This window comes from uncultured Sulfitobacter sp., from assembly GCF_964021855.1.
In the GTDB taxonomy this organism is placed as follows: Bacteria; Pseudomonadota; Alphaproteobacteria; order Rhodobacterales; family Rhodobacteraceae; genus Sulfitobacter.
In genome coordinates, this window is sequence record NZ_CAXHZD010000003.1 from 171,367 (window position 1) to 284,903 (window position 113,537).

Consider the following 113,537-nt stretch of genomic DNA (forward strand, 5'->3'; position numbering starts at 1 on the left):
GCCGCGGGCATCTTTGTCGCGTACATCCGCACCAAAGCCCATGGCCGACCCTTTGCCGCGTGCGGCAATGATCCGGTCAAGACCCGCAAAGGCCCCGCCACAGATGAACAGGATGTTGGTCGTATCCACCTGCAGGAATTCCTGCTGCGGGTGCTTGCGGCCCCCTTGTGGTGGAACGGATGCAACCGTGCCTTCCATCAGCTTCAGCAACGCTTGCTGAACGCCCTCGCCCGACACATCGCGTGTGATCGACGGGTTTTCGGATTTGCGCGTGATTTTATCAACTTCGTCAATATAAACGATGCCGCGCTGCGCACGTTCAACGTTGTATTCGGACGATTGCAGCAGCTTTAGGATAATGTTTTCAACGTCTTCGCCGACATAACCCGCTTCGGTCAATGTGGTGGCGTCGGCCATTGTGAACGGCACATCCAGAATGCGCGCCAGCGTTTGTGCCAGCAGCGTTTTACCGCAACCGGTTGGGCCGATCAGCAGAATGTTGGATTTCGCCAGTTCGATATCACCGCCCTTTTGGGCGTGGTTCAAACGTTTATAGTGGTTGTGCACCGCAACGGACAAAACGCGTTTGGCCATCGCCTGACCGATCACATAATCGTCCAGCACATCACAAATATCTTTTGGTGTGGGCACGCCATCGGTGGCTTTCAGGCCGGATGCCTTGGTCTCTTCGCGGATGATGTCCATGCACAGCTCGACGCATTCATCACAGATGAACACAGTCGGCCCCGCAATCAGCTTGCGCACCTCGTGCTGGCTTTTACCACAAAAGCTGCAGTAGAGAGTGTTTTTGCTATCGCCGCTGGTCGTATTCGCCATTTCAACCCTTTCAGGTCTGTCTTGTGATCTTGCCCACCTTGCGGCAGTGCAGTTTTGTTTTTTGCTCCGGGGCAGCTTAGGCTAGCGGTGCGCGGTCCACAATCGCAAAATCATGAACCACGCACGCCTTATTTACTTGCCTTTTTTATCGGCGTCCGGGTCGTCCATTTTACCGCGGTTTTCCACGATTTCGTCGATCAGACCCCAGTCTTTTGCTTCTTCCGGGGACATAAAGTTATCACGCTCCAGCGCCGCTTCGACTTTCTCAAGCGACTGGCCGGTGTGTTTTACATAGATCTCGTTCAGGCGCGTTTTCAGCTTTTGCGTTTCTTGCGCGTGGATCATGATATCGGTCGCCTGACCCTGATACCCGCCAGAGGGCTGGTGCACCATTACACGGCTGTTGGGCAGCGAGAAACGCATGCCGGGTTCACCCGCTTGCAACAGCAGCGACCCCATCGATGCGGCCTGACCGATGACCAGCGTTGATACCTTGGGTTTGATGTATTGCATGGTGTCGTAGATCGACAAACCGGATGTCACAACGCCGCCGGGGCTGTTGATATACATCGAAATTTCTTTCGAGGGGTTCTCGGCCTCGAGGTGCAGCAACTGCGCGACGATCAACGACGACATGCCATCATGCACAGGACCGGAGAGGAAAATAATCCGCTCTTTCAGCAGACGCGAGAAAATGTCGTAAGCGCGTTCGCCCCGGCTGGTTTGTTCAACCACCATGGGGACAAGCGTGTTCATATAGGTATCGTGTGGATCGTTCATAAGCCTGCCTGATTGTGCCGTCCGCAGGACCATACCCGCGAAACCCTTACTCACAGATTAGTCTCGCCATACTTGGGGTTCAAGGGGTGCTGGCCCATCCATTCGGTGACTGGGGGCCGTTGTCCGCAGGTTTCAGTCCAAGGTGCTGCCCGCTGCGCGCTGATATACCGCCGCTCGGGACACGAAATGCGCCATCTTGCCAAACAGAAAAATATCGAAAAATTTATCAATGTCGCGGCGATGCCCGCCACGTGTCACAAAACCTTCATTCCATTTGCACAGCTTTGTGACATATTAAAACGATGTTTCGCGGCATCACAGCAAACATGCAGGAGCTGCCATGACCCGCCATGATATCCTTAACGATCCGTCTATCGGTAATAAGGCCGAGGCCTATGAAGCCTTTGACGATATCCCCACAAACCCCAACCTTGAGCGCACGATTGGCGATGTCATCAATGCCCGCTACGGCCGCCGCGACATCTTGCGCGGGATGCTGGGTGTGACCGCGACAACCACGCTGTTTGGCACCTCGGCCATGGTGGCCCCGCATCAGGCGAACGCCGCCGCGCCCACCAGCCGCTATGCCTTTGATGAATTGACGTGGGGGAACGACGAAACCCACCACGTGGCCGATGGCTATGACGCGCAGGTTTTGCTGCGGTGGGGCGATCCGATCACTGCTGACGCGCCCGAATTTGACGTGATGAACCAGACCGCCGCCGCGCAGTTGCAACAGTTCGGCTACAACAACGACTATGTCGGGTTCGTGCCGCTGAACGATGATGGCACGCGCGGGTTGCTGTGTGTGAACCACGAATACACCAACGAAGAGGTGATGTTCCCCGGTCTTGGCCGTCAGGACCGCGCCGGGTTTTCCGGCATGACGCCTGAGCTGATCGACATTGAAATGGCTGCCCATGGTGGATCGGTTGTCGAGATTGCCAAGGATGCAAACGGCGCATGGCAGGTTGTGCGCGACGGCAAAATGAACCGCCGCATCAGCCCGCTGGACACGGCGATGACGTTGGATGGCCCTGCCGCAGGTCATGCGCGCCTGAAAACCAACGATGACCCAAGCGGGACCAAGGTGATCGGCACACTGAACAACTGCGCTGGCGGCCTGACCCCGTGGGGCACTTGGTTGATGGCCGAGGAAAACTTTCACGGGTATTACTGGACCGACAATCTGGATGCCGACGGCAAGCCGGTGATTGATCCCGCCAGCCGCGAAGCTGCCTCGCAGAAACGCTATGGCGTGCCGGGGATGTGGTATGCTTGGGGTCAGAAATACGACCGCTTCAACATCGACAAAGAACCCCACGCGCCCAATAAATTCGGCTGGGTGGTCGAGGTTGACCCGATGGACCCGACCTCTACCCCGATCAAGCATACTGCCTTGGGTCGCTTCCGCCATGAAGGGGCCGAAACAACAGTTAGCAGCGATGGCCGTGTGGTGGTCTACATGGGCGACGACAACCGCTTTGATTACCAGTATAAATACGTCTCGGGCGGCAAGGTATCCGACGACCGCGCGGCCAATTCCAAACTGCTCAGCGATGGCACGCTCTATGTCGCGCGCTTTGACGAAGATGGCACTGTCGCGTGGCTGCCGCTGATCCATGGCACGGGTCCGCTGACCGCCGAAAACGGGTTCAATGACCAAGGCGACGTGATGATCGACACGCGCATGGCCGCCGATCTGCTAGGGGCCACCCCGATGGACCGCCCCGAAGACGCGCAACCGCGCGGCGATGGTACGGCCTATATCATGCTGACCAACAATACCAAGCGCAGTCAGGATGACGTCAACGCCGCAAACCCCCGCCCTGAAAGCAGTTTCGGCCATATCATCGAGATCAAAGAACATGGTGGCAACCACGCTGCGACCACGGGCACATGGTCGATCTTGGTGAAATGTGGTGACCCATCGCTGGCCGAGGTGGGCGCGCAATGGAACCCGGACACATCGGAAAACGGATGGTTCGGCAGCCCCGACAACTGCGCCATCGACGCCGATGGGCGGCTGTGGGTCAGCACCGATCAGGGCGGCAGCTGGGCCAAGACGGGCAAGTCAGACGGGCTTTATGCCGTTGAAACCGAAGGCGATGCGCGCGGCACGTCCAAGCTGTTCTTCCGCTGCCCCGTCGGCGGGGAAATGTGCGGCCCCTACTTTACCGATGACGGCGAAACCCTGTTTGTCGCGGTTCAGCATCCGGGCACGGACGGGACAAAAAACCTGGCCGGGTTCGAGCGTAACAGCACATTCGAGGACCCCGCCACCCGTTGGCCTGACTTTGATCCCGCCATGCCACCGCGCCCGGCGGTGGTGGTGATCACCAAACAAGGCGGCGGTAAAATCGCTGTATAACAACGCCTTGAGCATTCTGCATTACGCCCGGAGTGACCGCTCCGGGCGTTTTCATGCGAAAGGTGTTTGACCAAGCGCATCGAATCATCTTTACAAAACTAGTTTTATAGTTTTGATTGAGCGCATGACAGATCACATCAAAACCGCCCGCTCCCTCGCCGCTCTTGGTCACGACACCCGTCTGGCCGTCTTTCGACTGCTCGTTCGCGCAGGCCATGACGGCCTGAACGTGGGCGAGATTGGCCAACATCTGGGGGCAGCACCCTCGACCCTCGCCCACCACCTTAGCACCTTGGTGGATGCCGGGTTGGTCCTTCAGTCGCGTCAGGGCCGGCAAATCGTCAACCGCGTGGATTTCGACGCGATGCAAGAAACAGTGGCCTTTTTGACGTCAGAATGCTGCGTCGGGGTCACATTAAACAAGGAAGACGCCGCATGACCGATATCACCCTCCCCCCGCGCAACCGTGGCATCGATCTGCTGCGCCACATCTGGACGAATGAACGTGTTTGGCTGTTTTGCGCCGCCCTGCTGGCCGTGCTTTTCATCATCAACCCGCCCCAAGCCGCCACCAGCGCGCAGTTCGCCGCCACCAACCTTTTGAATGTCGCGCCGTTTTTGATCCTGTCGATCGGGATCGCCGCCTATGCCGGGGCGACCGGCGCGGACGGGCTGATCGCGCGGGCCTTTACCGGATCGCCTGCCATCATGATCGTGATTGCAGCACTTGCGGGCGGGCTGTCGCCGTTTTGCTCTTGCGGGGTGATCCCGCTGATCGCGGCCTTGCTGGCCATGGGCGTGCCTTTGTCGGCGGTCATGGCCTTCTGGCTGGCCTCGCCCGTCATGGACCCGTCGATGTTTATCCTGACCACGGGTGTCGTGGGGTTTGAATTTGCGGTGGCCAAAACCCTTGCCGCTGTGGGCCTCGGTGTCTTTGGCGGCATTGTCGTACATGTCATGGGCAAAGCTGGCGGTTTGGCTGATCCCCTGCGCGAAGGCGTGGGCAACGGCGGCTGTGGTGCCTCAAAGGTGCGCAGCGTACAGCCGGTGGTGTGGAAATTCTGGCAGGACGATGCCCGCGTGACCAAATTCTGGCGCGAGGCCGTAAAAACCACCTTTTTCCTCGCCAAATGGCTGACGCTGGCGTTTTTGCTGGAAAGCCTGATGCTGGCGTGGATCCCGGCCGAAACAATCACGAGCGTCTTGGGCGGTTCGGGTTTTGCACCCATCGGATTGGCCACATTGGTTGGCGTACCAGCCTATCTGAACGGCTATGCAGCGCTGCCTTTGGTCGGTGGATTGCTGGGCCAAGGCATGGCACCGGGTGCGGGTCTTGCGTTCTTGGTCGCGGGCGGTGTGACGTCCCTGCCCGCCGCCATCGCCGTCTGGGCCTTGGTCAAAAAGCCGGTGTTTTTCCTGTATATCGCCATCGCGTTGGTCGGGTCACTCACCTCTGGGATCTTGTTCCAGCTGTGGGTGACCCTGTGAACGCGTTACTCTGACAGACACTCGGTAAAGGATGTTGCGAGCCCCTGGATCACCGCGCCATACAGCGCGGGACCGGGGGTTAGCGTTGCGCCTAAGGGATCAAGCGGCGCTGATTTCATGCTGCTCCCTTCGGTCAGGGCGGCGACCAGACCGGGGTTGAACTGTGGTTCGGTAAAGACACAGACGGCGTTAACCGATTGCACGACATCGCGCACCTCGGCCAGCCGCGCCGCACTGGGTGCGCTGCCATCGCTTAGGGAAAGCGCCGCGCTGGCCTCCACCCCGAAACGCGCCTCGAAATAGTGATAGGCATCATGGAACACCGCAAATGGCCGGCCTTGCAGCGGGGTAAGCTCTGCCTGAATGCTGGCTTGCAGATCGGATAGATCGGCCTGCGCTTTGGACGCATTGGCGGCGTATAGGGCCGAGTTTTCCGGATCGATCTGGCCAAGCACATCCGAGATTGCGTTCAACCACAGCGACGCATTGACCGGATCAAGCCATAGATGCGGATCGACCGCCCCCGGCGCGTGATTATGTTCATCATGATCAGCGTGGTCGTCATGGTCGTCGTGATCATCATGGTCGTCATGACCCTCGTGATCATCCTCGTCGTCATGACCGACATGTTCGTCATGATCATCGCCGTGCTCATGATCTTCAAACGCCACGCCTGCTCGGTTCTTCAACACAAGGGTGCCGACGACGTCCTCAAGCTCAAGATGCAGCGCGTCGCCCGCCAAAGCTTTGATCGGCTCGCCCATCCAAGGGGTCAGCGCAGGGCCGACCCACACTACCAGATCAGCCGCCGCCAGCGCGCGCGCCTCGGACGGGCGCATGGCATAGCTGTGCGGCGACGCACCCGGCGGGATCGTCAGATCGGGCGTGCCAACCCCCGCCATCACCTGCGACACCAGGGAATGCACAGGCGCAATATCCGTCGCCACGCGCGGAACGTCAGCCCATGCAGCGGTGGACAAAAGCAGGTAAGAGGCAGGCAATAAATAGCGCATGGGGATGCTCCGAATTGTTATAATGTAACGCTTGATAGATCAGATGTTATAACATATCAATACCCTAACTTGCAGCGGAGGCAGAAATGACCACCATCGGATTCGAAACCCACGATCACCACGCCTGTGTCAGTGATACCATGGCCAAGGCCGAACGCCGCTGTGCCGCGCTTGATCTGCGGCTGACGCCTGTGCGCCGCCGGGTGTTGGAGCTGTTGCTGGCCGAACATCGCGCACTTGGGGCCTATGATATCCTGGGGCATCTGGCCGCCGAAGGATTGGGGACCCAGCCCCCTGTTGCCTATCGCGCGTTGGATTTTCTGGTCAAAGCCGGGTGCGCCCACCGGATCGAGGCGCTGAATGCCTATATCGCCTGCGCCCATTTGGGTCAGGATCATACGCCCGCCTTTCTGATCTGTCGCAGCTGCCAATCGGTCGCCGAAAGCGACACGACCCTGACCCAAGGGCGTCTTGGCAAAGCAGCACGCGCCGCTGGCTTTCAAATCGAACATGCTGTCGTCGAGGCCCAAGGCCTGTGCCCCGCTTGCCAATCGCAGGATGCCGTATGAGCCTGATTTCGACAAAAAATCTGACCCTCGTTCTGGACGGGCAAACCGTTCTGAAGAACGTGAACATCGCCATTAACCGAGGCGAGATCGTGACCATCGTCGGCCCGAATGGGTCTGGTAAATCAAGCCTGCTGCGTGCGCTGATCGGGGCGCTAAAACCCGCCAGTGGAACCGTCACCCGCGCCGAAGGCCTGCGCATCGGGTATGTGCCGCAAAAACTGCAGATTGATGCCACCTTGCCACTGACGGTACGCGGGTTTTTGAACCTGCCACACCGCCACCCGCGCGCCGTTGTGGAAAACGCCTTGAAAAAGGCCGGTGTCGGCGATTTGGCAAAGCGCCAGATGGTTGATCTGTCCGGTGGTCAATTTCAGCGGGTTCTATTGGCGCGCGCCTTGCTGAACACCCCCGATATTTTGATTTTGGACGAAGCAACCCAAGGGTTGGACCAACCCGGTGCCGCCGCGTTCTACCGCCAGGTCGAGGACGTGCGCCGCGAAATGGGCTGTGCTGTGTTGATGGTCAGCCACGATTTGCACGTCGTGATGGCCGCGTCCGATCGTGTGGTTTGCCTGAACGGGCATGTCTGCTGCGAGGGCACGCCCGAAATTGTCGCTGACGCCCCCGAATACCGCGCCCTGTTCGGGACCGGTACCCAAGGGGCCTTTGCGCTTTATCGGCACGAACACACCCATTCACATGATCACGGTCCTGCGCAGGATCATGACCACACGAACTGCGACGGGGTTCACTGATGCTGGACGATTTTTTACTGCGCGCGGCCCTTGCGGGGGTTGGCGTGGCGCTGGCTGCCGCCCCGTTGGGGTGTTTCGTCGTATGGCGGCGCATGGCGTATTTCGGCGATGCAACATCCCACGCGGCCCTTTTGGGTGTCGCGCTGGCCCTGTCGCTGGATCTGCCGATCTTTGGCGGGGTCTTGGTTGTCGCCTTGGCCATGGCCGTGATCGTCGCGGGGTTGAACGGGCGCAATGTCAGCACCGACGCATTGCTCGGCGTGTTGGCCCATGGGGCGCTGGCCATTGGTCTGGTCGCCGTGTCGCTGCTGCCCAATCAACGGGTTGATCTAAGCGCCTATCTGTTCGGCGAAATCTTGGCCGTGACCAAGAGTGATCTGGCCGTGATCTGGGGCGGCGCTGCTACATCCATCGCGCTGCTGGTCTGGCGTTGGCAGGCGTTGTTATCGTCAACCTTGAACCCCGATCTGGCCACCGCGAGCGGGCTGAACCCCAAACGCGAACAGTTGATCCTGACGCTGGCCCTAGCCGTCACCGTCGCGGTTGCGTTGAAGGTCGTCGGTGCGTTGTTGATAGCCGCGATGCTGATCATCCCCGCCGCCACCGCACGCCCGTTTTCGCGCAGCCCTGAAACGATGGCAATTATCGCCGCCGTGATTGGCATGATCTCGGCCTTGGGCGGGCTGGCGGCATCCTTTGCGTTCGACACGCCCACAGGGCCCAGCATCGTCAGCGTCGCCGCCGTACTGTTTGCAACGTCGACCGGCTTGGCCGCCGTATTCCGGCGCTAGGCCTTTGAAATAACGGCAGTTGCTTCAATCTCCACGCGGGCTTCATCCTCGATGAGGCCCGCTACAACGACCATCGCCATTGCCGGAAAATGCCGCCCCATCACCTCGCGGTAGGCGCGGCCTACCTCGGCTTGGGCGGCCAGATATTCAGCCTTATCCGTCACATACCACGTCAGGCGCATGATATCTTCGGGCACGCCCCCTGCCGCTTCGACCACATCGCGGATGTTGCGCAGGGCCTGTTTCATCTGACCGATAAAGTCATGTGCCTCGAACTTCTGATCTGCCGTCCAGCCGATTTGGCCGCCGACAAACAGATGCCCGTCCGCGCTGAGCATCCCGTTGGCATAGCCCTTGGCCGGTGCCCATCCTTCGGGCTGGATCACTTGATGAGACATTTGTTTTCCTTTTCAGTCAGGCGCTTAAACGCCAAGATATTGATCGGCCACGGTGGCATCTAGGGCATCCATGCGCCCCGACCACACGGATACGCCGCGTTCCAGAATGACAGCGCGGTCTGCGACCTGTCGCAATTCGGCCAGTGATTTATCGACGACCAGCAATGCCAGCCCCGCGTCGCGCTTGAGCGTTGCCACCGCCGCCCAGATTTCCTGACGCACGACCGGGGCCAGCCCTTCGGTCGCCTCGTCCAGCATCAGCAGCGTCGGGTTTGTCATCAACGCGCGGCCAATTGCCAGCATTTGCTGTTCGCCCCCCGACAGTGACACCGCAATTTGATCGACGCGTTCGCCCAAGCGCGGGAACAGGGCACATACCCGCTCAAAATCCCACGCGCCCGGACGCGCAGCGGCGATCAGATTTTCATACACGGTCAGCGGGCCGAAACAGCGCCGCCCCTCAGGCACCAAACCCAGACCGGCCTGCGCCGCCTTGTAGCTGGGCAACGGGCCCAGATCGCGACCGTCGAAATGCACCGTGCCAGCGGATTGTTTCAGCATCCGGCAGATCACTTTGATCGTGGTGGATTTCCCCATGCCGTTGCGGCCCATCAACGCGCAAACCTCGCCAGCCTCAAGCGCCAGATCGACGCCGAACAACGCTTGGGACGGGCCGTAAGACGCTGTAATCCCTTTCAATTCGAGAAAGCTCATGCCGCATCCTCCGCACCTAGATAGGCCTCGCGGACGGTGGGGTCGCGCTTGATCTCATCAGCCGTGCCGGTGGCGATCACCTGCCCGTAGACCAAAACGCTGATCCGATCGGCAAGGGCAAAGACCGCATCCATATCATGTTCGACCAGCAATATCGGGGCCTGCGCCCGCAACGTGTCCAAGAACCCGGTCAGCCGTTTTGAGCCTGACGCGCCAAGCCCGGCCATCGGCTCATCCATCAAGAATACCTTGGGCTCCAGCGTCAGGGCCACGGCGACCTCAAGCAACCTGCGCTGGCCGTGCGACAGATCGGCAGTGCGTTTGGCGGCCTGATCGGCCAGCCCGACGCGTTCCAACGCGGCCATCCCGCGATCAACCAGTGCGCGGTCCTTCATCACCGGACGGAAAAACCGCATCACGCCGCCATCATGGCCCAACGCGCCCAGCACGGTGTTTTGCAGCACGGTATATTCCATCGCCAGCGACGAGATTTGGAAGGTCCGCCCAAGCCCGGCCCGCGCACGTGGCACCGTGCCCAAGGGGGTCACGTCGCGGCCCGCAAATTCAACCGTCCCGCTGTCAGAGCGCAAGCCCCCCGCGATCTGTTTGATCAGCGTCGATTTGCCTGCGCCGTTGGGGCCGATCAGCGCGTGGATTTCCCCAGGCACCAGCGTCAGCGACACATCATCGGTCGCCTTGAGCGCGCCAAAGCTTTTGTTCAGGTTCGACAGTTTTAACAACGTATCAGTCATGTGCCACCTCGCGTCCTGCGATTGTGCCAATCAGCCCGCCGCGCGCAAAGAGGACCACAAGCAGCAAGAGCAGTCCCAGATAAACGTGCCAGAATTCGCTAAGCCCGCCCAATGTATGTTCGAGCAAGATATACAGCGCCGCCCCGGCCACAGGGCCAAACAAGCGCCCGACCCCGCCTAGGATCACGAACACCATAATCTCGCCACTGGTGTGCCAGCTGAACATCGTGGGGCTGACGAAACGGTTAAGATCGGCAAACAGCGCACCCGCCAGTCCGGTAATGGCCCCCGAGATCACGAATGCCACCAGACGCAACCGAAACGGGGTCAGGCCCACGGTTTCAACCCGCTCGGCGTTTTGCCGTGCCGCCGACAGCGCCAGCCCAAAGCGTGCCTTGGCCAGGCGGCCCGCGCCAAACAAAACGATGGCCAAGATGCCAAAGGCGATGGCAAAGAACTGGATCGGGTCAAGGGTGTTGAGCCCCGGAAAATCGTTGCGAACATAGATAGATAACCCATCCTCGCCCCCGTAGGCAGGCCATGAAATCGCGAAATAATAGAGCATCTGACCAAAGGCGAGCGTGATCATGATAAAGTAAACGCCGGTCGTCCGCAGGCTTAGCGCGCCGATGGCAAGGGCGGCCAGCGCCGAGGTGACAATCGCGACACCCCAGATCACCAGCATCGATTTGGTGCCCTCGATCAGAAACGGGGTCTCCATCAGCGGTGTATAGCTTTGGGCGTGGCTGGCAAGGATGCCCATGGCATAGCCGCCCAGCCCGAAAAACGCCGCATGTCCAAGGCTGACCAACCCACCAAGCCCCAGTGCGATGTTCAGGCCAACCCCCGCCAAGGCAAGGATCGCCGCCTTGGTTGCAAGCGTGATGATAAACGGCTCGTCCAGTGCGAATGCGACCAGCGCCGTGGCGGGCAGGATCGCAAATAATGCAATGTTCAAAAGGGTTTCGCGGGTCATGTTACTTCCCTCCAAACAGGCCGGAGGGTTTGAACAGCAACACCCCGACCATCAAGATATAGATCGACATCGATGCGACCGCTGACCCGACCGAATTGGCCGAAGACGCCTGCATGAATGTCCCGAAAAGCGGGGGCAGCAACACGCCGCCCAATGTGTCGGTAAGCCCCACAAGGATCGACCCGACCAACGCCCCCTTGATCGATCCGATGCCGCCGATCACGATCACCACAAAGGCAAGGATCAAAACCGGCTCGCCCATGCCGACCTGCACCGATTGGATCGCCCCCACCAGCGCGCCAGCAAGCCCAGCAAGGGCCGCACCAAGGGCAAAGACCATCGTATAAAGCTTTGATATATCAATGCCCAAGGCGGCGATCATCTCGCGGTCCGCCTCGCCCGCGCGGATCTGGATACCAATGCGCGTTTTCGCGATCAGCCAGAAAACCCCGGCAGCGACCAGCAGACCAACGCCGATTATCACCAAGCGATAGAGCGGATATAAAATGCCACCGGGCAGCATGATCGGGCCAGCCAGCGTAGCGGGGACGTCCAAAAACAGCGGGAACGAGCCAAACAGCCAACGCGTCCCTTCGGAGAAAATGAGAATAAGCGCAAAGGTGGCAAGCACTTGGTCCAAATGATCGCGGTCATACAACCGGCGGATCACCAGCAATTCAACCAGCGCGCCAGCAGCCGCGGATGCCGCCAGTGCAGCGACCAGCGCCAAGGCAAAAGACCCCGTCCATCCCGCAACCGCTGCGGCAGCAAAGGCACCGACCATATAGAGCGACCCATGGGCCAGATTGATCAGGCCCATCACGCCAAAGATTAGCGTCAAACCGGCAGCCATCAGGAATAGCATCACACCGAACTGAAGCCCGTTCAAGACCTGTTCGATCAGTAATATCATCGACATAAGGGGGCGTTCCTTAGGTAGGTCTTGCAGGTGTCAACCTGCCTGAACACGCTGCGCCAGTGACCACCGGCGCAGCGCATGAGGTTACATTTTGCAGTCAGCACCATAGACGTCTTGGTGACCGCGTGATGCCACGCCGACGATCTTGTTTGTCACGACATCACCCTCTTTGACGACCTCGCGCATGTAGATGTCTTGGATCGGGTGGTGGTTCGGCGCGAATGCGAAATCACCCCGTACCGATGCAAAATCGGCCTCTTCCAATGCGGCTTGGAACGCGGCTGCATCTGCGACATCCGCCTTGCCCATTGCGCTAAGCAACAATAGCGCGGTGTCATATCCTTGCGCCGCATAGAGCGATGGCAGGCGGCCATACTCGGCTTGGAAGTCCGCGACGAATTTCTTGTTCGCGGCGTTGTCGATGTCCTTGGACCAGTGCGATGTGTTCTTGACGCCCAGTGCGGCATCGCCGATTGCGCCCAAGATCCCTTGGTCAAAGCTGAACGCTGGACCCATCACATTTTTATCGACCCCGGAACCGGCAAATTGTTTCATAAATGAAATTCCCATGCCGCCTGGCAGGAAGAAATAGACCGTATCGGCGTCCGATGCGCGGATTTGTGCAATTTCTGCCGCATAGTCGGTTTGGCCCAATTTGGTGTAAACCTCGCCCACGACCTCTCCGTTAAAGGTGCGTTTGAAGCCGGTCATGCCATCTGTGCCCGCTGGATAGTTCGGGGCCATCAGGAACACTTTTTCGATGCCATTCTCGCTGGCCCACAGACCGCCTGCCTCATAAAAGGCGTCATTTTGCCAAGCAACGTTAAAATATAGCGGGCTGCACCCCTTGCCTGCCAATGCAGACGGACCGGCGTTCGGGGACAGATAGAATTTGCCCTGTGCGGTAGCGGCGGGCACCACGGCCATGGCAAGGTTGGACCAGATGATACCGGTCAAAACATCGACCTTTTCGGACTGGATCAGCTTGTCGGTCAATTGCACCGCAACATCCGGTTTGCGCTGGTCATCTTCGATCACCAGTTCCAGATTTTCGTTACCCTTGGCCGCCAGCACAAAGCCGTCGCGCATGTCGATGCCAAGACCGGCACCGCCACCAGACAGCGTGGTGATCATGCCGACCTTAACCTTGCCGCCATCGGCATAAGCCATGCCCGCGCCAAGCGCCGCGATCGAGGCCGCAGCAATTAGTGTTCTTAGTTTCATTGTAGTCTCCCTTGGTGTGTGGGCCTCTTTTTTGGGCCCGTTTGATAATTCTACAGTGACGTTTGTGTCGGGTCGGTCAAGCAGCGCCTTATGTGACCCGTGATTTCACCTTGTAAGCATCGGTATCCCAAAGATTATTGTTCATTACGTCAGCGATAATCTTGACCGCAGCAGATACATCGGCGCTGTCGATATACAGCGGCGTAAAGCCAAAGCGCATGATGTCGGGCGCACGGAAATCACCGATCACGCCGCGATCAATCACCGCCTGCATCGCGGCATAGCCATGTTCAAATCGCCACGACACTTGCGAGCCGCGTACCGCCGCATCGCGCGGGCTGGCCAACGTCAGCGCGGGCACATCGCGTTCAATTTCTTCGATGAATTGCTCTTGCAATGCGATGGACGCGTCACGCAGATCGTTCATATCCACATCGGCCCACAATTCCATCGCGACCTCAAGCGCGGTCAGCTGGATCACCGGGGGCGTGCCCACCCGCATCCGTTCAATACCGTTTCCAGGCGCATAGTTGAGATCAAATTCAAATGGTTGGCGGTGTCCCAGCCACCCCGCCAGCGCAGGTTCAACCGTGTCCGCCAGATCAGGGCGAACATAGATAAAGCCCGGCGCGCCCGGGCCCCCGTTAAGGTATTTATAGGTACAGCCCACAGCGAATTCGGCATTTGACGCAGTCATATCCACGGGCAGCGCGCCAGCGGAATGCGCCAGATCCCAGACCATAACGGACCCCTTGGCATGGGCCAATTCCGTCACCGTTTTCATGTCGTGCTTCCGGCCTGTGCGGTAATCGACCTCGGTCAGCATAACCACGGCGATGTCTTCGCTGATCGCATCCATGACCTCTTCGGGGGCCACAGTGCGCAGCTCGTATCCCTGCTCCAGCAGCTTTACCAGCCCTTCGGCCATATAAAGGTCAGATGGAAAATTCCCATTATCACTAAGGATTACACGACGATCTTTGCGCAGTTTCAGCCCCGATGACAGCGCCTGAAAAACCTTGATCGACAGGGTATCGCCCATCACAACCGACCCGTCAGGCGCGCCGATAATGCGGGCGACCATATTGCCCACACGGCTGGGTTGCGCCATCCAATCGGCCTTGTTCCAGCCCCGGATCAGCATTTCGCCCCATTCATCCGCCATCATCGCCTGCACCCGCGCAGGCACCGCACGCGGCAATGGGCCCAGCGAATTACCATCAAGATAAATCACACCTTCGGGCAGAAAGAACGCCTCTTTATTCAAAATATAAGCCACTTACAGGACTCCTCTCACGTGCCAGAGTTCCGGGAAAAGTTCGACTTCAAGCATTTTGCGCAGGTAAGCCACGCCGTTTGTGCCGCCCGTGCCGCGCTTGAACCCGATGATCCGCTCGACGGTCGTCACGTGGTTAAAGCGCCAGCGGCGAAAGTAATCTTCGAGATCAACCAGCTTTTCCGCCAGCTCGTACAATGCCCAATATTTCGACGGGTCTTCGTAGACTTTCTGCCACAGGTCCTGCACCTGAGGTTGTGCGTCCCAATTGGTTTTGCCCGGCTCCCCTGCCAGGTTGTCATGCCCGAACCCCTTGCACAGATGGCTAATCGCAACCTGATACAGACTGGGGAGCGCCAGTTCGTCTTGCAGCGCCTTCAATGCCTCTGGCTTGTGTTTATGGACCTGCATCAACGCGCCATTGCGATTGCCCAGCAGATATTCGACCAGCCGGTATTGATGCGACTGGAACCCGCTGGAATTCCCCAAAGACGGGCGAAATGCTGTGTATTCACTAGGGGTCATGGTGCGCAGCACATCCCAAGCGCTGTTAAGCTGTTCAAAAATCCGCGCCACCCGCGACAGCATCTTGAACGCCGAGGCCAGATCATCCGTCAGCATCACCTGCCGCGCGGCTTGCAGCTCGTGAATGGCCAATCGCATCCACAGCTCTGACGTCTGATGCTGCACGATAAACAGCATCTCGTCATGGGCCTCACTCAGCGGGTGTTGCGACGACAGGATCGCATCAAGCCCCAAATAATCGCCATAGGACATGTCCTTGGCAAAATCCATTTTCGCCCCTTCAGAGGCTTCGTCAAAAGTAGTCACTGTTTTTCCCTTAGCGCAAAACGCTGTATTTTGCCTGTGGCGGTTTTTGGTAAAGCATCAATAAACTGAATGTCTCGCGGATACTTGAATGGCGCAATGGTCTGTTTAACATGGTCTTGCAACATTTTGATTGTGCTATCATTTCTGGGCACACCTTCGATCAGAACGATATGCGCCTGCACGATTGATCCACGGCGTTCATCGGGCTTTCCCACGACCGCGCATTCCAGCACAGACGGGTGCGCCAGCAGCGCGGCTTCGACCTCGGGACCTGCGATGTTGTACCCGGACGAGATAATCATATCGTCGTTGCGCGCGGCAAAATGCAGGTAACCATCGTCGTCCATGCTAAAGCTGTCGCCGGTGATGTTCCAACCGTCTTTGACATAAACCGCTTGCCGCTCATCCGCCAGATAGCGGCAGCCTGTCGGGCCCTGCACTGCCAAACGCCCCACATCCCCACGGGGCAATTCGCGGCCTTCGCCATCAACCACCCTGACGCGATAGCCCGTGACAGGCTTGCCCGTGCAGGCGGCGCGGTGATCGTCAAAGCGGTTCGAAATAAAGATGTGCAACATCTCGGTCGCGCCGATCCCGTCCAGCATCGGCTTGCCGGTTTTCTCCTGCCACTCGTGGTACACGGGCGCGGGCAAGGTTTCCCCCGCGCTCACGGCAGCACGCAGGCTGGACAAGTCCGCACCGTCGTCCATCGCGACCAGCATCGCACGGTATGCTGTGGGCGCTGTGAAACACACGGTCGCTTTGTATTTCTCAATGATTTCAATCATGTTTGGCGGTGACGCGGTTTCCAGCAAGGTGGCCGCTGCGCCAAACCGCAACGGGAATATCGCCAGTCCGCCCAAGCCAAAAGTAAACGCCAAGGGCGGCGATCCGACGAAAACATCGTCGGGCGTGACGTTCAGAACCTCGCGGGCATAGCCGTCTGCGATGATCAGCAAATCGCGGTGAAAATGCATCGTGGCCTTGGGGCTGCCCGTGGTGCCCGAGGTAAAGCCAAGCAGCGCAACGTCATCCACAGCCGTATCAACCGATTGAAACTGAACCGGTTTTTCCAACGCAAGCCGGTCAAGCTCGGCGTCATGGTTGCTGGTCCCGTCGAACCCCACCACAGATTTCAAAAACCGGGAGGTTTTGGCACAGGCCGTCATTTCATCCATCAATCGCGTGTCGCAAATTGCATGGCTGATCTCGGCCTTGTCGACAATCGCCGTTAACTCACCAGCGCGCAGCATCGGCATCGTGTTCACCACCACGGCACCCGCCTTGGTCGCGGCCAGCCAACAGGCGACCATCGCGGGGTTATTCGCCGACCGGATCAACACGCGGTTCCCGGGCTTCACCCCTAGGTTTTCGACCATCGCGCGCGCCAGCTTGTTGGTCCAGTCCGCCATCTCTTTATAGCTGCGCCTGCGGCCATTTCCAATCAGCGCCGTGTAATCTCCAAACCCTTTTTCCACCATCTTATCAGTAAGTTCTACGGCAACGTTCAACCGATCAGAATATTCGAACCCATCCAACAAAAGATCAGGCCAGCTTTCCGTTGGCGGCAAGTTATCCCGTGAAAAGCTATCGACATGTCCTGACGGTTGCATACCTAAATCCCCTTACATCGCACCAATGGTTTGCCGCGCAATCACGACCCGCTGCACGTCGGACGCGCCTTCATAAATGCGCAACGCCCTGATTTCGCGGTACAGGCTTTCCACCATCATACCGTGGCGCACCCCGTCGCCGCCGAACAGCTGCACGGCCTTATCGATCACAATTTGCGCGTGATCTGTGGCAAACAGCTTGGCCATCGCTGCCTCGCGGGTGACCCGCGGCGCGCCTTGATCTTTCAGCCATGCCGCGCGGTAAATCAGCAAGGCCGATGCATCCACATCCACGGCCATATCCGCAATGTGCCCCTGCACCATCTGCAAATCCGCCAGCGGTTTGCCCTGTACCTGACGCGCAGTGACCCGTTGCAGCGCCTCGTCCAAGGCCCGACGGGCAAAGCCCAAAGCCGCCGCCGCGACTGTCGAACGGAACACATCCAGCACCGACATCGCAATGGCAAACCCCTGCCCCGGCGCGCCCAAAATTGCAGACGCTGGTACCCGGCAATCGGTAAACCGCAAGGTCGCAAGGGGATGCGGCGCAATCACCTGCAACCGCTCGGCAACCTCGAACCCCGGCAAACCCGCAGGCAAGATAAACACCGACAACCCACGCGCACCCGGCGCTTCGCCCGTTCTGGCAAACAAGGTGTAAACATCCGCGATGCCACCGTTGGATATCCAGGTTTTCTCGCCGTTCAGAATATAGTCATTACCGTCACGAACTGCTGTCATGGTGGAATTCGCAACGTCCGATCCAGACTGCGGCTCGGTCAAAGCAAAGGCAGAGATCGCCGCGCCCGACCGCGTCCTCGGCAGCCACTCAGCTTGCTGCTCTGGCGTGCCGAACAGACTGATGGCCCCCGTCCCAAGCCCCTGCATTGCAAAGGAAAAATCGGCCAACCCATCATGACGCGCCAAAGTTTCGCGGATCAGACACAAGCTGCGCACGTCCAACGCCTCGCCTGCTTGCGCACCCGAATACTGCAACCAACCACCGGCGCCCAACATCGCCACCAGCGACCGGCACGTTGCATCCGTATCACTGTGATCCAGCCCGTCCAACGCTCCGGCCGCCCACGCGTCCAAATCATCCGCCAAGGCCCGATGCCGATCCTCAAAGAACGGCCAATCCAAAAAACTGCGATCAGACATTGAACACCGCCCTCTTGTTCATTTTGCCAAGTAAACTCCCGCCGGAGGCTGCCGTACTCACATCAAACACCATCGCTCAGTTTCCCTCAAACACGGGCCGCTGCTTGGCGACAAAGGCGTTGTAGGCGCGTTCAAAATCACCGGTTTGCATGCAAATTGCCTGAGCCTGCGCCTCTGCCTCAATCGCTTGTTCAATCGACATGGACCATTCCTGCGCCAGCATCGTCTTGGTCATCATGTGGGCGAAATTCGGACCTGACTGGATTTGCTGCGCCAGTTTCAGCGCTTCAGCTTCCAATGTATCACCATCGACCAGACGGTTGAAAAATCCCCAGCGTTCACCCTCATCTGCCGACATCGACCGCCCCGTGTACAGCAGCTCAGCGGCGCGGGTTTGGCCGATTACGCGGGGTAAAATCGCGCAGGCCCCCATGTCGCACCCAGCGAGGCCAACACGTGTGAACAAGAACGCCGTCTTAGCCTCGGGCGTGGCCAGCCGCAAATCGGATGCCATCGCGATGATCGCACCCGCGCCGACACAAATCCCGTCCACCGCCGCGATGACCGGCTTGCCGCAGTTCACAATGGCCTTGACCAGATCGCCGGTCATGCGGGTAAAGCGCAGCAGCTCTTTCATATTCATGCGGGTCAGCGGTCCGATGATGTCATGCACATCCCCGCCCGAGCTGAAATTCCCGCCGTTTGACCCGAAAATCACCACGTCTACGTCATCTGCATAGACCAGATCGCGGAACCAGTCGCGCAGCTCGGCATAGCTGTCAAAGGTCAGCGGGTTCTTGCGGTCAGGCCGGTCCAAACGCACCGTGGCAATGCCGTCTTTGATCTTGCAAAGAAAGTGCTTTACGTCGCTACGCATGGCTTGGGTCATCTATTTTTTCCTTATTTTCAGCGGCTTGAGCCACTGCTATCAGTTGTGCGGCCATCTGGCGGGCATCTGCCGCGCTGATGCCGTGCAGCATATCGTTGATCCACCCCTCATGGGCGCTGGCTTGCTCTGCGAATTCGGCGTTCCCGGCCGCTGTCAGCCGCAAGATCATGGCGCGGCGGTCCCCGGGAACGGGTACGCGCTCCACCAGCCCCTCTTCGGCGAGCCGGTCGGCGATACCCGTGACATTGCCGTTGGACACGCGCAGCACGCCGGACAGCTGGCTCATTTTCAGGCCTTCGGGGTGGCGCGATAGGGCAGCCATCACATCGAAACGCGGCAAGGTGGTTTTGAACTCCACCCGCAGCTTATCGCGCAAGTGCCCATCCACGTGACGGGTCAGGCCCAGCAGGCGCAGCCAGAGGCGCAGGCGGTCTTTCGACGCGGTGGTCATATCTCGCCGCCCGATACCGACAGCGCATGGCCATTAACCATCGACGCGCCGGGCGAGGCAAGGAATGCCACAGCAGCCACCACTTCGTCGGTGGTGATCATGCGCCGCATCGGGTTGCCGCCGACCACCATCTTTTCCGCCTTTTCGCGCGGGATATCAAAGCGCGTCATCACATTGGTGACCGCCGTTTGCCCCATATCGGTATCCACAAATCCGGGGCAAACCGCGTTGCAGGTGATGCCGTCACGGGCGACTTCCTTGGCAAGCGCACGGACCAAGCCCAGCACCCCATGCTTGGCCGCTACATAGGCCGAGATATTTGGCCCGCCCTGCAACCCCGCGGTCGAGGCGATGGCAATCAATCGCCCCCCTGCCTGCATCCCTGCCAGCGCGGCGCGGAAGGTCAGGAATGTACCGGTCAGGTTCACGTCCAGTGTCGATTGCCAGTCGGCCAGCGTCATATCGCGCAATTTGGACGGTTTTCCAGCGCCCGCGTTGGCGATTACGATATCATAGGGCGCGTCGAACAGCGCCTGAACCGAAACCTCGTTGGTCACATCCAACGCGCGGCATGTCATCCCGCGCCCCGCATTGGTTTCCTCTAGCGCGTCCATCCGGCGGCCCGCGATGGTGACATCGGCACCGTCCTGCGCAAAATGCCGTGCGATTGCGCGCCCGATGCCCGAACCGCCCCCTGTCACAAGTACTCTAACCATCAAACACGCCCTTCCATTTCTGCGGCGCGGTCGGCATTGCGCCACGCCTGATCACGCCCCGCCTCATACGGTTTCGGCCAGACCGCCTGACGGTCGCCGATGGCGGCCCCCTCGTGCAATGTCCAATAGGGGTCAGCCAAATGCGCGCGCGCAAGGCACACCAGATCGGCCCGCCCCGCCATAAGGATCGAATTCACGTGATCTGCCTCGAATATATTGCCCACCGCCATCGTCTTGATCCCGCCATCGTTGCGGATCCGGTCCGAGAACGGCGTTTGGAACATACGGCCATAGACTGGTTTCGCCTGGGTCGAAGTTTGCCCGGCGGACACGTCGATAATATCGGCACCGGCCTTGTCAAACATCGCAGCGATTTCAACGGCTTCTTCAGGGGTGACGCCATCATCGCCCGCCCAGTCATTGGCCGAAATACGCACCGCCATCGGCTTGGCGTCAGGCCAGACCGCGCGCATTGCGGCAAAGACCTCCAAAGGATAGCGCATGCGGTTTTCCAGCGACCCGCCATATTCATCATCGCGTGTGTTCGACAGCGGAGAGATAAAGGAAGAGATCAGATAGCCATGGGCGGCGTGCAGTTCGATCATGTCGAACCCTGCGCGGTCGGCCATCTCGGCCGACGCCACGAACTCGGCCTTGACCGCATCCATATCGGCGCGCGTCATAGCCTTGGGTGTCGCGTTTTGGTCGGACCACGGAATTGCTGAGGCGGACAGCAGCGGCCAATTGCCCGATGGCAACCGCGCATCCATCGTTTCCCAACCAACTTGCGTGGACCCCTTGCGACCCGCATGACCGATCTGGCAGCAGATTTTCGCAGGTGTTTCCGCGTGCACGAAATCCGTCAACCGCTTCCACGCGGCCTCATGCTCTGGCGCATAAAGTCCCGGACAGCCCGGCGTAATCCGCCCCTCGGCCGAAACGCATGTCATTTCGGTATAGACCAACCCCGCCCCGCCCTTGGCACGTTCGCCATAGTGGATCAAATGCCAGTCGGTGGGTGTGCCATCAACGGCTTTATATTGAGCCATCGGCGAGACAACGATCCGGTTTTCCAGCGTCATATCGCGCAACTGAAACGGCGCGAACATCGGCGCACGCGCGGGCAGATTGCTGCCTGCGCCCGCTTGCTCCATAAACCATGCCTCGGCCCCACCCAACCATTGCGGATCACGCGCGCGCAGGTTTTCATGGCTGATACGTTGGCTGCGGGTCAGCATTGAGTAGTTCAACTGCACCGGATCAAGATCAAGGTAGCGTTCAACATCTTCGAACCACTCAACCGAATTGCGCGCCGCCGATTGCAGGCGTAATACCTCAAGCCGGCGCGCATCTTCGTATTTCTCGAACGCCGTCTTCAAATCAGCATCATCGGTCACATGCTTGGCCAGCGAAATGGCGGATTCCAGCGCCAGTTTGGTCCCCGACCCGATGGAAAAATGCGCCGTGGCCGAGGCGTCGCCCAGCAGAACGACGTTCTCGTGGCTCCATTTTTCGCACAGCACACGAGGGAATTTGATCCAGGCCGACCCACGGATATGGCCCGCGTTGGTCATCAACCTATGCCCGCCCAAGTGATCTTTGAAAATCTCCTCGCAGACAGCGATGCTTTCCTCCTGGCTCATCTCACCAAACCCGAACGCGTCATAGGTTTTTTGCGAACACTCCACGATGAAGGTCGCCGTGTCGGGATCAAACTGATAGGCGTGCACCCACACCCAGCCCTTGTCGGTTTTTTCAAAGATAAAGGTAAAGGCATCATCGAATTTCTGATGCGTGCCCATCCAGACAAACGGGCAACGGCGCACATCAATGTCGGGCTTGAATGTGTCCTGAAACTCTAGCCGGGTTTTCGAATTCAACCCGTCGCAGGCCACCACCAGATCATAGTCATCCATGTAAGCTGACGCTGATTTCACCTCAGTCTCGAACTGAAGGTTAATGCCAAGGGCACGCGCGCGTTCCTGCAAGATCAGCAGCAGTTTCTTGCGCCCGATCCCGCAAAACCCGTGCCCCGACGACGTGATCACCTGCCCCTTGTGATGCAGTGCGATGTCATCCCAATAGGCAAAATGGCTGCGGATTTCAGCCGCGCTGATGGAATCGTTTTGTTCAAGGTTATCAAGTGTTTCATCGGACAGAACCACGCCCCACCCAAAGGTATCATCGGGCTTGTTGCGTTCAAGAACGGTCACATCCGCATCGGGCTGGCGCAGCTTGAGAGAGATGGCAAAATACAGCCCCGCGGGCCCACCGCCCAAACATATCGCCCGCATAACGCCACTCCTCATCCCGCCAATACCTACGACGCTAGAGTGAGTCGTTTATTATTTCAAGTATAGATATTTTAATCCTAAAGCAATTAAGCGAAGGAGAACGAAGTGGGCCGCTAGACGCGTAAAAAGCCGTCACTTCGCTTTTAAAACGGGCCAAGTAATATCGATGCTATTCTGTTTCGCCTCACCGCTTTTCACCGCCTTATTAATCGCAACTGTACCGTCACATTGACCTCCCGTGCCAGATCGCCAAAGCGAATGCCATAGATCGATGCAAAGCTCAGCACCCTTCCCTCACCCATTGACACCCTCAAGAAAGTAGGTAGACCGGTCTACCTATTCATAGCGAGACCAGAATGCCCCCACAGCCCAAGCATCAAGGCAACAGCGCCCGTGACCGGTTACTCACCGCAGCGGCGGTGTTGTTCTACAATGATGGCATTGCCGCCACAGGGATCGACGCGATCACCGCCCGTGCGGGCGTTGCAAAGCAAAGCCTTTATAATAACTTCGCCTCCAAATCTGATCTGGTGGCGGCTTATATCGATCAGCGCCATGACGAATGGCTCGCCCTTTATGCAGCCCGCGAGGCCACGGCGCATCACCCCAAAGATAAAATCCTCGCCGTTTTTGACGCCTATGATGACCACGCCACATTCGCCTATGAGCGCGGTTTTCGCGGCTGCGGGTTGTTGAACGCGGCGGCGGAACTGGATGCTAATGACGTGGGCCGCACAGCGGTGCGCCGTCACAAAGAACAGGTGGAGGCAATTTTGCACACCGAGCTTGCGCAGCTTTTGCCCGATGACACAGCCCGCGCCGAAACGTTGGCGGCGCATCTGGCCTTTTTGCTTGAGGGGGCCATGACCCGCGCCGGGCTTGAGGGCGACGCAAACCGCCTGCGCAGCGCCCGTGCCATGGCCCAAGACATGCTGGCGCGTCTATGACCCGCGCCCTGTCCAACGGCCCCGCCCCATCCAGCCCGCAAGCCCAGCAGACGATCGGTGCCCTCTTTTGCCTGTTCGCAGCGATCGCTTGGGGCACGACCGGGACAGCCGCTACATTCGCCCCCGGTGTCAGCCCGCTTGCCATCGGCGCGGCCGCCATGGGGATTGGGGGCGCGCTTCAGGCTTTGATCGCATACAAGGGCATCTGGACCCATCGCGCAGCGCTGCGGCGCGAGCGGATGGCGTTGATGGTGGGGGCCGTTTCTGTGGCGATTTATCCCTTGGCTTTCTATGCCTCTATGCGCCTTGCGGGTGTGACGGTGGGCACGGTGATCTCAATCGGGTCCGCGCCGCTGATTTCGGCGCTGATCGAATACGCGCTCGATGGCCGCCGCCTGACCGTCCGCTGGGCCATTGGGGCTGCCATCGGCCTTAGCGGCATCGCATTGCTCAGCTTGTCCGAGAGCGGCCATGGCACGGCAAGCAACATTCCCTTGGGCGCATTCCTCGGCCTTGTGGCCGGGGGCACCTATGCGCTGTATTCGTGGACGGCCCAACGGATGATGCGCCGCGATTTACCGCCGCGCGTGGCAATGGGCGCGACCTTCGGCCTTGGCGGATTGCTGCTTTTGCCCGTCCTGCTGATCACCGGCGCATCCTTTCTGGACAGCGCGGGCAATCTGGCGGTCGGGCTTTACATGGCACTGGTCCCAATGTTTTTGGGCTACCTCGCCTTTGGCGCAGGCCTTGCCCGCGTGCCCGCCAGCATGGCCACGACCATCACCCTGTTCGAGCCGGTGGTCGCCGCCGTCCTCGCCGTTTACGTGGTCGGTGAAACGCTGCCTGCGCTTGGATGGCTGGGCGTCGCACTGATCGTCGCATGTTTGCTCTGGACGACGCTACCCTTGCCGCGCAGGAGGGTTTTGGCGGCGTGATAGTTTGGGAAAGTGTGTGTGTGGAGGGGGAATTTGGGGTTTCGAAACGCTGAACTGGAATATTTCTGACCCGAGAGGTGTTTAGCTGCCACACTCAAGGGCATTTCCACCCGGCTGGTATGTCAAAAAAATACTTGAGCAGCATGCACACGGCCATGACTTGCGTATATCTTTAATTCTTGCTGAAATGGTGCCCCCACACGGACTCGAACCGCGGACCTATTGATTACAAATCAATTGCTCTACCAGCTGAGCTATAGGGGCACTGGGCGTTCGTTTAGAAGATTGCTCGGGGGGGCGCAAGAGGGGAAATAGCAGATATTTTGCAGTTTTACAGATCGGGCAAGAACGGCTATTGCCTTGGTCACACGATAGAAGTTGAGCTGGATATCCATGCAGTTGGTTTTACACGCAGGTGCTCATTACACCGAAGAAGAGCGTTTACTGAAAAGCCTGCTGGCTAACACCGACCGGCTGGCCAAAGACGGGACCGTTGTACCGGGGCCAAGCACCTATCGCGGGCTGTTTCGCGACACGTTGAATGCGATGTATAAATCCACCGTGGCCGAGGGCGCGCGTGACGTATTGCTGGATGCGATTCTGGATGATGCCGACGCGAAACGCGTGGTTTTGTCGGACCCCAACTTTTTCCGCACGCCCGCCACGGCCATGGTCGAGGGGATGCTTTATCCGGCGGCACCGGTGCGCATGATGCGTATTGTGCAGCTGTTTCCCGATGACGAGATCGAGCTGTTCTTGGGTATCCGCAATCCGGCGACTTTGTTGCCGATATTGCACGGTGTGTCAGCGGATAATTCCGACGCGCATTTCTGGGGCAACAAGGATCAGGCCGATGTGTGCTGGTCGGAAACCTTGGAGCTGTTGCACGATTCTGCGCCGGAAATTGCCGTCACCGTTTGGTGCAACGAGGATGCGCCGCTGATCTGGGGCACCATCATGCGCGAAATCGCAGGCCTGCCCAAGAACGCAAAGCTGAAGAACGAATTTGACCTACTGGAAACGATCATGACAGTCGAAGGCATGAAACGCTTTCGCACCTATATCGCCGCGCACCCCGAGATTTCAGGGTCGCAGGAGCAAAAGGTGATTGCGGCATTCCTGAGCAAATTCGCCATGGAAGACGCAATCGAAGAAGAGCTGGACATGCCGGGCTGGACCGATGAGCTGGTCGAAGAAATGACAGAGAACTACGACCAAGACGTATTGCGCATCCAGCAGATCCCCAACGTGCGGATGATCATGCCGTAACAAGGTGGCCGAGAAGGTTGATTTCTATCTGCGCGACATGATCCACTGGGACCCAACGGATGAGCGTCCATCAACCAAAAGTTCAAACCGGGCAGCCAGCTGGAACCGGTTCATCCGATCTTTATGGAGTAAGCAAACGGTACACTTGCAAGGTGCCTTTGCCCTTTGCCTCGATATCGCCGCGCTCGACCACCCTTTCGCGGGGTTTGACCAGCGCGGCGGTGTCTGCCGACAGCAAAACGGTATTCTCGTCGCAGGCGCTGACCATCCGTGCGGCGGTATTGACCGTATCGCCCCAGATATCAAAGCTTAGCGTTTTGGTTCCGACCACACCGCTAGAGATCGGGCCGGTGTGAATGCCGATCCGCAGGCCCCAGCCCGCGACCTCGTCTTGGGCCGTGTAGTCAAGGTTGTGTTGGACATAGGCCATAATCTCGGTCGCGGCGGCGCAGGTGGCGGCGACATGGTCTAGGTGCCCTGCCCCGTTCAAGTCGCCTGCGACCGTCATATAGGCGTCACCGATGGTCTTAACCTTTTCGACGCCATGCTTGGCCACAATTTCGTCAAACGCACCATAATAACGGTCCAACATACGCACCAGATCAATAGGGTTCATCTGTTCGGTGCTTTTGGTGAAATCAACGAAATCCGTGAACATCACTGTCGCCGAAGAGATATGACGCGGGCGCACCTTGCCGTTGGCCTTAAGCTCTTCGGCGATGGCTTCGGGCATGATCGACCGCAACAATTGTTCTGTGCGGTCTTTTTCAGCCTCAAGCGATTTATACAGCTGTTCGATCTGGGATTTCTGATCTTCGATATCCGCGATCACACGGCGCTGGAACGCATGCGAGGCGTCCATCAGATCCTCAAGCTCGACCCGGCGCAGATCGGATTTTTCAAGCCGCTTTTCCAATCGCCGCAGCTGTTTATCCAGGTCAGACCCTTTTCGGTGTGCTGTTTCCGATGTCATAAATGTTGATCAAACCGCGGGCGCGGCCCCCAACAAAACAGCAAGAAACGCATTGGTGTGTTGTTCAGCCTTGCCTTGACTGCCTGCTGGCCCAATCTCGCCGTAGGTATAGAAACCGGCTGTTGGGAATGCGCCGCCAATGATGGCTTCAAAGCTTTCGTATTCCTCTTTGGTGCGCGTGCCCAAAGCGGCCCGTCGCCCCGCACAAGAGAAGAAAAGCGCGGCATCCGGGCTTTGCTTGGGGAACCCTTGGAACGCGTTCTCGACCGCGGTCCGGGACGCGGCGATAATTTCATCGCGCGAGGCCGTGGCAAGCTGCACCTCTTTATTCTCTTCGATGGGGTTCGTTCGCCAGCGCGATATCCGTGTTCCAGCCATCCGCCACGGCACCGGGTTTGGACCCTTCGATCCCGTAAACGCCAACGGTCGGGTTGACCCCGCCGTGATAAACCACGGACGCAGTAAAGGCGATTAGATCGCGCATCGCGCCGTTGCGATAGCACAACGACCTCGCAGGATAGGGAATGAAGCCTGCCTTGTGCAGATCAGCGCGTTTGCAGTCTTTCGATGATGCTTGCCGCCGTCACCGTGCCGATGGTTTCACCGTTTTCCTCGACCGCGATTTCACCCACCTTGTCGTCCAGCTGATGGATCAGATCGTCCACGGGCGTTTCAGCGGCCACCGAGGTGGCATCATCCCCGACCACTGGCCCCATCACATCGCGCGCCGTCAGCACGCCTAACGGGTTCATATTGGCAACGAATTCAGCGACATAAGGCGACGCAGGGTTCGAGAAAATCTCGCGCGGGGTGCCGCATTGCACGATACGTCCGCCTTCCATGATCGCGATGCGGCCGCCCAGCTTGAACGCCTCGTCCAGATCGTGACTGACAAAGATGATGGTGCGTTTCAACTCGCGTTGCAGGTCCAGCAGCTCGTCTTGCAGCCTCGTGCGGATCAGCGGATCGAGCGCGGAAAACGGCTCGTCCATCAGCAGGATCGGGGCTTCGGTCGCAAAGGCGCGGGCAAGCCCCACGCGCTGCTGCATACCGCCCGACAGATCACCGACCTTGCGATCCGCCCAATCGGAAAGCCCCACAAGCGCCAGTTGTTTGTCTGCCCTTTCCAGCCGTTCGGCCTTGGGCACATCGGCCAGTTCCAGCCCCAACGCCACGTTGTCACGCACAGAACGCCATGGCAGCAGCCCGAATTGCTGAAACACCATCGACACGCATTCACGGCGCACGCGGCGCAACTCGGCGGCGGAGCTTTCTGCAATATCGCAGGACCAGTCGCCATCGTTGACCCGCACCGTGCCGCGCGCCATCGGGTTTAACCCGTTCACCGCACGCAGCAGCGTTGATTTTCCGGAACCGGAAAGCCCCATCAACACCAGAATTTCGCCCGCTTTCACGTCCAACGAACAGTTGTGAACGCCCAGAACTTGGCCGGTGGCGACCTCGATCTCGGCGCGGTCCTGACCTGCGTCCATCAGCGGCAATGCCTTTTCAGGGCGGTCGCCAAACACGATGGATACGTTGTCGAATTCGACAGCATTTTGAGGGGTGGTTTTCATATCAGCGCTCATTTCCGTGTCACCCGCAGCATACGGTCCAGCATAATTGCCACGACCACGATAATCAGCCCGGATTCAAACCCAAGCCCCGTGTTGACCGAGTTCAGCGCCCGCACAACCGGCACGCCCAAGCCATCCGCGCCCACGAGGGCCGCAATCACGACCATGGACAGGGACAGCATGATGGTCTGGTTCAACCCCGTCATGATCTGCGGCAACGCATAGGGCAATTCGATTTTAAACAATGTCTGGCTGGGCTTTGCGCCAAAGGCCTGCGCCGCCTCAAGCAGCGGTTTGGGCGTGGATGCGATGCCCAATTGCGTCAGGCGGATCGGTGCGGGCAGCACGAAAATCACTGTGGCGATCAGGCCCGGCACCATGCCGATCCCGAAAAATACAATCGCGGGAATAAGGTAAACAAATGTCGGCAGCGTTTGCATCAAGTCCAACACCGGGGCCATGTACCGATAGAGCTTGGGGCGGTGTGCGGCGGCGATACCAATTGGCACGCCCACACCCATACAGACCACACAGGCCGACAAAACCAAGGTCAGGCTTTCTGTGGTTTCCTCCCAATAATCTTGGTTCAGGATAAACAAGAACCCCAAAACGATCATCAGCGGCGTTTTCCAATTGCGTTGGATCGCCCAGGTCACGGCCGCAAATGCGGCGATGATGATCAACGGATGCGGCGTTTGCAGCACCCACAGAATGGCGTCAATCAACCACTCCATCGCGACAGATAGCCCGTCGAACAACCACCCTGCGTGGATCAACAGCCAGTCAAATACCGCCTCGGCGGCGTCATCGATCGGAATTTTATTGTCGGTGAGCCAGTTCATTGGGGTCTCCGCGAAAGGGTTGTTTTAATGCAGAAAAGGGCCCGCCCGATGGCAGGCCCTTTTGATCGTTAAGGGGTCATTACTCGACGATTGTCTTTGCAGCTGCCATCGCGTCGCCACCGTCTTGGGTGGTCACGCCTGCCAGCCACGTGTCCAGCACGCCGGGGTTTGCCTTGATCCAAGCGGTCGCCGCATCTGCGGGCTCTTCGCCGTCATCCAGAATGGCACCCATGATTTCGTTTTCCATGGCCAGCGTGAATTCCATGTTGTTCAGCAGTTTGCCAACATTCGGGCATTCCTCAACATAGCCAGCGCGGGTGTTGGTAAAGACCGACGCACCGCCCAAGTTCGGACCAAAGAAATCATCGCCGCCTTCAAGATAGGTCAGATCGAAGTTGGCGTTCATGGGGTGTGGCTCCCAACCCAAGAATACAACGGGCTCGCCCTTGCCTGTGGCGCGCTTGACCTGCGCCAACATGCCCTGCTCGGACGATTCCTTGACCTCAAAGTCTTTGAGATCAAACGCGTTGTCGTCGATCATCGACTGGATCAAACGGTTGCCGTCATTGCCCGGCTCGATGCCATAGATCGTCGCATCCAGCGCGTCGGCGTTCGCCGCGATATCGGCAAATGTCGTGATGCCCATGTCAGCGGCGGCTTTGTTCACGGCCAACGTATATTTCGCGCCGTTCAGGTTGGCACGCACGGTATCCACGGTGCCCGCTTCGCGGTAGGGCGCGATGTCGGCTTCCATGGTGGGCATCCAGTTGCCCAGGAACACGTCAACATCCCCTGCGGCCATCGCGGTATATGTCACCGGAACCGAAAGAATTTTGATGTCGGTTTCATAGCCCAGCGCCTGCAAAACAACCGTGGTTGCCGCAGTCGTCGCTGTAATGTCTGTCCAACCTACATCTGAAAACGTAACCTCATCACAGCCAGCAGCGGACAGGCTGGTGGCAAGGCTAAGCGTAAGAGCGGTCGTGGTGGCGAGAATTTTCATTTCGGGTAGCTCCCTGTGTTGTTATAATTGATGGCGCATTAGAGCGCTAACATGCCCAATGATGCAACCCGATTTCTGGCCCACGGGGTTCTATCGGGCCAAAGGCAGCACGCCCGGGCTTGCGGGACCGCCGTTCGATTGCTAGCCACGCGCCAACCCTCGCCCACGCCCCTCAAAAAAGGTATTCCAAGATGCGCAGTACAGAATGGATTGGCCTCACATGGGGCACCGAGTATCCGGTTGTCACGGTGATCGGCGCGAGCGGCGAAGTGATCGCCAAACATGCCGCGCCCACGGACCTGTCGCCCGACGGCTTGGCAGATTTTCTATCGCCCTATTTGACGACACTTGCACCGACCCCTGTGCTATGCGCAGGGTTGCCCGGAATGCCCGCAGATATGTACCGCGCAGTGCCTGCCGCCCCAATGGCGGGCAGCTTTCAGATGGATACGCCTGACCCTCGGGTGGTTTTGCACGTCGTGCCCGGATTACGTCAGGCCAAACCGGCCGATCTGATGTTGGGCTGCGAGACGGCAATCGGCGGGATGCTCGCCCAAGATCCTGATTTTGACGGCGTCATCTGCACGGTCGCATCACAATCACATTGGTCGCATATCAGCGCGGGCGAGGTCGTGAGCTTCCAAAGCTATCTGACGCCGGTTCTTGCCAATACGCTGACATCCAATCCACCACTGTCTGATTACGCGGGCCAAGGGCCACTGGACGAGGCTGCGTTTGCCCAAGCCGTCGATGACGTGATGGCAAGGCCGCAAACCTTTGCCGCCACATTGGCGCAAATCTCGGCTGATGCAGCGATAAGCGGGTTACCCGAAAACCTCGGCTGGTCGCGCCTGATGGGATCGCTGATCGGGTTGGAACTGTCAGGGGCCCGCCCCTATTGGCTGGGCCAGAATGTGGTAATCGCGGGGGATGGTGTATTACCCACGCTTTATAAATCCGCCCTCGCCACCCAAGCAGAACAGGCGCAGTTAATATCGCGCGAGGAGTTATCGCTTGCGGGGCTAAGACAGGCATGGGTGCAATTGAGCAAGGGGTAGACTGCCGGACGCCGACAGGGGTTAATGCTGGTGGGGCTGCAAGGCATCATAGCGTAGGCGGATTGCCGGAGTGCTGCCGGCACTGACTACCCCGCTGTGCTAAACCCAACCTCGAATGCGGCCCCCTTAATCCTAGGGTCTGTTACCACACGCAAGGTACCGCCCCAGCTTTCGACACGGCGACGCGCAAGGGTTAGGCCCATCCCGCTCCCCTCTATCACATCACGTGGTTTCAGCGTTACGAACGGGTCAAAAACACTTTCGCGATATTCCTCTGCGATGCCTGCCCCGTCATCCCCAACCAACAGCGCCGCGTTCGTATTGATGTTGGTTATGAATATTGTACCGCCTCGCCCCCCATTATGTTTGACCGCGTTGTCCAACAGCGCCGTCATAACCTTGTCAAAGCTGCCTTGCGGCAAGGCGCATTGCTGTTCGGCCATGTTCAGTTCAACGTCAAACCCATCGGGAAGACTATAACGGTCGAACAATGACCTGACCGCCGCGCTCAGCTCCACCTTCTCAATTGGATCAGCGCCCGCATCCAACTCGCAAAGCTCCCGCACATCGGCAAGCAAACGATCAGCGCGCCGTGCGCTCACTTGGATGCTGGTAAGATACTGATACACCTCCTCAGGCACGTTTTCCGAATTCTCGACCAGATCCTCTTTTATCCAGTCAGGTAGCGTTTCAACCGCCCGTAAACACGCCCGCAAATCGTGCACAAAATGGGAGACAAACGCCTCCTGCGATATCCGCAGCCCTTCTACCTGAGACATCACATTCAGCACAAACAGCTCTCCAAATCTGGCCACGACAGGTCGACGCTATCAGACCGAGCCTTCTGAATTCTTAATGCGCCACATCAGAAATTCCGTAATAGTCGATCCATCTACTTGGAAGAAAACCGTATTCTGGTCATTTACTATTAACAAAGATCGTCCAACGTCGCGGGTGCAAGCAGAGCAAACGGATGGCCCAAATGCATGATGGTCAAGGCAGCAGTGATGACGGCACAGACATCCTAGCCCCCGGAAACAAAGAACTAATGGTTCTAATCGTCGATGATTCTTCGTTTGATTGTAAAAACATTATGCGCCAGTTTCGCCGCACCAGCCTGCGTCTATCCGTCGACACCGCGTGTGATCTCAACCAAATGCGCGCCGCGCTCGATCGGCGCAGATATGATGTTATCTTTGTGGATTATCACCTGACCCATGAAACCGGCCTGCAGGCGATACAGATTATCAGCCAACACCCTAAAAACGCGCAGGCGGCAACCATCATGATCACCGGCGAAGCGTCGCACGAAGTTGCCGTTTCGGCGATCAAGAACGGCTGCAAAGATTACGTCGACAAAGCAGATTTAGACGCAATATCGCTGGAAATGATGATGAAATCAGCGACAAAGCGGCTGGAAAAGCACGCCTCTCGGGTTTTGCAAAGCGAAATGGACGCAATCCACGACCGGACAATCGCCGCCATGTCCCAGCTTGTCCAGAATGAGCTGAGCGATGACCGCATCGTGTCGCTGATCCTACGCGCGCTGCAACAGGTGACCTATGTAGACGGCTTTCCGGTCTTACAGCACAGCCCGGACTTCACTACGGCCCTCGAAAACGAAAAACTGGATTATTTCGATTTTGGCGAACTGGCCGATCAAAACAACTAACTTGGTGTTTTGCGGCTTATCGGGATGGCTGCAGGGCATGTTGGCGGAGGAGGTGGGATTCGAACCCACGGTACGCTCTCACGCACGCTGGTTTTCAAGACCAGTGCATTCGACCACTCTGCCACTCCTCCGCAGCACAGACCGCATAGAGGGGCGAAGGCGATTCTGCAAACCTCGAAATGCAGATATCTGCGCCGTAATCTGAGGGGAATTTTGCCGATGATGCAGGCTCAGCCTTTTCAGCGCGGGTTTCAAAGGCTACTGTGCGCCAAAGACCCCGGCAATGGGGCATGAAACATGCCGTTTTCACGGCGCGAATGGATAACGGCGAAAACGCCGGTCAGCAGGCAAGGACGGCAAAAATGGACAGGCACGAGGTTTCATTATTTTCTAAGGCGCGGCCGCTTTTGATGGCCACCGCTGCGGGCATCATTTTGACCGCACTTTCGGGCTGTGATGCGGTTGATGGATTGGGGTTCGGGCAGAAAAGCCCGTCGACGGAAGCAACCTCTACCTCGACCAAGCTTGTCGAGCGTGACGTCGAAGCGCCCGATGTATTTTCGGTGACAGATCAGGGGCTTTGGGATGGCCGGCCCAGCCTTGGTGGCGTTTGGGTCGCACATCCGGATGTCAGCGACCCCGAACGCGTCATTATCCGCAACGAGGCCAACGGCAAATTTGTGATCGGCGCATTGTTCCGCCGTGAACGCGATCTGCCCGGCCCAAATCTGCAAATGTCGTCCGACGCGGCGGCAGCCTTGGGTGTCCTTGCGGGTGCTCCCGCCCCGTTGAATGTCACGGCCCTGCGCCGCGAGGAAGTCGGCACACCGGCCGAGGATTCCGCGCCCGACACAACCGTCGAAGCGCCAGCATCGGTGACCGAAACGCCCCTTGCGCCGGTGGAGGCGATTGCCACTGCCGCACTTGAGACAACAGCGGTCGAAGCACCTGCCCCCGCACCAGCACCAGCGCCCGCCAAAGCATCAAGCCTGTCGAAACCCTATGTGCAAATCGGGATTTTCAGTGTTGAGGCAAATGCCAATCGGTCGGCCAACCAGATGCGCAGCGCAGGCATGCTGCCCACCGTCAAGCGCAGCGAGATAAACGGCAAGGCATTCTGGCGCGTGGTCGTCGGCCCTGCGTCAAGCAAGACAGAGCTGACTGCCTTGATGAAATCGATCAAAGCCGAAGGGTTTTCCGACGCCTATGCGGTGTCGAACTGACCACAAGCCAAAGGAGCTTTAACATGATCCGCATTTTCGCCGCCACGCTTGCTTTGGTTCTTTGGTCCTTGCCTGCGCAGGCCTTTGAAACCAGCGCTACCGCCGCCTACGTAATCGATCAAACAACCGGCACGGTGTTGCTGGCCAAAAACGCAGATGAACCTTTGCCGCCCGCGTCGATGTCCAAGCTGATGACGCTTTACATGGCGTTCGAGGCAATCGAGCGCGGCAAAAGCAATGGCGGGCTGGACCTGACCGAAAAGCTGCCTGTATCGCAACACGCGATGTCCTATGGCGGCTCGACCATGTTTCTGGATACCACCGACCGCGTCACCGTCGAAGATTTGCTGCGCGGGATCATCGTTTTATCGGGCAATGACGCCTGCGCCGTGATTGCCGAAGCCCTAAGCCCCGATGGCACAGAAGCCGGTTTTGCCCGGCTGATGACCCGCCGCGCCCAGCAATTGGGCATGACCAGTTCGACATTTGCCAATGCCAATGGCTGGCCTGCCGCCGGGCAACGCATGTCGATGCGCGATCTGGGGCTGCTCGCCATGCGCCTGATCACGGATTACCCTCAATACTATCCGATGTTTGCACAGCGCGAATTCCTGTTCGATGGCCGCGCGCCGCAGAATAAATTTAACCGCAACCCGCTGCTGGGCCTTGGTATTGGCGCGGATGGTCTGAAAACCGGCCACACTGAAGAGGCGGGATATGGGTTGGTCGGCTCCGCCAAGCAGGGGGATCGCCGAGTGATTTTCGTGATCTCGGGGCTGGAGTCGGCCGCTGCACGGGCGCAGGAATCCGAGGCGATCGTAAATTGGGCCTTCCGCCAGTTTGCACAACGGTCCATGGGCGCGGCTGGTACGCAAATCGCGCAGGCCCCCGTGGCAATCGGATCGGCGAATACAGTCGGTATGGAATTAGCAGATGATTTATCGGTCTTGGTTCCCGTCTCTGGCGGCACCGACTTCAAAGCAGAGGTGGTTTACACCGGCCCCTTACGTGCCCCCATTGCAAAGGGCGATCCCGTGGGCGAGCTGGTCTTGACCCGCGGCGACCTGCCTGAAGTACGCGCGCCACTGGTCGCATCAGAAGCAATCGCGCCGGGTGGCTTTTTCGTCAAACTAACGGCCGCAGCACAACATCTTTTGACCCGCCTCAACGAAGGCCCCGAGGGCGCTTCGTGAGCACTAAGGGCGTCTTTATCAGCTTTGAAGGCATCGATGGGTCGGGCAAGTCCACGCAAACCAAGCTGCTGAAACAAGCGCTTGAGGACGCCGGTCATGATGTGATCCTGACGCGCGAACCCGGCGGTTCCCCCGGTGCCGAAGAAATACGCGCGCTGGTGTTGCAAGGTGACCCTGATCGCTGGTCCGCCCATACTGAAATCCTGCTGTTTACCGCCGCCCGTCGCGACCATCTGGAACGGACAATCCAACCCGCGCTTGATGCGGGCAAGGTCGTGATATGCGACCGCTTTGCCGACAGCACGCGGATGTATCAGGGGCTTAGCCGTGGCGATCTGCGCGCCACCGTTGACCAATTGCATGATCTGATGATCGGTATTGAGCCTGACCTGACGCTATTGATCGACATGGACCCCGCCGAAGGGTTGTCGCGCGCGCTATCGCGCAACACGGTCGAAGAACGGTTCGAGGATTTCGGCGAAAGCCTGCAAGCGGCCATGCGCAAAGGGTTTCTGTCCTTGGCGCAGGAATTCAGCGACCGCTTTGTCGTCATCGATGGCGCGCAACCGGTCCTCTCTGTCGCCCAAGATATTCTAGCCGCCACGCAAAAGCGGATCGGCTAAGTGCACCCAGTCGCACATCTGCACGCCTACGCCGATGCCGGTAATTGCGCGCCGCCCCTCTTCCAACGCCCCCATTTCATGGTAAACGCACTTCATGAGCGATGACGCCCCCCAACCAGACCGCATTGACGGCACGCGCCACCCGCGCGACACACCGCGCCTGTTCGGGCAAACGGATGCAGAAGCCGCATTTTTGGACGCGTTCAATTCCGGCAAACTGCATCACGGCTGGTTGCTGACTGGCCCGCGTGGCGTGGGCAAGGCGACATTGGCTTGGCGCTTGGCCAACTTTCTGCTGGCCACACCTGACCCCGATGATGGCGGCATGTTCGCCCCCGAACCGCCAACCAGCCTTGATATCGACCCCAATCATCCCGTGGCCCACCGCATTGCTGCGGGCGGCGAAGGGGCGCTGAAATCCGTGACCCGGTCGGTGGACGAGAAAACCAAACGTCTGCGCAAGCAAATCGTTGTCGATGATATCCGCAAGCTGAACGGGTTTTTCCAGATGTCTGCGGCAGATGGCGGTCGCCGCGTCGTGATCATCGATGACGCTGACCTGATGAACCCCAACGCGGCCAACGCGCTGCTCAAAATGCTCGAGGAACCCCCTGCCCGCGCGATTATCCTGCTGATCAGCCACCGCCCATCAGGCCTGCTGCCCACCATCCGGTCGCGCTGCCGTACCTTGCGTCTTGGTACATTGTCGCCCGAGGATATGGCGTTGGCACTGGCCCAATCCGATGTGGATATCCAAGGTGACCCTGCAGCCCTTGCTGCACTGTCCGGCGGGTCTGTCGGTGGCGCGCTTGGGCTGTCCTTGATGGGCGGCCTCAAGATGTATGCCGAGCTCGTTGGCATTCTGGGCACCCTGCCCCAACTTGACCGGTCACGCGCGCTGGCCTTGGCCGAAGCCGCCGCCGCCCGTGGTGCCGAAGAAAAACTGTCGTTGCTGTTCACGCTGGTTGACCTGCTGATGCTGCGCCTGGCACGCACCGGTGCCACAGGCCAGCCCCCAGAAACCGAGGCCGCGCCGAATGAGCACGCCTTGTTGACACGGCTGTCGGCCACCCCCGCCCAAGGCCGCGCATGGGCCGAAGCCGCCCACGAGATCAGCACCCGCGCGCGCCACGGGATGGCCGTCAACCTTGACCCTGCTGCACTGGTCCTAGATACCCTGTTCAAGATGGGTCAAACCGCACCCAGATGATCAACAAACGGGACCGGCATGAGCGACATTTACCCCATCACCGACAGCCATTGTCACCTTGATTTTCCCGATTTTCAGGATGAACTGCCCGATGTGATCGACCGTGCCGTACAGGCTGGCGTCACGCGCATGGTCACCATCTGCACCAAGCTGCAAAATGAACCCTCCGTGCGTGCCATCGCCGAAAAATACGCGCCGGTTTTTTATGCCGCTGGCACCCACCCGATGAGCGTCGCTTCCGAGCCGATGGCCAGCTACGATGATCTGATGGCCCTGACGCAGCACCCCAAGATGGTCGGCATTGGCGAAACCGGCCTTGATTACCACTATACCGCTGACTCTGCCGATATTCAGCAAACCTCCCTGCGCACCCATATTGCCGTGGCCCGCGATACAGGTTTGCCCCTGATCATCCATTCGCGCGACGCTGATGACGACATGGCCCGCATCCTGCGCGAGGAATACAGCAATGGCGCATATCCTTGCGTGATGCATTGCTTCTCCAGCACCGCCGAACTGGGCCGGGCCGCCCTTGATCTGGGGTTCTATCTGTCGATGTCCGGCATCACCGCCTTTCCCAAAAGCAGCGATTTGCGTGACATCTTTGCGGCCGCTCCGCTTGACCGGATCTTGGTCGAAACCGACAGCCCCTATCTCGCCCCGCCACCCCATCGTGGCAAACGGAATGAACCGGCCTATACCGCGCATACGGCGCGGCGCGGGGCTGAAACTTTTGGCATCGACTACGCGACATTCGCGGCCCAAACCCAAGCCAACTTTGACCGGCTCTTTACCAAGGTCGCGGCCTTCTCAGAGGCGGCATAATGGCAACGATGAAGATCACCATTCTGGGATGCGGGTCTTCGGGCGGGGTGCCACGCCTTGGCGGGCAATGGGGGGCCTGCGATCCGACCAATCCCAAAAACGCACGCCGCCGCTGTTCCATTCTTGTTGAGCGTATCACCGATGCGGGCACCACATCCGTGCTCATCGACACCTCCCCCGACATGCGCAGCCAGCTCTTGGATGCCAATGTCGGACGGCTTGACGCAGTGATCTATACCCACTCCCACGCCGACCATGTGCACGGCGTCGATGACCTGCGCATGATCGTGATCAATATGCGCAAACGCTTGCCTGTCTGGGCCGACATCCCCACCCGCGAGGCGCTGCTTGACCGCTTCGGCTACGTCTTCATCCAGCCCGAAGGGTCGTCCTACCCGCCGATCCTCGACATGAACCTGATCGACGGCGACGTGACAATCGACGGCCCCGGCGGCCCCCTGAAGTTCACCCCGTTTCTGGTCAACCACGGTGGCATCGACGCGCTCGGCTTTCGGATGAACGATGTCGCCTATTTACCCGACGTGGCCCGCATCCCCGATGCCGCTTGGCCGCATCTGGAAAACCTGACCTGCTGGATCGTCGACGCCCTGCGCCGCGACCCGCACCCGACGCACAGCCATCTTGAACAAACTCTCGGCTGGATCGAAAAGATGGCCCCGCAAACCGCCGTGCTGACCAACATGCACAATGATCTCGACTACGAAACCCTCGCCGCCGAAACTCCCGACCATATTCAACCTGCCTTTGACGGCATGACACTAACCTTTCCCGCCTAATTTCATTTTGCCAAATAAACTCCACGGGGGTCTGGGGGTGTGAAACCCCCAGCGATCCGCGAAAAATCTCAAGGCTTCTTTCGTGCAGACACTTCTCGATGTCATTCTTCCCGTCTTCTTGGTCATCGGCTTTGGCTATGTCTCGGTCTGGCGCGGCGTTTTTCCGACCGCTGGCATCGACGGGATCATGCGCTTTGCCCAAAGCTTTGCGATCCCCTGTTTGCTGTTCCAATCCATCGCGACCCTCGATCTGTCGGCCTCTTTCGACCCTCGGCTTTTGATCAGCTTTTACACCGGTGCCACGCTGTGTTTTGCGCTTGGCATTTGTGGCGCACGGCTGCTTTTCAAACGCGACTGGGAGGATTGCGTCGCCATCGGCTTTTGCTGTCTGTTCTCGAACTCGGTCCTGCTGGGGCTGCCGATCACCGAACGGGCGTATGGCGCTGACGCGCTGACCGGCAATATCGCGATCATCGCGATGCATTCGCCGTTTTGCTACGGCTTGGGCATTACCGTGATGGAATTTGTCCGCAATCGCGGCCAGTCGGGCGTGGCACTGGCCCGCAATGTTGGCAACGCCATGTTCCACAACCCCCTCGTGATCGGGATTATCGCTGGCTTTATCGTGAATTTCAGCGGTATCGCCATTCCGCAAGTGGTTGATGACGCGCTGTCGCTGGTGATACGCGCAGCCCTGCCAACGGCCCTGTTCGCGCTTGGGGCAGTGTTGTTCCAGTACAAGCCAGAGGGCGATTTGAAAGCCATCGTAATGGTCTGCGCCATCGCCTTGCTTATTCATCCGGCGATTGTCTGGCTGATGGGGTCCAGCTTTGGTCTGCCGCAGGATTTATTCCGCTCCGGCGTTCTGACCGCGGCGATGGCACCGGGGTTCAACGCCTATATCTTTGCCAATATGTATGGCCGTGCCCGGCGCGTGGCGGCCAGTTCGGTGCTGATTGCCACAGGTGCCTCCGTGCTGACCGCGTGGATGTGGCTGTCCATCTTGCCATGACGCCGGTGCTCTATTCCTTTCGCCGCTGCCCCTATGCGATGCGCGCCCGACTGGCGATCTTGGCCGCAGATGTAGAGGTGGAGTTGCGAGAAGTCGTGCTTCGTGACAAGCCACAGGCGTTTCTAGACGCGTCCCCCAGCGGCACGGTGCCTTGCCTCGTTCTGCCTGACCAGGTGATCGACGAAAGCCTTGATGTTATGATCTGGGCGCTTTCACAGTCTGATCCCCGAGGGATGCTGAACATGCCAGAGGCCGGCTGGGACCTGATCGCGCGCTGTGACGGGCCGTTCAAACACGCACTGGACCGCACCAAATACACCACCCGATATCGCGATGATGATCCAACCCATCACCGTGCCGAGGCATCGGGTTTTCTGGCTGATCTCAACGATCAAATCGACGTTCACCTGTTTGACCACCCCAGCTTGGCGGACATCGCTATCGCGCCCTTTGTTCGTCAGTTCGCCTTTATTGATAAGCCGTGGTTCGATGCACAGCCATGGCCAAGGTTGCAAGGCTGGCTGGCGCGGTTTTTGGCCTCGGACGCGTTCGCTCAGGTGATGGTCAAATACCCCCAATGGCGGCCGGGCGATGCGCCCACAATTTTCCCGTCGCAGGCTGCACAAGAATGACCCTTTGCAACATCGCGCCAGCGCGCTACTCCCATAGCCGTGAATAATACAACCAACTCAACCATATCACTGGCCGATTTGGGCTGGTCCGACTTTTTCCAAGATCAGCTGGAGGAAGCCGACACCGCCCTGCGCCCTGCCCGCATCGCCACCGTGCACCGGTCGCGCATGTCAGCGGAAACCCTTGACGGGCCTGCAAGGCTGCTTTTGCCGCCCAAGACCAATACCACTGATTTTGCGGTGGGTGACTGGGTGCTGCTGGAACCGGATGAACCCATGTTGGTGCGCAGGCTGGACCGGCAGTCGTTGTTGAACCGGCAGGCCAAAGGCGGGCGCGTGCCGCAGTTGATCGCGGCCAACGTGGATACCTTGTTTATCGTCACCTCGTGCAATGATGATTTCAACCCGGCGCGTCTGGAACGCTATCTTGCCCTTGCCAACGAGGCGGGGACCGAACCGGTGATCGTGCTGACCAAAGCAGACAAAATCGACGATGCGACGCAGTACAAGGATCAGGCCCTCGCGCTGCAGCGGGATCTTGATGTGGTCACTGTAAATGCCAAGACGCCCGATGCCGCCGAAGTATTGAGGCCATGGTGCGGCGATGGCCAGACGGTCGCCTTAGTCGGGTCCTCTGGCGTGGGGAAATCGACGCTGCTGAATACGCTTGCCGATAAAGCACCGGAAGACGCCCAACAGACAGGCGGCATTCGCGAAGATGACGCAAAGGGGCGGCATACGACCACCTCGCGATCCCTGCATGCGATCAAGGGCGGCGGCTGGCTGATTGATACGCCGGGAATGCGCACGCTGCATGTCGCCGATGTGTCGGTAGGTCTAGACGTCCTCTTTGCCGAGGTTACCGAGCTGGCCCCAAACTGCCGGTTCCGCGATTGCACCCACTCGCATGAGCCCGGATGCGCCGTGCAAGCGGCAGTGACGGCGGGGGATTTGGACCCGACCAGACTGGACCGCTGGCGCAAGTTGCAAGACGAAAACCGTGATAATACGACAGCGTCTTCACAAACCCGTGGGAAACGGCGGTAGTTCATTTAAGGTTCACTTTGAAATATAAACAAATATTCTCAATGCCTTAACCAAAATCCACAGCAAACAAACCCTACCATAGCTTTCCATCTGCCCAAACCGCAGGCAGGAACCATTCCCCAATGCCCGTGTTGCCCCTTTGAATTCAAAAAGGAGCGAGCATGTCCAAGATCACCACGGTAAACCCCGCCACCGAAGAAGAAATCCAATCCTACGACATGATGTCAGAGGATGACGCCGTCGCGCGGCTAGAGGCCTGCCATGCCGCATTTCTGGAATGGCGCGAGCTGACGCATGAAGAACGCGCGCCCTATCTCACCAAGATCGCCACCAAGCTGCGCGACAATGCGGATGAACTTGCGGCGCTTATGACGCAAGAGACCGGTAAGCTGCTGAAAGACGGCCACAGCGAGGTCGAGATTTGCGCCGCGATTTTTGAGTATACCGCCAAGAACGGACCCGACGCCCTTGCCGATGAAGAGCGCACCCATGGTGCCGATGGTAAGCGTGGCGTTGTTAGCTATCAGCCCATCGGCGTGATCTATTCGGTCCAGCCGTGGAATTTTCCGCTGTACCAACCCGTCCGCGTGTTGGCCGCCAATCTGATGGCAGGTAACGGCTGCGTCTTGAAACACGCCAGCATTTGCACCGGGTCCGGCCTGCGCCTGCGCGAATTGTGCATTGAGGCGGGTCTGCCTGAAGATCTGTTCCAAGTGATCCTGATCGACCATGACACCAGCGACAAACTGATCGAACACCCCAAAGTGCGCGGCGTGACCATGACGGGCAGCGACGGTGCCGGTCGCCACATCGGTTCGGTTGCCGCCAAAGCGTTGAAAAAGACGGTCCTCGAACTGGGGTCCAACGACGCCTATCTGGTGCTTGAGGACGCGGATATTGACGTGGCGGTCAAGTATTCCGTCATGGGACGGCTTTATAACAACGGCGAAACCTGCGTTTCAGCAAAGCGGTTTATTGTGACCGACAAGGTCTATGACGCTTTCGTCGAGGCGTTCGCCAAGCAAATGGGCGAGATCACGATGGGCGACCCGACGGACAAGGCCAGCCAACTTGGCCCGCTGTCCAGCCAGGATCAATTTGATACCGTCAATGATCAGGTCAAAAAAAGCGTCGCTAAAGGGGCCAAGGTTCTGTGCGGCGGCGAAGCGCCGGATCGCAAAGGGGCGTATTATCCCGCGACCGTGCTGGCAGATGTCACACCCGGCATGCCTGCTTATGACGATGAAATCTTTGGCCCCGTGGCCGCCGTCATCCGCGCCAAGGATGATGCCGACGCCATGCGCATCGCGAACGACAGCCGCTACGGTCTTGGCGGGGGCATCTTCTCGCGCGACGAAGAGCGCGCGTTGAAACTGGTCCGCGATCATTTTGACACCGGCATGGTGCGCATCAATTCATTTGGCGCAGCTGATCCGAATATGCCTTTCGGCGGGGTCAAGGATTCCGGCTATGGGCGCGAGCATGGCGGCTTTGGCATGAAGGAATTCGTGAACGTCAAAGCGATCTTTCTGCCCTGATCAAACAGGCCGCACACCACAATCAAACACAGTAACACGTTGAAGGAGTACAAAAATGAGCATGAATATTCTAGTCGCAGGTGCCACAGGCAAAACCGGGTCGCATGTGGTGAAAAATCTTATTGATCAAGGGCATGAGGCAACCGCACTGGTGCGCGAAAGCTCTGACACCAGTGATCTGCCTAAGGGCACGCATTTGCGCCACGGCGACCTGACCGATTTGTCGGATGACGTTTGCCAAGGCATGGATGTCGTCGTGTTTGCCGCCGGTTCAGGCGGCGACACGGATGCCGGAATGACCGATAAGGTTGACCGCGACGGCGCGCAGCGTCTGACCGATCTGGCCGCAGCGGCGGGCGTGAAACGCTTTGTCATGCTCAGCTCGGTCGGGGCGGATCAGGAAAACCCGTCAGGCGATCTGGCCCACTACATCAAGGCCAAGCACGCCGCTGATGAGCACCTGAAAGCATCCGGCTTAACTTATGCCATTCTGCGCCCCGTTGCCCTGACAGATGACCCGCGCAGCGATAACGTGATCTTGGGCGACGACGTGGACACATCAGCCGAGGCGTCGCGCCGGGATGTTGCCGATGTTCTGGCCGATGCCGCAATCAGCGGGCAATACGACGGGATGGCGCTGAATATGCAATCGGCCTGATCTGCTGATTGAACCATCCCCCACTTTACGAACGCGCGGGCACCCAACGGTGTCCGCGTTTTTGTGTTTGCCCCTAGACCTGTGACAACCGGAATATTTATTGCCTCGCGCCCGTCACATGCTATTTCAAACCACCAACAATAGATGGATCACATTGTGGCAACAGAAACGCTTGGCGCGCTGAACCCCGTAACGGCAATCGCATTGGTCGGTGCCATAGGCGTTGGATCGCAATGGATCGCATGGCGTCTGCGCATGCCTGCAATCGTACTGATGCTGGTCGCCGGTATTCTGATCGGGCCGGTGTTTGGCATCTTTGATCCCGCCCGCGATATCGGGCCGTTGATGGCCCCCATGATCTCCATCGCCGTGGCGATCATCCTGTTCGAGGGCGGTCTGTCGTTGAACTTTCACACGCTGCAAGACGCGGTTGGCGGGGTCAGGCGGTTGGTCTATATCGGCGCGCCTTTGGGGTGGCTAATGGCCGCGCTGTCGCTGCATTATGTGGCGGGGCTTAGCTGGTCCAGCTCGGCCGTGTTTGGTGGCATCATGATCGTCACCGGCCCCACCGTGATCGCGCCGCTTCTGCGCACCGCGCGGCTGTCGCGCCGCCCCGCGACCCTGCTGCAATGGGAAGCCATCATTAACGATCCGATCGGGGCCTTGGCCGCTGTCTTGGCGTTCGAGGTCGTGCTGGCGCTGAACACGGCCACCACGGCGTCCGAGGCGATGATCGAACTGCTGCTCGGGGCTGCCGTGGCAACCGCTGCCGGCGTGGCGGCTGGCGTCGGCCTGTCGCGCGGGTTCAAACGCGGCTGGGTGCCGGAATATATGAAAGTACCCGTGCTTTTCGCCTTGTTGCTGGGGGTGTTCGCCGCATCTGACGCCGTGCTGCATGAAAGCGGGCTGCTGGCCGTGACGATCATGGGGATCGTGATCGCGAACTCAAAACTGCCCAGCTACGAAGAGCTGCGCCGCTTCAAGGAACACGCGACCGTGCTGTTGGTGTCGGGCGTGTTTATCCTGCTTGCTGCGGGTCTGGATGTGGACGCGCTTGGCAATCTTGATTGGCGCGCGGCGGCGTTTGTGGCCGTGGTCGTGCTGGTCGCGCGCCCGCTGACGGTGTTTATCTCGCTTATCGGCTCTGGCATTCCGTTTCGCGAAAAGCTGCTGGTCGCCTTGACCGGACCACGCGGTGTGGTTCTGGTCGCCGTGGCGGGCCTTTTCGGGGAACGCTTGCTCAGCCTTGGCTTTGAAGACGCCGCCTTGATTGCACCGCTGGCATTCGCCCTTGTGGCGGTGACGGTCGTGGTCAACGGATTTACCCTCGCGCCTTTTGCGCGGCTGTTGGGGCTGGCGGGTGCCGATGTGCCGGGCGTCGTGATCATCGGCGGGGCGGATTGGACAACCGCGCTGGCCGAGGTGCTGCGCAAGGCCGAAGTGCCCGTTTTGATGACCGATCCGAACTTCATCCGCCTGCGCAAAGCACGCGCTGCGGGCATCGATACATTCTCGGGTGATATCCTGTCAGAGGCCGCAGAACAGCGGGTCGAGCTGGTCAGCTATGCCACCCTGATCGCGGCCACGGATAACGACGCCTATAACACGCTGGTGACCACGGACCTTGCCCCGGAATTCGGGCGTGAAAACGTGTTTCAGGTGATGCGCGAACGTGCCGACAGCAGCCGCCACCAATTGCCCCGCACCTTGGGGGGGCGCCCCCTCGGCCTAGAGGCCACCCACGCCGAGCTTGAGAAATTGATGGCTGCCGGATGGACCTTCCGCATCACAAAACTATCCGAGGAATTTACGCTCGACGATTGGCGCAACGAGACGCCGGACGGAAAATTACTTGCCCGGATTACGGCGAACGGCACCATTCGCTTTATCCGCAAGAACGAGGACTTCAAAGGCGCACCGGGCCTGCGCATCATCGCCTTGCGCCCACCTGAGGAGTGATGCATATCGGCGGGGGCTTGGCATTGCTCAAGGGTAAATCCCCGCCGCTGCGGTCTGATCACAGAAAAATTTACCCGATCCCAATAACAGCATATTGACACCAAACGGCATTACACCCCAATATGTAGTTGCTTTGGTTCCTGCGGCGCGAGTCGCAGGCTAAGAGGGAAACCGGTGTGATACCGGTGCTGCCCCCGCAACTGTAAGCGGCAAGTGTTGGCCTATGACCCACTGATGCACCCGCATCGGGAAGGAGGCCCCCACATCCGAGCCGTGAGCCAGGAGACCTGCCTTGGCACGATACGAACCACCGCGAGCGGAGGGCTTGAGGACGTGTTGAAGGTTGTGGCCGTGTTGGCCTATGCCCCGCGCGCCCCCGTCCCTTTGCACCACAACAGATAGGGATATGGGCATGACCATCACAGTTTATTCGAAACCCGCTTGCGTGCAATGCACCGCCACCACCCGTGCGCTGGATATGCGCGGTTTGGAATACCGTGTGATCGACCTGACACAAGATGCCGAAGCCATGCAAAGCGTGACCGAAATGGGCTACCGTCAGGTGCCTGTCGTGGTCGCGGGTGATGCGCATTGGGCGGGTTTCCGGCCCGACATGATTGGTCAGTTGGCCTGACCGGCAATGGGCGGGCTGGTCTATTATTCGTCGGCAACGGGCAATACCGCGCGGCTGGTTGCAGCGCTTGGGATTGATGCCATGCGCATTCCCATTCGCCCGTCTGATCCGATGCCAGCCCCTGCCCGCCCCTTTGTGCTGGTCTGCCCAACATTCGCCGATGGCGCAGGGCGCGGCGCGGTGCCCAAACAGGTGATCCGCTTTTTGAATGAACCGACACGCCGCGCGCTGCTGCGCGGTGTGATCGGTGCGGGAAACCGTAACTTTGGCGCGACCTTTGCGCTGTCGGGCGACGTGATCGCCAAGAAATGCAACGTGCCCGTGCTCACAAGGTTTGAGCTGGCAGGCACGGACCTAGACATCGCCCGCATTCGCGACGGGCTGGACAAATTTTGGAGAACAGAATGCTTGATGACGGTATGACCGCTGGGCTGGACTATCACGCGCTGAACGCGATGCTGAACCTATATGACGAGGCGGGGCACATCCGTTTTGACGCCGACCGCAAGGCCGCGCGCGAATACTTTTTGCAGCATGTGAACCAGAACACCGTGTTCTTCCACTCGCTTGAGGAAAAGCTCGGGTATCTCGTCGACGAAGGCTATTACGAGGCCGCGGTGCTGAAGGCCTATCCAGCCGAATTCCTGCGCGAGATTTGGGACACGGCATTCAAGCAAAAATTCCGGTTTCCAACCTTTCTGGGCGCGTTCAAATATTACACCTCCTACACGCTGAAAACCCGTGACGGGAAACGGTTCCTGGAACGCTACGAGGACCGCGTTGTGATGACTGCGCTGACGCTGGCGCAGGGCGATCAGACCCAAGCGATGGCGTTCATGCATGAAATTCTGTCGGGCCGTTTCCAACCCGCCACACCGACATTTCTGAACGCGGGCAAGCAAAGCCGGGGCGAGCTGATCTCGTGTTTCCTGCTGCGTCTTGAGGACAACATGGAAAGCATCGGGCGCGGCATCAACTCTGCCCTGCAGCTTAGTAAACGCGGCGGTGGCGTGGCCTTGATGCTGACCAACGTGCGCGAACATGGAGCCCCGATCAAGGGGATCGAAAACCAGTCCTCAGGCGTGATCCCGGTGATGAAACTGCTTGAGGATTCATTCTCCTACGCCAACCAGCTTGGTGCACGCCAAGGTGCAGGTGCTGTGTATCTGAATGCGCATCATCCTGATATCTTTCAGTTTTTGGACACCAAGCGTGAAAACGCGGACGAGAAAATTCGCATCAAGACGCTCAGCCTTGGCGTGGTTATCCCCGACATCACCTTTGAATTGGCCAAGAAAAACGAGGACATGTATCTGTTCTCGCCCCACGATGTTGAGCGGGTTTACGGCGTGCCGTTCTCGGACATTTCGGTCACCGAGAAATACGCCGAGATGGTCGACAACAAACGCATCCGCAAGAAAAAGATCAACGCGCGCGAGTTCTTTCAGACCTTGGCGGAAATCCAGTTCGAAAGCGGCTATCCCTATATCATGTTCGAAGACACGGTGAACCGTGCCAACCCCATCGCCGGGCGCATCACCATGTCGAATCTGTGTTCGGAAATCCTGCAAGTAAACGAGGCCAGCACGTTCCACGATGATCTGGGCTATGATCATCTGGGCACCGATATTTCGTGCAACTTAGGGTCTTTGAACATCGCCACAACCATGGATGGCCCTGATCTTGGCGCGACGGTGGAAACATCGATCCGCGTGCTCACGGCCGTGTCCGAGATGTCGGCGATCAATTCCGTGCCTTCGGTGCGGCGCGGCAATGACGAAAGCCATGCGATTGGGCTGGGGCAGATGAACCTGCACGGCTATCTGGCGCGCGAACGCATCCATTATGGCAGTGCCGAGGGGATCGAATTTACATCCGTTTATTTCGCCGCCGTCGCCTATCACGCCATCCGCGCGTCAAACCTCTTGGCGCAGGAAAAGGGCGAAAGCTTTGCCGGGTTTGCCGACAGCGCCTATGCGAGCGGCACTTTCTTTGACACATACACCACCCGCGATTGGCTGCCCGAAAGCGACGCGGTAAAGGCGCTGTTTGACGGCAAAGACCTACCCACCCGCGACGATTGGGCCAAACTGCGCGAACTGGTCATAAAACACGGGCTGTATAACCGCAACTTGCAGGCCGTCCCGCCCACGGGGTCGATCAGCTATATCAACAACTCAACCTCGTCGATCCACCCGATCGTCAGCAAGATCGAGATCCGCAAAGAGGGCAAGATCGGGCGCGTCTACTACCCCGCCCCATTCATGAACAACGACAACCTTGAATTCTACCGTGACGCCTATGAGATCGGGCCAGAAGCGATCATTGATACCTATGCCGCCGCGACGACGCATGTGGATCAGGGCCTGTCGCTGACCCTGTTCTTTCCCGCCGATGCATCGACCCGTGACATCAACCGCGCGCAAATCTATGCGTGGAAAAAAGGCATCAAAACCATTTATTACGTCCGCCTGCGCCAGACCGCCCTTGAGGGGACGGAAGTCGACGGCTGCGTTTCGTGCACATTGTGAGACCCGACATGAAAGATCTTGACCACACCCCCGCCGTGCCCCGCGCCATTAACTGGAACCGGGTCCAAGACGACAAAGACCTTGAGGTCTGGAACCGCTTGACCGTCAATTTCTGGCTGCCCGAAAAGGTGCCATTGTCCAATGACGTGCAAAGCTGGGCCACCCTGACCCCCCAAGAACGCACATTGACGATCCGCGTGCTGACGGGCCTAACCCTGCTGGATACGATCCAGAACACGTTGGGCGCACCGGCCTTGATGCCAGACGCCCAAACCCCGCACGAAGAAGCCGTGCTTAGCAACATCGCCTTTATGGAAGCGGTGCATGCGCGGTCCTATTCGTCTATCTTTTCAACGCTCTGCTCGACCAAGGACGTTGACGAGGCGTTCCGCTGGTCCGAAGAAAACCCGCATCTTCAGGCAAAATCCCGTCTGATCCTGCAGGAATACAACGCCACCGCCGACCCGTATAAACGCAAGATCGCATCGGTGTTTTTGGAAAGCTTCTTGTTCTATTCGGGCTTTTACCTGCCGATGTACTGGTCCAGCCGCGCCAAGCTGACCAACACGGCCGATCTGATCCGCCTGATCATCCGAGACGAGGCGATACACGGCTATTACATCGGCTATAAATTCCAACGCGCGACCGAACAATTGCCCGCCGAAAAGCGCGATGAGCTGAAGGATTTTGCGTTTTCCTTGATGTTCGACCTTTACGAGATCGAGTCGCATTACACCGCCGAGCTGTATGATGATCTGGGCCTGACCGAAGACGTCAAAGCATTCTTGCACTACAACGCCAATAAGGCCCTGCAAAATCTGGGCTACGAGGCGCTGTTCCCCGCACAGGCCTGCGAGGTGAACCCCGCGATCCTTGCCGCCCTGTCAACAGACGGCGAGAACCACGATTTCTTCTCGGGCAGCGGATCGACCTATGTGATCGGCAAGGCCGTCGCGACAGAAGACGAAGACTGGGATTTCTGATCCCTACCAAACAAATAGCGCCGCCCCAAACATTCGGGGCGGCGCAAATCTAGTGGCCGCTGATCAGGTCGCAGGCGACAGAATGTGGATCTTGCGATCGGCCAGCATGTCTTTGGTCTGCGCGCCATATTCCTTCATATGGGCCGATCGGGCATGCGCGCCTAGCGCGTCCATGCTGGCCCATTTTTCCACCACCACGAACGTATCCTCGCCAAAGGCGCTTTGCATCGGGCCCGCGTTTTCGGTGTCGATTGTCGCCTCATAGGCGATACAGCCATCTTCGGCCAATACAGCCGGAACATTGGCGTTGAACAGCTTCAACACGGCGGCGCGCTGGCCCGGTTTGGTGGTGATAACGGCAACTACGTGAACGAGTGACATATGTGGTTCCTTTTTTGCGGTGTTGGGCCGCGCCCACGGGGGGCACAGCCATTCAAATCTATGCAGCCACCTGCGCGGTTTTCTTATTGTCCCACCAGATCAGGGCAACCATCGCCGCCGATGCCAGCCCGCCGATCAGGGTCGTCATCAACCCCGGAAAGCTGAACGCAAACCCCGCGACAGCAAGCGGCAACCGCATCCAAGTGCGCACCAGCCCGAAGCCCAGCAGATACCCTTCGAGACCGCCAGACAGCAGCATAATCCCGATGATGATCGACGGCAAAACATAAATCAGCGGGGTCAGGTCGCCTTGCAGCACCAGCGCCGGTTGGAACAGAAAGAACAACGGTACGAAGTAAATCACAACCCCAAGACGCATCGCCGTAAAGGAGGTCTGCATCGGTTTCGCCCCCGCAATTGTCGCCGCAAGGAAAGCGGCAGCCCCGACAGGCGGCGTGATCACGGACAGCATTGCGTAGTACACGATAAAGAAATGCACCGCGACGACGTTCAGCCCACCGATTTCAACGATAGCCGGGGCCAGCGTCACAGCTAGGAAAATGTAGGCAACAATCGCCAACCCCGCCATGCCCATGATGAAACAGGCGAGCACCCCAAGCGCGATGATGAGGTAAACGTTATCCCCACCCAAAGCGACCAACCCCGATGTCATGGACCCGGTCACGCCGGTAATGGTCAAGGCGCTGACAACAAAGGCAATCGGCAAGATGATCGCGGCGGTCTGCGTGACCAAGACGCCAACCTGTCGAAGAGTCGCAAACAGGCGCGTCGGCGTCATCATTGTGTCACGTTGGAGAAAGCTCAGCGCGATCATCATCGCACTTGCATACCACGGGGCATAATATTCCCACCGCATGTACAGCAAGCCCCAGACCAAAAACACCATGACCGACAGGAACGGCCAGCCGCGTTTCATGACCTCGCGGGCCGATGGCAGTTTGTCTTGGGTCATGCCCACCAGCCCTTTGCGCGCGGCATAGGCGTCAACTTGCAACAGCAGGCCGAAATAAAACAGCAGTGACGGCAGGATCGCGGCCACCATGATGGTCGCGTAATCCACACCAATGGTGATCGCCATCACGAATGCAATCGCCCCCATCACGGGTGGCATCACCACCCCACCGGTTGACGCACAGGCCTCGATTGCGGCGGCGTAATGTGGGGGATAGCCGACCTTTTTCATGGTCGGAATGGTGATCGATCCGGTGCCCGCAATGTTGGAAAAAATCGAACCAGACAGCGACCCGAAAAATGCACTTGCCACGATGGATACCTTGGCCGGACCGCCACGGTATTTGCCGAAACCCGCATTGGCCAGATCGATAAAGAACTGCCCCGCCCCAGTCGCAATCAGCACCCCTGCAAACACAAGGAAGCCAAGGACGATTTCGGCAACGATCTTGGTCGTGATCCCCATCAACCCTTCGGTGCGGAAAACATGCGCCTCAATCATACGTTCAAACGTATAGGGAATGCCCATTAGCAGCCCCGGAAAGAAGTCAGCGACCAGCGGATAAAGCCCCAACAGGAACACCACCAGCAAGAATGGTAGGCCACCCGATCTGCGGGCGACCTCAAGCATCAGCACCCACAAGACGACGCCAGCGGGGTAATTGGTCCAGCCCGCTTGCACGATGTCCCACGCGTGGGTGGAAAACCACATGCAGATGCCAAAGGCGATAACAGCTGCGGCAATGTCATAAACCGGCACGCTGCGTTGGCTTTGTCGGCCGGGCAACGCGATAAAGGCGGCGGCCAGAAAAATACCGATGAAAAACCAGTAATATTGCCCCTCAAGCAGACGTTTACCGCCAATGGGCACCCCAAACGCATAGGCAAGCCCCATACCCAAACCGCAGGTGCAAAGGGCCACAAAGGCGATGCTGGTCCAGGAAAACAATGCCCCCAGACGCGTCGTTTCCGAGCTGGGTTCGGCATCAATATCCGGTGCTACATGGGGTTGAGTGTCTGACATCTGACGATCCCGAAGAATGAGGTGAATGAAACTGCAAATATTAGGATGACGGAGCGGGTGACCGCTCCGTCAGTTTCAGGTTCGAGTGTCCGCTTACAGACGCGAGCGGAACCTGCTCAGGCCTTCGGTGTGCTTGGCCATGATTTCAAGGAACGCTTCGTTCTCGAAATTGACCTCAACACCTTGTTCCATGGCATCTTTCAGGCCCGCTTGGCGTGCCGTCATCCACTGGTCCATTTGCTCAATCGCTGCGTTGTTCCACGCATCATCCGCATCGGTCCATTGGCCGATTTCGCGCAGGTACTTTACCGTGCCTTCGTGAACCGGGATCGGGTTGCTGTTCAGATAACCACGGAACAGATCAACAGACATCCGTGCGGCCAAAGCATGCGTTCCTTTGTAGGCATCATGCGACTGGTGCATCCATTTCGCCATGTTATAGGCAAAATCAACATCCGCTGTCGCAGGGACAGCATAGACAAAGTTCGACGTCATCGAATTGACCCCTTGCGCCGTCTTCACGCCCAACGAAACCTTGGTCGGGATCGTCATGGGGCGATAGTTCAGATAGCCGTTCCAGCCGTCCTTGTTTTCAGGGTCCATGGCCAGCCAACGGATGCTGCCGGGGGCACCTTCCATTTCAGACAGAACCGATGAGATCGGCGAACAATATGCCACGTCCGATTTACCTTCGACCACCGAACGGCAGTTTTCGCCGTAGCTGGATGCTGGAACAAAGGTGATTTTCTCGGCCGCTTCTTCTGGTGTCAGGCCAACGAAGGCTGGCAACGCTTGTGTAACGGCGCGGACGATCGCGGGGGAAAACACACCCGATGTGACGCGCACGCCGCCCTTGGCAATGTCTTCAAGGTTTTGCAGATCGGAATCGCCTGCCACAACAAAACCCCACGGCGTGTCATTGTGGTGCCATAGAATGCGCTGCGCCAGTGGCTTGACCGCTGCATAGCCGCCAACGCCCTCGGTTTGCGACGCCATTTCAGAAGCGGACACAGACGAAATCGCGATATCTTCACGATCTGTCAAACGCTTGTAGCGCATCGGCTCGCTGTCTTCGGGAACGATACGCACGGTGGTACCGGTCTCTTTTTGCAAGGTCGGACCCCAACCGTTTGTCGAGGCAAAGCTGCCCGTTGACGTGCCCGGCGTGCCGATCACCAACAAACGCGGCCAATCGTAATCTTGCGCAATTGCAGCGCTTGAAAGCCCCAGCGTGACGGCAAGCGCCCCCAGACCCAGCTTTGCAGTATTATTCAGTTTCTTCATCGTTAATCCTCCCGATTTTTCGAATTATTTATGGCTTTCGGGGAATGGGTCTGCTGGCGCAGAGGTCCATCAACCGCCCGAAAAGCATGTGATTTTGCGATAGCTCACTATCGGCAAATGTCCTGATTTCTCAGAATAGACCCGGCCCCTCCCCTTGCCGGCTATACGTGTCGCGCCAAGATGCGATATCTTGCGCCGGTCACGATAAATCTCGCGTTCGGTATCCGTCTCCCAAGGATACACGACTGATTCACTCGGAAAGACTAGGAGCAAATTTACCTTGCGGCAATACCGCAAAGCGGAACGTGGTTCCACGATATGTGAAGTTGTTATAGGGGGCACTCGACTCCCGCTTTACGGGCGCGATCGCGTACTATCCCCTTATTTTATGGGCGATAGCAGCGCCGCAAATTTTCCAGAAACCTGCGGAGCGGCACGCCGAGACAGCCATTTCCCAAGATTTCTGGCAAGTGACGTTACGTACCGAGTTTTCGCCTGCGCGGAAACAGCGCCGGACGGCCTGCATTGCCGCGCAATGGGCTACGCCGCCCCGCCACCGCGAATTTTGCGGCGCATGGCGAACTGGTACAGACCGGGCGACGCGCGCATCAGCAGGGCCGCAATCCGCGCCACGCGGCCTACGGGGATGAATTCATGCCCCTTTTCCACCCCGCGCAAAATGATTTTGGCGGCGGCTTCGGGGCTCAGGTGATCGATCCCATCCGCGGCAGAACCGGGTCGCACGATCCCGTCCTTGGACTGTTGCGCATTGCCCATATTGGTCGCGACAAAGCTGGGCGCGGCGATCAGACATTGCACGCCAAAGGCGGCTTCCTCGGATCGCAGGGACGCGAAAAACCCCTGCATCGCGTGTTTGGACGCGGCATAGGCGGTGCGGTTATGCAGCGGTGCAAACCCCGCGACGGATGAGATGGCCAGATGCGTGCCATGGCTTTCGCGGATCGGTGCCACAAACGCACGGGCCATCTCGACCGCAGCGAAATAGTTGATGTCGAAGACGCGCCGGTGACTGGCCGCATCGGACTGCGCAAAGGGCCCGATTTGTGACACGCCCGCGTTGTAGATTACCAGATCGATTGAGGGACGTGCCGCGATGATCTGCGATGCAGCATTCGCCAAGTCGGCCCAATCCGTCAGATCGACCGCCACCGGGGTTCTCGTCTCAGACGCCTGTAGCCCCGCAATGTTGATGTCCATCAGCACGCAATGCCAGCCCGCCGCCTCAAGCTGATCGGCCAGCGCGCGGCCCAAGCCGCCATTGCCGCCGGAAATAACCGCTGTTTTCATAGCCCTGCCTCGCGCCGCCATAGATCAAAAACTTGGGCTGACGTCAGTTCAGGCGTGTAGCCGAACACCTGTTTCAGGCGGTCATTGGCCAGCACAGGACGGTATTGCAAGAACCGCACCTGTTCAGGCCCGTATTGCGACAGGCCCAGCGGATGCAGCACCGCCAGCGCGGCCTTTACGCCCCAAGCCGGCAGCCGCAAGACGGGTTTGCCCATGACCCGCGCCAGATCATCGATGGACAGCCAGCCATCGCCAGCCACGTTGAAAATGCCCGCTGGACCATCGGTTGCCGCCTGTTTGACAATCCGCGCAAGGTCTTGCGTCCAGATGAACACGAACGGGCTGTCACTGCCACGGATCGACAGCAGACGTTTACGGCGAAACAAGGCGGTGATCTGATTATCGACACCCGCGCCAAGGACCGTCCCAACACGCAGGATGACCTGCTCAAGTGCGGGGGTGGTTTCCCGTGCCGTGGCCAGCATCTCTTCGACTTGGCGCTTGTGATCGGCATAGGCGAATTCAGGGTTACCACGACAGGGCGCATCCTCGGTCAGGGGCACGGGATTATCCGCGTGATAGCCATAGGCGGCACCGGAGCTGGTCACGACCAAGCGCTTCACCCCATGTGCCGCGCAGGCCGCCAGCACATTCCGCGTCCCCGTCACATCCACCGCGAATGCCTGCTCACGGGTCATGCCCGGCGGCGGGGTCACGATGGACGCAAGGTGGACAACGACGTCGGGGCGTTCCTGTCCGATCACCTTATCGGGGTCCTCGCCCGTCACATCCATCCGCCGGAACCGCAAATGGCCGGGCAGACCCGTGTCAGCAAGATCGGTCACCACAAGGTTTTCAGATGGCAAGGCACCGGCCAAGGCGCGGCCAACCATCCCTGCCCCGCCAGTGATCAAGATACGGGTCATCGCGCGGCCACCGTACGCGACATGAACCTCGCCAAGGCAAGGCCGGAAATCGCATGCCAAACGCCCCAGAACGCCGCGACAATCGCCATGCCGCCAAGCCCGCCAAAGAAACCAAAGATCAACACCAGCCCAAGGCCGGAGTTCTGAATACCCGTTTCAATCGTCACGGCCCGACGGTCAAAAGGGGAAAGCCCCGCAAGGGTCGCCAGCGCATAGCCGCCCCCAAGGCCAAGCGCATTATGCACAATCACCAGCCCCGCGATGCCACCGGCAAAGGCAAGGAACAGCCCCCAATTGGCGGCAAGGGCGATCACGATAAAGCCAAGGAAAATCCCCATCGACAACCATTGCAACGGCATGCGCAGCTTGCGGGTGATGTCGGGGCGTTTGGCGTTCAGCACCAACCCAAGGACAAGCGGCAACACCAGCATCAACCCCACCGTGATTGCAATGCTGACAGGATCAATCACCGTCGCGCGCAGGATCTCGGCCGAGGGGGGATACAAGCTGCCCCAAAAGGCGATGTTCAGCGGGGTCAGCACAATCGCGGCAATGGTGGCAAAGGCCGTCATCGACACCGACAAGGCGGCATTCCCGCCCGCGCGGTGCGTGATAAAGTTAGAGATATTGCCCCCCGGACAGGCCGCAACCAAGATTAAACCAAGGGCAACCGATGCTTGCGGTTGCGTCACCAAAACCAGCAGGAAGGTCAGCGCAGGCAGCAGCAGAAACTGCGACATCAGGCCGACGATTAATGGTTTAGGTGCATTCGCCAATATCTTGAAATCACGCGGCTTTAGGTCAATCGCGATTGAGAACATGACAACAGCCAGAATGGCATTCAGCACCATCAACGATCCGGCAGAGAACGCTAGCACAGCTTCGTCAATCATGTCCGGCCTCCTGACAGTTTGGCGATCCACTGACCCACCGCTTTGCGGTAGGTGGCCTTGTCGACGTAATAGGCCATGCGCGGCAGATCGATATAGCTCATGCCGCCTGTCGCACGCTCAAACCCCCGCGCTTTGGTCTTTTTCAGCTCACGTGCTTCGGGCGCTCCATCGCGCAACCCCTTGATATAGCGGATCACCATCTCGGCCTGTTCGTGCCGCCCTTGCCAACCCAGACCTGATGCCTCGACCATGCCCAGCACGAAAATATCGTCGCGATCAGGGTGTATGCAATTCAGGTACAGATGCGGTGCCGCACCTTGCCAGTTCAGATGCGCATAATCGACAAAGGGGTAGTCCAGCTTGTAGCCCGTTGCGGCGAGGATCATGTCATATTCAGCGCTGGTGCCGTCTTTGAAATGCACCGTCTTGCCGTCGAAATGGTCGATATCGGGGCGGATCGTAATGTCGCCATGACCCGCATGGTACAGCACCAGCGAATTGACCACAGGATGGCTTTCGTACAGCTTGTAATCCGGTTTCGGAAACCCGTATTTCTGCGGATCGCCCACGAACCATTTCAAGATCGCGCCGTCCACAATCCGTTTGAGCGCCATGGGCAGTTTGATCGCCCCGCCCATCGTATCGGCGGGTTTGCCAAAGACGTATTTCGGCACAAAATAATACCCGCGCCGCATCGACAGATCGCATGACACCCCGTGATGGATCGCGTCAACGGCGATATCGCAGCCGGAATTGCCCGCACCGATAATCAGTACGCGCTTGCCATCAAACTGGCTGGGATGGCGATATTGCGATGAATGGATCAGCTCGCCTGTAAATTCGCCCTTAAAGCTGGGCATGTTCGGCGTGCTCAGCGTGCCATTGGCGATCAGCAGCCCCGCGAATTCCTCGACATGATCGCCCGCGTCATCACGCCACGTGATCCGCCAGCCGTCATTTGGACCGCCCAGCGGGGTACAGTCCAACACCTTGGCCCCAAAGTGGTAATGTTTGTGCAGGTCGAAATGCGCGGCGAATTCCTCAAAATACCGTTTCATCTCTCGGTGCGAGGGGTATTCGGCAACCTCCTCCCGCATCGGAAAATCGGCGAACTCAGTCATTTTCTTGGACGAAATCAGGTGCGCTGTCTCGTACATGGTCGACTGCGGGGCATCGATATCCCACAGGCCCCCCACGCCTGAATTCAGCTCGAACCCCTGAAAGTCGATGTCATTTTCCACCAGCAGCTTTGCCGCTGCCAACCCCATCGGCCCTGCCCCGATCAGGGCTAGCCGTTTCTCCGCGTCTCCCATCGCGTCCTCCCCTTGTTAATCCTTAGCTTGAACAAATGTTCAATTTAAGGCAAGGTGTTTTCATGACAAACGTGCAACCCCTTGAGACCAAGCGCAAAAGAGCCCCCTCGAAACGGGCGCTTGAGACCAAAGCCCGTGTTTTCGATGCAGCGGAAAAGACTTTCGCCATCAGCGGATATGATGGTGCCACGATCCGCGACATCGCAGCCGAAGCAGGCGAACCGGTGGGCACGATCCACCATCATGGGGGCGGCAAGAAAGCATTGTTTCACCAGACCGTCGCGCGCCGGTCTGATACATTGTCCCGCGTCAGGCTTGCGGCCCTCGATCAGGCTAAATCTGCAGATATGTGGGGGATTGAGGCTGTCGTCGCCGCCTTTATGCGCCCCTTCTTTGATCTGTTGGCACAAGAACCCGCTTGGCGCGATTACGCCCGGTTGGTCGCTTTTGTGTCCTCAGATGACCGTTGGCGCGAAATTTCAGCGGAGTGTTTCGACCCGACGGCCCAGATATTTCTGGCAGAGTTTCAAACACTTCTGCCCCATGCATCCAAACAACAGGTGGCAGAGGGGTTCGCGTTCTCCGTCGCCGCCATGCTTGCGCTGCTGACCTCGAAAGAGCGTATTGGCGCGTTGGGTGCAGGGCATTCAACAGAAGACGCGCAAATCGACCGCCTTATTGCTTTTTGCGCGGCGGGTATGCTTGTCTGAAAAACGTATTGCGGCATGGTGATAGCTGCGGCCACCACCATGCCTTATCGTCGTTAATCCAGATCAAAGTGATCCACCATTGCTTCAACGATCATGTTCAGTACCTGCGCGCGGTCCGTGCCTTCGGGATCGGTGCAGACCGGATCATCCTTTTCATCAAGCAAGATCGCCTCGCCCGCCGGTTTACACACCCCTAGCGCGCTAAAGTGCATGGCGGGGGCGATCTCCAGAACCCTCGCTTGCGTCACCAAAGCCTCAAAATTGCTGCCCCCTGCACTTGTGTCGGTCGCGGCAAGGCGGTCATCGCCCTCACCCAATCCGATCAGCAAAAGCGGGGTGTCAAACTCCTGCATATCTGCGGATGTCAGGCTCCAAGTCAGGCCGGGGTCAATCGCCGCAACCCGGCTTATCCGGTCATCCTTGTAGGATGCGTCATATTTCCGCGCGTCCAGCGTTGCCGGGTCATGCGCAGCCGTGGCCAGTTCACCGCAGAACTGCGACTGCGGCCCCGCAGCCTCGCAATAGGCGAACAGCCCATCCCGTTTGGCCTGCACTCCGCCCAAAGAAAGCGCAGTCCACCCGCCATAGGAAAAGCCAGCAGCATAAATGCGCATTTCATCAATGAGGTTTGCAAAGGTCGTGTCCTGCACCACGTTGTCCAACGCGGCCGACAAATCCTGCGCCCGGGTCCAATGGTCGAATGCGCCGTCCAAATCCAGATCAAAAGTCGTGCTGTTCGGGTGATTGACCGCAATCACGATCGCCCCCCGCGCTGCCAGCCCTGCGCCAAGCCACGCCATCCGCGCATAGTTTCCGCCCCACCCATGTGACATCAGAACGACCGGATATTGCCCGGCCACGGGTTCTGCGTTTTCAAGGACAGGCGCGCCGTAAAACACCGCGTTTTCGCCAAAGATAACTTTGTTATGCCCGGTGGCCGGAAACATGACAGACACTTCCATATCGTGATTGTGGTGTGGCACAGCGATGGTCCGTTCAATCAACCCCACCTCTGATGCAATTGCGCCGGTCGCGACAGGTACCAGCAAAGCTGCGGCAAAAACTATATGTTTCATAGGATAACCTTTCGAATAATTGGTTTGAATGTTGACACCCCCATTCAGCCGCTCGCATGGTTCCAGACGACCGATATCCGGTTTCAGGTCGTGCAGATCGGGATTTAGGACCTTTGAGAATTAGAAAAACGGACATTTCCTGATGCCAGTTTTACCCGTTCCCATGATTGTCGCTTTAATACTGCTCGGCTTTGTTCTGCACCGCGTGCTGACCCGCAAAACACATATCACGCTGTTGGTTCTGATCACCGTTTGCGCGGTGCAAAGCGCAATCATCGCGTTGGTCCAATATTATGGCGTCTCTAGCCTACGGATCGTTCAGGCACTTGTTGCCAGCATCATCCCCGCAATCGCTTGGCTGGCCTTTCGACAGGCATCGGCGGGCCCTCTGCGCAATCAAAACATTTATGTTCATCTGGCAATCGGGCCTGCCCTTGCGGTGATCGGTCTGATCATTCACCCCGACTGGCTGGACGTGGTGATCCCCTCTCTTTTTGCGGGATATGGCCTCGCCATCTTGATTGTTCTGCGCGAAGGCGAAGACAGTCTGCCCCACAGCCGCTTGGAAAACGGCTATCTGATCGTGTTGGTCTGGCGAATTCTGGCGCTTGCCTTGATCGGGTCTGCGGCCACCGACATTTTCATCGCGGTCCGTCTTGCCTCAGGGCATTCGGATATGTTGCTTTGGCTGCCCAGCCTGTTGTCGTCGATCACGTTGCTGGTACTTGGCGCGCTTGGCCTGTCGCACGCGATAGAAAGCCAGAACGACCCCCAAGCAAAACGCAGCCATGATACCGAGCAAGACAAGGACCGCGATACTGCGATTATCGAAAAGCTCGAAACCTATATCGCCACGCACAAGCCCTATCTTGATCCTGACCTGTCGCTGTCACGCTTGTCACGGAAACTGCTGGTGCCGGAAAAGCAGCTTTCACGCGCAATCAACAAATACAAAGGCGAAAACGTATCGCGCTATATCAATGCCCATCGCGTGCACCATGCCTGTGCTTTGATGCAAAACGACACATCGGTGACCGAAGCGATGTTCGCCAGCGGGTTTAACACCAAGTCGAATTTCAACCGCGAATTCCTAAGGGTCATTGGTGCCAGCCCCCGCGATTGGCTGAAATCACGCGCGTGAATTCCTTAACGACAAAGCGGCGCGCAACCTGAAGCGCCATTAAATTCACCCGATCCCGTAGGTCCGATCTGACACGCCAATGGCAGACAGTTCCGCTTCAATCTCGGCCAGAAATATCGTTTCCGCTTCGGAATGCCGGCGCGCCGGATTGCTCAGCAGATATATGCTGACCAGCGGCAGGTCCTCGTAGGGGGGAAGCTGGCGGATATGTCCGGCGGCAACATCCTGCTTGGCCACGTGAAGCGGCAGCGCGCCGATCCCCACATTCGCCATGATCATGCGCCGGATCTCGTTCAAGCTAGACGACACACCGCGCCAGTTACGGGCCAGATTCAAACGGGCGCGTAGCATTGACACGGCCTCAAGCGGGCCACCTTCTGCTTCGGTTTGAAAGGCCACAAAGGGTTCCCCTTCCAAGTCCTGCGGAGAGATGTCTTTTACATTGAACAAGCGATGCCGCGCCCCGCAAAACAGGCCGAAATATTCGTTGTACAGCACCATGGTGTCCAGCTTTTTGGGAATGCGCGGCAACAGGCAAATACCGAAACTCGACCGGTTCAAGGTCACCATTTTCTCGACTTCGTCGCTTTCATAGACGGAAAACGAATAGGTCACGTTGGGGTGGTTTTTCGAAAACCGGTTCAGGAATTCGTCGAAATGCTCTGATATCACGGAGCTGGTAATCGCGATGGACAGATGACCGCGCAGTTCGGCGTTCCCCTCGTCCATGATGGCGGGCAGTTGCGACACGGTGCCAAAGATAGCCGCACATTCAGCGTATAAAACCTGACCCGCGCGGGTGATCGAAAATTCATTGGGTTTGCGGATCACAAGGGTTTTGCCGAACGCCTGTTCCAGCCGCTTTAACGCCGCCGACACCGTTGGCTGCTTAAGCCCCAGATAAGTCGCCGCCTTGGAGATGCCGCGTTGCTCTGCGACCACCATAAAGGTGCGCAGTAAGTTCCAATCGAGGTTCCATGGAAACCGATTTTGATGTGGCAGTATCATAGTTCAAATCTATACTCATGATGCTTATTATTTATTTGCATGATACAATTCCTCTGTGCAAGTCTTTTTGCAGAGCGGGCCAACCGCCTTTTGTATCACAGGTGACTTAATCACCAAAAACCAGCATGGAGACCAAAATGACTTCTCGTCGTACGATCCTGAAAACTGCCGTAGTCGCAGCAGGCTTTGCCGTCGCGGGCCTAAGCGCCGCCGTGGCCGAAGAGCTTAATACCCTTAAGGAAAATGGTGTTATTCGCATTGCAATGTCCGGTGCCTACCCTCCCTTTAACTTTGTGAATGACCAAAACGAAGTCGTCGGTTTTGACCCCGCCGTGGGCACCGAAATCGCCAAGCGTATGGGCCTGGAGGCCGAGATCGTCACCACCGCGTGGGATGGAATCATCGGCGGTTTGCTGGCCAATAAATACGATGCGATCGTGGGCTCCATGACCATCACGGACGAACGCGATGAAGTTGTCGACTTTGTCGGCCCTTACTATTCCGACAAGCGCGCAATTTTTACGCAACCCGGTTCAGACATCAAAAGCCTTGCCGATCTTGAGGGCAAGAAAGTCGGTTTGACCTTGGGCGAAACCCACGAAGATTGGGCCCGCGCAAAAGGCTATGACATCAACACATATAAGGGCCTGCCCGAACTGCTGCTTGAGCTGGAAAATGGCCGCGTCGATGCAATTGTGAACGATTCAATCGCCGCCATCCTTGCGATGACTGCGAAAGAGCAAGAGTTCGCAATGTTCGACGACCCGGACACAAAACCATTCGGTGCCGGCATCGCGATCCGCGAAGGTAGCCCCGAGCTTGCCGCCGAAATGCAAAAGGCGCTCGATTCCATGATGGAAGACGGCACCTATGTCGCTTTGGCTGAAAAGTGGATTGGCGCAGACATCCGCTAAGCCTGTCGCCTCTCGCCCGTTATCGCGGCGAGAGGCACTTTGCCGTGCTGCGCCGTCCGAGCCATGCAGCTAAGCACCACAATAACTGAAAAAGGAGGGGCGACATGGATATTGACCTGATGCTCAAAGTCTATCCGTTCTTTCTTGAGGCGGCAGGACTGACCATATTGCTGTCGGTCCTCACCGCGATCCTTGGGCTTTTCTGCGGGATATTGGGCGTCGCTGCCCGCTTGTCCCGCTTTGCCTTCATCCGTTTTCTGGGCGCGGCTTACGTCAGTGTATTTCGCGGCACACCCGCGCTGATCCAGCTTTTCATCCTGTATTTTGGCGGCCCACAGATCGGCATCCAGCTTGACGCGTTCGAGGCCGGTGTAATCGGGCTGGGCGTCAATGCAGGCGCGTACATGACCGAAACAATCCGCGGCGCGATCATTTCGATCGACAAGGGCCAACGCGAGGCCGCCCGCACCTTGGGGCTTAGCAACTGGCAGGCCATGTACCAAATCATCCTTCCGCAGGCCGCACGTCTGATGGTCCGCCCGCTTGGCGTGAACCTGAACATGTTGATCAAAGCGACAGCGCTTGTCGCCGCGATCTCGGTGATTGAGCTCACGTATACGGCACAGCGTTATATCGGATCGACCTACAAGCCCTTTGAAATGTTCCTGCTCGCAGGGGTTCTTTACATGATCATCATCTATGTCGTCGGCCGGGGCGTGACCTGGCTGGACCGCAAAGTACAGATCACCTGATTGGAATAGGAAAAACAGATGGGCCTAGATTTTTCGATTATTCCCAAGCACCTGGACATCATCCTGCTGGGGTGTGCCTGGACAATCGGCATCACCGTTGTCGCCGCGATCATCAGCTTTTTTGGCGGCATCGTCTTTGCGGTGATCGCGCTCTACGCGCCATGGATTATCCGGCAGCCGTTTCGTTTGGTTGCGTGGGTTTTCATGGGGACGCCGCTACTACTGCAACTGTTCCTGATCTATTTCGGCTTGGTGCAAATCGGCATTGATCTGCCCGCCTTTGTGGCTGGGGTCATCGGGCTGGGCCTGCACTTTGCCGTCTATAATTCCGAGCTGATCCAAACCGCGATCCTGTCCGTCGACAAGGGCCAGATGGAGGCCGCACGCACCGTCGGCCTCAGCCGTGGCCAAGCCTTGCGTAAGATCGTGATCCCGCAGGCTGTGCGCGCCGTTATCCCGCCCATTGGCAACAACATGATTGCCCTGCTCAAGGACAGCGCCCTTGTGTCGGTGATCGGGGTAAGCGAGCTGACGCTGTCGGCGCAGCGCGTGATCGGGAAAACCTACCGCCCCTTCGAATTCTACATTCTTGCCGCGGCATTCTACTATGTCATCAATCTTTGCATGGAATGGGTGCAGCGTAAAATTGAACGCCGCATCTCGCTTTCCCGCTGATCCACAAGGCCAAAACAATGACCGATAAACAAGACTTCGTAGACGTCCGTCATGCGCAGAAATCCTATGGCAATCTTGAGGTTCTCAAAGACATCAGCCTAACGGTAGAACGCGGGCAGATCGTTGCCATCATCGGCCCATCGGGTTCGGGGAAATCCACGCTTTTGCGCGCCATCAACGACCTTGATCCACTGACCAAGGGCGAGGTTTGGCTGGACGGCGTTCAGGTCAACAAAAAGCTGCCGCACCGGCAGTACGAAAAGCATATCAACGAAATGCGCCAGCAGATCGGCATGGTGTTTCAACACTTTAACCTGTTCCCGCATATGACCGCCCGTGAAAACGTCGCCATGGCCCCCAAAATGCTCAAGGGGTTGTCCAAGGAAGCCGCCGATAAGCTGGCCGAAGAGCAGCTTGATAAGGTCGGTATGCTTGAGCGAATTGATTACTATCCCTCGCAACTGTCGGGCGGCCAGAAACAGCGGGTTGCCATTGCCCGCGCGCTGGCGATGCACCCAAAGCTGATGCTGTTTGACGAGGCGACATCGGCGCTGGACCCAGAGCTGGTGGATGAGGTCAATCAGGTCATGAAGAAGCTGGCCGAAGAGGACATGACGATGATCATCGTCACCCATGAGATGGATTTCGCGGCCTCTGTCTGTGATCGCGTGTTGTTCATGGATCAAGGCGTGGTTGTCGAAGAAGGCCCGCCCGAGGTTCTGTTCAAAAACCCCACCAAGGCGCGCACCCGTGAATTCCTGGGCAAGCATCTTGGGGCGAACAAATGACCGACGCGGCGTCTTATCTGTTTTACCAGTCCCGCAATCCCCGCCCCTTTCTGGATTATGGCGAGGGGATTTACCTCTTCGACGAAGACGGCAAGCGCTATATCGACGGATCGTCCGGCGCGATGGTGTCAAACATCGGCCACTCAAACCCCCGTGTTCTGGCCAAGATCAAAGCGCAGATGGACAAGGCGACCTTTGGCTACCGGCTGCATTTCCGCACCCACCCGTCCGAGGATCTGGCGGCCAAAACTGTTGCGATGACGCCTGACGGGCTGGATCGCGTGTTCTTTGTCTCTGGCGGATCCGAGGCGGTGGAAAGCGCGGTAAAGCTGGCCCGTCAATATGCCCTCACCCAAGGACAGCCCAAACGGCACAGGGTGATTTCGCGGTTCCCATCCTATCACGGCTGCACCCTTGGTGCGCTTGATCTCACGGGCTACGATCCCCTGCGCGCGCCCTTTGCCCCGATGATGGAAGGCATGCCCAAGATCGACGCGCCTGCCACCTATCTGGACCGCGACAACCTGACCGAAGAACAACGCGGCCTGAAATATGCCGAATTGCTGCGCGACAGGATATTGGAGGAAGGGCCGGAAAACGTGTTGGCCTTTGTGATGGAACCTGTTGGCGGTGCGTCGACCGGTGCCTTGGTCGCACCGGACAGCTATTACGGGCGCGTGCGCGAGATTTGCGACGAATACGGCGTGCTGCTGATCTATGACGAGGTCATGACCGGCGCGGGCCGTACCGGAAAATTCCTAGCAGCAGAACATTGGGGCATCACGCCCGACATCGTTGCCATGTCCAAAGGGTTTGGCGCAGGCTATGCCCCGCTTGGCGCGATCATCGCGGGCGCGCGTATCGTTGAACCGGTGCTGGATGCTGGCGGCTTCCAACACGGGTTTACCTATGCGGGCAACCCCTTGGCCTGCTCTGCCGGTTTGGCCGTGCTTGAGGAAATGGAAGATCAAGGCCTGATCGAAAACGCCGCCAAGATGGGCGAGGTTCTAATGGCCGAGTTGCGCGCCTTGATGGACCGGTATCCCTTTATCGGGGATGTGCGCGGCAAGGGCTTGCTGACCGCATTTGAATTTGTGTCGGACCGGACTACCATGGAGCCGCTTGATCCTGCGCTAAACGCCTATGACCGGCTGGTTGAGCTGGCCTATGCCCGCGGTTTGATCATCTATTCGCGTCGCACGCGGGGCGGCACGGCGGGGGATCATTTCCTGTTGGCCCCACCACTGATCATCACCGAGGCGCAGATCGGCGAAATGATGGTGATCCTGCGGGACGCGCTAGATGCCTTCGCCGCCGAGATCGGCCAGCCGGTGGAGCACGCCGCATGAGGTTTCCAGACAAAACATGCGCCATGGATGCGGCGATTGGCAGGATCAAACGCGGTGACACGGTGATGATCGGGGGCTTTGGCGTACCGGGCACGCCAATGACCCTGATCCACGCACTGGTCGCGCATGGCGCAGGGAACCTGACGGTGATCAAGAATGATGCGAACGAGCCGGGCATGGGCATCGACCATCTTTTGCAAAGCGGTCAGGTTAAACGTCTGATCACAACCCATTTGGGGCTGAACAGCCACGCGATTGCTCTGATGAATGCGGGCGAGATTGAGGTCGAGTTCAACGCGCAAGGTATTCTAGCCGAACGTATCCGCGCCGGCGGGGCTGGGATCGGTGCGATCCTCAGTGACATCGGGATCGGCACCGAACTTGGCGCTGGCAAACAGGTCGTTGAAATGGCGGGGGTATCCTATCTCGTCGAACCTGCTTTGCGCGCTGATGTGGCACTGATCCACGCGGACCGGGCCGATACCTTTGGCAACCTCGCCTTTGCCGCGACGGCGCGGAACTTCAACCCTCTGATGGCCATGGCAGCAGATTGCGTGATTGTCGAAGCGGAAAGCATTGTGCCCCTAGGCACGATTGCCCCCGATGATGTGCACACGGCTGGTGTTTTTGTCGATCACCTGACCCCGCTGGCCGAGCTGTCAAAGGAATACGCTGTTGTCCAACGCTAGGGAACGCATGGTTGCCCGCGCCGCGCGCGAGATTTCCCCCGGTACGGTGGTGAATTTGGGCATTGGGTTGCCCACGCAGGTGGTGAATCATCTGCCCGCCGATTTTCCCGTGTGCCTGCATACTGAAAACGGTCTGACAGGCATTGGACCGACGCTGTCACCAGAAGATGCTGACAGAAACCTGATTGATGCGGGCGGGGCCTATGTCTCCACCCTGCCCGGCTCGGCGTTTATGCACAGCGCCGATAGCTTTGCCATCGTGCGCTCCGGACGGCTTGACCTGACCATGCTTGGCGCGTTCGAGGTCAGCGCCACGGGCGATCTGGCCAACTGGAAAATCCCCGGCAAGTTCAGCCCCGGTGTCGGCGGCGGGATTGAGCTGGCGCAAAAGGCGCGGCGTGTGATCGTGTTGACCACCCATACCGACCGCGCGGGAAACCCCAAGCTGAAACAAACCTGCACTCTGCCCCTTACGGCGCATCGCTGTGTTTCGCGCATATTCACAGACATGGCCGTGATCGACGTCAGCGCCGATGGCTTTCATCTGGTCGAAACCGCCCAAGGCGTCACCGCCGCCGAAGTCGCCGAGGCCACCGATGCGCCGCTGATCCTGCCCGACACCCCACTCCCCACATTCTGAGGCACCTCAATGCAAGACGATCTGAACACCCGCATCTGCGCCGCCGTAGACGACGCCTTTGACCGTCAGCTGGCTTTTCTGTCCGACCTCACCGCCCACCCGTCGACGCGCGGCAACGAACAATCTGCGCAAGACTTCATGGCGGATGAATTGACGCAGCGCGGATATGCGCTTGACCGTTGGCAGATTGATATCGCTGAAATCCAGCACTTGCCGGGGTTCTCGCCCGTGCTTGGCCCCTATGAGGACGCGGTGAATGTTGTCGGCACCCACCGGTCCAAAACGCAGCAAGGTCGGTCGCTTATTCTAAACGGACATATCGACGTTGTTCCGGCGGGGCCGCTGGATATGTGGGATAGCCCGCCGTTTGAACCCCGTATCGAAGGCGGGTGGTTATATGGGCGCGGCGGCGGTGATATGAAGGCCGGGCTGGCCTCGAACCTGTTTGCCCTTGATGCGCTTGCGGCCTGCGGTCTGGCACCGGGCGCGGACGTTTATTTTCAATCCGTGGTCGAGGAAGAATGCACCGGTAATGGCGCGCTGGCCTGTCTGGCGCGCGGCTATACTGCAGATGCCGCGTTAATCCCCGAGCCGTTTTCCGAACATCTGGCCATTGCCCAGCTTGGGGTAATCTGGTTTCAGGTTCACCTGAAAGGTCTGCCCACACATGTGGCCTATGCAGGCCAAGGGGCCAATGCGATCGAAGCGGCCTTTCCCCTGATCCGCGCCCTGCACGAGATGGAACACCGCTGGAACGCGGCGGAAAACCGGCCTGATGACTATGCCCATATGGATCATGCGCTGAACCTGAATATCGGTAAGATCGAAGGCGGCGATTGGACCAGTTCGGTTCCGGCGTGGAGCGTGTTTGACGTGCGCATGGCAATCTTTCCGGGCCAATCCATCGACGCCGCCAAGGCCGAGATCGAAAAGGTGATCCTGGATGCCGCCCGCGAAAATGCGTTTCTCAGCAACTCCTTGCCCGACATCGTCTATCACGGCTTTCACGCCGAAGGGTACGCCCTGTCCCAAGACAGCTCGGCCAATGCGCTTTCGGCCATCGCAGCTTTGGAAACTGCGCACCACGATGTCACCGGCGAGGCACTGGTCCGCGAGGCCATCACCGCGACCACCGATGCGCGTTTCTTTGGGCTGTATGCAGACACACCCGCGCTTGTGTACGGCCCCCGCGCAGAAGCGATCCACGGTTTCAACGAACGGGTCGAGATTGAAAGCATCCGCCGTGTCACCAAGGCAACCGCCCTGTTCATCGCCGACTGGTGCGGCACGGAAGAACGATAGGGATCAATGATGCAGGCGCTTTCCCCGACCCAAATCGATTATCTGACGCAGCTGCGCCATGATCTGCACCGCGCGCCAGAGCTGTCAGGCGAAGAGGCCGCGACCGCGCAGCGCATGATCACCGAGCTTACGGCACTGAACCCCGACCGCATTTGGTCCGATTTAGGCGGGCACGGTGTTGCGGCAGAGTTTAAGGGGCACGCCCCCGGCCCCACCGTTCTGCTGCGCTGCGAGCTGGACGGGCTGCCCATTCACGAGCAATCCGATCTGCCCTATAAATCGCAGGTCGACGGCAAAGGGCATCTGTGTGGGCATGACGGCCATATGGTCAGCATGCTTGGCGTCGCGATGGCGTTGGCAACGCGCCCCGCGTCGGGGCGGGTCATCTTACTGTTTCAACCCGCGGAGGAAACCGGCGCAGGTGCAAAAGCGGTGATCGAAGACACACGCTGGCCTGAGATCCGGCCCGATTACGCCTTTGCATATCACAATGTGCCGGGCCGTCCCTTGGGGGAAATTGGCTTGCGTCCGGGGCCCGGAAACTGCGCGTCGCGCGGTATGCAAGTCCTGCTCACGGGGAAAAGCTCGCACGCCGCAGCGCCAGAGGATGGCATATCGCCCGCTGGCACCATGGCGCGGCTGATGACCTCGCTGGGCGCGCTTGGGCATGGGACCATTGAAGAAGATGATTTTGCGCTATCGACGCTGACCTATGCAAAGCTTGGCGAACCCAGCTTTGGCATTGCCCCTGCGGATGGCGAATTGCGCGTGACCCTGCGCACCATGACGAATGATCGTATGGACAGCCTGATTGCCGACGCACTGGCGCATATCGAACAGGAAAAAGGCCCCCTCAAGGTTGAGGTCCAGTGGCATGACGTATTCCGGTCGGTGGTTAATGACCCCGACGCGACAAGTATCGCGCGCGATGTCGCGGCGGATTTGGGATTTGCGATCAACGATATGGCCACCCCCATGCGCTGGTCCGAGGATTTTGGACGCATCGGGGATGACGGGGCGAAAGCCGCAATGCTTTATATCGGGTCTGGTGAAAACCAGCCGCAGTTGCACAACCCTGATTACGATTTCCCCGATGCCCTGCTGCCGATAGTCACCGATCAATTCTGTGGCATCCTTGCGCGGCTGCTTGGCCCGCCCGCGCCATGACAGAGGAACGATGCCCTGGCTCGTGGTGCGAAATTCACCGCGATAGGATATCCAACAACCTCAAACTTGCGCTTGGGCTGGTCCCAAAAGGGCGCAGGTTCTGTGCGGTGCTCAAGGCCGACGCCTATGGCCATGGCATTCAACAGGTCGTCCCGCTGATCCAAGCGCAAGGTGTGACCTGTATTGGCATCACATCAAACGCCGAAGGCTACGCCGTGCGCAGCGCAGGCTTTACCGGAACCTTGATCCGGGTACGTGCCGCCACCCCGCCCGAGATTGAGGACGCAATTGAGGCGCAGGTCGAGGAACAGGTCGGCTCGCTTGAGGTCGCTCAAACGCTGTTGGCCCTTAAAGATGCTGGCCGCCCCGTCCCTTGCCATCTGGCGCTCAATGCGTTGGGCATGTCCCGCGACGGGCTTGAGATTTCAACGGACCAAGGCCGCGCAACCTGCCTTGCCATTCTGGAGATGCTCGCCGAGGACATCGTCGGCATCTGCACGCATTTCCCCTGTAACACCGCGCAAAACCTGCGCATGGCATCAAAGCTGTTTCAGCAACAGGTGGCTTGGATCATCGACAACAGCACCCTCGATAGGTCTGACATTCTGGTGCATGCCGGAAGCTCGCTCACCTTGGTGGCCAATGAACCGGTTGAGACGGATATGTACCGCTGCGGCGCGATCCTTTACGGGATCTTAAAGCCTGAGCTGGGGTTCCAGACCACGATGGACCTGAAGGCGCGCGTGGTCAGCCTTGGCGATTATCCCAAGGGGGCCACTGTCGGCTATGACGGGGCCCATCGGCTGCGCAGCGACCGGCAGCTGGCCTGCGTATCGATCGGATATGCCAACGGGTTCCGACGCGACTTGCAAGACGATGCTGCCGTGGCCATTGGCACCCAGATCGCCCCGGTGTTGGGCAAGGTTTCCATGAACACGGTCGTTGTGGATGCCACGGACCTGAACGGGGTTCAGGTCGGGGACGAAGCGACAGTCTTTGGCGAAACCGGCGGCGCGCATACCTCGCTGGGTGCGACGGAACAACAATTCCGCACCATCATGGCTGATCTCTATTCAGACTGGGGTCTGCGCAATCCACGCGTCTTTCGCTGACCCGACCGGCCGCTTACCGCCGCGCAGCATATACGTAGTGCGCGCATATGACCGCCACCGCCAAACCGATACCGACCCACATCACCATGGCGGTTTTCCACAGGATAAGGACAGCAATCACCAGCCGTGCGCCCATTTCCAACCCACCTATTGGCCCACGGTCATAGCGGCTGAGCGCGGATGCCAGCAGATACAGCGCCAAGACAAGGCGCGCGCCCAGAAAGGCCATCCATGCCCAGTCGGTTTCGCCGGTGTAGCCGTCGATCAACACGCTTTGACCCGCGTCATTGGTGATGGTCACGGCCTCTTCGATCAACAACAGCTCGGGGTACCACGCAAAGATAAAGGGGATGGCGAACATGACGATCCCCACACGCACCGCGGAAAACCCGGTGCGCATCGGTTCGGTGTTGGAAATGGACGCGGCGGCAAAGGCGGCGATGGCAACCGGCGGCGTAATGGCCGACGCAACGGCGAAGTAAAACACAAACATATGCGCGGTGAAAAAGCTGACACCAAGGTTGCTCAGCAGCGGCCCCAGCAACAAGGCGACATTCACATAGGCGGGCACAGTGGGCATCCCCATACCCAGTAAAATCGCGCAGAACATGGCACAAAACAACGCCAACATCAGATAAACGCCGCCCACAATCGGAATCTCGAACCCGAACAGGCGCAACATCTGCGCGTGTTCAAGCCATGCGGTCACGGCGCGCGTCAACTCTCCGGTCAGGCCGCTTTCGTTCAGGAAAGACGAGATGATCGACACCGCGAACAACAGCAGGAACAAGCGCGACAACAACACGCCACCATCGGCCAGCGAGCTTAGTATTCGGCTGGGTTTCGCGCGGATTTCAGGATCAAGCAGCAGCAGCGGCAGCAGCGCAATCACCGCCCACCAGCCCGCAGACACAGCGTCGCCGGTGGCGTTCGTGATCGTTTGTATCGCGCCATCCCACAAGATCCAGCTGAGCGGGCCACTCGCGACCGCATCCTTGCTGCCAAGCAGCAGAAACAAGATGACCATGATCGGGGCAAAGATCATCACGACGTTCAAGCGGTCTTGGGGGACCATGACCAGATCTTCGGGGACTTCGCCCATGGCTTCGACGCCGTCGCGGCGCGCTTGGAACATCACCGTCAGAAAGATCGAGAAAAAGAATGCCATCGCAGGCAAAAACGCGGCGACGATAACCTTGGTATAAGGCACGGCGGTCAGCGCCACGAGGACAAAGGCCGCAACCCCCATCACCGGTGGCATGATTTGCCCGCCCGAAGACGCAGCTGCCTCTACCCCGCCGGCAAAGCGCGGATTGAACCCGTTGCGGATCATCATCGGGATCGTCAGGCGCCCCGTCGACAAGACGTTGGTGACGGGACCGCCGGTGATGGTGCCAAACATAGCCGAGGAAATGATCGCCGCATGGGCCGGGCCGCCACGCAAACGGCGTGTCAGCTTAACCGCCAGTTTGATCAATGATTTGCCGCCTGCCGAGGTGCCAAACAAGGACCCCAGAATGACATAGGGGAACACCTGATTGACCACGATATCCATAAACCGGCCCATGATGCCATCGGGTGAGATAAAGACGTTGGTGGCTTTTTGGATCGCCGCCGCCATGGGATCCCCACCATCCGCGCCTAGTTTTGTCAGCAGGAAATTATTGTCCGACAGATCGAACACCCAAAACAGGGCCGTTGTCACCGTATAGAGCACCACAATACTGGCAACGATTGCCAAAGGTGCGCCCCACACCCTCACGTTATAAAGGAAGAACAACGTGATAATCGTAAGCAGCAGCGGCAGTATCCAGATGCCAAACCGCGCCTGACAAGACGGGACTTCGGCCTCGAGCGTCATGCCGGGAATAACGCCAACAGAACGCTCTGCGGCCTCTTGGATCAGGCGCGCGCGTTCTCCGCTTATTTGATCGAACAGGCACACGCTGTCGATCTCGACCAGATAGCCAAGCGCGCCCAGAAACGCGCCCAGCACCAGCCCAAGGTCCAGCAGCAGCCCAAGCCAGGCCAGATGTGGTTTGTTTTCCTTCCAGTCCCGATAGACACTGGAACGCAACGCGACGATCACCATCATCAAAAGAAACACGGGCGGGTAAAAATATTCGGTCGCAAAGCCCGAGACGCGGAAATAAGGGCGGCCCGTGATCTCGCGCGCCCAGTCCTGCAAGCCAGCGATTTCGGGCATGGTGTTGACCATCCCCACCAACACCAAAACCAGCGACAGCACAAAAGCGATCTTATGGCCCAAGGGCATTTTTTGGAATGTCGGCTCGGTCATGCGGGGAGGCCTTTTGTGGCAAGCCCGGCGTTAAACCGGGCCTGCGAGGTCATTGAAATATTGGGAAAAGCGGCGGCCAACAGATTGGCGCGCCGCAAGGTTTTAAGGGTGCAGACACTCGGCGACGGTGAAACCGGCCTCTTGATAGGCGCGAATGGCACCGGGGTGCATCTTGATCTGCACCGCACCACAAGCACCTTGGCTGACGCCGTCAATATCGCCAAAGGTCATGTTCAGGTTGGGGCCAATGGGCGATCCCTTTTCGAACCGGTCCTGAGCCTCAAGAACCACCGTGACAATGTCGAACACCAGTTGTTCATCCATCTCAGCCGGAACGATTTCGCCAAAAGCAGTTGAATAGCTGTCAAAGGTGTCATCATCGGTCACGATGGTGATGTCATTGCCTGCATAGGCCGCGCGATATTCATCGACCGGCATCGAAAACGGCGCATGTCCGGGTGCGGCTGTGATCTGTTTGCCCAACTCGCTATTGTACAGCGCCGACGGGATGTCATGAATGGTCGTGGCGCCCGCTGCGGCGATACGGATTTGACGGCCAGATGGCAGACCATCAGGCGAAGTCCACGCATCAACGCTGCCGCCGGTAATGGTCGACACCGCGTCGGGCCAAGGGCTTTGCACGCCCTCATATCCTTCGCCGTCTTTCAACCCAGACAGCAATTGCACGGTCGCACGACCGGAGGTTAGCGCCGCGCCGCGGGGCGGGCCGTTCCAGATGCGCGTACCGTCCAGCTTGGTGATGTCGTCGATGGGTTTGCTGTCGTAATAGGCAAAGATCTGATGCGATCCCGCGTGAAAGAAAATCGCGCGAATATTATCTGCCAGTTCTTTGCCTTTTTCAGCACCAACACCGCTGTAAGGGCCAATGCCGCGCGACAAAAGGAACGGAAGAATCAGCGGAGCCGCTGCAATATCCAGCCGGCCTTCAGCGACCGCTTTGACCGAATTGGTCAGCGTTGCCCCTTCGGTGATTTGCAAGGTTGCGACCCCCGCGCTTTCCAATGCGGCTGCAAAGGTTGTGTCGATATAATGCGGCGAAGACCCTGCGCTGGTGGTCTCTGCCGTCAATGTTTGCTGCGCGGTTGCAGCAAGTGGGGCCAGCACCACGGCTGCCCCAAGAATGGTTGATTTGATCATGTGTTCCCTCCCTATATGCGGTGCATTCCTCCACAGACGCACCCCCGACTTACATCGGGTTGTGCCTTACGGTGGCAAAAATTATATGACTTGTCACGCATAATTTTTTCAGGCTTTATCCAATCTCGGAGGAGCCGATGTCAAAAACGCCCAAAACCCGGTCTGAAAAGATCAGCGCAAGGCGCGCCCGCGAAGAGGTAAACATCTTTGCGCGCATGCCCGCCGCCTATGCGGCATCGCGCAGCCAAAGCCAAAAGCTGCTGCACAGCGCAGGTGGGCTTTCGGTTCTGGAATGGCGGGTGCTGTGGGATCTCGCAGAAACCGGGCCGCTGTCGATCCGCGAAATGGCCGAAATTCAACGCGTCGATCATTCGCAGCTTAGCCGGGGCCTGCCCCAGATGCAGCGCAAGGGATTGGTGACCATGCAGCGCGACGCGGCAGACGGCCGCCAGCTGAGCGTCGCCTTGACCGACAAAGGCCGCGCCGCCTATGACAAGGCAGCGCCCATTATGAAACGACGTCGCGATGCGTTGCGACGCAGCTTTACCCCCCAAGAGATTAAGCAATTTACCAGCTACTTTGACAGGCTCGAAGAATTCCTGCGCCAGCCGATAGATGATCTGTTAACCGAGGACCCAAAATCATGACCAAACGCCCCAATGTACTTTGGATTATGGCAGATCAACTGCGCTTTGATTACCTAAGCTGCTATGGCCACCCGCATCTGCATACGCCTCATATTGATGCCCTCGCCAAGCGCGGCGTTCAGTTCAACAAGGCCTATATCCAATCACCCGTTTGCGGCCCGTCGCGGATGTCGGCCTATACCGGGCGCTATGTGCGCAGCCACGGATCAACATGGAACGGCACGCCCCTACGGGTTGGGGAACCCACCTTGGGCGATCACCTGCGCGAGGCCGGAGCCCGCGCCGTTCTGGTCGGCAAAACCCATATGACCGCAGATGTTGAAGGTATGGCCTGGCTTGGGATTGATCCCAAAAGCACAATCGGGGTGAGCCGGTCTGAATGCGGGTTCGAACCCTATGAACGCGACGACGGATTGCACCCAGACAGCCCGCGCCAGCGCTGGTCCGCCTATGATGATTATCTGGTCGAAAACGGATACGCATCCGACAACCCTTGGGGGGATTTTGCAAACTCCGGTCTGGATGAAAACGGTGACAGGCTGTCGGCTTGGTTGCTCAAGAATTCTCGCCTACCCGCTGATGTGCCTGAAGAGCATTCTGAAACCGCCTATATGACCGACCGCGCCATAGATTTCATGACCGACGCGCAAGAGGACGGCCGCCCGTGGATGTGCCATCTGTCCTATATCAAACCGCATTGGCCCTATATCGTCCCTGCCCCCTACCACGACATGTACGGGGCCGAGCATGTCATTGACCCGATAAGGTCAGAAGCCGAACTGTCGACCGATCATCCGCTTATGGCGGCCTATCTGAACGCAAGAGTCTGCCGCAGCTTTGCCCGCGATCATGTGCGCGAACATGTGATCCCCGCCTATATGGGGCTGATCAAGCAGCTTGATGACAACCTTGGCCGGCTGTTTGCGTGGATGGATGAAACCGGCATCAGCGAAAATACCATCATCGCCTTCACCTCGGATCACGGCGATTATATGGGCGATCACTGGATGGGTGACAAAGACTTCTACCACGACGTCGCCGCCAAGGTGCCGCTGATCATCGCCGACCCCCGCCCCGAGGCAGACGCCTCACGCGGGTCGATCTGCGAAGAACTGGTCGAGATGATCGATCTTGCACCGACCTTTATGAACGCGCTTGGCTGCGAGGCCAAACCACACATCATCGAGGGCCGCGATCTGACGCCGATCCTGAACGGCACCAAAGGGTTCTCGCGGCGCTATGCGATCAGCGAACATGACTATCACTGGTCTGAGATGGCGCGTGAATTGGACGTGGCGCAGGAACATGCCCATACGGTGATGATCTTTGACGGGCGTTGGAAATATATCCGCTGCGAAGGGTTCCGCCCGGTGATGTTCGACCTTGAAACCGACCCGCAAGAGCTGCGCGACATTGGCGCATCAAAATCTGCAGCGCATGTGGCCGTCCGCGCGCGCATGGAATCCGCCCTGCTTGATTGGTCAAGACGCCATCACACCCGCATCACCGCCACCCCCGTAATTCTGGAACGCCAAAAGCACGCCGCATCGGGCGGTATCCTGATCGGGTTCTGGGATGAACAGGAATACGAGCAAGCCACAGGCAAGCCGTTTAGCAGCCTTGTTCCCGTTGGACGTCCTGACTGACGAATTTTGCACCCCGCCTCATTCAGTCGATGAATGCCGGTGCACGCTCAACAAACTCGAACCCGCCAGAGCGCCCACCTGCGTGCGGCAAACCATTCGCCGATAGCGCATCCCCGCGGATCAGGGTAATCATCCATCTAAGTTGAACGATCCGTTCAGGAGGTAGAGATGAGCAACGACCACGAAACCGGGCCTAAGGTGCATTATATCTGCCAGACCTACGTCGAGAAACCGGCCGGCCGTGACGGGCGCGTCAGCTTGAGCATTGATAAACAGATAAAATATTCCACGGCTGACGAGGCTGAGCTGCGTGCGGAACGCGAGGATCGCTCTGACAGTTGCGTCGGTGTTGATGCCTATTGGGTGACCGAAGACCCCGATTCAGGCGAAGTAAGTGAGCCCACGTTCATCGTCCGGCTTGGCACCGTTCCCGAGGTCGATCCATCGTAAAACGCGTGCACGCTCTAAGTCGCTAGTCCAACGCGCTTTCGCTTGGCAATACTGCGCACCTAATGGGCCGTGCAGTTCTGCTTTACGGATAATCTTGGGTAGGTCGATAGCGGCAGCAAGAAGCCAATGATATCAATCTGATCGGCCGGCAAGGAGCGTGCGTCTTCCAGCCAATTCTAAACCTGATTGCAATCAGGTTTAGAACCTTGAAGAGGACAAACCCGCATTCAAAGAAACGTCTAAATTCAACATCAATGGGATAGAGTGGTGCGGGTGAAGGGACACTCAACCAACTGAAAGGATTGATAAATATAGTGCTATTCGTAATTTATTCGTAAAATAATTTTGGTGAAATCCTACGCGACACAAACCACTACGTGCTCATTGGAACCAGACATTCGGCCCGAAGCCGCTTTTAAATGAAGCGCGTAGACTGGAATTACGACGCAAAAAATGGGCATTAGTGAGCTACTCCCCATTCCTTGGACAAGATCTGAGATAAATTAAGCTACTCTTTGCACCTGCTGATCGGGGTTGTTTGTTTCATTTGTCTGCCAATAGACCACGGCAGGTGGTTTGCCGCCAAGTGCAGAATGTGGGCGTTTGTGATTGTAGAACTCGATCCATTTTCTGACGCCAGCCTTGGCTTCTGATCCAGTTTCCCAGGCGTGCAAATAGACGCATTCGTATTTTAGGGATCGCCATAGTCGTTCGACAAAGATGTTGTCGAGAAAACGGCCCTTGCCGTCCATTGAGATGCGCACGCCAGATCGCTGTAGCTGATTTGTCCACGCAAACGATGTGAACTGGCTGCCCTGATCCGTATTCATGATCTCCGGCAAGCCGTATTTGTGGATCGCTTCGTTGAGGGCGTCGACACAGAACCCGGCTTCCAGCGTGTTTGAGATGCGCCACGCCAGCACCTTGCGTGTATGCCAGTCCATGATCGCGACCAAATAAAGGAAGCCGCGTCGCATGGGCAGATATGTGATGTCCGCGCACCAAACCTGGTTGGGTCGGTCCACCCGCAGGCCACGCAGCAGATAGGGGTAAATCTTGTGGCCTTTCGCAACCTTGCTGGTGTTGGGCTTCTGGTAGATCGGCATAAGGCCCATCAATCGCATCAAGCGTCTGATCCGCTTCTCATTCACGAGGTGCTCCTCATTGCGCAGATGCCATGTCATCCATTGGCCGTCAGGGTATTGCCGAAGGCAATGTCCCGAGAGGCTGACGCACGCCGTAAAACGGTGTTTCCAAGAACTGCTTATCGATCAGCCGCATCAGATCGAGGTTCATCTCGGTCTCACCCTTCGGCTCATAGTAAAACGACGACCGCGAGATCGACAGCAATGCACATTGCATGCCGACAGACAGACCAGGCAAATTGGGTTCAATCATCTTGCGCCTCACTTGCCGGTCCAAGGCTTGAGCTTTCTGGCCAAAAAATCGTTGGCGACAGCCAACTCCCCGATCTTGGCGTGCAGGTCTTTGACCTGATCTTCATCGACTTCCGCTGCTTTCCGGCCACCGCGCTCAAATACTCCTGACGCGCCTTCCAACAAAGCCCGTTTCCATTGATGGATCATCGTGGGATGCACGCCGAAACGACTGGCCAACTCGCTGACCGTCTCTTCGCCTTTCAGCGCCTCCAACGCCACCTTGGCTTTGAATTCTGGATGATGTTGCTTCCGTTTCGACATTCCTGATCTCCTTCGTGTTGAAGATCAGCAGACTATAAATCGCAGCTTACGTCAGTGTCCGATTTTCGGGGGGTAGCTCATTAGATCCGTCAAGTCGCGAAGGATACTGTCCCTCACGACGGTCAAAATTCACTCTTCATATATAAAGGCCACCTACACTAGAAATAGCATGGGCAACTAGCATCGGAATGTATTACCTGCCGAATTACTCAGACCGGTGCGTAGGAATAATCAACAGTCTTCAACAGAGTGAAGCCGCCTGCCGTAATCAACGATTTTCGTCAAGAAACCCGGTTTTAGTTATGGAACGACGCAACTTTTTGTGCTTCAGCTTCATACCGGCAGGATCATCTTCGAGGGAGTATGGAGCGTTGGCACGCAAGACAACTCTAAATTCGTTCTCCGGTGAAAAATGCGTGGGCTTAGTAAAAATCGTTCGTAAATAATCTTCATAATCAGGCATGCCGCCAGTCTCATAGATAGATGGTATCGAGTTTGAACTTCCGGTGTTTCCATATTTGACGCGGTCATGAAGCAAGTATTCTTCCTGAGCGAGCTGAGTGTTCCACACAGAGCTTCTCGGCGCTACCATGCCGACTGCGTCTATGAAATCTATCAAGTCAATTTCTGCAAAATGCGTTAGCTTGGGATTACCTTCGTATTGTGTACCTGAGACACTTAACGCGCCATTTTTTATGTCTAGGTGCTGCCGACGTGAATATCCTCCATAGGAAGCGCAAAAGACAAATTCGTTGACCTCATGCGTTATCATTATGTCGGTGCCGTTGCCCGAGAAGTAGCTGTTGGTAATGCTTATGCCACCAATCATTACGCTCTTGGCATAACCCGTGTCAAAATTATGCCCATTCTCGATAATGCCCTCTCGCCTATCTGAAAAGCGCGGCTCCACATTCGCAGCAGATCCGTCCTCTTCGATCATGCGGTATCGCTTGAGAGTGCCAAACCAAAAGCTCCCAGCCAGATAATTTTCTAACATATCTGCTTCGAAAAATTTGGTGATCTTTGGTCGGATAAATGGAACCTTTGACACCGGTCTACCCTTTCTGAGCTCTACTAATAAAGCACGATAGAACGGTGGGTCTAGGAGTGCAAAGCCTGCTTGCTAGGCAGAGCCCGCGCTTAGGTCCAGCCTCCATCTATGATGAACAGATCACAGTCGCACCAGCCACAGATCCAACAAGCTGAGCGGCGAGGCAAAGTCCTTGAAACACCGATGAACGCCCATGACTAACTGGCCGGTTTCCATTCGTAAACCGTTCGTAATTTATTCGTAATAACACGGCACACAAAATTCCGACCACTTGCCCCGCAAGCAGACTAACAAACTGATAATGTTAGATAATCCTACCTTACGCCACATTGGCGAAATATCCGGAGAACGCCCTAAGTATCTGATATAAAACGATAAAAAATGTGTTGGTGCGGGTGAAGGGACTCGAACCCCCACGCCATAGGCGCCAGAACCTAAATCTGGTGCGTCTACCAATTCCGCCACACCCGCATTGCGCGGTCTCTATCAAACAACTTTGGGATAGGCGAGTGCAAAAAAGACAAGACACCAACTGTTTTTTGCAATAAGATAATCGGCACCTGAGGCAGGTAAATAAGGAAAATACGCCCATGAAACCGAATACGGTCGTGCGCGTCGGCGAAAATAATTCGCCAGCGGGCCAATATATGCCCTATGTCAGCGTCGATACCGGACTGACATCGGGGACTCGCTTGCTCACGCTTGATGGGGAAATTCCAGCGGAAATTCTCAGTATAGGTGACAAGCTTATTACGCGCGACTGCGGGGTTTCCAAAGTCACTCATATCCAACGTACAACACGTAAAGTGCGCACGATCTCTTTTGCGGCTGGGTCTTTGGGCCATACACGCCCTGAATCCGATACGCTGTTGGCTGGTGATCAAATGGTTCTGATCCGCGACTGGCGGTCGCGGGCCTTGTTCAACTGCGAACGGGCTTTGGTACCAGCGCGCGCGCTTGTGGATGATGAATTTATCATCGACCAAGGCGAACAAAATCAGGTGTTGATCCAGATTTTCTGCGATAGCCCGCATATCATCTATGCTGGCGGGCTTGAGCTGGGGACAGCGGATGCCAGCCGGGCCAGAGGTGCCGCATTAGACGCAGCATAAGCTGCGTAAAATCAAAGCTGCCCGAGCCAACGGCTTAGGCAGCCCGCCCCCTTTTGATAGGGTCCACCCAGCCCGTCACGCATATGGCGTCAGCTCCCTTGCGAGCCACTGATGTGGAATCACAGCTGTGCCAAATGGCGTGCAGGTTGGCTTGCTGCCCGCCAAAATCAGGCGCAGCGCGCGAAAATGCGGATACCCCTGCCCCAACTATTTCACTTCTGCCTATAATTTAATCGCGCAGCACATTTTTCATGCTGCACGCCCGAAATTTCATCGCTTGATGTGGACTCCGCCCGACGTCTGGTAGACCGTCGCCTTGCATCGTGAAATGACCCAGATGCAAATATTAATGGCGCATATCGGCAGGGAGGCCTCAGATGAAAAAGATCGAAGCTGTGATCAAACCGTTCAAGTTAGATGAAGTAAAAGAGGCACTTCAGGAGGTCGGCGTTCAAGGTCTGAGCGTGATCGAAGTCAAAGGTTTCGGTCGCCAAAAAGGCCACACCGAACTGTACCGTGGTGCCGAATATGTCGTTGATTTTCTGCCAAAGGTTAAAATCGAGATTGTTCTGGATGATGACCAAGTTGATGCCGCTATCGACGCCATCGTGAACGCCGCGAAAACCGAAAAAATCGGCGATGGCAAGATTTTTGTCAGCACCATCGAACAAACAATCCGCATCCGTACCGGCGAGACCGGTTCAGACGCGCTGTAATCCAACAAAAGTTTTAAGAAAAAGGATATCATCCAATGAGCACCAAGGACTTCTTGAAAAAAATCAAGGATGAGGACATCGAATACGTAGATGTTCGCTTTACGGACACACGCGGCAAGCTGCAGCACGTCACAATCGTTTCGGATCTGGTCGACGAAGACTTCATCGAAGAGGGCTTCATGTTTGACGGCTCCTCGATCGCGGGCTGGAAAAGCATCGAAGCATCGGACATGAAACTGATGCTCGACACCGACACCGCCTATGTTGATCCCTTCTATGCAGAAAAAACACTTTGCGTGCACTGCTCCATCGTTGAGCCGGACACAGGCGAAGCCTATGATCGCGACCCACGCGGCACAGCGCAAAAAGCCGAAGCATACCTGAAATCATCGGGTATCGGCGACGTGGCCTATATGGGCCCAGAAGCTGAATTCTTCCTGTTCGACAACGTCAAATACTCGAACTCGATCAACAAGGTATCCTACGAAGTTGACGCATCCGATGCGTCCTGGAACACCGACACTGACTACGAGATGGGCAACATGGGCCACCGCCCTGGCCTTAAGGGTGGCTATTTCCCGGTCAACCCAGTCGACGAATCCCAAGACCTGCGCGCTGAAATGCTGTCGACGATGAAACGTCTCGGCATGAAAGTGGACAAGCACCACCACGAGGTTGCCTCCTGTCAGCACGAGCTGGGCCTGATTTTCGGCTCCCTCACACATCAAGCGGACGAGCTGCAAAAGTACAAATATGTGATCCACAACGTGGCGCATGCGTACGGTAAATCGGCAACCTTTATGCCCAAGCCGATCTACGGCGATAACGGCTCTGGCATGCACGTGAACATGTCGATCTGGAAAGACGGCAAGCCTTTGTTTGCAGGCGACAAATATGCCGACCTGTCCCAAGAGGCGCTGTATTTCATCGGCGGCATCCTGTCTCACGCCAAATCGTTGAACGCCTTCACCAACCCGGCGACAAACAGCTACAAGCGTTTGATCCCAGGCTTTGAGGCCCCCGTTCTGCGCGCCTATTCCGCGCGCAACCGTTCGGGCTGCGTTCGGATCCCATGGACAGAAAGCCCCAAAGCCAAGCGCGTCGAGGCCCGTTTCCCTGATCCCGCAGCGAACCCATACCTGTGCTTCTCGGCTCTGCTGATGGCCGGCCTTGACGGCATCAAGAACAAGATCGATCCGGGCGAAGCCATGGATAAGAACCTCTATGATCTGCCTGCCGAAGAACTGGCCGATATCCCAACCGTATGTGGCTCCCTGCGTGAAGCGCTGGAAGAGTTGCAAAACGACATGGATTACCTGCTGGCCGGCGACGTGTTCACCAAGGACCAGATCGAAGGCTATATCGAGCTCAAGATGGAAGAAGTGCACACATACGAGCACACACCCCACCCTGTTGAATTCGGCATGTACTACAGCTGCTAATCCACAGCAGATAAATACAGCGAAAGGGCGTCCCATCCGGGGCGCCCTTTTTGCATGTTGTCTGGCGGGGGATTCACACTAGTTTCACTTTGAAGTTTTAACACCAACGGCTAATGTTGCCTAAATTCCGTCACTTTGAGGTTTCCCCCATGCATCCATCCAAGATTTTCGCCGCAGCCTGTTTGCTCACGGCGGGGCTGTCGTCGCCGGTGTTCGCCGCGCAATGCGGCAACAACGCGGGCGGCTTCAACGCATGGAAATCCGCCTTTGCCAAGGAAGCAGCCGCTGCAGGCGTGGGCCAAGCCGGGCTAAACGCCTTGGCAAAGGCACAATATGCCTCTGGCACCATTTCCGCCGACCGCAATCAGAAGTCGTTTAAATACAGCTTATCAAAGTTCATGCAGGTGCGCGGCGCGGACACCATCGTGGCTCAAGGCCGCAAACGCAAAGCCCGCGATGCCAGTTTCTACGCCGCGCTTGAATCCCGATATGGCGTTCCCGCAGGGGTGATCATCGCCATCCACGGGATGGAAACGGCATTCGGCGGTTTCATGGGCGACAGTGCCGTGGTCTCGGCCATTACCACCCTGACCTATGATTGCCGCCGATCCGCATTCTTTGAACCCCACGCCATCGGCGCGCTGAAGCTGGTCGATGCAGGGGCGATCACCAACGCCACCAAGGGCGCGAAACACGGCGAACTTGGCCACACTCAATTCCTGCCCGGCAATGCCCTACGCTACGGCGTCGATGCAAACGGCGACGGGCGCGTGGATTTCTATAACCAAGCAGACGCCCTGGCCTCGACCGCAAACTTCCTGCGTCAAAAAGGCTGGCAACCCGGCGTCGGCTACCAAGAAGGCCAAGGCAATTTCGAAGTCATCAAGCAATGGAATGCCGCCGGCGTCTATCAAAAAGCCATCGCCATCATGGCCGCCCGCATCGACGGCTAACCGAAAAACAGGCTGCGCACTCAATGTGGTACGCAGCCCCTTCTATTCCAAATGGCCCAAAATCCTCGCCGAAGGCATCCATCATCGCCACTTAAACCTTCGCTTGAAATCCGGGCAGTAACCCGCCATATGAGGAAAAGGGAAAGGCCCCTGCCGTCCGCATTCCGGTGAAGCCCTTGAAAACACAACACCTTCAATCTCGCCGATTGATGGGCAACGCGGACCCCCTTCGACTTTTGCGAGAGCAGGAGTGTTATAATGACAACCCAAATACCTTCGACCGATGTCCTGAAATCTCAGGCAAAACGTCTGCGCGCCGATCTCGCATTTCAAGGCAAAGCCGTTTCCCATGCGGCCACCTTGGAAATGGTGGCTCACCAATGGGGCGCGCGTGACTGGAACACGCTTTGCGCACAGGCCAGCGCGCCAGTTCATGGGTGGACGCCCGGCGACCGCGTGTCGGGCCAGTACCTTGGCCAACCGTTCAAAGGCATCGTGAAAGCCGCCAAACTGTCCGGCAGCGGCATGTGGTCACTCACCCTGCGCTTTGACGAAGCGGTTGATGTGGTCACATCGCCGCTGTTCAGCAACCTGCGTAAACAGGTCACGGCAGTGGTGGGCGCGGATGGGATCTCACCGCGCAAAACCTCTGACGGGCAACCGCATCTGGTGCTGCACCCACGCTAACGTAACACGCCTGCCCGGTCACTCCGCGGCAGGCATGTCCTCGCGGCGCACCACGGTGGTGTGAATGGTAAAGACCACAGCATCTGTTTCCGGCAGCCGCAAAATACATTGCCTTTCCGACCGCAGAAACGGCATGGCATCGTCAATCTCGCGCCGACGCGGCTGATGCAGATCAGCGTCGGCATAGCTCAACCTGTTGAACCGCCACAACGGCCTGCCAACCTGCACACCGTCAAACAACCGCTGGACGCGGCGCGCAATATTCGCGTCATACTCATCAACCGGAACATGGATCGCGGTCAAAGGCTGCTCAATTTTCTCGGCCAGCCGCCAATTCGCAGGAAAGCATAACACGGCGGCGGCCAATACATGCTCATCCCCGCGCTTTTGCAAAACGCATATGTCTTCCTGCACCAAATGCCCCAAACAGCGCAGCGGGGCCTGCCAATTAAGATCAACCTCGCGCCCATCCGGGCAAACGACGCGGCTGGCCCCAACATCAAACCCCAGCTGCGGCAAGATCGCCAACGCCGCCCGCAACACCTCGCAACTGGCCGCGCGCGCACTCTCCGGCTCGTACAAGACATCTAACGGACGCTCGGCGATCAACGCCGCCCGGTACTGCATCTGCGCGCCATATGCATCATCGACGCGCAGCCAACCCTCCGCACCACAAGGTGCCACCCCCGGCAACCGCACATCGCCACTCTGCTCAGGCGGTAAGACTTGCTGTAAAATCATTCTCATAGCTCAAGTGATAGGGGGACGGTTCAACCAAGTCACATAAAATGATATGTGACGCGACCTTCCGTATTCTCTGGCTCTTAAATATCCTCGCCGAAGGCGAAATTCTTTGGACCACGGCCAAAAGGAAGAGATGCCTTCGGCGAGGATTTAAGTCCATTTGGAAATAGGCGTTACTGCGCCAAAGCGTCCCGAAGCGCGGGGAGGAAACGTTGTTCATAATCGCTCCCCACCAAGGGGCCGGCAAAGCGGAAGAGAACTGTCCCCTCACCGTCAATGATGAAGGTTTCAGGCGGGGCGGTGACACCCCAGTCAATCGCCGTGCGCCCTTGCGGGTCAAAGGCGACACCTTGAAACGGGTTGCCATCGTCTGTGAGGTAGCTGCTGGCAGCACCTGCGGTGTCTTTGAAGTTCACTCCGATGATGGCGATCCCGTCCGCTTGCATTTTTAACAGGTTCGGGTGCTCTGCACGGCAGGGCGGGCACCAGCTGGCCCAGAAATTGACCAGTGTAACTTCGCCATTCGTAAAGACATCCGCCGCGGGGACTGCAAACCCGTCGAGCGCCTTCTCGGGCAGCGCGGGGGCCGTTTGCCCGACTAGTGTCGATGGCAACCCTTCGGGGTCGGGGCGGAACATGCCAAAGGCGGCAAGCGCGACAAAGGCCGCAAAGATCAGCGGCGGGGCGATCATCAGGGGCGAGATTTTAGACATCTTTATCCGCCTCGATCCGCGCCAAATCGGCCCGCGCCCGCCGGCCTTTGCGCAAGGTTAACACGATCAACCCAGCGATCAGGAACAGTGACAGACCGTACGCCCCCAGCACTTCGGCAGCGTATTTTCCCAGATCAGGCATCACATATCCCTTTTGCGACGCGCAAGCAGCGCGCGGGCGCGGCGCAGGCGGATTTCGGTACCGGTGCGGTACAAAACCAGCGCCAGAAACAACAGGCCGAAGCCGACCATGCTGATTGCCAGCGGATAAAAGAACACATCTGAAACCGTGCGGCCGCCGGTTGCCACGGGCACGGAGGTGCCTTGGTGCAGGCCTTGGTTCCAGAATTTCACGGCATAGCGCGACAGAACGGCAAATACTGACCCCACGAGGCACAGGACCGAGGTGAGGTCAGCGGCGGTATCCGGGTCCTCAACCGCCTCCCACAGGGCGATATAGCCGAGGTAGAACAAAAACAGGATCAGGAAGGACGTCAGGCGCGGGTCCCATGCCCACCACGTGCCCCACATCGGCTGACCCCAGATCGCACCAGTCACCAGCGCGATCAGGGTCATGGTGATCCCCACGGGGGCAGCGGCCTTGGCCGCCAAGGCGCTTACATGGTGGCGGCGGATCAGCCAGATCAGCGAGGCCACCAGCATCATGAACCACGCGTTGATTGCCATCAGGGCTGCGGGGACGTGCAGATAGATAATCTTGACCGTTGATCCCTGGCGGTAATCATCTGGCGTCCCGAAAAACCCCCAGACCAAGCCGACGGCCACACAAATAGCGGCGGCCGCCCATAGGAACGGCTGCACGCGAGCGGAGAGGCCCAAAAATTTCACCGGATTGGCGTATTCCCACAAAGACATGTTTGGTATTTACCCTTCCGCTAGGATGCACTCAATGGGCAAAACGCCTCAGGGCTGGCACCGTTCACCGCAATGTCATCCGCAGCACCGCAGCGGATGCGAAAGGCATCAGCGCAATTGTGCCCAGAGTGATGCCTGCAAGCAGGATCAAAGGCGTCGTGCCATCCAACCCGATCGCCCCGCGACGGGCGGCTTCGGCCCCGAAAATCAGGGTCGGTACGTACAGTGGCAACACCAGCAACGACATCAACAACCCGCCGCGTTTGATCCCCACCGTCAGCGCGGCACCAAAGGTGCCAATCACCGACAGGGCTGGCGTGCCAAGGGCGAGCGAGGCGATCAGCCAAGTATAACCGCCGGGTTCGAGGTTCAGCATCAGCCCCAAGATCGGCGCGGCCATCACCAGCGGCAGGCCCGTGGTCAGCCAATGGGACAACGCCTTGATGCTCAGTGCGGCTTCAAGTGGCAGAGGCGCGGTGGCCAGCAGGTCCAGCGTGCCATCCTCGAAATCCAAGGCCAGCAAACGATCCAGCGACAGCAGGCACGCGAGCAAAGCCCCCAGCCACAGCACCCCCGGTGCGATGGTCGACAGCAGTTCGGATTGCGGACCGACGCTGAACGGGACCAGCACTGTCACGATCAAAAAGAACGCCAGCCCAAGGCCAAAGCCACCGCCCGCGCGGAATGCCAGCATCAGGTCGCGGCGCAGCAGGGCGATCATAGAAACGCCTCGTCACTGGCACCGCTGCGCATGTCGGGCTTGCTGCGGTATGGGGTGACGTCAAAGGTATCTGCGTTCAGGCCAAGATCGATATGGGTCGCGATCAGCGCCATACCCCCTGCCCCCAGATGCGCGGTCACAGCCGCCGCAAACATCGCAACGGCGTCGGTGTCCAGTGACACGGTTGGTTCATCCAGCACCCAGATGGGCCGCCCCGTCACCATCAACCGTGCCAACCCCAAGCGACGTTTTTGTCCTGCGGATAGCGTGCCTGCCAGCCGGTCGCGCAGCGGATCAAGTTGATAGGCCGCCAGCGCCGGTTCGATATCGCTGTTGCCAAAAACCTGCGCCCAGAACATCAGGTTCTCGGCCACGCTCAGCATCGCCTTGAGGCCATCCGCATGGCCAGCATAGGCGATGGTTTCATCCGAGCCGTCAATCTGGCCTGATAGTGCCGGTTGCAGCCCTGCGATGGTACGCAGCAGCGTGGTTTTGCCCGCGCCGTTCGGCCCGCGCAAGATCAGCGCCGCGCCGGGTGCGATTTCAAACGATACGCCGCTCAGCACGGGCACGCCGCCACGGGCGACCGCCAGATCATTTACCCGCAATGTCATATCAGATCGGTATCATCGCCAGCGCCACGCGCCGGCCTTCGCTGAGCAACACGTTATAGGTACGCGAGGCTGCGGGCGACGACATTACCTCAAGCCCCAGCCCTGCGCCCTCAAGCTGGCGGCGCATGTCGGCGGGGACATGGGCGATCTCGGCCCCCATCCCCAGAAACAAAATGTCGATCTTGCCTACCAGTTCCAGCAGCGGGGTCAGGTCGTCAAAACCGCCCCATGTCTGGGTGCCCATGGCACCGGTGATCACCGGTCCCTCGATAACGCTGCCGCCAATACGGAAAAAGCCGGGGCCATACCCTTCGACAGGTTTGGCATCGTTAAACACAACCTCGTTCAGGCGCATGACCTTATCCTTTCCACAGCGGCAAACCGATAATAGCGGAAAGCCCGATGACAATATAGGCCACAGTACGGAAAAGCCTCTCGGAGCCCGGGTTAAAGAGCCGCGCCCCGATCATATTGGCCAAGACGCTGGGAATACCCATCAACAGGCCAAGCGCCACGATCTGCCAGACCAACAGATCGCTGGCCCAGAGCATGGCAAACAGCAGCAAATCGATGCCCACCAGATACAGCAGAAAATTCGCGCGGATCACTGCAATTGGCAGTTTGCTGGCCATATAAAGCATGATCACAGGCGGACCGGCGATGCCTGCAAAGCCGGTCATAAACCCACCCAATGCGCCCGTTCCGACAACCAGCGGCGTGCCAAGGGTGCCCGGATATCGCCAACCTGTCATCACGAGCACCAGCAACGTCAGGACAATAGCGGATACGATCCAACCGAAGGGCTCAGGCGAGATGTAGGACAGGCAGAGCAATCCCAGCGGCATCGCCACCACCACACCCGCCAGCAAAAGGGATACGTCGCGCTTGGTGCCTTGGCGCAGGGCTGCGGGCAAGTTGGGCAACGGGCCCAGTAATTCTGCCGCTGTTAGAAATATCACCGCTTGGACGGGGCTAAGCACCGATGCCGCGACGGGCATGATGATCATTGCGCTGCCAAATCCGGTAAATCCGCGCACCAGCCCCGCAACAATGACAGCGCACAACAGCCAGATCAGACCCGAGGTCGATCCGGCTGCGGCTAATACCTCAGGCATCTATGTTGGCATATTGGCCTGTGTTGTTGTCTTTCTTGGACCAGTCGCGTTTGACCCCAAGGAACAGCACCACGTTCTTCGCCACAAAGACCGACGAATAGGTCCCGACGACAACGCCCCATGTAATCGCAAAGACAAAGCCACGGATCACATCACCGCCCAGAACCAACAGCGCGATCAGCGCCAACAGGGTCGTGCCCGATGTCATCAAGGTGCGGCTAAGGGTTTCGTTCACACTGATGTTCATCACATCGCGCAGGGGGCGTTTTTTGTATTTGCGCAGGTTTTCCCGCAGCCGGTCAAAGATCACCACCGTATCGTTGATCGAATAGCCGATGATCGTCAGGATCGCCGCAATCACCGGCAAATCGAACCGGATTTGCAGGGCCGAGAAAATGCCGATGGTCAGGATCACATCGTGAAACAACGCCGCAACCGCACCAACGGAAAACTGCCATTCGAAGCGCAGCCAGATGTAGATCAGGATCGCCGCCAGTGACGCACCAACGGCAAGGAACGCGGTCTGGATCAGCTCGCCCGATACTTTCGGACCCACGGATTCAACGGATGTGAAAATGATGCTCGGCGCGACAGTTTTCAGCGCGCCTTCGACCGCTTCGATCATTTCGGGCGTTGCCGCTTCCTCGCCCTCTTGCGCCTGAATGCGCACCATGGCCACGTGTTTGCTGCCATCGCTGGTCGGGTCAAACACCTCTGAGATCGAGACATCGCCCAGCCCCAACGGCTCGATCGCGGCGCGGTAGGCGGCGACGTCAACGGCCGCTTCGCTTTGGGTGCGCAATGTCGTGCCCCCGCGGAAATCGATGCCATAGTTCAGGCCCATCGTGAACCACACGGCCAAGGCGAGAACCACAGCCAAACAGGACGCGCCAAAGGTAAACTTGGCGTGTTTGAAAAAGTCAAAGCTGGTTTCGTCAGGGATCAGTCGCAAGCGTTTCATATCAATTTCCTAGACCGTGATCGTCTTGGGACGGGAGCGTTCAAACCAGAACACGACCATCAGACGGGTGACGAAATATGCGGTAAAAACCGACGTGATAATGCCGATGCCCAGTGTCACGGCAAAGCCCCGCACCGGCCCAGACCCCAGAACAAACAGGATCACAGCGATGATGAACGTGGTGATGTTGGCATCCAGAATGGCGCTGAGCGCGCGCTCGTACCCAAGGCTGATGGCGCGTGCCGGGCCTTTGGCGGTTTTCAGTTCCTCGCGGATACGTTCAAAGATTAGCACGTTCGCGTCAACCGCCATACCGACAGTCAAAACGATGCCCGCGATCCCGGGCAAGGTCAGCGTCGCACCGATCAGGCTGAGCAGGCCAAAGATCATGCATACGTTCACGATCAGCGCGATGTTGGCGAAGAAACCGAACAAACCGTAGCTCGCCCACATAAAGAACAGCACGGCGATGAAGGCGACGCTCGTGGCGATCTTACCCGCATCAATACTGTCTTGGCCCAGTTCCGGCCCGATTGTGCGCTCTTCGACAAAGGTCAGCCCCGCAGGCAAGGCCCCTGCCCGCAGCAAGACGGACAGATTGGTCGATTCCTCGACCGAGAAATTGCCGGTGATGATACCCGACCCACCCGGAATGGCGCTTTGGATTGTCGGGGCGCTGATGACCTCGTTATCCAAGACAATCGCGAAGGGCGCGCCGATGTTTTCGGCCGTATAGGTCCCGAATTTACGCGCACCCGTGGTGTCAAAGCGGAAGCTGACCGCAGGCCGCCCGTTCTGGTCAAAGCTGGGCTGCGCATCGACCAGCTGTTCGCCGGTCACGACGGGGGCGGTTTCGATGATGTAGAACACGCCCTCAGATTCCGCGTCTGGCAACAGCGAATTGCCCAGACCGGGGGATGCGTTTTCATCCGCGCCGCGGTTCACAACGGGGTTGAACGTCAACTGCGCCGTGGTCCCGATAATGGCCTTCAGTTCGGCCGCCGACCCGATGCCCGGCACCTGAATCAAAATGCGGTCCGACCCTTGACGCTGGATCGTGGGTTCGCGTGTGCCAACCTCGTCGATGCGGCGGCGGATGATCTCCAGCGATTGCTGCATCGTCCGCTCGTCCGTGGCCAGCTTTTCAGCGTCCGTCAACGTCACGCTAATGATGTCTTCGGCACCGCTCACCACGATGTCGTTCTGGCCCGCCCCGGTGATCGTTTGCACAGGCCGCGCCAATGTGCGCGCCGCCTCTAGCGCCTCGGCCAGCTTGTCGGCGTCGTTGATCCGCACGCGCAACTCGCCCTCGGGGGCCTCGACACGGCGCACGGGCGTGATCGACCGCAACACATCGCGTACCTCGGGCCAGGCCGCTTCCATCCGGTTGGCATACACCTCAGATACGTTGACCTCGGCCAGCAGATGCGCACCGCCGCGCAGATCCAGCCCAAGGTTCACCAACTGCTCGGGCAGCCATGTGGGCCACAGGGCCGCCTGCGCCTCAAGCTCGGGCGTGGGGCCTGCCACCTCCATCGCCTTGAGCGCATCATTATGCTGCTCTACGGGGCCGTAAAACGCATTGGGCAGCGCCAGATACAGGCCAGCCGCACAGGTGAGGATGATCAACACCCGTTTCCACAGATCAATCTGAAGCATGGCGCAAGCCCTTCTTAACGCTGCCCTATTGGCAGTTTACTTGGCGGGTTCGGTCTTGGAGACAACAGTCGCGATGGTCGACTGCACAACGCGCACTTTGACGTTCTCGGCCAGTTCGACCTCAAGCTCGCCATCATCTTTGACCTTGACGACCTTACCGATCAGACCGCCTTGGGTGACAACCTGATCGCCACGGCGCAGGCCCTTAACCATCGCCTGATGTTCTTTTACCTTCTTCTGCTGCGGGCGGATCAGCAGGAAATACATGATCGCAAAGATCAGAATGAGGGGGACGAATTGTTGAATACCTTGCATGGCGTTGGTCCTTTGAATGAGGGAGCACGCCCGTTCCGGCCTGCCGTCGAAGTTTGGCGGAACCTAGGTCTAGATGCGGGGCTTTGCAAGGAGGCTTAACGCGTATTTCAACCCCCAATGGGCCAAGCACGGCCTTGATAGCCGCCTTCAGCGCCATTCACCCGTTTTGAGCGGTTGTGACACGCGAATTTGCACGGCATGGTGGTGGGGAATATGAGGATGTGCCGTTGGACGATATTATTATTCAGATTGATGGGCGTGATCTTCTAGGGATCGTTCTGGTGCTGGCGTTTTTATTCGTCCCGATTGGGATTTCGTTTATGCCCTACAGGGGCGACCCCAGCAAACCTCCCCTTTTCGACCAATTGCAAAACCGTATGGGTCTAGCAAACATCAACTCTGGCCTGCTGTTTATTGGCGTTGGATTCTGGGCGATGATTTTTGCATCACTCGTCTTTGGCCTTTTTGCCGTGATCTGGTCATTGATCATGGCACCAATACCAACACCTGAGCAAACGTGGGACTGGCGGTTTTCACTAGCAAAGCTGGCAGCCCTTACAGCGACCCTTGGAGCAGTCGTGGCGCTGCCCTTTACACTGATCCGTCTGACATTCACGCGTACCCAGACCGAAACGGCGGTCGAAGCGTTGTTCAATGAGAAGATCAACGCAGCGGTCGACGATCTTCATGCACAACGTCAGGTTTCGGAGCTAATAACTGACGGCGGAACGCAAAAACATGAAACCGTCTGGCAAGATGACGTGACGCGCAGAAATGGAGCCATTGACCGGCTTGAAGGGTTGGCAGGCGAAGAACCCAAAGCCCTCTCGCGTGTCGCGCGGATGCTGTCGGTTTATGTGCGCGAGTTGTCACGCGAACATCCAGCAAAGACTGCGCCAACATCGGGTGATCCCTATATCCTAAGTAATTGGGTCCACGCCCTGAACCCTGCCCGGTCTGACATGCAAAACGCGGCGCAAGTGTTGGGACGGCTAAGAAAAACTACCCGCTTGCCATTGGACAGTGGCGAGATTGATCTAACCGAGGCCAACATGCAGGGGTTTGATTTACGCTACCTAGATTTTGGCAGCACAAATATGCAAGGAGCGAAGTTGCAGGGGGCGAACCTCGGCTGGGCCCAGTTGCGGGGGGCGAACCTCAACGGGGCGAAGTTGCAAGGGGCGTACCTCAACGGTGCGCAGTTGCAGCGAGTTGGACTCGAATGGGCGCAGTTGCAGGGGGCGGACCTCAGCGGGGCGCAATTGCAGGGGGCGGATCTCAACGGTGCGCAGTTTGATAGCAACACGTCTATTTACGCCGCTATACTGCGAGGTGCGGCGATAAAGGATGTTGATTTTACACATGCTACAATATCATCAGAGCAGCTCAGAGATATGTTTGGCGATGCATCCGTCACCTTGCCCGGTGGCCATGGCCCCGACCACGAAAACTGGCCAAAGTACTGGAGCAAGGAAGAATTGGATTGGCTAGACTTCTACACCCAATGGCGTGCCTTCCAGCGCTCCATCGGCCAAGACCCCGAGAACCCCACATAACCCGCCACACCACATCTGGCCCCGCGATCCACAATCGGGCATAACGCGGGCAAAGCGCGCCTGAGCGATTCAAAATCGGGCGATACCAGATCAAAGGACAGACCCATGCATGACATCAAAGCCATCCGCGAAAACCCTGATGCGTTTGACGCGGCCCTCGCACGGCGCGGCGATGCGCCTGTGTCCGGCGATATCCTAGCGCTGGACGAGGCGCGGCGCGGCATGATCCTTAGCGCGGAAACAGCGCAGGCCGAGCAAAACAAAGCCTCCAAACTGGTGGGCGCGGCCAAGGCATCGGGTGACGAGGCCGAATTCGAGCGGCTGCGCGCCTTGGTCAGCGAAAAGAAAGCCGAAGTCGCGCAGATGAACGCCGACGCCAAGGAGCTGGACGCCAAGCTGACCGACATGCTGGCGCGCATCCCCAACCTGCCCGCCGATGACGTGCCCCAAGGCGCAGACGAGAATGACAACGTGGAGGTCAGCCGCTGGGGCACGCCCAAGACGTTCGACTTTGAAGCGCGCGAACATTTTGACATCACTGGCGTTGCTGCGTCGATGGATTTTGAGACGGCTGCCAAGATGTCGGGCAGCCGCTTTGTGCTGTTGTCGGGGGCCGTGGCGCGCATCCACCGCGCGCTGGCGCAGTTCATGGTCGACACCCATGTCGATGAAAACGGTCTGACCGAGGTGAACCCGCCCGTGCTGGTCAATAATGACGCCATGTATGGTACCGACAAGCTGCCCAAGTTCGGCGAAGAAAGCTATCAGACCACCAATGGCTGGTGGCTGGTGCCGACCTCTGAGGTGCCGCTGACCTATATCGCGGCGGGCCATGTGATCGACGCCGATTACCTGCCGCGCCGCTATACCGCCCACACCCTGTGCTTCCGGTCCGAGGCCGGATCGGCGGGTCGCGACACCGCAGGCATGCTGCGCCAGCACCAGTTCGAAAAGGTCGAAATGGTATCGGTCACGCATCCCGATGAAAGCGAGACCGAGCAAAAGCGCATGCTGCGCTGTGCCGAGGATTTGCTGGAGCGGTTGAACATCCCCTATCGCACCGTGCTGCTCTGCACCGGCGACATGGGCTTTGGCGCGCGCCGCACCTACGACATCGAGGCGTGGGTGCCCGGTCAGAAAACCTACCGCGAGATTTCGTCGGTCTCGACCACCGGTGATTTTCAGGCGCGGCGTATGAACGCGCGGTTCAAGCCCGCCGATGGTGGCAAGCCGCAGTTCGTGCATACGCTGAACGGGTCCGGTCTGGCCGTGGGGCGCTGTCTGATCGCAGTTCTTGAGAACGGTCAGCAAGCAGACGGATCGGTGCAATTGCCCGACGTTCTGGCCCCCTATCTGGGTGGCAAGACGCTTTTGGGCGCGGATGGCAAGTTGTCATAAGCTTTGGGAACTGAATGGCGGCGTGCTATGTTGCCTTTTGAACGATCACTTCAAAAGGACGCATCATGGCCCGCCCCCTGACCGCATTTGTGACATTTCTGCTGGCCATCGGCTTTGCTGCGTCACCGTTTTTCGTGACCAGCTTTGCCGGGTTTGACCCCAATCAGTTCCCCGTGCCGCAGGTGTCGCCGCCGGTTCAGCCGGCGGGCTATGCGTTTTCGATCTGGGGCGTCATCTATCTGTGGCTGATCATCGGCTTGGGCTGGGGTCTGTGGAAGGCCCGCGATGATTTCGCGTGGCATGACATGCGCGTGCCGCTGGCGGTTTCGCTGTTCATCGGATGTTTCTGGCTGGCCGTGGCCAATGCCAGCCCGATCTGGGCGTCCGTGCTGATCTGGGCGATGCTGATCGCAGCGCTGATCGCACTGTTTGAAGCGCCTGAAGGTGACCGCTGGTTCGCCGCCCTGCCCGTCGGATTATACGCAGGCTGGCTAAGTGCGGCATCCTGCGTGTCGTTGGGTCTGTTGGCGGCGGGCTATGGCTGGGTCGGCGCGGAAGCCGCCGCGCTGATCTTTGTCAGCCTCGCCATCGTGATTGCCGCTGCGGTGCAATCGACGCTGATGCGTGCGCCCACCTATGGGATCGCAGTCATCTGGGCGCTGATTGCCGTGGTGATGCAGAACTATGCCACCACGCCAAGCGTCGCAGCGCTGGCAGCGGGCGGTGCAATCGCCCTGCTGCTGCCAACATTCAGATCGTGGCGTAAGGCCTGAGGGGCGCGCGGAATTTTTCAAAAATTCCGGCCCAAATTTTTTTAAAAAAAAAATCTGCCGCGCCTAGCGGTCCTGACGGTGCCCGTTTGTATGTTTGCGCAGCTTTGACGGCTTGGACTTTTTGCGGCCCTTATAGGGGTTGGCATCCGACTGGCCACGCATCCAGATACGGATCGGCGTGCCGGGCATGTCAAAATCAATCCGCAAGCCATTCACCAGATAGCGGTTATAGCTTTCCGGCACTTTGTCAGGGTGGCTGCACATGACAACAAAGCCCGGTGGCCGGGTCTTCGCTTGGGTCATATAGCGCAGTTTGATGCGTTTGCCTTGGGGCGCGGGGGGCGGATGCGCCTCCATCATGCCCGCGAGCCAGCGGTTCAACTGCGCGGTGGTGATCCGGCGGTTCCAGACGTCATAGGCGCGCATGATCGCCTGTTGCAGGCGGTCCAAACCACGGCCCGTTTTTGCCGATACCGTCACCAAAGGCGCGCCTTTAAGCTGCGGCAAAAGGCGTTCAAAGCTTTCGCGCAGGTCTTTCAGCTTGCCCTGTTTGTCGGTCTCAAGGTCCCACTTATTGACCGCAACCACGACAGCGCGGCCTTCGCGCTCAGCCAAGTCGGCGATGCGCAAGTCTTGCTGTTCAAAGGGGATTTCAGCGTCGAGCAATACAACCACGACTTCGGCAAACTTCACCGCGCGCAGGCCATCGCTGACGCTCAGCTTTTCCAGCTTTTCCTGAATCTTGGCCTTTTTGCGCATACCCGCCGTATCAAAGATACGCATCGGCACATCGTCCCAGACCGTACGCAATGAAATCGCATCGCGGGTGATCCCCGCCTCTGGTCCGGTCAGCAGGCGGTCTTCGCCCATGATCTGGTTGATCAGCGTGGATTTACCCGCATTCGGGCGGCCAACGACGGCGACTTGCAGTGGCTTGGTATTGGTGGGCACGGGCATGGGCGCATCTTCGTCGCCCAGTTCGGCCTCTTCCTCGGTCAGGTCCACGTCTGTTTCAGGGGTGTCCGTATCCACGCGTTCGGCAAAACCGTCGGCGATGGGCATCAGATGCGTATAAAGATCGTTTAACCCTTCGCCATGTTCAGCCGACATACGGATCGGTTCGCCCAGACCAAGGCTATAGGCCTCAATCACGCCAGCATCAGCGGCTTTGCCTTCGCCCTTGTTGGCGGCCAAAATCACATGGGCCGATTTCTTGCGCAGGATGTCGGCAAAGACCAGATCGGACGGTGTCACCCCCACGCGCGCATCGATCATAAACAGGCAGACATCAGCCATATCAACCGCGCGTTCGGTCAGGCGGCGCATGCGACCCTGAAGGCTGTCATCGGTGACTTCCTCAAGCCCGGCGGTATCAATCACGGTGAATCGCAGGTCGGCCAAACGTGCAGCGCCCTCGCGTAGGTCGCGCGTCACACCGGGTTGGTCATCGACCAACGCCAGTTTTTTACCGACTAGACGGTTGAACAGCGTGGATTTTCCCACATTGGGACGGCCCACGATGGCGAGGGTGAAAGACATTGAAACGGCTCCGAAGGTCAGGTCAAGCCTGCCCTCTAGACTATTTCAAGGTCAACGGAAAGCGTGCAATTGCCCTTTTGACGAGACAACATAAAGTGTACCACCCGCCACAACCGGTGCCGTGGTCGCACCGCCGGGGATTTCGACCGTCCCGATCAGCGCACCATTGGTGGGATCATAGCTGCGCATCACCCCGTCGTTCGACGCGATAATGATCCGGCCACCGGCCAGGATCGGACCGTAATGCGCAAACACCTCGGATTGACGTTTCGGCTTTTCCTTGACGAAATTCGGCAGTTTCGCGCCCCAGATGCGTTGCCCCGTGCTGGCGTCCAGCCGTACCAATTCATTCAAATCGGTGATCCCGAACACACTATCCCCCGCAGGCCAGACCGGACCAACCACGCCTTCGCGTGCGGTCCATAGACGTTCACCACCAGCCAAGGTCACAGCGGCCAAGCGGCCGGACATGTTACCCACATAGACGGTGTTGCCAGAGATGACCGGCGCACCTGTGATATCCGATACATTCGCCAAGGCGCGGCCCGGGCGTTTGCCCACAACCGACGTGTCCCAGCGGCTTAGACCGCCGCGGCGGAACAGGCCCTGCACCTCGCCAAACCCGAATGCCATAACCGCGATTTCAGGGCTGATCGCAGGGGCTGGCGCGCCCAAAACGTTGCCAACAACCGTGTTTGAACCGGTTTGCCACTGCACGCGGCCATTGTTTTTGTTCAGCGCCCACCCGAGATCGTCACCTGATGTAAAATACACCAGATCGCCATAAACGGTTGGTGCACCCGATCCGGTCGCCTCGATATCTTGTTCCCAGCGGGTGGCCCCCGATGCGGTATCCAATGCCGTGACGGTGCCAAAGCCAAGCGAGACATAAACCGTGTCGCCATCAACGGCCAAGCCGCCACCGGTGGCATCGCCCTGCCCGTCGTAGACAGGCGTCAGATCACGCGTCCAAAGCGTTGCACCCGAGGTCGATGTCGCAGTGACCAAAGCACCGGAATCGATGGTATAGACCTGACCGCCCGCGACAACCGGCGTCGCATTGATGCGCTGTTTGCGGCTATCACCGCTGCCGATGTTGGCGGACCATGCCAATTGCGGTGCCGCCGACAACGCCGCGTGGTTCACGCGCGTGCTGGGGGTGCCCGCGGCTTGGGTCCAGCTAGCGTTGTTTGTCATGGCGGGCAGCGAAATTGCACGGGATGTATTTTCCGGCACCGCCAAATCGGCTGGCGCGTCAAAACCATCGTCGCTTTGGACGACCGCGCGCACATCTTCGCGCAGGCCCGGTAGAATCACGTCGGGCTCAGAACAGGCGGACAGCAGCAATGACGCCACAACGGCCCCCATGCCCAACGAGACCCGTACGGTTCGCGGTGATCTTGCACGGATGCGGTGGAGATTGGTCATAGCCCTGCTCGCTTTGCTCTTAACTCATGTCATTCTTGCGCCATTTCTGACGTTAGTTTCCGTCCGTACCTGTCGCATCAGACACATCAGGTTGCGCGCCTAGGGCTGCGCCGCCCATCTCAGGCTCGCCCCCCAACGCCACAATCACCTGAAGGGCACGTTGTTGCAAGTCTGTGGTGACTTCAGCGTCCAATAAGATCGCCTGATAATGGTCAATCGCGGCTTGGGTATTGCCTTGCTCGATCTCGATCAGTGCCAATTGTTCGCTGGCCAGCAAACGCAGGGTGTTGCCGGGCTGGGCCAATGCCTCAAGCGCCAGACGGCGTTCGCTGGCTGGTGTTTCAGTCCCTTGCAAGGTGACCGCTTTGAACTGCGCGATCTCGCGGTAGATGGCTGGCACATCGCCATTGATGGCAATTGCATTCAGCGTTTCAATTGCAGCGGCGGTATCCCCTGCCGCGGCTTGTTCAGACGCGGTTAGAAACCCGACAACGGCAGCAGACTGCGGTGACACCGTTTCAATCTCTTCCAAAGCGGCGGCGCGGCTGGCCGAATCCTCGATCTCAAGGGCGGCGAACATCGCATCGCCCAGTGTCTCGGCTTGATCGCGGGCCTGCGCCTTTTGATATTCATTCCACGCGGCACCGCCGACCAGCAGCACAACAGCCAGAACGGCGATCCAGCCATACCGCTTGAGCATGAAATAAAAACGGTCGCGGCGGACTTCTTCGTTCACCTCGTCAATGAAACTGTCTGTATCGCTCATATCTTGCCTGTCCCACCGTGAATTAGCGCCCCTCTTAACCTGCGACAGCCACCCTGCCAAGGGCATCCTTGCATCGTCTTTGAGCAACCATCCAGCCACAGTGTTGCAGCCGCCATAAAAAACACCTGTGAACTGGTCATGCCAGTCAATTTGGCCTAACAAATCGTTGTCTATAGTATGCGACTAATGAAATCTGACCGGCCAAAGGCGAAATATGCGTATTTTTTCCATTCTTGCGGCAATTGCCGTTTCCGCCCTCTTGTACATGGCGATCTTTGAACGGGACATGTTGTTGGGCCGGTCCGGCGCGCAGTCAGACGAGGCCGAGGCAGCGCAGGAAGGCGCGGCAGAAGACGGCGCAAACCCGTCCCAGATCGCTGAACAGGAATTGGTCAAGGTCGTCGTGCAGCGCAGCACCGCCAGTCCTTTGGCATCAGCGGTTATCGTACGCGGCCAAACCGCCGCTGCCCGGACCGTTGATGTCGCCTCAGAAACATCCGCTATCGTAACATCCCCGCCCCTGCGCAAAGGGACGAAAGTCACCGCAGGTGATACCATGTGTACGCTGGACATCGGCACACGCGGTGCCGCCAAAAGCGAGGCCGAAGCCCGCCTTGCCGAGGCTGAATCCCGCGTCCCCGAAGCCCAAGCCCGTGTAGAAGAGGCGCAAGCCCGCTTGGACGAAACATTGATCAAACTGAATGCAGCGGAAAAGCTGGGCGCAGGCGGATTTTCGTCCACCACACAACTGGCAACCGCGCAGGCAACAGCCGCAGGTGCGCGAGCCGGCCTAAGCTCTGCCGAGGCGGGGTTGAACGCGGCCAAAGCCGGGATTGAAGCCGCCGCAGCCGCCGTGGCGAGCGCCCAAGCAGAAATCGACCGCCTGACATTAACCGCCCCCTTTGACGGATTGCTGGAAAGCGACACCGCCGAATTGGGCAGCCTTTTGCAAACTGGCAGCCTGTGTGCGCGGGTGATCCAGCTGGACCCGATCAAGCTGGTTGGGTTTGTCCCCGAAACCGAGGTGAACCGCGTCGCACTTGGTGCCATGGCCCGCGCGCGGCTGGCCGCAGATAACCGCGAGATTGGCGGTCAGGTCACGTTCATCTCGCGTGCTTCTGATCCGACAACGCGCACCTTCCGCATCGAAATTGACGTCGACAACAGCGATCTGTCCATCCGTGACGGGCAAACCGCCGAAATCGCCATTTCCTCTGACGGGGTCGACGCGCATCTGCTGCCGCAATCGGCGCTTACCCTGAATGACGAAGGCATCTTGGGCGTGCGTGTGATTGATGATGCCAACGTCGTTGGCTTTGTGCCCGTGCAACTGGTCCGTGACACTAAACAGGGCGTTTGGATCAGCGGTCTGCCGCAAACGTCTGATGTGATCGTGTTGGGCCAGGAATACGTGATCGCTGGCGTCACCGTCGCACCCACCTACAAAGAGGTTACCCAATGAGTGGTATCGTCGATTGGGCCGCTGGCCGTGCCCGCATGGTCATGGCGTTTATTCTGCTCAGCCTTGTGGTAGGCGGATATGCCTATTCGACCCTACCCAAAGAGGGTGAACCCGACATTGAAATCCCTGCCCTGTTCGTATCGGTGCAATTCCCCGGCATTTCCGCCATCGACAGTGAAACCTTGCTGGTCAAACCGATGGAGACCGAGCTGTCCGATCTGGACGGGCTAAAAACCATGACCGGCACCGCCGCTGAAAACTATGCCGGTGTCGCGCTTGAGTTCGAATTTGGCTGGGACAAGACCAAGATCATGGCCGATGTGCGTGACGCCATGAGCACAGCCGAGGGCAAATTCCCCGAAGGTTACGAGAAATATTCGATCACCGAGATCAACTTTTCCGAATTCCCGATCATCATCGTCAACCTGACCGGCCCCGTGCCCGAACGCACCATGGCCCGCGTCGCGCGCGAATTGCAGGACGAGCTGGAAGGCATGGATGCCGTGCTTGAGGCCGGGCTTGCTGGCGACCGCGACGAGATGCTTGAGGTCTTGATCGACCCGCTGCGTCTTGAGGCCTATGACGTCACCGCCGGCGAATTGATCAATACCGTTCAGAACAACAACCAGCTGATCGCCGCCGGCGAGGTGCAGTCGGATCAGGGGACGTTCTCGGTCAAAATTCCATCGTCCTTTGACGAGCCGCGCGATGTTTATGACCTGCCCGTTAAAACCAACGGGGATCGCGTTGTGACCTTGGGTGATCTGGCGACCATCAACCTGACCTTTGAAGACCGCGAAGGCACCGCACGTTTTAACGGCGAGAAGACGCTGGCCTTGCAGGTGGTGAAACGCAAAGGTTTCAACCTGATCGACACGTCCTCCCGCGTCAAAGAGGTTGTGGCCGAGCAAAGCGCGAATTGGCCTGATGGGCTGAAGGCCGCCGTGAAAATTGGCACCTCGAACGATCAAAGCCGCGTTGTGGACAGCATGGTGCAACAGCTTTTGGGGTCCGTTCTGACCGCCGTGGCGCTGGTGATGATCGTGGTATTGGCCGCCCTTGGTATCCGCGCGGCGCTGTTGGTTGGTTTCGCGATCCCCACCTCGTTTCTATTGTGTTTCGCCTTTCTGGCGCTCATGGGCATCTCGATCTCGAACATTGTGATGTTCGGGCTGATCTTGGCCGTGGGCATGTTGGTCGATGGGGCCATCGTCGTTGTCGAATACGCCGATGCGCGCCAGCAGCAGGGCGAAGGGCCGATGCAGGCCTATGTCACCGCCGCCAAGCGCATGTTCTGGCCGATCATTTCGTCAACGGCCACAACGCTTTGTGCGTTTTTGCCGATGCTGTTCTGGCCCGGTGTTCCGGGGCAATTCATGGGCATGCTGCCCGTGACATTGATTTTCGTTCTGTCCGCCTCCCTTGTCGTGGCCTTGGTCTATCTGCCTGTGTTGGGCGGTGTGACCGGGCGGCTAGAACGCTGGATGGCGGATAACATGACTGCCATCGCGGGCTTGCGCTTTTACCTGCATCTGCTGCTGTTTCCGGTCGCCTTTGCGATGGTGGCCGTTCCGATGGCGCTGGCACAGCCGTTGTTCGGCGTGATTTCCGCGCAATTTGCGTCAATGGACGGGCTCGATATTCTCGGCTCCGTCATTCCTGTATTTGCCATCGTCTTTCTTTGCATTGCGGCGCTGGCGGCCTTGGTCTCGATTGGTATCTCGGGTGCGATGCTGGGGTTGGTCAGCTTTTTCGCGCTGTTCACGCGCATGGGGCGCGGCGGCCAGTGGGTGACGTCCAAACTGTTCAGCAAGCCTGTTGATGTGATCAAATCGGGCTACCGCAGATCGGCATTCGGGCGCGTGATCGAATTTATCGCGGGCAACCCCGTGATGCCGCTGGTCGTGATTGGTGTGGTGTTCGTCTTTGTCGGCACCACGATGATCTTCTTTAGCAACAACTCAAAAGGTGTCGAATTCTTTGTCGAATCCGAACCCGAGCAGGCCATCGTGTATGTCTTGGCGCGCGGCAACCTGTCGCTGACGGAAAAAGACGCGATCATGAAACAGGCCGAAGAGATCGTGCTGGACCATCCCGGCGTGCTGACCGCCTTTGCCTTTGCGGGCGAAGGCGGGTTGGACAGCAATACCGGTGGCGCACAGGCTCCCAAGGACAGCATCGGCCAAGTCCAGCTTGAAACCATCCCATGGGAAGACCGCGCCCTGCAGCCCGAGCTGGATGGCGACATCGTGATATCAGAGCTGACCGAAGAACTAAGCCAGATCCCCGGCGTCAAAATCGAAATTCTGGCGCAGGCCCGTGGACCCGCGTCGGCCAAGCCGGTGCATCTGCGCCTGAAAGGCAATGACTTTGACGATCTGATCACTGCGACCGAACTGGCGCGCGACCATTTCGACAAAACCCCCGGCCTGACGCTGATCGAGGACACCCGCCCCCTGCCCGGCATTGATTGGCAAATCGACGTGGATGTCGCCAAGGCGGGCCAATACGGGGCCGATGTGTTGACCGTCGGTGCCATGGTGCAACTGGTGACGCGCGGGCTGCTGTTGGATACCATGCGGGTTGATACCTCGGACGAAGAGATCGAGATCAGGGTTCGCCTGCCCGAAGAAGACCGCGTGCTCAGCACCCTTGATACGCTCAAGGTGCGCACGATTGATGGCTTGGTGCCGCTGTCGAATTTCATCACCCGCAAGCCCGTGCCAAAGCTTGCCGAAATCAACCGCGTCGATCAAAAGCGGTACCTTGATATCAAGGCCGGGGTGTCGGTCGGACTGGCCAAACTGGTGAAAACAGAAGTGATCGACGGCGCGGAAACCGACATCACCCTTGCCACCATGCGCCCTGCGGCATCTGACGCGGACATCACCACGCTGGATGGTACCAGCTATAAGATCACCGACCGCACGGTTGCAGCGGCCGGTATTGATCTGCAAGACGGGTTGGACAAGGCGCAGCTGCGCATGATCCCGATCAACGCCAACGAGCGTATTACCGAGATTAGCAAATGGCTTGAGACGAACCCCCTGCCCGCTGGCATCACCACGGAATGGACCGGCGACCAAGAGGATCAGGCCGAAAGCCAAGCGTTCCTAAGCTCTGCCTTTACGGCGGCCTTGGGGTTGATGTTCATCATCCTGCTGGCCCAGTTCAACAGCATCTATAATTCGGTTCTGGTGTTGATTGCCGTCGTTCTGTCAACCACGGGCGTATTGATCGGGATGCTGGTGATGGATCAGACGTTTTCAATCATCATGACCGGCACAGGGATCGTGGCCTTGGCCGGGATCGTGGTGAACAACAACATTATTCTGATCGATACCTATCAGGAATTCAGCCAGTACATGCCCCGGATCGAGGCGATTATCCGCACCGCGCAGGCCCGTATTCGCCCTGTTCTGCTGACCACGATTACAACGATGGCGGGCCTTGCGCCGATGATGTTCGGCCTTAGCCTTGATTTCGCCAATGGCGGCTACACCATCGACAGCCCCACTGCCCTGTGGTGGAAACAGCTGGCGACGGCCGTGGTGTTCGGCCTCGGCGTGGCGACGGTGCTGACGTTGATGGTGACACCCTCGCTGTTGGCGCTGCGCGTCTGGGCCACCACCTATGCCCGCTGGGTGGCGCAGTTGCTGGCCAAGATGTCGCTGGGGCGTGCCAGCAAGGCGGCACAGGATTGGGCGCTGGAAAAGGACGCGCAACGGCTCAAGACCGGCATCCTGATCTGGGGCGACGACGCAGCCCCTTTGTCAAAACTGAAGGTGGCTGAATAGCCCCTAGGCGGTAGCAAGCTCCATTTGCTGCTGGCGCAGCTTTGGCATGGTCACAATCACCAGCCCCACCGCCGCCAGCCCGCATAGCGCGATGCTGACAACCATCGGCAATGCGGTCCCGTCAAAGAACGGGGTCGACAGGCCGATGCAGGCCGCGCCGATCATCATGGTCATGCTGCCGCTTAGGGACGATGCCATGCCTGCCCGCCGCCCATGGGCGTCAAGGGCGGCCACCATGGCCGACGGGATCACCACACCAAGGCAGGCATAGGCCAGAAACAAGCCGATCAGCAGCAACCACATACCTTGGAAACCCGCGAGTTCCAACAGTGCCAACACGGTAGCGCAGGTCGCAAATCCGATCACGCCGCGCCCGATCAATGTGGCAAGCCCCCAGCGATCTGCCAGACGCCCGGCCATTTGGGTAGCGATGAAAAACCCGACCGCGTTGAACGCAAAGGCCAATGAAAATTCCGTCGGCGTTAGCCCGTATTCTCCGGTGTAGACAAAGGATGCACTGGACACGAACAGGAAAAAGCTGGCCATGCCAAAGCCCGCAATAAAGGTGAGGCCCAGGAAAACCGGATCGCGCAGCAATATCCCGCAGCTGCGCGACAGCTCTTTGATATTCACCTTGCGCCGACGATCTGGTTTCAGGGTCTCTGGTAACGTTACTTGGGCCAAGGTCAGGCTGAGGCCTGCAAATATCCCCATCACCAAGAAAATCTCGCGCCAGCTGCCAACCGCCACAATGCCGCTGCCCGCCAGAGGTGCCAACATGGGCGAGATTGAGATCACCAGCATAATCGTCGCCATCAGCCGCGTGGCCTGCGCCCCCGTGTACATGTCGCGGATAATTGCGCGCGGGATCACCATCACGGTCGCACCGCCCATCCCTTGGATCAGACGACCAATCACCAAAACCTCGATTGTGGGGGCAGTTGCGCAGATGACCGATCCGACAGCAAAGATGCTCATCCCGATCAGCAACGTCTTTTTACGCCCGATCTGATCCGACAGCGGGCCATAGACCAGTTGCGACACGCCGTAAGCCAGAAAATACGCCACCAAGGTCAGTTGCGCGCCTGAAACCGATGTGCCCAGTGCGGCCTCGATCGCGGGCAATGCAGGCAGATACATGTCGATGGCGAAGGGGCCGGTCACACAGATCAGCCCGAGAATTAGCGCCGTGCGGAGCATGCTGGTTTGCATGGGACGTTCCTTTTGTATTGGATATCGAGGCGCTTTATCAGGGCCGTTTTACATAGAAAACTGAGGGAGGCTTACCGCAAAATACCGGTGATCTGCCCCATAGGTGTGGCCGCGGCAGTCACTTCGCGCGTGACCGCCGCACCGTATAATTAAGTTTCATCCTCGGACTGTTGACGCTGCCAAAGCTGCGCATAACGGCCATTGCGCGCCAGCAGATCGTCATGGCTGCCCTGCTCGACAATCTCGCCCTGCTCAAGCACCACAATGCGGTCTGCCTCGGCCACGGTGGACAGACGGTGCGCGATGGTCAGTACCGTGCGCCCCTTGCCCGCCTGCCGCAGCGCGTCTTGAATCTCGTGCTCTGTCTCGCTGTCGAGGGCGCTGGTGGCCTCGTCCAGCAGCAAAATCGGCGGGTTCTTAAGCAAGGTCCGCGCGATACCCACCCGCTGTTTTTCACCGCCCGACAGCTTTAGCCCCCGCTCGCCCACGGCTGTGTCATATCCGTTTGGCAAACTTTGGATAAAGTCATGGATTTGCGCCGCTTTCGCCACGGCTTCAATCTCGGCTTGGGTGGCATTATCGCGGCCATAGCCGATGTTATAGCCAATCGTATCGTTGAACAGCACCGTGTCTTGCGGCACCACCCCAATGGCTTTGTGCAGGCTGTCTTGGGTCACGTCACGCACGTCTTGGCCGTCGATCAACAGCGCGCCGCCGTTCACATCATAGAACCGGAACAACAGCCGCCCGATGGTGGATTTTCCCGATCCCGTTGATCCGACAATCGCAACCATTTCACCCGGTGCGGCCTCAAGCGAAATACCCTTGAGGATTTGCCGCTCTGGATCATAGCCGAATTTCACATCCTTCAACGTCACCCGCCCGCCGTCAACCTTTAGGTCAGGCGCGTTTGGTTTGTCTTTAATCTCGGCTGGTTGATCCAGCAACGTGAACATCTGCCCCATATCAACAAGGGCCTGACGGATTTCACGATAGACCGTGCCAAGGAAATTCAGCGGAATGGTGATTTGCACCATATAGGCGTTCACCATGACGAAATCACCAACCGTGAGCGACCCGTTTTGCACGCCAATCGCGGCCATGATCATCACGCCAACCAAACCGCATGTGATCAGCAAGGACTGGCCAAAGTTCAGGAACGCCAGCGAATAGTTGGTCTTGATCGCGGCCTCTTCATAGCCTGCCATCGCCATATCATAGCGCTGTGCCTCGCGGTTTTCCGCGCCGAAATATTTAACCGTTTCATAGTTCAGCAAGCTGTCGATGGCCTTTTGGTTGGCATCGGTGTCTTGGTCATTCATCTGGCGGCGCAACTTTACCCGCCATTCGGTCACCGCAAAGGTGAACCAGACATAAAGCCCGATTGTCACGGCAACGACCAGCAGATACCAGAAATCAAACAGCACCGTCAGAATGATCCCGATCAATATCAGCTCAAGGATCAGCGGCCCGATCGAGAACAGCAAAAAGCGCAGCAGAAAATCAACGCCTTTGACCCCACGCTCAATAATCCGGCTTAAACCGCCGGTCTTGCGCGTGATGTGATAGCGCATTGAAAGGCGGTGAATGTGGTGAAAGGTTTCCAACGCCAGCATCCGCAATGCACGCTGCCCGACCCGCGCAAATACCGCATCGCGCAGCTGTTGAAAGCCGACATTCATCGCGCGCGCCACACCATAAGCTATGGTCAACCCAATCGCACCAAGCGCCAAAAGCGGCACGCCTTCATTGGCCAGCCCGTCAACGGCACCTTTGTAAATGATTGGAATACATACGGAAATCAGCTTGGATATGACCAGAAACAGCATTGCCCAAACCACACGCTTTTTCACCCAAGGCATGTCCTTGGGCCAAAGATAGGGGGCGACCTTTTTCAACACCAAAAGGTTTGACTGACGCTCGGCTGCGTTGGCCATTTCTTCTTCGGTCATGGGGGTGCGAGGCGGGTTTTTAGCACCAGGTGCGGCGCGGGTGGTATCGGCTGACATAAATTTTCCTGAATGCTTGCGTCACTACATAGGTCGCAAGCCACAGGGTTGCCAGAGCAACGGGCAAAATCATCACGCTAATTAGACGCCGCGCGCGTTAGTCGGGCAGATCGAAGACCTGACCGGGATAGATCAAATCGGGGTCGCGGATTGAATCTCTGTTCGCCTCGACCACGCGCAAATACAAAGTCGGGTCGCCATAGCGTTCGCGGGCAATGGCCCAAAGCGTCGCGCCTTCCTGCACTGTAACCTCTTTGATCGGGCCATCGTAATTGGCAGTGGCGCGGGCCAAGGTTTCGGCGCTTTCGCGTTTGAATGGTGTCTCCACGCGGCTGATCACGTCGCCGTCTTGGTTCAGCTCATCCACGCGCAGGGTATAGATGCCCGTATCGATCCCCTCGATATCACCGCGCCAGCGCCCTTCTTCGTTTACGGGCAATTTACCGACGGCTGCATTGTCCAGATACACCTGAACGGCGGTGCCTTTTGACTGGGCGCGCCCGGCAAGCTGGACCTCGCCCTGCTCGGAATATGTAATGGTGTCCAGTGCCACGCTTTGCGCCGCATCACGGGTTTCATCGGTTAACAGCTCCACCCCGTCCTGCGTCGATTTCAACAGCGCCACCTGCTGCGGTGCGTCGTCCTGCACGGTGGTTTCTGGGGCCGCATCAGCAGGGTCAGCCTGCACATTTTGAACCGTGGGTTCGTCGGTTTGCGCTTCGTTCTCAACGGCTTCTGATGTGGTTTGAATGTCTTCCTCAACCGCCGCAACATCGGGGGCCTTGGGCGTCATTGGGGCCAGAATAACCTCATCCTCGGAGCGGGTTTCGGTATCCTCGACTTCGGCCTCAAGGCTTAACACCTGCCCCTTTCCGTCGGGGGGGAGGATGGCGAGCGTTGCGAATTTTCCGGCGCTATCGGCGGTGGTTGTCGCGATCTCGGCTCCGTTACTAACCACCTTGACCTCGCTGCCCGGTGCGGCGCGGCCTGCGATGACCGTTACACCATCCGCATCGCGGCGCACCTCGTCAAAACGGGGTTTTTGTGGGGCTTGCTCGGCGCTCTCGACAACGGTTTCCGGCTTGGCAGAGGTTTCCGGTTCGGCAGGTTCGGGGGCCGCTGCGGATTGGGCTGCAGGTTGTGCGGTTTCTGACAGGTCGGCGTCAGGGGTAAGACTAGGAACAAAAAGGAGATATCCCGCCACGACCACAACCGCAGCAACAACAACCCCGCCCAAAACCTGAGCATTTCGCGATTGGAACACCGACATTACCACCACCCCTTGATACTCACCACATTGAGCCCTTGTAACAAGCAGGTTATCAAGGGTCAAAATAGAGCTGCACCGCAGTTTCACATTTGCTGACAAGGACCCCCGTCATGTTTCAAAAATCCATCTGCGTTTATTGCGGATCACGCCCCGGTGCGGACCCTGAATACATGGCCGCCGCGCAGGCCATGGGCCAGGGGTTGGCAGACAACAATTGGCGGCTGGTTTATGGGGCCGGTGATGTTGGGTTGATGGGTGCGGTGGCCCGTGCGGCACAGGATGCAGGCGCGATAACCTTTGGCGTGATCCCCGAGCATCTGGTCAAATGGGAGGTCGGGAAAACCGATCTGACCCAATACATCGTGACCGAAACGATGCACGAGCGCAAAAAGGTCATGTTCATGAACTGCGATGCGGTCGTCGTCCTGCCCGGCGGTGCCGGATCACTGGACGAGCTGTTCGAGGTGCTGACATGGCGGCAGTTGGGCCTGCATGAAAAGCCGGTAATTCTATTGAATACAAATGGTTACTGGGATCCGTTGATCCAACTTCTGGACCATGTTGTGGCGAACGGATTTGCGGATAAGACGTTGCTGGATTACTTTGTATCCGTCCCGGATGTAGATGCCGCGTTTAAGGCGCTGAAAACTTCCTTCGCCTGACATGCGCTTAGCTGCGGCTAATCTTTTCGATCGGCACAAACCGACGAACCTGCCAAATGCGGAGCTGTTACAGCACCAACTGTTAGCGCTGTGAGGGCGCATCTAAGCGCCCGTTCCTGTTATCCTATGTGGGGCAGACAGCCGACTGGACAGCGCATTTGCAGCTAGCCCATCGGCCGCCAGAAAAATCTAAAGCCGGCGTGGCTTACCTGCCCCGCCGGCTTTTTCGATGTTGCAAAAATATCTCGCTCTTGGCGGGCTTCACACAGAGCTATGCCGTCTCAAGCTCTGCCTTCACGATCTTTTCGATCTCGTCCATGGGATGGTTGGTCAGCGTCTTGGGAATTTCGCCAACAACTTTGGCCGCGACCTCTTGATGCATTTCATCGCGCAATTCGCCCAAGGTTTTCGGCGGTGCAACGATCACGATTCTTTCAAATTTCCCTTTGTGGACTTGCTTGTACAGGATTTCCGAAAGCTCGTGGGCAAAGCGGTCCTTTGACAGCTGATGCCAGTCGGTATCATCCACAGCCGACCGGTGTACGGACGGACCATCGTTAAAGCGCCCACGGCGGTTGGCGGCTTGATCCCGGTTTGGCGGGTTGTCCTGCTCTTCCTCGCGGAATACTTGCAAGAACGGGTCTTCGGCATCCGTCTCGTTCACCATGAACAGTGCTTTTTCACCGTCGGCGATCAGCACCCAGGTTCCGTTTTCCAGCTTTGCCATTTGTATGCTCCTGTCATGAGAGTTGCGTCATTAAGAAAACATTTCAAAAATACACTTGTTCCAAAGAAAAAGCCCCGCGAAAATTGTTCACGGGGCCTTCGATCTTAATGATTTAGCAAATTACATGCGCGAGGCGACGTTTTCCCAATCGACCAAGTTGTCGAGGAAGTTGGTCAAATAGTCAGGACGCGCGTTGCGGAAATCGATGTAATAGGAGTGTTCCCACACATCGCAGCCCAGCAATGCAGTTTGGCCAAAGCAAACGGGGTTCACGCCGTTTTCGGTTTTGGTAACCTTCAGGCCACCGTCTGTGTCTTTGACCAGCCACGCCCAGCCGGAACCGAACTGACCGGCACCAGCCGCTTTGAAATCATCCTTGAACTTGTCAACGGAACCAAAGCTTTCGGTGATGGCTTTTTCCAGCTCGGTCGGCATCGCGTTGCCTTTTGGCCCCATCATTTCCCAGAACTGGTTGTGGTTCCACAGCTGGCTGATGTTGTTGAAAATGCCGCTTTGGGCGACCGCTTTGGGATCGTAAGTGCCTTTGATGATCTCTTCGAGGGATTTGCCAGCCCATTCGGTGCCTTCAATCGCTTTGTTTCCGTTCACAACATAGGCATTGTGGTGCTTGTCGTGGTGATATTCCAGCGTTTCAGCAGACATGCCTTTGGAAGCAAGGGCGTCGTGGGCATAGGGAAGATCGGGAAGTGAAAAAGCCATTTTTTGGGCCTCCATTGATTAATTTCATCTGGGTCACATGAAGCCCCTCATGGCCTAAGGTCAAGGGGCAGGACGCAAAAGAACGTCGCCCCAAGACGCGCCATTAAGCACGGTTTCACCTGACGTCTTGGTACCCCAACAAATCAAAACCGCGCTAAGTTCCGTTATCACAACGGGTTTTATGCGCAGGCTGTGACTGCAAAGGTTAACTGCGGTGGTAATTCACCTCTGATCCGGGCTGTGCCGCGGTTTTCAGCAAATCAAAGACATATTGCGCGACCGACCGGAAACAGACCAGTTCTGCCGTATCATCATCAATCATCCAGAATGCCGCTGGCACCTGCGCAAGCCGCGTGCGCCGGATTGTACCGGGCGCAAAGACATCGGGGCTGGTATCAACCGGCGCAAGCTTGGCCAGAACCTCGCGGGTATGTGTGCCGGTAATGCGGAAAACAGCGCGGGCATCTGACACATTCACCGCCAAGGCATGATTGCTGCCAATGGCCTTTTGCAATGCCTCAAGGTTGGTCGCGACGTCCGCATAGGGGCCGATCAAGAGCAGCTCGTCGGGCGACATCCAAGCAACGCCTTTGCCGCCCTCCAGATTGATACCGCGCATCTCCGGCATAGCAACGCCGGTGATTTTTTTGACGGGTTTCTTCAGAAACCCAGCCGTCAGATCACCACGGAGCGAGATCATACCAATCGGATCAAGGGCGGTGATTTCCGCGATGCCTTGTGCGTAGGTGGCCCCTTGCAGGGCGCTGACGGGCTCAGACATTCTGCTTCTCCCCTTCTTTATCGTAAAACACCGGATCGACGATCTTTGCGTTGTAGGTTTTGCCATCGGTGCCGGGGAATTCCAGCACCTCGCCCATGCGGTCAGGGCCGTTCAGCACCAGACCCATGGCGATGCCTTTACACAGCGTTGGCGAATGATAGGTCGAGGTGACCCGCCCGATCATGTTGCGTTGGTTGTTTTCATTAACGCCCTCGCCCACGGCATAGGCCCCGTCTGGCAAGGTGCTGCCATCGGTTGTCTCAAGCCCTACCAATTTCCAGCGGGTCGGGTCCGCCATATGGCTGCGCTGCTGCGCGCGTTTGCCAAGGTAGTCGTCCTTCTTTTTCGAGATCGCCCAGTTCAGCCCCAGATCCTGCGGGATCACGGTGCCGTCGGTTTCGTCCCCGATCATAATGAAACCCTTTTCGGCGCGCAGAATGTGCAGACATTCCGTACCATAGGGCATTACGCCCAG

At 58.1% G+C, this 113,537-nt stretch carries 110 protein-coding genes, 3 tRNA genes, 1 pseudogene and 1 riboswitch (2 of these 115 only partly in view); of the genes and pseudogenes, 53 read left to right on the forward strand and 61 right to left on the reverse strand.

Features of this window, described 5'->3' with window-relative positions:
- A protein-coding gene (gene clpX / locus AADJ11_RS11410; RefSeq protein WP_341234643.1) for an ATP-dependent Clp protease ATP-binding subunit ClpX crosses the window boundary here: on the reverse strand, positions 1-837 show its 5' portion. 429 nt of this gene lie to the left of the window's left edge; the window shows 837 of its 1,266 coding nt (coding positions 1-837); it begins with the start codon at positions 835-837; the stop codon falls past the left edge of the window.
- Positions 838-969: 132 nt separating this feature from the next.
- Complete coding sequence (locus tag AADJ11_RS11415) at positions 970-1,617, reverse strand: ATP-dependent Clp protease proteolytic subunit (protein ID WP_219580702.1); 648 nt, start codon at positions 1,615-1,617, stop codon at positions 970-972.
- Between the two features lie 340 nt (positions 1,618-1,957).
- On the opposite strand from AADJ11_RS11415, the gene AADJ11_RS11420 reads away from it, so the two are divergent.
- The 3 genes from AADJ11_RS11420 (at position 1,958) to AADJ11_RS11430 (ending at position 5,476) form a co-directional block, all read left to right on the forward strand.
- On the forward strand, positions 1,958-3,988 hold the full coding sequence (locus tag AADJ11_RS11420; protein WP_341234644.1) for a PhoX family phosphatase: 2,031 nt from the start codon (positions 1,958-1,960) through the stop codon (positions 3,986-3,988).
- A 124-nt stretch (positions 3,989-4,112) separates the two neighbouring features.
- Positions 4,113-4,427 (forward strand): metalloregulator ArsR/SmtB family transcription factor, encoded by a 315-nt coding sequence (locus AADJ11_RS11425; protein WP_341234645.1) that lies wholly within the window; start codon positions 4,113-4,115, stop codon positions 4,425-4,427.
- Positions 4,424-5,476, forward strand: a complete 1,053-nt coding sequence (locus AADJ11_RS11430; RefSeq protein ID WP_341234646.1) for a permease — start codon at positions 4,424-4,426, stop codon at positions 5,474-5,476. The genes AADJ11_RS11425 and AADJ11_RS11430 overlap by 4 nt, the downstream gene beginning before the upstream one ends.
- 5 nt (positions 5,477-5,481) lie before the next feature.
- On the opposite strand, the gene AADJ11_RS11435 is transcribed toward AADJ11_RS11430, so the two are convergent.
- Entirely contained in the window at positions 5,482-6,489 is a 1,008-nt protein-coding gene (locus tag AADJ11_RS11435) for a zinc ABC transporter substrate-binding protein (RefSeq protein WP_341234647.1), read from the reverse strand.
- Between the two features lie 86 nt (positions 6,490-6,575).
- Between AADJ11_RS11435 and AADJ11_RS11440 the strand changes: the two genes are divergently transcribed.
- From AADJ11_RS11440 to AADJ11_RS11450, 3 genes are read left to right on the forward strand one after another with little or no spacing between them, the layout of a single operon-like run.
- On the forward strand, positions 6,576-7,058 hold the full coding sequence (locus AADJ11_RS11440) for a transcriptional repressor (protein WP_341234648.1): 483 nt from the start codon (positions 6,576-6,578) through the stop codon (positions 7,056-7,058).
- Positions 7,055-7,813: a metal ABC transporter ATP-binding protein gene (locus AADJ11_RS11445; RefSeq protein WP_341234649.1), complete on the forward strand. Its 759-nt coding sequence runs from the start codon at positions 7,055-7,057 to the stop codon at positions 7,811-7,813. Before AADJ11_RS11440 ends, AADJ11_RS11445 begins: the two co-directional genes overlap by 4 nt.
- On the forward strand, positions 7,813-8,604 hold the full coding sequence (locus tag AADJ11_RS11450) for an iron chelate uptake ABC transporter family permease subunit (protein ID WP_341234650.1): 792 nt from the start codon (positions 7,813-7,815) through the stop codon (positions 8,602-8,604). Before AADJ11_RS11445 ends, AADJ11_RS11450 begins: the two co-directional genes overlap by 1 nt.
- Here the strand turns inward: AADJ11_RS11450 and AADJ11_RS11455 are convergent.
- The 14 genes from AADJ11_RS11455 to AADJ11_RS11520 all read right to left on the reverse strand — a co-directional run bounded on the left by AADJ11_RS11455 (position 8,601) and on the right by AADJ11_RS11520 (position 22,818).
- The gene (locus tag AADJ11_RS11455; protein ID WP_339758902.1) at positions 8,601-9,002 is read right to left on the reverse strand and encodes a RidA family protein; all 402 of its coding nucleotides are present in this window, start codon (positions 9,000-9,002) and stop codon (positions 8,601-8,603) included. The genes AADJ11_RS11450 and AADJ11_RS11455 overlap by 4 nt on opposite strands.
- 24 nt (positions 9,003-9,026) lie before the next feature.
- Positions 9,027-9,716: an ABC transporter ATP-binding protein gene (locus tag AADJ11_RS11460; protein WP_341234651.1), complete on the reverse strand. Its 690-nt coding sequence runs from the start codon at positions 9,714-9,716 to the stop codon at positions 9,027-9,029.
- Positions 9,713-10,468: an ABC transporter ATP-binding protein gene (locus AADJ11_RS11465; protein WP_341234652.1), complete on the reverse strand. Its 756-nt coding sequence runs from the start codon at positions 10,466-10,468 to the stop codon at positions 9,713-9,715. The genes AADJ11_RS11460 and AADJ11_RS11465 overlap by 4 nt, the downstream gene beginning before the upstream one ends.
- Positions 10,461-11,444, reverse strand: a complete 984-nt coding sequence (locus tag AADJ11_RS11470) for a branched-chain amino acid ABC transporter permease (protein WP_341234653.1) — start codon at positions 11,442-11,444, stop codon at positions 10,461-10,463. Before AADJ11_RS11470 ends, AADJ11_RS11465 begins: the two co-directional genes overlap by 8 nt.
- Position 11,445: 1 nt before the next feature.
- Positions 11,446-12,363, reverse strand: coding sequence for a branched-chain amino acid ABC transporter permease (locus AADJ11_RS11475; protein WP_341234654.1), 918 nt, complete (start codon positions 12,361-12,363; stop codon positions 11,446-11,448).
- 84 nt (positions 12,364-12,447) lie between these two features.
- Complete coding sequence (locus AADJ11_RS11480) at positions 12,448-13,587, reverse strand: ABC transporter substrate-binding protein (protein WP_341234655.1); 1,140 nt, start codon at positions 13,585-13,587, stop codon at positions 12,448-12,450.
- 88 nt (positions 13,588-13,675) lie between these two features.
- Positions 13,676-14,866: a kynureninase gene (gene kynU / locus AADJ11_RS11485; RefSeq protein ID WP_341234656.1), complete on the reverse strand. Its 1,191-nt coding sequence runs from the start codon at positions 14,864-14,866 to the stop codon at positions 13,676-13,678.
- Positions 14,867-15,694 carry a tryptophan 2,3-dioxygenase family protein gene (locus AADJ11_RS11490; protein WP_341234657.1) on the reverse strand — a complete coding sequence of 276 codons (828 nt, stop codon included), beginning with the start codon at positions 15,692-15,694 and terminating at the stop codon, positions 14,867-14,869.
- Positions 15,691-17,307, reverse strand: a complete 1,617-nt coding sequence (locus AADJ11_RS11495; protein WP_341234658.1) for an AMP-binding protein — start codon at positions 17,305-17,307, stop codon at positions 15,691-15,693. The genes AADJ11_RS11490 and AADJ11_RS11495 overlap by 4 nt, the downstream gene beginning before the upstream one ends.
- A 12-nt stretch (positions 17,308-17,319) precedes the next feature.
- Complete coding sequence (locus tag AADJ11_RS11500) at positions 17,320-18,468, reverse strand: acyl-CoA dehydrogenase family protein (protein ID WP_341234659.1); 1,149 nt, start codon at positions 18,466-18,468, stop codon at positions 17,320-17,322.
- A gap of 76 nt (positions 18,469-18,544) precedes the next feature.
- On the reverse strand, positions 18,545-19,345 hold the full coding sequence (locus AADJ11_RS11505; RefSeq protein WP_341235013.1) for an enoyl-CoA hydratase family protein: 801 nt from the start codon (positions 19,343-19,345) through the stop codon (positions 18,545-18,547).
- Positions 19,338-19,808 (reverse strand): MarR family transcriptional regulator, encoded by a 471-nt coding sequence (locus AADJ11_RS11510; protein WP_341234660.1) that lies wholly within the window; start codon positions 19,806-19,808, stop codon positions 19,338-19,340. Before AADJ11_RS11510 ends, AADJ11_RS11505 begins: the two co-directional genes overlap by 8 nt.
- Positions 19,805-20,524: an SDR family NAD(P)-dependent oxidoreductase gene (locus AADJ11_RS11515; RefSeq protein WP_341234661.1), complete on the reverse strand. Its 720-nt coding sequence runs from the start codon at positions 20,522-20,524 to the stop codon at positions 19,805-19,807. Before AADJ11_RS11515 ends, AADJ11_RS11510 begins: the two co-directional genes overlap by 4 nt.
- Positions 20,524-22,818 (reverse strand): bifunctional salicylyl-CoA 5-hydroxylase/oxidoreductase, encoded by a 2,295-nt coding sequence (locus AADJ11_RS11520; RefSeq protein WP_341234662.1) that lies wholly within the window; start codon positions 22,816-22,818, stop codon positions 20,524-20,526. The genes AADJ11_RS11515 and AADJ11_RS11520 overlap by 1 nt, the downstream gene beginning before the upstream one ends.
- Positions 22,819-23,174: 356 nt before the next feature.
- On the opposite strand from AADJ11_RS11520, the gene AADJ11_RS11525 reads away from it, so the two are divergent.
- Complete coding sequence (locus AADJ11_RS11525; RefSeq protein WP_341234663.1) at positions 23,175-23,765, forward strand: TetR/AcrR family transcriptional regulator; 591 nt, start codon at positions 23,175-23,177, stop codon at positions 23,763-23,765.
- Positions 23,762-24,700, forward strand: coding sequence for an EamA family transporter (locus tag AADJ11_RS11530; RefSeq protein WP_341234664.1), 939 nt, complete (start codon positions 23,762-23,764; stop codon positions 24,698-24,700). Before AADJ11_RS11525 ends, AADJ11_RS11530 begins: the two co-directional genes overlap by 4 nt.
- Before the next feature lie 188 nt (positions 24,701-24,888).
- On the opposite strand, the gene AADJ11_RS11535 is transcribed toward AADJ11_RS11530, so the two are convergent.
- A tRNA-Thr gene (locus tag AADJ11_RS11535) sits at positions 24,889-24,964 on the reverse strand.
- Between the two features lie 129 nt (positions 24,965-25,093).
- Here AADJ11_RS11535 and AADJ11_RS11540 point away from each other — a divergent pair.
- Positions 25,094-25,969: a hypothetical protein gene (locus AADJ11_RS11540; protein ID WP_341234665.1), complete on the forward strand. Its 876-nt coding sequence runs from the start codon at positions 25,094-25,096 to the stop codon at positions 25,967-25,969.
- Positions 25,970-26,090: 121 nt separating this feature from the next.
- On the opposite strand, the gene AADJ11_RS11545 is transcribed toward AADJ11_RS11540, so the two are convergent.
- The 6 genes from AADJ11_RS11545 to AADJ11_RS11570 form a co-directional block, all read right to left on the reverse strand.
- Positions 26,091-26,942: an adenylate/guanylate cyclase domain-containing protein gene (locus tag AADJ11_RS11545; protein WP_341234666.1), complete on the reverse strand. Its 852-nt coding sequence runs from the start codon at positions 26,940-26,942 to the stop codon at positions 26,091-26,093.
- A 9-nt stretch (positions 26,943-26,951) separates the two neighbouring features.
- Positions 26,952-27,263, reverse strand: coding sequence for an FIST C-terminal domain-containing protein (locus AADJ11_RS11550; RefSeq protein WP_341234667.1), 312 nt, complete (start codon positions 27,261-27,263; stop codon positions 26,952-26,954).
- A gap of 4 nt (positions 27,264-27,267) precedes the next feature.
- Entirely contained in the window at positions 27,268-27,426 is a 159-nt protein-coding gene (locus tag AADJ11_RS11555) for a hypothetical protein (protein WP_341234668.1), read from the reverse strand.
- A gap of 61 nt (positions 27,427-27,487) precedes the next feature.
- Entirely contained in the window at positions 27,488-28,519 is a 1,032-nt protein-coding gene (choV, locus tag AADJ11_RS11560) for a choline ABC transporter ATP-binding protein (RefSeq protein WP_341234669.1), read from the reverse strand.
- A gap of 8 nt (positions 28,520-28,527) precedes the next feature.
- A complete protein-coding gene (choW, locus tag AADJ11_RS11565; RefSeq protein ID WP_341234670.1) occupies positions 28,528-29,361 on the reverse strand; it encodes a choline ABC transporter permease subunit in 834 nt (277 codons plus the stop codon).
- A gap of 79 nt (positions 29,362-29,440) precedes the next feature.
- Complete coding sequence (locus AADJ11_RS11570; protein WP_341234671.1) at positions 29,441-30,364, reverse strand: choline ABC transporter substrate-binding protein; 924 nt, start codon at positions 30,362-30,364, stop codon at positions 29,441-29,443.
- 191 nt (positions 30,365-30,555) lie between these two features.
- Here AADJ11_RS11570 and AADJ11_RS11575 point away from each other — a divergent pair, with 191 nt between their 5' ends.
- The gene (locus AADJ11_RS11575) at positions 30,556-31,422 is read left to right on the forward strand and encodes a 2-dehydro-3-deoxygalactonokinase (protein ID WP_341234672.1); all 867 of its coding nucleotides are present in this window, start codon (positions 30,556-30,558) and stop codon (positions 31,420-31,422) included.
- 86 nt (positions 31,423-31,508) lie between these two features.
- Here the strand turns inward: AADJ11_RS11575 and AADJ11_RS11580 are convergent, their stop codons facing one another.
- Positions 31,509-32,237: a HAMP domain-containing sensor histidine kinase gene (locus AADJ11_RS11580; protein ID WP_341234673.1), complete on the reverse strand. Its 729-nt coding sequence runs from the start codon at positions 32,235-32,237 to the stop codon at positions 31,509-31,511.
- A 167-nt stretch (positions 32,238-32,404) separates the two neighbouring features.
- On the opposite strand from AADJ11_RS11580, the gene AADJ11_RS11585 reads away from it, so the two are divergent.
- Positions 32,405-33,094 carry a response regulator gene (locus AADJ11_RS11585; protein ID WP_341234674.1) on the forward strand — a complete coding sequence of 230 codons (690 nt, stop codon included), beginning with the start codon at positions 32,405-32,407 and terminating at the stop codon, positions 33,092-33,094.
- Between the two features lie 41 nt (positions 33,095-33,135).
- Here the strand turns inward: AADJ11_RS11585 and AADJ11_RS11590 are convergent.
- Positions 33,136-33,225 (reverse strand) — tRNA-Ser (locus AADJ11_RS11590).
- A 231-nt stretch (positions 33,226-33,456) separates the two neighbouring features.
- On the opposite strand from AADJ11_RS11590, the gene AADJ11_RS11595 reads away from it, so the two are divergent.
- The 16 genes from AADJ11_RS11595 (at position 33,457) to nrdF (ending at position 49,959) form a co-directional block, all read left to right on the forward strand.
- Positions 33,457-34,317 carry an SPOR domain-containing protein gene (locus AADJ11_RS11595; RefSeq protein ID WP_341234675.1) on the forward strand — a complete coding sequence of 287 codons (861 nt, stop codon included), beginning with the start codon at positions 33,457-33,459 and terminating at the stop codon, positions 34,315-34,317.
- A gap of 23 nt (positions 34,318-34,340) precedes the next feature.
- The gene (locus tag AADJ11_RS11600) at positions 34,341-35,510 is read left to right on the forward strand and encodes a D-alanyl-D-alanine carboxypeptidase family protein (RefSeq protein WP_341234676.1); all 1,170 of its coding nucleotides are present in this window, start codon (positions 34,341-34,343) and stop codon (positions 35,508-35,510) included.
- Positions 35,507-36,133, forward strand: a complete 627-nt coding sequence (gene tmk / locus AADJ11_RS11605) for a dTMP kinase (RefSeq protein ID WP_341234677.1) — start codon at positions 35,507-35,509, stop codon at positions 36,131-36,133. Before AADJ11_RS11600 ends, tmk begins: the two co-directional genes overlap by 4 nt.
- Before the next feature lie 94 nt (positions 36,134-36,227).
- Entirely contained in the window at positions 36,228-37,343 is a 1,116-nt protein-coding gene (locus tag AADJ11_RS11610; protein ID WP_341234678.1) for a DNA polymerase III subunit delta', read from the forward strand.
- 18 nt (positions 37,344-37,361) lie between these two features.
- Positions 37,362-38,168 (forward strand): TatD family hydrolase, encoded by an 807-nt coding sequence (locus AADJ11_RS11615; protein WP_341234679.1) that lies wholly within the window; start codon positions 37,362-37,364, stop codon positions 38,166-38,168.
- Positions 38,168-38,965 carry an MBL fold metallo-hydrolase gene (locus AADJ11_RS11620; RefSeq protein ID WP_341234680.1) on the forward strand — a complete coding sequence of 266 codons (798 nt, stop codon included), beginning with the start codon at positions 38,168-38,170 and terminating at the stop codon, positions 38,963-38,965. Before AADJ11_RS11615 ends, AADJ11_RS11620 begins: the two co-directional genes overlap by 1 nt.
- Positions 38,966-39,047: 82 nt before the next feature.
- Positions 39,048-39,977, forward strand: coding sequence for an AEC family transporter (locus AADJ11_RS11625; protein ID WP_341234681.1), 930 nt, complete (start codon positions 39,048-39,050; stop codon positions 39,975-39,977).
- Entirely contained in the window at positions 39,974-40,609 is a 636-nt protein-coding gene (locus AADJ11_RS11630; protein ID WP_341235014.1) for a glutathione S-transferase, read from the forward strand. The genes AADJ11_RS11625 and AADJ11_RS11630 overlap by 4 nt, the downstream gene beginning before the upstream one ends.
- Before the next feature lie 39 nt (positions 40,610-40,648).
- The gene (gene rsgA, locus AADJ11_RS11635; protein ID WP_341234682.1) at positions 40,649-41,656 is read left to right on the forward strand and encodes a ribosome small subunit-dependent GTPase A; all 1,008 of its coding nucleotides are present in this window, start codon (positions 40,649-40,651) and stop codon (positions 41,654-41,656) included.
- A 161-nt stretch (positions 41,657-41,817) separates the two neighbouring features.
- Positions 41,818-43,194, forward strand: coding sequence for an NAD-dependent succinate-semialdehyde dehydrogenase (locus tag AADJ11_RS11640; protein ID WP_341234683.1), 1,377 nt, complete (start codon positions 41,818-41,820; stop codon positions 43,192-43,194).
- 61 nt (positions 43,195-43,255) lie between these two features.
- Positions 43,256-43,852, forward strand: a complete 597-nt coding sequence (locus tag AADJ11_RS11645) for an SDR family oxidoreductase (protein WP_341235015.1) — start codon at positions 43,256-43,258, stop codon at positions 43,850-43,852.
- Between the two features lie 144 nt (positions 43,853-43,996).
- Positions 43,997-45,811: a sodium:proton antiporter gene (locus AADJ11_RS11650; protein WP_341234684.1), complete on the forward strand. Its 1,815-nt coding sequence runs from the start codon at positions 43,997-43,999 to the stop codon at positions 45,809-45,811.
- 117 nt (positions 45,812-45,928) lie between these two features.
- Positions 45,929-46,121, forward strand: a riboswitch (cobalamin riboswitch).
- Between the two features lie 102 nt (positions 46,122-46,223).
- Entirely contained in the window at positions 46,224-46,445 is a 222-nt protein-coding gene (gene nrdH, locus AADJ11_RS11655) for a glutaredoxin-like protein NrdH (protein WP_341234685.1), read from the forward strand.
- Between the two features lie 6 nt (positions 46,446-46,451).
- On the forward strand, positions 46,452-46,868 hold the full coding sequence (gene nrdI / locus AADJ11_RS11660) for a class Ib ribonucleoside-diphosphate reductase assembly flavoprotein NrdI (RefSeq protein ID WP_341234686.1): 417 nt from the start codon (positions 46,452-46,454) through the stop codon (positions 46,866-46,868).
- A complete protein-coding gene (gene nrdE / locus AADJ11_RS11665) occupies positions 46,850-48,976 on the forward strand; it encodes a class 1b ribonucleoside-diphosphate reductase subunit alpha (protein ID WP_341234687.1) in 2,127 nt (708 codons plus the stop codon). The genes nrdI and nrdE overlap by 19 nt, the downstream gene beginning before the upstream one ends.
- Before the next feature lie 8 nt (positions 48,977-48,984).
- Positions 48,985-49,959: a class 1b ribonucleoside-diphosphate reductase subunit beta gene (gene nrdF, locus AADJ11_RS11670; protein ID WP_093914664.1), complete on the forward strand. Its 975-nt coding sequence runs from the start codon at positions 48,985-48,987 to the stop codon at positions 49,957-49,959.
- 63 nt (positions 49,960-50,022) lie between these two features.
- On the opposite strand, the gene AADJ11_RS11675 is transcribed toward nrdF, so the two are convergent.
- From AADJ11_RS11675 to AADJ11_RS11705, 7 genes are all read right to left on the reverse strand, one after another.
- The gene (locus AADJ11_RS11675) at positions 50,023-50,340 is read right to left on the reverse strand and encodes a putative quinol monooxygenase (protein WP_341234688.1); all 318 of its coding nucleotides are present in this window, start codon (positions 50,338-50,340) and stop codon (positions 50,023-50,025) included.
- A gap of 58 nt (positions 50,341-50,398) precedes the next feature.
- Entirely contained in the window at positions 50,399-52,336 is a 1,938-nt protein-coding gene (locus tag AADJ11_RS11680) for a TRAP transporter fused permease subunit (RefSeq protein ID WP_341234689.1), read from the reverse strand.
- 93 nt (positions 52,337-52,429) lie between these two features.
- A complete protein-coding gene (locus tag AADJ11_RS11685; protein ID WP_341234690.1) occupies positions 52,430-53,620 on the reverse strand; it encodes a TAXI family TRAP transporter solute-binding subunit in 1,191 nt (396 codons plus the stop codon).
- A gap of 540 nt (positions 53,621-54,160) precedes the next feature.
- On the reverse strand, positions 54,161-54,928 hold the full coding sequence (locus AADJ11_RS11690; protein WP_341234691.1) for an SDR family NAD(P)-dependent oxidoreductase: 768 nt from the start codon (positions 54,926-54,928) through the stop codon (positions 54,161-54,163).
- Positions 54,925-55,854 (reverse strand): SDR family oxidoreductase, encoded by a 930-nt coding sequence (locus AADJ11_RS11695; RefSeq protein WP_341234692.1) that lies wholly within the window; start codon positions 55,852-55,854, stop codon positions 54,925-54,927. Before AADJ11_RS11695 ends, AADJ11_RS11690 begins: the two co-directional genes overlap by 4 nt.
- The gene (locus AADJ11_RS11700) at positions 55,851-56,747 is read right to left on the reverse strand and encodes a bile acid:sodium symporter (protein ID WP_341234693.1); all 897 of its coding nucleotides are present in this window, start codon (positions 56,745-56,747) and stop codon (positions 55,851-55,853) included. Before AADJ11_RS11700 ends, AADJ11_RS11695 begins: the two co-directional genes overlap by 4 nt.
- Complete coding sequence (locus tag AADJ11_RS11705) at positions 56,744-58,060, reverse strand: NAD(P)-binding domain-containing protein (RefSeq protein WP_341234694.1); 1,317 nt, start codon at positions 58,058-58,060, stop codon at positions 56,744-56,746. The genes AADJ11_RS11700 and AADJ11_RS11705 overlap by 4 nt, the downstream gene beginning before the upstream one ends.
- Before the next feature lie 62 nt (positions 58,061-58,122).
- Between AADJ11_RS11705 and AADJ11_RS11710 the strand changes: the two genes are divergently transcribed.
- The gene (locus AADJ11_RS11710) at positions 58,123-58,770 is read left to right on the forward strand and encodes a TetR/AcrR family transcriptional regulator (protein ID WP_341234695.1); all 648 of its coding nucleotides are present in this window, start codon (positions 58,123-58,125) and stop codon (positions 58,768-58,770) included.
- A gap of 53 nt (positions 58,771-58,823) precedes the next feature.
- Here the strand turns inward: AADJ11_RS11710 and AADJ11_RS11715 are convergent, their stop codons facing one another.
- A complete protein-coding gene (locus AADJ11_RS11715) occupies positions 58,824-59,846 on the reverse strand; it encodes a hypothetical protein (protein ID WP_341234696.1) in 1,023 nt (340 codons plus the stop codon).
- Positions 59,847-59,988: 142 nt separating this feature from the next.
- Between AADJ11_RS11715 and AADJ11_RS11720 the strand changes: the two genes are divergently transcribed.
- Entirely contained in the window at positions 59,989-60,987 is a 999-nt protein-coding gene (locus tag AADJ11_RS11720; protein WP_341234697.1) for a helix-turn-helix domain-containing protein, read from the forward strand.
- Between the two features lie 45 nt (positions 60,988-61,032).
- On the opposite strand, the gene AADJ11_RS11725 is transcribed toward AADJ11_RS11720, so the two are convergent.
- Positions 61,033-61,995 carry a LysR family transcriptional regulator gene (locus AADJ11_RS11725; RefSeq protein WP_341234698.1) on the reverse strand — a complete coding sequence of 321 codons (963 nt, stop codon included), beginning with the start codon at positions 61,993-61,995 and terminating at the stop codon, positions 61,033-61,035.
- A 137-nt stretch (positions 61,996-62,132) separates the two neighbouring features.
- On the opposite strand from AADJ11_RS11725, the gene AADJ11_RS11730 reads away from it, so the two are divergent.
- From AADJ11_RS11730 to AADJ11_RS11775, 10 genes are all read left to right on the forward strand, one after another.
- On the forward strand, positions 62,133-62,909 hold the full coding sequence (locus AADJ11_RS11730) for a transporter substrate-binding domain-containing protein (RefSeq protein WP_341234699.1): 777 nt from the start codon (positions 62,133-62,135) through the stop codon (positions 62,907-62,909).
- A gap of 104 nt (positions 62,910-63,013) precedes the next feature.
- Positions 63,014-63,661 carry an amino acid ABC transporter permease gene (locus AADJ11_RS11735; RefSeq protein WP_341234700.1) on the forward strand — a complete coding sequence of 216 codons (648 nt, stop codon included), beginning with the start codon at positions 63,014-63,016 and terminating at the stop codon, positions 63,659-63,661.
- A gap of 18 nt (positions 63,662-63,679) precedes the next feature.
- Positions 63,680-64,336, forward strand: a complete 657-nt coding sequence (locus tag AADJ11_RS11740) for an amino acid ABC transporter permease (RefSeq protein ID WP_341234701.1) — start codon at positions 63,680-63,682, stop codon at positions 64,334-64,336.
- 17 nt (positions 64,337-64,353) lie between these two features.
- Positions 64,354-65,124: an amino acid ABC transporter ATP-binding protein gene (locus AADJ11_RS11745; RefSeq protein WP_341234702.1), complete on the forward strand. Its 771-nt coding sequence runs from the start codon at positions 64,354-64,356 to the stop codon at positions 65,122-65,124.
- Entirely contained in the window at positions 65,121-66,473 is a 1,353-nt protein-coding gene (locus AADJ11_RS11750) for an aspartate aminotransferase family protein (protein WP_341234703.1), read from the forward strand. The genes AADJ11_RS11745 and AADJ11_RS11750 overlap by 4 nt, the downstream gene beginning before the upstream one ends.
- Positions 66,470-67,162 carry a CoA transferase subunit A gene (locus tag AADJ11_RS11755; protein ID WP_341234704.1) on the forward strand — a complete coding sequence of 231 codons (693 nt, stop codon included), beginning with the start codon at positions 66,470-66,472 and terminating at the stop codon, positions 67,160-67,162. Before AADJ11_RS11750 ends, AADJ11_RS11755 begins: the two co-directional genes overlap by 4 nt.
- A complete protein-coding gene (locus AADJ11_RS11760; protein ID WP_341234705.1) occupies positions 67,149-67,802 on the forward strand; it encodes a 3-oxoacid CoA-transferase subunit B in 654 nt (217 codons plus the stop codon). The genes AADJ11_RS11755 and AADJ11_RS11760 overlap by 14 nt, the downstream gene beginning before the upstream one ends.
- A gap of 9 nt (positions 67,803-67,811) precedes the next feature.
- A complete protein-coding gene (locus AADJ11_RS11765; RefSeq protein ID WP_341234706.1) occupies positions 67,812-69,104 on the forward strand; it encodes an ArgE/DapE family deacylase in 1,293 nt (430 codons plus the stop codon).
- A gap of 9 nt (positions 69,105-69,113) precedes the next feature.
- On the forward strand, positions 69,114-70,271 hold the full coding sequence (locus tag AADJ11_RS11770) for an amidohydrolase (RefSeq protein WP_341234707.1): 1,158 nt from the start codon (positions 69,114-69,116) through the stop codon (positions 70,269-70,271).
- Positions 70,268-71,383: an alanine racemase gene (locus AADJ11_RS11775; RefSeq protein ID WP_341234708.1), complete on the forward strand. Its 1,116-nt coding sequence runs from the start codon at positions 70,268-70,270 to the stop codon at positions 71,381-71,383. Before AADJ11_RS11770 ends, AADJ11_RS11775 begins: the two co-directional genes overlap by 4 nt.
- A gap of 13 nt (positions 71,384-71,396) precedes the next feature.
- On the opposite strand, the gene AADJ11_RS11780 is transcribed toward AADJ11_RS11775, so the two are convergent.
- Both AADJ11_RS11780 and AADJ11_RS11785 read right to left on the reverse strand, forming a co-directional pair.
- Positions 71,397-73,682 carry a TRAP transporter fused permease subunit gene (locus AADJ11_RS11780; protein ID WP_341234709.1) on the reverse strand — a complete coding sequence of 762 codons (2,286 nt, stop codon included), beginning with the start codon at positions 73,680-73,682 and terminating at the stop codon, positions 71,397-71,399.
- 102 nt (positions 73,683-73,784) lie between these two features.
- Entirely contained in the window at positions 73,785-74,840 is a 1,056-nt protein-coding gene (locus AADJ11_RS11785) for a TAXI family TRAP transporter solute-binding subunit (RefSeq protein WP_341234710.1), read from the reverse strand.
- A gap of 137 nt (positions 74,841-74,977) precedes the next feature.
- On the opposite strand from AADJ11_RS11785, the gene AADJ11_RS11790 reads away from it, so the two are divergent.
- The 3 genes from AADJ11_RS11790 to AADJ11_RS11800 all read left to right on the forward strand — a co-directional run bounded on the left by AADJ11_RS11790 (position 74,978) and on the right by AADJ11_RS11800 (position 77,583).
- On the forward strand, positions 74,978-75,487 hold the full coding sequence (locus AADJ11_RS11790) for a MarR family transcriptional regulator (protein ID WP_341234711.1): 510 nt from the start codon (positions 74,978-74,980) through the stop codon (positions 75,485-75,487).
- Entirely contained in the window at positions 75,484-77,133 is a 1,650-nt protein-coding gene (locus tag AADJ11_RS11795) for a sulfatase-like hydrolase/transferase (protein ID WP_341234712.1), read from the forward strand. The genes AADJ11_RS11790 and AADJ11_RS11795 overlap by 4 nt, the downstream gene beginning before the upstream one ends.
- 168 nt (positions 77,134-77,301) lie before the next feature.
- On the forward strand, positions 77,302-77,583 hold the full coding sequence (locus AADJ11_RS11800) for a hypothetical protein (protein WP_341234713.1): 282 nt from the start codon (positions 77,302-77,304) through the stop codon (positions 77,581-77,583).
- Between the two features lie 503 nt (positions 77,584-78,086).
- Here the strand turns inward: AADJ11_RS11800 and AADJ11_RS11805 are convergent.
- From AADJ11_RS11805 to AADJ11_RS11815, 3 genes and pseudogenes are all read right to left on the reverse strand, one after another.
- A pseudogene (locus AADJ11_RS11805) lies at positions 78,087-79,283 on the reverse strand (IS3 family transposase).
- Positions 79,284-79,551: 268 nt separating this feature from the next.
- A complete protein-coding gene (locus AADJ11_RS11810) occupies positions 79,552-80,334 on the reverse strand; it encodes a hypothetical protein (protein ID WP_341234714.1) in 783 nt (260 codons plus the stop codon).
- A gap of 387 nt (positions 80,335-80,721) precedes the next feature.
- Positions 80,722-80,805 (reverse strand) — tRNA-Leu (locus AADJ11_RS11815).
- A gap of 119 nt (positions 80,806-80,924) precedes the next feature.
- Between AADJ11_RS11815 and AADJ11_RS11820 the strand changes: the two genes are divergently transcribed.
- The 5 genes from AADJ11_RS11820 to AADJ11_RS11840 all read left to right on the forward strand — a co-directional run bounded on the left by AADJ11_RS11820 (position 80,925) and on the right by AADJ11_RS11840 (position 85,244).
- Positions 80,925-81,446, forward strand: a complete 522-nt coding sequence (locus tag AADJ11_RS11820; RefSeq protein WP_341234715.1) for a Hint domain-containing protein — start codon at positions 80,925-80,927, stop codon at positions 81,444-81,446.
- A gap of 377 nt (positions 81,447-81,823) precedes the next feature.
- A complete protein-coding gene (locus AADJ11_RS11825; protein WP_341234716.1) occupies positions 81,824-82,162 on the forward strand; it encodes a P-II family nitrogen regulator in 339 nt (112 codons plus the stop codon).
- A gap of 35 nt (positions 82,163-82,197) precedes the next feature.
- Positions 82,198-83,604, forward strand: a complete 1,407-nt coding sequence (gene glnA, locus AADJ11_RS11830) for a type I glutamate--ammonia ligase (protein WP_341234717.1) — start codon at positions 82,198-82,200, stop codon at positions 83,602-83,604.
- Positions 83,605-83,753: 149 nt separating this feature from the next.
- A complete protein-coding gene (locus AADJ11_RS11835; RefSeq protein ID WP_341234718.1) occupies positions 83,754-84,557 on the forward strand; it encodes a lytic murein transglycosylase in 804 nt (267 codons plus the stop codon).
- Positions 84,558-84,815: 258 nt separating this feature from the next.
- On the forward strand, positions 84,816-85,244 hold the full coding sequence (locus tag AADJ11_RS11840) for a glyoxalase superfamily protein (protein WP_341234719.1): 429 nt from the start codon (positions 84,816-84,818) through the stop codon (positions 85,242-85,244).
- Between the two features lie 18 nt (positions 85,245-85,262).
- On the opposite strand, the gene AADJ11_RS11845 is transcribed toward AADJ11_RS11840, so the two are convergent.
- From AADJ11_RS11845 to yajC, 11 genes are all read right to left on the reverse strand, one after another.
- The gene (locus AADJ11_RS11845; RefSeq protein ID WP_341234720.1) at positions 85,263-85,985 is read right to left on the reverse strand and encodes a DUF3445 domain-containing protein; all 723 of its coding nucleotides are present in this window, start codon (positions 85,983-85,985) and stop codon (positions 85,263-85,265) included.
- 176 nt (positions 85,986-86,161) lie between these two features.
- Entirely contained in the window at positions 86,162-86,701 is a 540-nt protein-coding gene (locus AADJ11_RS11850; protein ID WP_341234721.1) for a DsbE family thiol:disulfide interchange protein, read from the reverse strand.
- Positions 86,694-86,843 carry a heme exporter protein CcmD gene (ccmD, locus tag AADJ11_RS11855; RefSeq protein WP_341234722.1) on the reverse strand — a complete coding sequence of 50 codons (150 nt, stop codon included), beginning with the start codon at positions 86,841-86,843 and terminating at the stop codon, positions 86,694-86,696. Before ccmD ends, AADJ11_RS11850 begins: the two co-directional genes overlap by 8 nt.
- The gene (locus AADJ11_RS11860; protein WP_341234723.1) at positions 86,843-87,577 is read right to left on the reverse strand and encodes a heme ABC transporter permease; all 735 of its coding nucleotides are present in this window, start codon (positions 87,575-87,577) and stop codon (positions 86,843-86,845) included. Before AADJ11_RS11860 ends, ccmD begins: the two co-directional genes overlap by 1 nt.
- A gap of 64 nt (positions 87,578-87,641) precedes the next feature.
- A complete protein-coding gene (gene ccmB / locus AADJ11_RS11865; protein WP_341234724.1) occupies positions 87,642-88,298 on the reverse strand; it encodes a heme exporter protein CcmB in 657 nt (218 codons plus the stop codon).
- Positions 88,295-88,912, reverse strand: a complete 618-nt coding sequence (gene ccmA / locus AADJ11_RS11870) for a heme ABC exporter ATP-binding protein CcmA (RefSeq protein ID WP_341234725.1) — start codon at positions 88,910-88,912, stop codon at positions 88,295-88,297. Before ccmA ends, ccmB begins: the two co-directional genes overlap by 4 nt.
- A gap of 1 nt (position 88,913) precedes the next feature.
- Positions 88,914-89,267 carry an Mth938-like domain-containing protein gene (locus AADJ11_RS11875; protein WP_341234726.1) on the reverse strand — a complete coding sequence of 118 codons (354 nt, stop codon included), beginning with the start codon at positions 89,265-89,267 and terminating at the stop codon, positions 88,914-88,916.
- Positions 89,268-89,271: 4 nt separating this feature from the next.
- Complete coding sequence (locus AADJ11_RS11880; RefSeq protein ID WP_341234727.1) at positions 89,272-90,027, reverse strand: sulfite exporter TauE/SafE family protein; 756 nt, start codon at positions 90,025-90,027, stop codon at positions 89,272-89,274.
- A complete protein-coding gene (secF, locus tag AADJ11_RS11885; RefSeq protein ID WP_341234728.1) occupies positions 90,020-90,988 on the reverse strand; it encodes a protein translocase subunit SecF in 969 nt (322 codons plus the stop codon). Before secF ends, AADJ11_RS11880 begins: the two co-directional genes overlap by 8 nt.
- Positions 90,989-90,997: 9 nt before the next feature.
- Positions 90,998-92,647 carry a protein translocase subunit SecD gene (gene secD, locus AADJ11_RS11890; RefSeq protein ID WP_341234729.1) on the reverse strand — a complete coding sequence of 550 codons (1,650 nt, stop codon included), beginning with the start codon at positions 92,645-92,647 and terminating at the stop codon, positions 90,998-91,000.
- 36 nt (positions 92,648-92,683) lie between these two features.
- Complete coding sequence (gene yajC, locus AADJ11_RS11895; protein ID WP_093914628.1) at positions 92,684-92,962, reverse strand: preprotein translocase subunit YajC; 279 nt, start codon at positions 92,960-92,962, stop codon at positions 92,684-92,686.
- 176 nt (positions 92,963-93,138) lie between these two features.
- Here yajC and AADJ11_RS11900 point away from each other — a divergent pair, with 176 nt between their 5' ends.
- The 3 genes from AADJ11_RS11900 (at position 93,139) to AADJ11_RS11910 (ending at position 96,689) form a co-directional block, all read left to right on the forward strand.
- Complete coding sequence (locus AADJ11_RS11900; RefSeq protein WP_341234730.1) at positions 93,139-94,518, forward strand: pentapeptide repeat-containing protein; 1,380 nt, start codon at positions 93,139-93,141, stop codon at positions 94,516-94,518.
- Between the two features lie 105 nt (positions 94,519-94,623).
- Entirely contained in the window at positions 94,624-95,916 is a 1,293-nt protein-coding gene (gene serS / locus AADJ11_RS11905) for a serine--tRNA ligase (protein ID WP_341234731.1), read from the forward strand.
- Positions 95,917-95,981: 65 nt separating this feature from the next.
- Positions 95,982-96,689 carry a hypothetical protein gene (locus AADJ11_RS11910; RefSeq protein WP_341234732.1) on the forward strand — a complete coding sequence of 236 codons (708 nt, stop codon included), beginning with the start codon at positions 95,982-95,984 and terminating at the stop codon, positions 96,687-96,689.
- Between the two features lie 63 nt (positions 96,690-96,752).
- Here AADJ11_RS11910 and der read toward each other — a convergent pair whose 3' ends face one another.
- The 3 genes from der to AADJ11_RS11925 are packed head-to-tail and all read right to left on the reverse strand — an operon-like array spanning position 96,753 to position 100,422.
- Entirely contained in the window at positions 96,753-98,228 is a 1,476-nt protein-coding gene (der, locus tag AADJ11_RS11915) for a ribosome biogenesis GTPase Der (protein WP_341234733.1), read from the reverse strand.
- A gap of 51 nt (positions 98,229-98,279) precedes the next feature.
- The gene (locus tag AADJ11_RS11920; RefSeq protein ID WP_341234734.1) at positions 98,280-99,656 is read right to left on the reverse strand and encodes a PQQ-binding-like beta-propeller repeat protein; all 1,377 of its coding nucleotides are present in this window, start codon (positions 99,654-99,656) and stop codon (positions 98,280-98,282) included.
- A gap of 52 nt (positions 99,657-99,708) precedes the next feature.
- Positions 99,709-100,422: a tetratricopeptide repeat protein gene (locus AADJ11_RS11925; RefSeq protein WP_341234735.1), complete on the reverse strand. Its 714-nt coding sequence runs from the start codon at positions 100,420-100,422 to the stop codon at positions 99,709-99,711.
- A gap of 214 nt (positions 100,423-100,636) precedes the next feature.
- Here AADJ11_RS11925 and AADJ11_RS11930 point away from each other — a divergent pair, with 214 nt between their 5' ends.
- Together AADJ11_RS11930 and AADJ11_RS11935 are read left to right on the forward strand one after the other, a co-directional pair.
- Positions 100,637-101,884 (forward strand): efflux RND transporter periplasmic adaptor subunit, encoded by a 1,248-nt coding sequence (locus tag AADJ11_RS11930; protein ID WP_341234736.1) that lies wholly within the window; start codon positions 100,637-100,639, stop codon positions 101,882-101,884.
- A complete protein-coding gene (locus tag AADJ11_RS11935; protein ID WP_341234737.1) occupies positions 101,881-105,681 on the forward strand; it encodes an efflux RND transporter permease subunit in 3,801 nt (1,266 codons plus the stop codon). The genes AADJ11_RS11930 and AADJ11_RS11935 overlap by 4 nt, the downstream gene beginning before the upstream one ends.
- Before the next feature lie 3 nt (positions 105,682-105,684).
- Here the strand turns inward: AADJ11_RS11935 and AADJ11_RS11940 are convergent, their stop codons facing one another.
- The 3 genes from AADJ11_RS11940 to AADJ11_RS11950 form a co-directional block, all read right to left on the reverse strand.
- On the reverse strand, positions 105,685-106,893 hold the full coding sequence (locus tag AADJ11_RS11940) for a multidrug effflux MFS transporter (RefSeq protein ID WP_341234738.1): 1,209 nt from the start codon (positions 106,891-106,893) through the stop codon (positions 105,685-105,687).
- Positions 106,894-107,042: 149 nt separating this feature from the next.
- Complete coding sequence (locus AADJ11_RS11945) at positions 107,043-108,845, reverse strand: ABC transporter ATP-binding protein/permease (protein WP_341235016.1); 1,803 nt, start codon at positions 108,843-108,845, stop codon at positions 107,043-107,045.
- Positions 108,846-108,999: 154 nt separating this feature from the next.
- Positions 109,000-110,172 carry an Ig-like domain-containing protein gene (locus AADJ11_RS11950; RefSeq protein ID WP_341234739.1) on the reverse strand — a complete coding sequence of 391 codons (1,173 nt, stop codon included), beginning with the start codon at positions 110,170-110,172 and terminating at the stop codon, positions 109,000-109,002.
- A gap of 110 nt (positions 110,173-110,282) precedes the next feature.
- Between AADJ11_RS11950 and AADJ11_RS11955 the strand changes: the two genes are divergently transcribed.
- Entirely contained in the window at positions 110,283-110,834 is a 552-nt protein-coding gene (locus tag AADJ11_RS11955) for a TIGR00730 family Rossman fold protein (protein WP_341234740.1), read from the forward strand.
- 271 nt (positions 110,835-111,105) lie between these two features.
- Here the strand turns inward: AADJ11_RS11955 and AADJ11_RS11960 are convergent, their stop codons facing one another.
- From AADJ11_RS11960 to AADJ11_RS11975, 4 genes are all read right to left on the reverse strand, one after another.
- Positions 111,106-111,561, reverse strand: a complete 456-nt coding sequence (locus AADJ11_RS11960) for a host attachment family protein (protein WP_341234741.1) — start codon at positions 111,559-111,561, stop codon at positions 111,106-111,108.
- A gap of 120 nt (positions 111,562-111,681) precedes the next feature.
- Positions 111,682-112,281: a superoxide dismutase gene (locus AADJ11_RS11965; protein WP_341234742.1), complete on the reverse strand. Its 600-nt coding sequence runs from the start codon at positions 112,279-112,281 to the stop codon at positions 111,682-111,684.
- A gap of 205 nt (positions 112,282-112,486) precedes the next feature.
- Positions 112,487-113,062, reverse strand: coding sequence for a sarcosine oxidase subunit gamma family protein (locus AADJ11_RS11970; protein ID WP_341234743.1), 576 nt, complete (start codon positions 113,060-113,062; stop codon positions 112,487-112,489).
- Positions 113,055-113,537, reverse strand: the final stretch of a protein-coding gene (locus AADJ11_RS11975; RefSeq protein ID WP_341234744.1) for a sarcosine oxidase subunit alpha family protein. Its footprint extends 2,535 nt past the window's final position; only the last 483 of its 3,018 coding nucleotides appear in the window; the start codon falls outside the window, past its right edge — the gene reads right to left on this strand; its stop codon occupies positions 113,055-113,057. The genes AADJ11_RS11970 and AADJ11_RS11975 overlap by 8 nt, the downstream gene beginning before the upstream one ends.

What these genes read in the sequence shown, in the direction of transcription:
- AADJ11_RS11920 (WP_341234734.1), bottom strand. Translation starts at nt 99,656, where the DNA reads ATGACCAATCTCCACCGCATCCGTGCAAGATCACCGCGAACCGTACGG.
- AADJ11_RS11595 (WP_341234675.1), top strand. Translation starts at nt 33,457, where the DNA reads ATGGACAGGCACGAGGTTTCATTATTTTCTAAGGCGCGGCCGCTTTTG.
- AADJ11_RS11430 (WP_341234646.1), top strand. Translation starts at nt 4,424, where the DNA reads ATGACCGATATCACCCTCCCCCCGCGCAACCGTGGCATCGATCTGCTG.
- yajC (WP_093914628.1), bottom strand. Translation starts at nt 92,962, where the DNA reads ATGCAAGGTATTCAACAATTCGTCCCCCTCATTCTGATCTTTGCGATC.
- AADJ11_RS11450 (WP_341234650.1), top strand. Translation starts at nt 7,813, where the DNA reads ATGCTGGACGATTTTTTACTGCGCGCGGCCCTTGCGGGGGTTGGCGTG.
- nrdI (WP_341234686.1), top strand. Translation starts at nt 46,452, where the DNA reads ATGGGCGGGCTGGTCTATTATTCGTCGGCAACGGGCAATACCGCGCGG.
- AADJ11_RS11415 (WP_219580702.1), bottom strand. Translation starts at nt 1,617, where the DNA reads ATGAACGATCCACACGATACCTATATGAACACGCTTGTCCCCATGGTG.
- AADJ11_RS11780 (WP_341234709.1), bottom strand. Translation starts at nt 73,682, where the DNA reads ATGACCGAGCCGACATTCCAAAAAATGCCCTTGGGCCATAAGATCGCT.
- AADJ11_RS11445 (WP_341234649.1), top strand. Translation starts at nt 7,055, where the DNA reads ATGAGCCTGATTTCGACAAAAAATCTGACCCTCGTTCTGGACGGGCAA.
- AADJ11_RS11650 (WP_341234684.1), top strand. Translation starts at nt 43,997, where the DNA reads ATGGATCACATTGTGGCAACAGAAACGCTTGGCGCGCTGAACCCCGTA.
- AADJ11_RS11475 (WP_341234654.1), bottom strand. Translation starts at nt 12,363, where the DNA reads ATGTCGATGATATTACTGATCGAACAGGTCTTGAACGGGCTTCAGTTC.
- AADJ11_RS11455 (WP_339758902.1), bottom strand. Translation starts at nt 9,002, where the DNA reads ATGTCTCATCAAGTGATCCAGCCCGAAGGATGGGCACCGGCCAAGGGC.
- AADJ11_RS11970 (WP_341234743.1), bottom strand. Translation starts at nt 113,062, where the DNA reads ATGTCTGAGCCCGTCAGCGCCCTGCAAGGGGCCACCTACGCACAAGGC.
- AADJ11_RS11750 (WP_341234703.1), top strand. Translation starts at nt 65,121, where the DNA reads ATGACCGACGCGGCGTCTTATCTGTTTTACCAGTCCCGCAATCCCCGC.
- AADJ11_RS11630 (WP_341235014.1), top strand. Translation starts at nt 39,974, where the DNA reads ATGACGCCGGTGCTCTATTCCTTTCGCCGCTGCCCCTATGCGATGCGC.
- AADJ11_RS11770 (WP_341234707.1), top strand. Translation starts at nt 69,114, where the DNA reads ATGCAGGCGCTTTCCCCGACCCAAATCGATTATCTGACGCAGCTGCGC.
- AADJ11_RS11495 (WP_341234658.1), bottom strand. Translation starts at nt 17,307, where the DNA reads ATGCAACCGTCAGGACATGTCGATAGCTTTTCACGGGATAACTTGCCG.
- AADJ11_RS11860 (WP_341234723.1), bottom strand. Translation starts at nt 87,577, where the DNA reads ATGTCTTTGTGGGAATACGCCAATCCGGTGAAATTTTTGGGCCTCTCC.
- AADJ11_RS11610 (WP_341234678.1), top strand. Translation starts at nt 36,228, where the DNA reads ATGAGCGATGACGCCCCCCAACCAGACCGCATTGACGGCACGCGCCAC.
- AADJ11_RS11525 (WP_341234663.1), top strand. Translation starts at nt 23,175, where the DNA reads ATGCCCCCACAGCCCAAGCATCAAGGCAACAGCGCCCGTGACCGGTTA.
- AADJ11_RS11695 (WP_341234692.1), bottom strand. Translation starts at nt 55,854, where the DNA reads ATGACCCGTATCTTGATCACTGGCGGGGCAGGGATGGTTGGCCGCGCC.
- AADJ11_RS11675 (WP_341234688.1), bottom strand. Translation starts at nt 50,340, where the DNA reads ATGTCACTCGTTCACGTAGTTGCCGTTATCACCACCAAACCGGGCCAG.
- AADJ11_RS11730 (WP_341234699.1), top strand. Translation starts at nt 62,133, where the DNA reads ATGACTTCTCGTCGTACGATCCTGAAAACTGCCGTAGTCGCAGCAGGC.
- AADJ11_RS11965 (WP_341234742.1), bottom strand. Translation starts at nt 112,281, where the DNA reads ATGGCTTTTTCACTTCCCGATCTTCCCTATGCCCACGACGCCCTTGCT.
- AADJ11_RS11850 (WP_341234721.1), bottom strand. Translation starts at nt 86,701, where the DNA reads ATGTCTAAAATCTCGCCCCTGATGATCGCCCCGCCGCTGATCTTTGCG.
- serS (WP_341234731.1), top strand. Translation starts at nt 94,624, where the DNA reads ATGCATGACATCAAAGCCATCCGCGAAAACCCTGATGCGTTTGACGCG.
- AADJ11_RS11690 (WP_341234691.1), bottom strand. Translation starts at nt 54,928, where the DNA reads ATGAAAACAGCGGTTATTTCCGGCGGCAATGGCGGCTTGGGCCGCGCG.
- AADJ11_RS11720 (WP_341234697.1), top strand. Translation starts at nt 59,989, where the DNA reads ATGCCAGTTTTACCCGTTCCCATGATTGTCGCTTTAATACTGCTCGGC.
- ccmB (WP_341234724.1), bottom strand. Translation starts at nt 88,298, where the DNA reads ATGATCGCCCTGCTGCGCCGCGACCTGATGCTGGCATTCCGCGCGGGC.
- AADJ11_RS11505 (WP_341235013.1), bottom strand. Translation starts at nt 19,345, where the DNA reads ATGCGTAGCGACGTAAAGCACTTTCTTTGCAAGATCAAAGACGGCATT.
- AADJ11_RS11620 (WP_341234680.1), top strand. Translation starts at nt 38,168, where the DNA reads ATGGCAACGATGAAGATCACCATTCTGGGATGCGGGTCTTCGGGCGGG.
- AADJ11_RS11705 (WP_341234694.1), bottom strand. Translation starts at nt 58,060, where the DNA reads ATGGGAGACGCGGAGAAACGGCTAGCCCTGATCGGGGCAGGGCCGATG.
- AADJ11_RS11510 (WP_341234660.1), bottom strand. Translation starts at nt 19,808, where the DNA reads ATGACCACCGCGTCGAAAGACCGCCTGCGCCTCTGGCTGCGCCTGCTG.
- secD (WP_341234729.1), bottom strand. Translation starts at nt 92,647, where the DNA reads ATGCTTCAGATTGATCTGTGGAAACGGGTGTTGATCATCCTCACCTGT.
- AADJ11_RS11425 (WP_341234645.1), top strand. Translation starts at nt 4,113, where the DNA reads ATGACAGATCACATCAAAACCGCCCGCTCCCTCGCCGCTCTTGGTCAC.
- secF (WP_341234728.1), bottom strand. Translation starts at nt 90,988, where the DNA reads ATGAAACGCTTGCGACTGATCCCTGACGAAACCAGCTTTGACTTTTTC.
- AADJ11_RS11935 (WP_341234737.1), top strand. Translation starts at nt 101,881, where the DNA reads ATGAGTGGTATCGTCGATTGGGCCGCTGGCCGTGCCCGCATGGTCATG.
- AADJ11_RS11940 (WP_341234738.1), bottom strand. Translation starts at nt 106,893, where the DNA reads ATGCAAACCAGCATGCTCCGCACGGCGCTAATTCTCGGGCTGATCTGT.
- AADJ11_RS11700 (WP_341234693.1), bottom strand. Translation starts at nt 56,747, where the DNA reads ATGATTGACGAAGCTGTGCTAGCGTTCTCTGCCGGATCGTTGATGGTG.
- AADJ11_RS11925 (WP_341234735.1), bottom strand. Translation starts at nt 100,422, where the DNA reads ATGAGCGATACAGACAGTTTCATTGACGAGGTGAACGAAGAAGTCCGC.
- AADJ11_RS11545 (WP_341234666.1), bottom strand. Translation starts at nt 26,942, where the DNA reads ATGACATCGGAAACAGCACACCGAAAAGGGTCTGACCTGGATAAACAG.
- AADJ11_RS11470 (WP_341234653.1), bottom strand. Translation starts at nt 11,444, where the DNA reads ATGACCCGCGAAACCCTTTTGAACATTGCATTATTTGCGATCCTGCCC.
- AADJ11_RS11420 (WP_341234644.1), top strand. Translation starts at nt 1,958, where the DNA reads ATGACCCGCCATGATATCCTTAACGATCCGTCTATCGGTAATAAGGCC.
- AADJ11_RS11555 (WP_341234668.1), bottom strand. Translation starts at nt 27,426, where the DNA reads ATGCGCGATCTAATCGCCTTTACTGCGTCCGTGGTTTATCACGGCGGG.
- AADJ11_RS11515 (WP_341234661.1), bottom strand. Translation starts at nt 20,524, where the DNA reads ATGGTTAGAGTACTTGTGACAGGGGGCGGTTCGGGCATCGGGCGCGCA.
- AADJ11_RS11950 (WP_341234739.1), bottom strand. Translation starts at nt 110,172, where the DNA reads ATGTCGGTGTTCCAATCGCGAAATGCTCAGGTTTTGGGCGGGGTTGTT.
- AADJ11_RS11955 (WP_341234740.1), top strand. Translation starts at nt 110,283, where the DNA reads ATGTTTCAAAAATCCATCTGCGTTTATTGCGGATCACGCCCCGGTGCG.
- AADJ11_RS11615 (WP_341234679.1), top strand. Translation starts at nt 37,362, where the DNA reads ATGAGCGACATTTACCCCATCACCGACAGCCATTGTCACCTTGATTTT.
- AADJ11_RS11500 (WP_341234659.1), bottom strand. Translation starts at nt 18,468, where the DNA reads ATGTCTGATCGCAGTTTTTTGGATTGGCCGTTCTTTGAGGATCGGCAT.
- AADJ11_RS11640 (WP_341234683.1), top strand. Translation starts at nt 41,818, where the DNA reads ATGTCCAAGATCACCACGGTAAACCCCGCCACCGAAGAAGAAATCCAA.
- AADJ11_RS11570 (WP_341234671.1), bottom strand. Translation starts at nt 30,364, where the DNA reads ATGAAAATTCTCGCCACCACGACCGCTCTTACGCTTAGCCTTGCCACC.
- AADJ11_RS11740 (WP_341234701.1), top strand. Translation starts at nt 63,680, where the DNA reads ATGGGCCTAGATTTTTCGATTATTCCCAAGCACCTGGACATCATCCTG.
- AADJ11_RS11480 (WP_341234655.1), bottom strand. Translation starts at nt 13,587, where the DNA reads ATGAAACTAAGAACACTAATTGCTGCGGCCTCGATCGCGGCGCTTGGC.
- AADJ11_RS11575 (WP_341234672.1), top strand. Translation starts at nt 30,556, where the DNA reads ATGCGCAGTACAGAATGGATTGGCCTCACATGGGGCACCGAGTATCCG.
- AADJ11_RS11710 (WP_341234695.1), top strand. Translation starts at nt 58,123, where the DNA reads ATGACAAACGTGCAACCCCTTGAGACCAAGCGCAAAAGAGCCCCCTCG.
- AADJ11_RS11875 (WP_341234726.1), bottom strand. Translation starts at nt 89,267, where the DNA reads ATGCGCCTGAACGAGGTTGTGTTTAACGATGCCAAACCTGTCGAAGGG.
- AADJ11_RS11745 (WP_341234702.1), top strand. Translation starts at nt 64,354, where the DNA reads ATGACCGATAAACAAGACTTCGTAGACGTCCGTCATGCGCAGAAATCC.
- AADJ11_RS11540 (WP_341234665.1), top strand. Translation starts at nt 25,094, where the DNA reads ATGCAGTTGGTTTTACACGCAGGTGCTCATTACACCGAAGAAGAGCGT.
- AADJ11_RS11835 (WP_341234718.1), top strand. Translation starts at nt 83,754, where the DNA reads ATGCATCCATCCAAGATTTTCGCCGCAGCCTGTTTGCTCACGGCGGGG.
- AADJ11_RS11800 (WP_341234713.1), top strand. Translation starts at nt 77,302, where the DNA reads ATGAGCAACGACCACGAAACCGGGCCTAAGGTGCATTATATCTGCCAG.
- AADJ11_RS11645 (WP_341235015.1), top strand. Translation starts at nt 43,256, where the DNA reads ATGAATATTCTAGTCGCAGGTGCCACAGGCAAAACCGGGTCGCATGTG.
- AADJ11_RS11735 (WP_341234700.1), top strand. Translation starts at nt 63,014, where the DNA reads ATGGATATTGACCTGATGCTCAAAGTCTATCCGTTCTTTCTTGAGGCG.
- AADJ11_RS11790 (WP_341234711.1), top strand. Translation starts at nt 74,978, where the DNA reads ATGTCAAAAACGCCCAAAACCCGGTCTGAAAAGATCAGCGCAAGGCGC.
- choW (WP_341234670.1), bottom strand. Translation starts at nt 29,361, where the DNA reads ATGAACTGGCTCACCGACAATAAAATTCCGATCGATGACGCCGCCGAG.
- AADJ11_RS11960 (WP_341234741.1), bottom strand. Translation starts at nt 111,561, where the DNA reads ATGGCAAAGCTGGAAAACGGAACCTGGGTGCTGATCGCCGACGGTGAA.
- AADJ11_RS11520 (WP_341234662.1), bottom strand. Translation starts at nt 22,818, where the DNA reads ATGCGGGCGATATGTTTGGGCGGTGGGCCCGCGGGGCTGTATTTTGCC.
- der (WP_341234733.1), bottom strand. Translation starts at nt 98,228, where the DNA reads ATGTCTTTCACCCTCGCCATCGTGGGCCGTCCCAATGTGGGAAAATCC.
- AADJ11_RS11440 (WP_341234648.1), top strand. Translation starts at nt 6,576, where the DNA reads ATGACCACCATCGGATTCGAAACCCACGATCACCACGCCTGTGTCAGT.
- nrdH (WP_341234685.1), top strand. Translation starts at nt 46,224, where the DNA reads ATGACCATCACAGTTTATTCGAAACCCGCTTGCGTGCAATGCACCGCC.
- AADJ11_RS11840 (WP_341234719.1), top strand. Translation starts at nt 84,816, where the DNA reads ATGACAACCCAAATACCTTCGACCGATGTCCTGAAATCTCAGGCAAAA.
- AADJ11_RS11600 (WP_341234676.1), top strand. Translation starts at nt 34,341, where the DNA reads ATGATCCGCATTTTCGCCGCCACGCTTGCTTTGGTTCTTTGGTCCTTG.
- AADJ11_RS11460 (WP_341234651.1), bottom strand. Translation starts at nt 9,716, where the DNA reads ATGAGCTTTCTCGAATTGAAAGGGATTACAGCGTCTTACGGCCCGTCC.
- AADJ11_RS11820 (WP_341234715.1), top strand. Translation starts at nt 80,925, where the DNA reads ATGAAACCGAATACGGTCGTGCGCGTCGGCGAAAATAATTCGCCAGCG.
- AADJ11_RS11775 (WP_341234708.1), top strand. Translation starts at nt 70,268, where the DNA reads ATGACAGAGGAACGATGCCCTGGCTCGTGGTGCGAAATTCACCGCGAT.
- AADJ11_RS11465 (WP_341234652.1), bottom strand. Translation starts at nt 10,468, where the DNA reads ATGACTGATACGTTGTTAAAACTGTCGAACCTGAACAAAAGCTTTGGC.
- AADJ11_RS11435 (WP_341234647.1), bottom strand. Translation starts at nt 6,489, where the DNA reads ATGCGCTATTTATTGCCTGCCTCTTACCTGCTTTTGTCCACCGCTGCA.
- AADJ11_RS11765 (WP_341234706.1), top strand. Translation starts at nt 67,812, where the DNA reads ATGCAAGACGATCTGAACACCCGCATCTGCGCCGCCGTAGACGACGCC.
- ccmD (WP_341234722.1), bottom strand. Translation starts at nt 86,843, where the DNA reads ATGCCTGATCTGGGAAAATACGCTGCCGAAGTGCTGGGGGCGTACGGT.
- AADJ11_RS11945 (WP_341235016.1), bottom strand. Translation starts at nt 108,845, where the DNA reads ATGACCGAAGAAGAAATGGCCAACGCAGCCGAGCGTCAGTCAAACCTT.
- choV (WP_341234669.1), bottom strand. Translation starts at nt 28,519, where the DNA reads ATGAAAACCACCCCTCAAAATGCTGTCGAATTCGACAACGTATCCATC.
- nrdE (WP_341234687.1), top strand. Translation starts at nt 46,850, where the DNA reads ATGCTTGATGACGGTATGACCGCTGGGCTGGACTATCACGCGCTGAAC.
- AADJ11_RS11585 (WP_341234674.1), top strand. Translation starts at nt 32,405, where the DNA reads ATGCATGATGGTCAAGGCAGCAGTGATGACGGCACAGACATCCTAGCC.
- AADJ11_RS11715 (WP_341234696.1), bottom strand. Translation starts at nt 59,846, where the DNA reads ATGAAACATATAGTTTTTGCCGCAGCTTTGCTGGTACCTGTCGCGACC.
- AADJ11_RS11930 (WP_341234736.1), top strand. Translation starts at nt 100,637, where the DNA reads ATGCGTATTTTTTCCATTCTTGCGGCAATTGCCGTTTCCGCCCTCTTG.
- AADJ11_RS11910 (WP_341234732.1), top strand. Translation starts at nt 95,982, where the DNA reads ATGGCCCGCCCCCTGACCGCATTTGTGACATTTCTGCTGGCCATCGGC.
- AADJ11_RS11685 (WP_341234690.1), bottom strand. Translation starts at nt 53,620, where the DNA reads ATGAAGAAACTGAATAATACTGCAAAGCTGGGTCTGGGGGCGCTTGCC.
- AADJ11_RS11795 (WP_341234712.1), top strand. Translation starts at nt 75,484, where the DNA reads ATGACCAAACGCCCCAATGTACTTTGGATTATGGCAGATCAACTGCGC.
- nrdF (WP_093914664.1), top strand. Translation starts at nt 48,985, where the DNA reads ATGAAAGATCTTGACCACACCCCCGCCGTGCCCCGCGCCATTAACTGG.
- ccmA (WP_341234725.1), bottom strand. Translation starts at nt 88,912, where the DNA reads ATGACATTGCGGGTAAATGATCTGGCGGTCGCCCGTGGCGGCGTGCCC.
- AADJ11_RS11880 (WP_341234727.1), bottom strand. Translation starts at nt 90,027, where the DNA reads ATGCCTGAGGTATTAGCCGCAGCCGGATCGACCTCGGGTCTGATCTGG.
- AADJ11_RS11845 (WP_341234720.1), bottom strand. Translation starts at nt 85,985, where the DNA reads ATGATTTTACAGCAAGTCTTACCGCCTGAGCAGAGTGGCGATGTGCGG.
- AADJ11_RS11725 (WP_341234698.1), bottom strand. Translation starts at nt 61,995, where the DNA reads ATGATACTGCCACATCAAAATCGGTTTCCATGGAACCTCGATTGGAAC.
- AADJ11_RS11530 (WP_341234664.1), top strand. Translation starts at nt 23,762, where the DNA reads ATGACCCGCGCCCTGTCCAACGGCCCCGCCCCATCCAGCCCGCAAGCC.
- AADJ11_RS11755 (WP_341234704.1), top strand. Translation starts at nt 66,470, where the DNA reads ATGAGGTTTCCAGACAAAACATGCGCCATGGATGCGGCGATTGGCAGG.
- glnA (WP_341234717.1), top strand. Translation starts at nt 82,198, where the DNA reads ATGAGCACCAAGGACTTCTTGAAAAAAATCAAGGATGAGGACATCGAA.
- AADJ11_RS11785 (WP_341234710.1), bottom strand. Translation starts at nt 74,840, where the DNA reads ATGATCAAATCAACCATTCTTGGGGCAGCCGTGGTGCTGGCCCCACTT.
- AADJ11_RS11825 (WP_341234716.1), top strand. Translation starts at nt 81,824, where the DNA reads ATGAAAAAGATCGAAGCTGTGATCAAACCGTTCAAGTTAGATGAAGTA.
- AADJ11_RS11680 (WP_341234689.1), bottom strand. Translation starts at nt 52,336, where the DNA reads ATGTCAGACACTCAACCCCATGTAGCACCGGATATTGATGCCGAACCC.